This is a genomic window from Arthrobacter sp. 260 (assembly GCF_013116745.1).
In the GTDB taxonomy this organism is placed as follows: domain Bacteria; phylum Actinomycetota; class Actinomycetes; order Actinomycetales; family Micrococcaceae; genus Arthrobacter_D.
In genome coordinates this window covers 1-115,343 of sequence record NZ_JABFOE010000010.1, presented here as the reverse complement: position 1 = coordinate 115,343, position 115,343 = coordinate 1, and the positions used below count along the sequence as shown (strand labels likewise).

The 115,343-nt window shown below is 66.1% G+C and carries 104 protein-coding genes, 2 tRNA genes, 1 pseudogene and 1 riboswitch (1 of these 108 running past the window's edge); of the genes and pseudogenes, 76 read left to right on the top strand and 31 right to left on the bottom strand.

Annotated features, from left to right (window positions below; genetic code table 11):
- Positions 1-464, bottom strand: partial view of an acyl-CoA carboxylase subunit beta gene (locus HMI57_RS12625; RefSeq protein WP_171586360.1) — the 5' portion only. 1,156 nt of this gene lie to the left of the window's left edge; 464 of the gene's 1,620 nt are visible here — the first part of the coding sequence; it begins with the start codon at positions 462-464; the stop codon falls past the left edge of the window.
- A 211-nt stretch (positions 465-675) separates the two neighbouring features.
- Between HMI57_RS12625 and HMI57_RS12620 the strand changes: the two genes are divergently transcribed.
- Positions 676-1,536, top strand: coding sequence for an NAD(P)-dependent oxidoreductase (locus HMI57_RS12620; RefSeq protein WP_171586359.1), 861 nt, complete (start codon positions 676-678; stop codon positions 1,534-1,536).
- Here HMI57_RS12620 and HMI57_RS12615 read toward each other — a convergent pair.
- Positions 1,533-2,465 carry a DUF559 domain-containing protein gene (locus HMI57_RS12615; RefSeq protein WP_225667945.1) on the bottom strand — a complete coding sequence of 311 codons (933 nt, stop codon included), beginning with the start codon at positions 2,463-2,465 and terminating at the stop codon, positions 1,533-1,535. The genes HMI57_RS12620 and HMI57_RS12615 overlap by 4 nt on opposite strands.
- Before the next feature lie 283 nt (positions 2,466-2,748).
- On the opposite strand from HMI57_RS12615, the gene HMI57_RS12610 reads away from it, so the two are divergent.
- The 4 genes from HMI57_RS12610 to HMI57_RS12595 all read left to right on the top strand — a co-directional run bounded on the left by HMI57_RS12610 (position 2,749) and on the right by HMI57_RS12595 (position 6,303).
- Positions 2,749-3,630 (top strand): biotin--[acetyl-CoA-carboxylase] ligase, encoded by an 882-nt coding sequence (locus HMI57_RS12610; RefSeq protein ID WP_171586358.1) that lies wholly within the window; start codon positions 2,749-2,751, stop codon positions 3,628-3,630.
- Between the two features lie 18 nt (positions 3,631-3,648).
- Complete coding sequence (locus tag HMI57_RS12605; protein ID WP_171586357.1) at positions 3,649-4,209, top strand: PH domain-containing protein; 561 nt, start codon at positions 3,649-3,651, stop codon at positions 4,207-4,209.
- A gap of 34 nt (positions 4,210-4,243) precedes the next feature.
- Positions 4,244-5,425, top strand: a complete 1,182-nt coding sequence (locus tag HMI57_RS12600; RefSeq protein WP_171586356.1) for an adenylate/guanylate cyclase domain-containing protein — start codon at positions 4,244-4,246, stop codon at positions 5,423-5,425.
- Between the two features lie 110 nt (positions 5,426-5,535).
- Positions 5,536-6,303 (top strand): protein phosphatase 2C domain-containing protein, encoded by a 768-nt coding sequence (locus HMI57_RS12595; RefSeq protein ID WP_171586355.1) that lies wholly within the window; start codon positions 5,536-5,538, stop codon positions 6,301-6,303.
- Positions 6,304-6,364: 61 nt separating this feature from the next.
- Here HMI57_RS12595 and HMI57_RS12590 read toward each other — a convergent pair whose 3' ends face one another.
- Complete coding sequence (locus HMI57_RS12590) at positions 6,365-7,120, bottom strand: LysE family translocator (RefSeq protein WP_171586354.1); 756 nt, start codon at positions 7,118-7,120, stop codon at positions 6,365-6,367.
- 129 nt (positions 7,121-7,249) lie between these two features.
- Between HMI57_RS12590 and HMI57_RS12585 the strand changes: the two genes are divergently transcribed.
- Positions 7,250-8,161 (top strand): LysR substrate-binding domain-containing protein, encoded by a 912-nt coding sequence (locus HMI57_RS12585; protein ID WP_171586353.1) that lies wholly within the window; start codon positions 7,250-7,252, stop codon positions 8,159-8,161.
- Positions 8,162-8,182: 21 nt separating this feature from the next.
- Here HMI57_RS12585 and HMI57_RS12580 read toward each other — a convergent pair whose 3' ends face one another.
- Positions 8,183-8,620: a hypothetical protein gene (locus HMI57_RS12580; RefSeq protein WP_171586352.1), complete on the bottom strand. Its 438-nt coding sequence runs from the start codon at positions 8,618-8,620 to the stop codon at positions 8,183-8,185.
- Positions 8,621-8,655: 35 nt separating this feature from the next.
- On the opposite strand from HMI57_RS12580, the gene HMI57_RS12575 reads away from it, so the two are divergent.
- The 6 genes from HMI57_RS12575 to HMI57_RS12550 all read left to right on the top strand — a co-directional run bounded on the left by HMI57_RS12575 (position 8,656) and on the right by HMI57_RS12550 (position 14,459).
- Positions 8,656-9,369 carry a VOC family protein gene (locus HMI57_RS12575; protein WP_171586351.1) on the top strand — a complete coding sequence of 238 codons (714 nt, stop codon included), beginning with the start codon at positions 8,656-8,658 and terminating at the stop codon, positions 9,367-9,369.
- 134 nt (positions 9,370-9,503) lie between these two features.
- Positions 9,504-9,980 carry a hypothetical protein gene (locus HMI57_RS12570; protein ID WP_171586350.1) on the top strand — a complete coding sequence of 159 codons (477 nt, stop codon included), beginning with the start codon at positions 9,504-9,506 and terminating at the stop codon, positions 9,978-9,980.
- 69 nt (positions 9,981-10,049) lie between these two features.
- Positions 10,050-10,937, top strand: a complete 888-nt coding sequence (locus HMI57_RS12565) for a hypothetical protein (protein WP_171586349.1) — start codon at positions 10,050-10,052, stop codon at positions 10,935-10,937.
- Positions 10,938-10,981: 44 nt separating this feature from the next.
- Positions 10,982-13,162, top strand: coding sequence for an NAD-dependent DNA ligase LigA (ligA, locus tag HMI57_RS12560; protein WP_346655203.1), 2,181 nt, complete (start codon positions 10,982-10,984; stop codon positions 13,160-13,162).
- Positions 13,159-14,010 (top strand): inositol monophosphatase, encoded by an 852-nt coding sequence (locus HMI57_RS12555; RefSeq protein ID WP_171586348.1) that lies wholly within the window; start codon positions 13,159-13,161, stop codon positions 14,008-14,010. Before ligA ends, HMI57_RS12555 begins: the two co-directional genes overlap by 4 nt.
- Positions 14,007-14,459 (top strand): DUF2087 domain-containing protein, encoded by a 453-nt coding sequence (locus HMI57_RS12550; RefSeq protein WP_171586347.1) that lies wholly within the window; start codon positions 14,007-14,009, stop codon positions 14,457-14,459. Before HMI57_RS12555 ends, HMI57_RS12550 begins: the two co-directional genes overlap by 4 nt.
- 20 nt (positions 14,460-14,479) lie before the next feature.
- Here the strand turns inward: HMI57_RS12550 and HMI57_RS12545 are convergent, their stop codons facing one another.
- The 3 genes from HMI57_RS12545 to HMI57_RS12535 are packed head-to-tail and all read right to left on the bottom strand — an operon-like array spanning position 14,480 to position 15,993.
- Positions 14,480-15,316: a formate/nitrite transporter family protein gene (locus HMI57_RS12545; protein ID WP_171586346.1), complete on the bottom strand. Its 837-nt coding sequence runs from the start codon at positions 15,314-15,316 to the stop codon at positions 14,480-14,482.
- Between the two features lie 6 nt (positions 15,317-15,322).
- Positions 15,323-15,715, bottom strand: coding sequence for a VOC family protein (locus HMI57_RS12540; RefSeq protein ID WP_171586345.1), 393 nt, complete (start codon positions 15,713-15,715; stop codon positions 15,323-15,325).
- Complete coding sequence (locus HMI57_RS12535; RefSeq protein ID WP_171586344.1) at positions 15,712-15,993, bottom strand: metalloregulator ArsR/SmtB family transcription factor; 282 nt, start codon at positions 15,991-15,993, stop codon at positions 15,712-15,714. Before HMI57_RS12535 ends, HMI57_RS12540 begins: the two co-directional genes overlap by 4 nt.
- Before the next feature lie 59 nt (positions 15,994-16,052).
- Here HMI57_RS12535 and HMI57_RS12530 point away from each other — a divergent pair, with 59 nt between their 5' ends.
- From HMI57_RS12530 to HMI57_RS12490, 9 genes are all read left to right on the top strand, one after another.
- Positions 16,053-16,739 carry an ABC transporter ATP-binding protein gene (locus HMI57_RS12530; protein WP_225667944.1) on the top strand — a complete coding sequence of 229 codons (687 nt, stop codon included), beginning with the start codon at positions 16,053-16,055 and terminating at the stop codon, positions 16,737-16,739.
- Positions 16,684-18,297: a DUF6297 family protein gene (locus tag HMI57_RS12525; RefSeq protein ID WP_216607434.1), complete on the top strand. Its 1,614-nt coding sequence runs from the start codon at positions 16,684-16,686 to the stop codon at positions 18,295-18,297. The genes HMI57_RS12530 and HMI57_RS12525 overlap by 56 nt, the downstream gene beginning before the upstream one ends.
- A gap of 3 nt (positions 18,298-18,300) precedes the next feature.
- The gene (locus HMI57_RS12520; RefSeq protein ID WP_171586343.1) at positions 18,301-19,014 is read left to right on the top strand and encodes a GNAT family protein; all 714 of its coding nucleotides are present in this window, start codon (positions 18,301-18,303) and stop codon (positions 19,012-19,014) included.
- A gap of 58 nt (positions 19,015-19,072) precedes the next feature.
- Entirely contained in the window at positions 19,073-19,588 is a 516-nt protein-coding gene (locus HMI57_RS12515) for a GNAT family N-acetyltransferase (protein WP_171586342.1), read from the top strand.
- A 6-nt stretch (positions 19,589-19,594) separates the two neighbouring features.
- Positions 19,595-20,011 carry a hypothetical protein gene (locus tag HMI57_RS12510; RefSeq protein WP_171586341.1) on the top strand — a complete coding sequence of 139 codons (417 nt, stop codon included), beginning with the start codon at positions 19,595-19,597 and terminating at the stop codon, positions 20,009-20,011.
- Between the two features lie 405 nt (positions 20,012-20,416).
- Positions 20,417-21,877 (top strand): hypothetical protein, encoded by a 1,461-nt coding sequence (locus HMI57_RS12505; protein WP_171586340.1) that lies wholly within the window; start codon positions 20,417-20,419, stop codon positions 21,875-21,877.
- Between the two features lie 51 nt (positions 21,878-21,928).
- Positions 21,929-23,617, top strand: coding sequence for a GT4 family glycosyltransferase PelF (gene pelF, locus HMI57_RS12500; protein WP_171586339.1), 1,689 nt, complete (start codon positions 21,929-21,931; stop codon positions 23,615-23,617).
- On the top strand, positions 23,614-24,681 hold the full coding sequence (locus HMI57_RS12495) for a putative glycoside hydrolase (protein WP_171586338.1): 1,068 nt from the start codon (positions 23,614-23,616) through the stop codon (positions 24,679-24,681). The genes pelF and HMI57_RS12495 overlap by 4 nt, the downstream gene beginning before the upstream one ends.
- Positions 24,682-24,783: 102 nt before the next feature.
- Entirely contained in the window at positions 24,784-26,274 is a 1,491-nt protein-coding gene (locus tag HMI57_RS12490) for a hypothetical protein (protein ID WP_171586337.1), read from the top strand.
- Between the two features lie 25 nt (positions 26,275-26,299).
- On the opposite strand, the gene HMI57_RS12485 is transcribed toward HMI57_RS12490, so the two are convergent.
- The 3 genes and pseudogenes from HMI57_RS12485 to HMI57_RS12475 form a co-directional block, all read right to left on the bottom strand.
- Complete coding sequence (locus HMI57_RS12485; protein WP_171586336.1) at positions 26,300-26,638, bottom strand: transcriptional regulator; 339 nt, start codon at positions 26,636-26,638, stop codon at positions 26,300-26,302.
- Positions 26,628-27,092 (bottom strand): hypothetical protein, encoded by a 465-nt coding sequence (locus HMI57_RS12480; protein WP_171586335.1) that lies wholly within the window; start codon positions 27,090-27,092, stop codon positions 26,628-26,630. The genes HMI57_RS12485 and HMI57_RS12480 overlap by 11 nt, the downstream gene beginning before the upstream one ends.
- Before the next feature lie 46 nt (positions 27,093-27,138).
- Positions 27,139-27,714, bottom strand: a pseudogene (locus tag HMI57_RS12475) (dihydrofolate reductase family protein).
- A gap of 130 nt (positions 27,715-27,844) precedes the next feature.
- Between HMI57_RS12475 and helR the strand changes: the two are divergent.
- From helR to HMI57_RS12410, 13 genes are all read left to right on the top strand, one after another.
- Positions 27,845-30,028 carry an RNA polymerase recycling motor ATPase HelR gene (gene helR / locus HMI57_RS12470; RefSeq protein WP_171586334.1) on the top strand — a complete coding sequence of 728 codons (2,184 nt, stop codon included), beginning with the start codon at positions 27,845-27,847 and terminating at the stop codon, positions 30,026-30,028.
- Between the two features lie 148 nt (positions 30,029-30,176).
- A complete protein-coding gene (locus HMI57_RS12465) occupies positions 30,177-31,838 on the top strand; it encodes an HNH endonuclease signature motif containing protein (RefSeq protein WP_171586333.1) in 1,662 nt (553 codons plus the stop codon).
- A gap of 12 nt (positions 31,839-31,850) precedes the next feature.
- Positions 31,851-32,438 (top strand): DUF1349 domain-containing protein, encoded by a 588-nt coding sequence (locus HMI57_RS12460; protein ID WP_171586332.1) that lies wholly within the window; start codon positions 31,851-31,853, stop codon positions 32,436-32,438.
- An 80-nt stretch (positions 32,439-32,518) separates the two neighbouring features.
- Positions 32,519-32,815 (top strand): Asp-tRNA(Asn)/Glu-tRNA(Gln) amidotransferase subunit GatC, encoded by a 297-nt coding sequence (gene gatC / locus HMI57_RS12455; RefSeq protein WP_171586331.1) that lies wholly within the window; start codon positions 32,519-32,521, stop codon positions 32,813-32,815.
- 2 nt (positions 32,816-32,817) lie between these two features.
- Positions 32,818-34,389, top strand: coding sequence for an Asp-tRNA(Asn)/Glu-tRNA(Gln) amidotransferase subunit GatA (gene gatA, locus HMI57_RS12450; protein ID WP_171586330.1), 1,572 nt, complete (start codon positions 32,818-32,820; stop codon positions 34,387-34,389).
- A gap of 5 nt (positions 34,390-34,394) precedes the next feature.
- Positions 34,395-35,903 carry an Asp-tRNA(Asn)/Glu-tRNA(Gln) amidotransferase subunit GatB gene (gene gatB / locus HMI57_RS12445; protein WP_171586401.1) on the top strand — a complete coding sequence of 503 codons (1,509 nt, stop codon included), beginning with the start codon at positions 34,395-34,397 and terminating at the stop codon, positions 35,901-35,903.
- 103 nt (positions 35,904-36,006) lie between these two features.
- Positions 36,007-36,960 carry an aminoglycoside phosphotransferase family protein gene (locus tag HMI57_RS12440; RefSeq protein WP_346655202.1) on the top strand — a complete coding sequence of 318 codons (954 nt, stop codon included), beginning with the start codon at positions 36,007-36,009 and terminating at the stop codon, positions 36,958-36,960.
- Between the two features lies 1 nt (position 36,961).
- A complete protein-coding gene (locus HMI57_RS12435; protein ID WP_171586329.1) occupies positions 36,962-37,714 on the top strand; it encodes a hypothetical protein in 753 nt (250 codons plus the stop codon).
- A 125-nt stretch (positions 37,715-37,839) separates the two neighbouring features.
- Positions 37,840-38,883 carry an L-threonine 3-dehydrogenase gene (tdh, locus tag HMI57_RS12430; RefSeq protein ID WP_171586328.1) on the top strand — a complete coding sequence of 348 codons (1,044 nt, stop codon included), beginning with the start codon at positions 37,840-37,842 and terminating at the stop codon, positions 38,881-38,883.
- A gap of 11 nt (positions 38,884-38,894) precedes the next feature.
- A complete protein-coding gene (locus tag HMI57_RS12425) occupies positions 38,895-40,094 on the top strand; it encodes a glycine C-acetyltransferase (RefSeq protein ID WP_171586327.1) in 1,200 nt (399 codons plus the stop codon).
- Positions 40,095-40,113: 19 nt separating this feature from the next.
- Positions 40,114-41,187: an FAD-dependent oxidoreductase gene (locus HMI57_RS12420; RefSeq protein ID WP_171586326.1), complete on the top strand. Its 1,074-nt coding sequence runs from the start codon at positions 40,114-40,116 to the stop codon at positions 41,185-41,187.
- Positions 41,188-41,336: 149 nt separating this feature from the next.
- Positions 41,337-48,146, top strand: a complete 6,810-nt coding sequence (locus tag HMI57_RS12415; protein ID WP_171586325.1) for a hypothetical protein — start codon at positions 41,337-41,339, stop codon at positions 48,144-48,146.
- A gap of 2 nt (positions 48,147-48,148) precedes the next feature.
- Positions 48,149-51,781, top strand: coding sequence for a hypothetical protein (locus HMI57_RS12410; RefSeq protein ID WP_171586324.1), 3,633 nt, complete (start codon positions 48,149-48,151; stop codon positions 51,779-51,781).
- Positions 51,782-51,784: 3 nt separating this feature from the next.
- Here HMI57_RS12410 and map read toward each other — a convergent pair whose 3' ends face one another.
- The gene (map, locus tag HMI57_RS12405) at positions 51,785-52,555 is read right to left on the bottom strand and encodes a type I methionyl aminopeptidase (protein ID WP_171586323.1); all 771 of its coding nucleotides are present in this window, start codon (positions 52,553-52,555) and stop codon (positions 51,785-51,787) included.
- Between the two features lie 155 nt (positions 52,556-52,710).
- Here map and HMI57_RS12400 point away from each other — a divergent pair, with 155 nt between their 5' ends.
- Positions 52,711-53,193: a cation:proton antiporter regulatory subunit gene (locus HMI57_RS12400; RefSeq protein ID WP_171586322.1), complete on the top strand. Its 483-nt coding sequence runs from the start codon at positions 52,711-52,713 to the stop codon at positions 53,191-53,193.
- Positions 53,194-53,200: 7 nt separating this feature from the next.
- Positions 53,201-54,391, top strand: coding sequence for a cation:proton antiporter (locus HMI57_RS12395; protein WP_171586321.1), 1,191 nt, complete (start codon positions 53,201-53,203; stop codon positions 54,389-54,391).
- Between the two features lie 20 nt (positions 54,392-54,411).
- On the opposite strand, the gene HMI57_RS12390 is transcribed toward HMI57_RS12395, so the two are convergent.
- Entirely contained in the window at positions 54,412-55,236 is an 825-nt protein-coding gene (locus HMI57_RS12390; RefSeq protein WP_171586320.1) for an SIP domain-containing protein, read from the bottom strand.
- Positions 55,237-55,416: 180 nt separating this feature from the next.
- Between HMI57_RS12390 and HMI57_RS12385 the strand changes: the two genes are divergently transcribed.
- The gene (locus HMI57_RS12385) at positions 55,417-55,962 is read left to right on the top strand and encodes a hypothetical protein (protein ID WP_171586319.1); all 546 of its coding nucleotides are present in this window, start codon (positions 55,417-55,419) and stop codon (positions 55,960-55,962) included.
- Between the two features lie 24 nt (positions 55,963-55,986).
- Here the strand turns inward: HMI57_RS12385 and hutH are convergent, their stop codons facing one another.
- Positions 55,987-57,564 (bottom strand): histidine ammonia-lyase, encoded by a 1,578-nt coding sequence (gene hutH, locus HMI57_RS12380; protein WP_171586318.1) that lies wholly within the window; start codon positions 57,562-57,564, stop codon positions 55,987-55,989.
- A gap of 126 nt (positions 57,565-57,690) precedes the next feature.
- Here hutH and HMI57_RS12375 point away from each other — a divergent pair, with 126 nt between their 5' ends.
- From HMI57_RS12375 to HMI57_RS12355, 5 genes are all read left to right on the top strand, one after another.
- Positions 57,691-58,377 (top strand): IclR family transcriptional regulator, encoded by a 687-nt coding sequence (locus HMI57_RS12375; RefSeq protein WP_171586317.1) that lies wholly within the window; start codon positions 57,691-57,693, stop codon positions 58,375-58,377.
- Positions 58,374-60,068 carry a urocanate hydratase gene (gene hutU / locus HMI57_RS12370; protein ID WP_171586316.1) on the top strand — a complete coding sequence of 565 codons (1,695 nt, stop codon included), beginning with the start codon at positions 58,374-58,376 and terminating at the stop codon, positions 60,066-60,068. Before HMI57_RS12375 ends, hutU begins: the two co-directional genes overlap by 4 nt.
- A gap of 161 nt (positions 60,069-60,229) precedes the next feature.
- Positions 60,230-61,456 carry an allantoate amidohydrolase gene (locus HMI57_RS12365; RefSeq protein WP_171586315.1) on the top strand — a complete coding sequence of 409 codons (1,227 nt, stop codon included), beginning with the start codon at positions 60,230-60,232 and terminating at the stop codon, positions 61,454-61,456.
- Positions 61,453-62,802, top strand: coding sequence for a formimidoylglutamate deiminase (locus HMI57_RS12360; protein ID WP_171586314.1), 1,350 nt, complete (start codon positions 61,453-61,455; stop codon positions 62,800-62,802). Before HMI57_RS12365 ends, HMI57_RS12360 begins: the two co-directional genes overlap by 4 nt.
- Positions 62,799-64,004 carry an amidohydrolase family protein gene (locus tag HMI57_RS12355; RefSeq protein WP_171586313.1) on the top strand — a complete coding sequence of 402 codons (1,206 nt, stop codon included), beginning with the start codon at positions 62,799-62,801 and terminating at the stop codon, positions 64,002-64,004. The genes HMI57_RS12360 and HMI57_RS12355 overlap by 4 nt, the downstream gene beginning before the upstream one ends.
- 44 nt (positions 64,005-64,048) lie before the next feature.
- Here the strand turns inward: HMI57_RS12355 and HMI57_RS12350 are convergent, their stop codons facing one another.
- A complete protein-coding gene (locus HMI57_RS12350; RefSeq protein ID WP_171586312.1) occupies positions 64,049-64,993 on the bottom strand; it encodes an SDR family oxidoreductase in 945 nt (314 codons plus the stop codon).
- Between the two features lie 210 nt (positions 64,994-65,203).
- Between HMI57_RS12350 and HMI57_RS12345 the strand changes: the two genes are divergently transcribed.
- From HMI57_RS12345 to HMI57_RS12335, 3 genes are all read left to right on the top strand, one after another.
- Entirely contained in the window at positions 65,204-66,031 is an 828-nt protein-coding gene (locus HMI57_RS12345) for a helix-turn-helix domain-containing protein (protein ID WP_171586311.1), read from the top strand.
- A gap of 125 nt (positions 66,032-66,156) precedes the next feature.
- Positions 66,157-66,528, top strand: a complete 372-nt coding sequence (locus HMI57_RS12340; protein WP_171586310.1) for a glyoxalase superfamily protein — start codon at positions 66,157-66,159, stop codon at positions 66,526-66,528.
- A 49-nt stretch (positions 66,529-66,577) separates the two neighbouring features.
- Entirely contained in the window at positions 66,578-67,216 is a 639-nt protein-coding gene (locus HMI57_RS12335) for a DinB family protein (protein WP_171586309.1), read from the top strand.
- On the opposite strand, the gene HMI57_RS12330 is transcribed toward HMI57_RS12335, so the two are convergent.
- The 3 genes from HMI57_RS12330 to HMI57_RS12320 form a co-directional block, all read right to left on the bottom strand.
- Entirely contained in the window at positions 67,194-68,099 is a 906-nt protein-coding gene (locus HMI57_RS12330) for a carbohydrate ABC transporter permease (RefSeq protein WP_205207958.1), read from the bottom strand. The genes HMI57_RS12335 and HMI57_RS12330 overlap by 23 nt on opposite strands.
- Before the next feature lie 2 nt (positions 68,100-68,101).
- Complete coding sequence (locus HMI57_RS12325; RefSeq protein WP_171586308.1) at positions 68,102-69,037, bottom strand: sugar ABC transporter permease; 936 nt, start codon at positions 69,035-69,037, stop codon at positions 68,102-68,104.
- Positions 69,038-69,121: 84 nt separating this feature from the next.
- Positions 69,122-70,369 carry an extracellular solute-binding protein gene (locus HMI57_RS12320; RefSeq protein ID WP_171586307.1) on the bottom strand — a complete coding sequence of 416 codons (1,248 nt, stop codon included), beginning with the start codon at positions 70,367-70,369 and terminating at the stop codon, positions 69,122-69,124.
- Between the two features lie 296 nt (positions 70,370-70,665).
- On the opposite strand from HMI57_RS12320, the gene HMI57_RS12315 reads away from it, so the two are divergent.
- The 6 genes from HMI57_RS12315 to HMI57_RS12290 are packed head-to-tail and all read left to right on the top strand — an operon-like array spanning position 70,666 to position 76,057.
- On the top strand, positions 70,666-71,586 hold the full coding sequence (locus HMI57_RS12315) for an SIS domain-containing protein (RefSeq protein ID WP_171586306.1): 921 nt from the start codon (positions 70,666-70,668) through the stop codon (positions 71,584-71,586).
- A 5-nt stretch (positions 71,587-71,591) separates the two neighbouring features.
- Positions 71,592-72,551: an ROK family protein gene (locus HMI57_RS12310; RefSeq protein WP_171586305.1), complete on the top strand. Its 960-nt coding sequence runs from the start codon at positions 71,592-71,594 to the stop codon at positions 72,549-72,551.
- On the top strand, positions 72,548-73,558 hold the full coding sequence (locus HMI57_RS12305; protein ID WP_171586304.1) for a hexose kinase: 1,011 nt from the start codon (positions 72,548-72,550) through the stop codon (positions 73,556-73,558). The genes HMI57_RS12310 and HMI57_RS12305 overlap by 4 nt, the downstream gene beginning before the upstream one ends.
- Positions 73,555-74,421 carry a class II fructose-bisphosphate aldolase gene (locus tag HMI57_RS12300; RefSeq protein WP_171586303.1) on the top strand — a complete coding sequence of 289 codons (867 nt, stop codon included), beginning with the start codon at positions 73,555-73,557 and terminating at the stop codon, positions 74,419-74,421. The genes HMI57_RS12305 and HMI57_RS12300 overlap by 4 nt, the downstream gene beginning before the upstream one ends.
- The gene (locus tag HMI57_RS12295; RefSeq protein WP_171586302.1) at positions 74,418-75,218 is read left to right on the top strand and encodes a DeoR/GlpR family DNA-binding transcription regulator; all 801 of its coding nucleotides are present in this window, start codon (positions 74,418-74,420) and stop codon (positions 75,216-75,218) included. Before HMI57_RS12300 ends, HMI57_RS12295 begins: the two co-directional genes overlap by 4 nt.
- A gap of 29 nt (positions 75,219-75,247) precedes the next feature.
- Positions 75,248-76,057 carry a CPBP family intramembrane glutamic endopeptidase gene (locus tag HMI57_RS12290; protein WP_228721092.1) on the top strand — a complete coding sequence of 270 codons (810 nt, stop codon included), beginning with the start codon at positions 75,248-75,250 and terminating at the stop codon, positions 76,055-76,057.
- Between the two features lie 48 nt (positions 76,058-76,105).
- Here the strand turns inward: HMI57_RS12290 and HMI57_RS12285 are convergent, their stop codons facing one another.
- The gene (locus HMI57_RS12285; RefSeq protein ID WP_171586301.1) at positions 76,106-76,747 is read right to left on the bottom strand and encodes a VOC family protein; all 642 of its coding nucleotides are present in this window, start codon (positions 76,745-76,747) and stop codon (positions 76,106-76,108) included.
- 142 nt (positions 76,748-76,889) lie between these two features.
- Positions 76,890-77,024: riboswitch (SAM riboswitch) on the top strand.
- Between the two features lie 19 nt (positions 77,025-77,043).
- Here HMI57_RS12285 and HMI57_RS12280 point away from each other — a divergent pair.
- Entirely contained in the window at positions 77,044-78,174 is a 1,131-nt protein-coding gene (locus tag HMI57_RS12280; RefSeq protein WP_346655201.1) for a homoserine O-acetyltransferase, read from the top strand.
- Positions 78,175-78,202: 28 nt separating this feature from the next.
- Here the strand turns inward: HMI57_RS12280 and HMI57_RS12275 are convergent, their stop codons facing one another.
- Positions 78,203-79,342 carry a winged helix DNA-binding domain-containing protein gene (locus HMI57_RS12275; RefSeq protein ID WP_346655200.1) on the bottom strand — a complete coding sequence of 380 codons (1,140 nt, stop codon included), beginning with the start codon at positions 79,340-79,342 and terminating at the stop codon, positions 78,203-78,205.
- 8 nt (positions 79,343-79,350) lie between these two features.
- On the bottom strand, positions 79,351-80,196 hold the full coding sequence (locus tag HMI57_RS12270; protein ID WP_171586300.1) for an SGNH/GDSL hydrolase family protein: 846 nt from the start codon (positions 80,194-80,196) through the stop codon (positions 79,351-79,353).
- Positions 80,197-80,258: 62 nt separating this feature from the next.
- Here HMI57_RS12270 and HMI57_RS12265 point away from each other — a divergent pair, with 62 nt between their 5' ends.
- Positions 80,259-80,966: an alpha/beta hydrolase-fold protein gene (locus HMI57_RS12265; protein WP_171586299.1), complete on the top strand. Its 708-nt coding sequence runs from the start codon at positions 80,259-80,261 to the stop codon at positions 80,964-80,966.
- Positions 80,967-80,975: 9 nt separating this feature from the next.
- Here HMI57_RS12265 and HMI57_RS12260 read toward each other — a convergent pair whose 3' ends face one another.
- Complete coding sequence (locus HMI57_RS12260; RefSeq protein WP_171586298.1) at positions 80,976-81,221, bottom strand: RNA-binding S4 domain-containing protein; 246 nt, start codon at positions 81,219-81,221, stop codon at positions 80,976-80,978.
- A 91-nt stretch (positions 81,222-81,312) separates the two neighbouring features.
- Here HMI57_RS12260 and HMI57_RS12255 point away from each other — a divergent pair, with 91 nt between their 5' ends.
- From HMI57_RS12255 to HMI57_RS12245, 3 genes are all read left to right on the top strand, one after another.
- Positions 81,313-82,281 carry a DMT family transporter gene (locus HMI57_RS12255; protein WP_171586297.1) on the top strand — a complete coding sequence of 323 codons (969 nt, stop codon included), beginning with the start codon at positions 81,313-81,315 and terminating at the stop codon, positions 82,279-82,281.
- Positions 82,282-82,469: 188 nt separating this feature from the next.
- Positions 82,470-83,858, top strand: coding sequence for a glycine--tRNA ligase (locus HMI57_RS12250; RefSeq protein ID WP_171586296.1), 1,389 nt, complete (start codon positions 82,470-82,472; stop codon positions 83,856-83,858).
- Positions 83,858-84,781, top strand: a complete 924-nt coding sequence (locus tag HMI57_RS12245; RefSeq protein ID WP_171586295.1) for a GNAT family N-acetyltransferase — start codon at positions 83,858-83,860, stop codon at positions 84,779-84,781. Before HMI57_RS12250 ends, HMI57_RS12245 begins: the two co-directional genes overlap by 1 nt.
- 8 nt (positions 84,782-84,789) lie before the next feature.
- Here HMI57_RS12245 and HMI57_RS12240 read toward each other — a convergent pair whose 3' ends face one another.
- From HMI57_RS12240 to HMI57_RS12230, 3 genes are read right to left on the bottom strand one after another with little or no spacing between them, the layout of a single operon-like run.
- Positions 84,790-85,629: a lysophospholipid acyltransferase family protein gene (locus HMI57_RS12240; RefSeq protein ID WP_171586294.1), complete on the bottom strand. Its 840-nt coding sequence runs from the start codon at positions 85,627-85,629 to the stop codon at positions 84,790-84,792.
- Positions 85,626-86,456, bottom strand: a complete 831-nt coding sequence (locus HMI57_RS12235; protein WP_171586293.1) for a DUF1295 domain-containing protein — start codon at positions 86,454-86,456, stop codon at positions 85,626-85,628. The genes HMI57_RS12240 and HMI57_RS12235 overlap by 4 nt, the downstream gene beginning before the upstream one ends.
- A gap of 50 nt (positions 86,457-86,506) precedes the next feature.
- Positions 86,507-87,259, bottom strand: coding sequence for an alpha/beta fold hydrolase (locus HMI57_RS12230; protein WP_171586292.1), 753 nt, complete (start codon positions 87,257-87,259; stop codon positions 86,507-86,509).
- A 155-nt stretch (positions 87,260-87,414) separates the two neighbouring features.
- Here HMI57_RS12230 and HMI57_RS12225 point away from each other — a divergent pair, with 155 nt between their 5' ends.
- From HMI57_RS12225 to HMI57_RS12200, 6 genes are all read left to right on the top strand, one after another.
- The gene (locus tag HMI57_RS12225) at positions 87,415-88,764 is read left to right on the top strand and encodes a YibE/F family protein (protein ID WP_318779151.1); all 1,350 of its coding nucleotides are present in this window, start codon (positions 87,415-87,417) and stop codon (positions 88,762-88,764) included.
- Positions 88,765-88,849: 85 nt separating this feature from the next.
- Positions 88,850-90,046, top strand: a complete 1,197-nt coding sequence (gene dusB, locus HMI57_RS12220) for a tRNA dihydrouridine synthase DusB (protein ID WP_171586394.1) — start codon at positions 88,850-88,852, stop codon at positions 90,044-90,046.
- A 7-nt stretch (positions 90,047-90,053) separates the two neighbouring features.
- Entirely contained in the window at positions 90,054-91,337 is a 1,284-nt protein-coding gene (locus HMI57_RS12215) for a deoxyguanosinetriphosphate triphosphohydrolase (protein WP_225667951.1), read from the top strand.
- 105 nt (positions 91,338-91,442) lie between these two features.
- On the top strand, positions 91,443-93,392 hold the full coding sequence (gene dnaG / locus HMI57_RS12210) for a DNA primase (RefSeq protein WP_171586290.1): 1,950 nt from the start codon (positions 91,443-91,445) through the stop codon (positions 93,390-93,392).
- 55 nt (positions 93,393-93,447) lie between these two features.
- Positions 93,448-93,523 (top strand) — tRNA-Asn (locus HMI57_RS12205).
- Between the two features lie 86 nt (positions 93,524-93,609).
- Positions 93,610-95,079 carry an SDR family oxidoreductase gene (locus HMI57_RS12200; protein ID WP_171586289.1) on the top strand — a complete coding sequence of 490 codons (1,470 nt, stop codon included), beginning with the start codon at positions 93,610-93,612 and terminating at the stop codon, positions 95,077-95,079.
- 97 nt (positions 95,080-95,176) lie between these two features.
- On the opposite strand, the gene HMI57_RS12195 is transcribed toward HMI57_RS12200, so the two are convergent.
- Positions 95,177-96,397, bottom strand: a complete 1,221-nt coding sequence (locus HMI57_RS12195; RefSeq protein ID WP_171586288.1) for a multidrug effflux MFS transporter — start codon at positions 96,395-96,397, stop codon at positions 95,177-95,179.
- 325 nt (positions 96,398-96,722) lie between these two features.
- On the opposite strand from HMI57_RS12195, the gene HMI57_RS12190 reads away from it, so the two are divergent.
- The 5 genes from HMI57_RS12190 (at position 96,723) to HMI57_RS12170 (ending at position 100,584) form a co-directional block, all read left to right on the top strand.
- Positions 96,723-97,526: a phage holin family protein gene (locus HMI57_RS12190; RefSeq protein WP_171586287.1), complete on the top strand. Its 804-nt coding sequence runs from the start codon at positions 96,723-96,725 to the stop codon at positions 97,524-97,526.
- Positions 97,527-97,600: 74 nt separating this feature from the next.
- Complete coding sequence (locus HMI57_RS12185; RefSeq protein WP_318779150.1) at positions 97,601-98,248, top strand: CDP-alcohol phosphatidyltransferase family protein; 648 nt, start codon at positions 97,601-97,603, stop codon at positions 98,246-98,248.
- 51 nt (positions 98,249-98,299) lie between these two features.
- Positions 98,300-99,193, top strand: a complete 894-nt coding sequence (locus HMI57_RS12180; RefSeq protein WP_171586286.1) for a DMT family transporter — start codon at positions 98,300-98,302, stop codon at positions 99,191-99,193.
- A 58-nt stretch (positions 99,194-99,251) separates the two neighbouring features.
- Positions 99,252-100,448, top strand: a complete 1,197-nt coding sequence (locus tag HMI57_RS12175) for a glycosyltransferase (protein WP_171586285.1) — start codon at positions 99,252-99,254, stop codon at positions 100,446-100,448.
- A 62-nt stretch (positions 100,449-100,510) separates the two neighbouring features.
- Positions 100,511-100,584: transfer RNA gene (locus tag HMI57_RS12170), tRNA-Ile, on the top strand.
- A 577-nt stretch (positions 100,585-101,161) separates the two neighbouring features.
- On the opposite strand, the gene HMI57_RS12165 is transcribed toward HMI57_RS12170, so the two are convergent.
- A complete protein-coding gene (locus tag HMI57_RS12165; protein WP_171586284.1) occupies positions 101,162-101,485 on the bottom strand; it encodes a DUF6504 family protein in 324 nt (107 codons plus the stop codon).
- Between the two features lie 232 nt (positions 101,486-101,717).
- Between HMI57_RS12165 and HMI57_RS12160 the strand changes: the two genes are divergently transcribed.
- Positions 101,718-102,908, top strand: coding sequence for an acyl-CoA dehydrogenase family protein (locus tag HMI57_RS12160; RefSeq protein WP_171586283.1), 1,191 nt, complete (start codon positions 101,718-101,720; stop codon positions 102,906-102,908).
- Positions 102,909-102,974: 66 nt separating this feature from the next.
- On the opposite strand, the gene HMI57_RS12155 is transcribed toward HMI57_RS12160, so the two are convergent.
- Complete coding sequence (locus HMI57_RS12155; protein WP_171586282.1) at positions 102,975-103,574, bottom strand: M23 family metallopeptidase; 600 nt, start codon at positions 103,572-103,574, stop codon at positions 102,975-102,977.
- A gap of 429 nt (positions 103,575-104,003) precedes the next feature.
- Between HMI57_RS12155 and rpsB the strand changes: the two genes are divergently transcribed.
- The 6 genes from rpsB to HMI57_RS12125 all read left to right on the top strand — a co-directional run bounded on the left by rpsB (position 104,004) and on the right by HMI57_RS12125 (position 109,120).
- Positions 104,004-104,930, top strand: coding sequence for a 30S ribosomal protein S2 (rpsB, locus tag HMI57_RS12150; protein ID WP_171586281.1), 927 nt, complete (start codon positions 104,004-104,006; stop codon positions 104,928-104,930).
- A gap of 107 nt (positions 104,931-105,037) precedes the next feature.
- Positions 105,038-105,874 (top strand): translation elongation factor Ts, encoded by an 837-nt coding sequence (tsf, locus tag HMI57_RS12145; protein ID WP_171586280.1) that lies wholly within the window; start codon positions 105,038-105,040, stop codon positions 105,872-105,874.
- Positions 105,875-106,039: 165 nt separating this feature from the next.
- The gene (gene pyrH / locus HMI57_RS12140) at positions 106,040-106,777 is read left to right on the top strand and encodes a UMP kinase (protein ID WP_171586279.1); all 738 of its coding nucleotides are present in this window, start codon (positions 106,040-106,042) and stop codon (positions 106,775-106,777) included.
- Positions 106,778-106,889: 112 nt separating this feature from the next.
- Positions 106,890-107,447 carry a ribosome recycling factor gene (gene frr / locus HMI57_RS12135; RefSeq protein WP_171586278.1) on the top strand — a complete coding sequence of 186 codons (558 nt, stop codon included), beginning with the start codon at positions 106,890-106,892 and terminating at the stop codon, positions 107,445-107,447.
- On the top strand, positions 107,447-108,505 hold the full coding sequence (locus HMI57_RS12130) for a phosphatidate cytidylyltransferase (protein ID WP_225667942.1): 1,059 nt from the start codon (positions 107,447-107,449) through the stop codon (positions 108,503-108,505). Before frr ends, HMI57_RS12130 begins: the two co-directional genes overlap by 1 nt.
- 36 nt (positions 108,506-108,541) lie before the next feature.
- On the top strand, positions 108,542-109,120 hold the full coding sequence (locus tag HMI57_RS12125; protein WP_171586277.1) for a DivIVA domain-containing protein: 579 nt from the start codon (positions 108,542-108,544) through the stop codon (positions 109,118-109,120).
- A 7-nt stretch (positions 109,121-109,127) separates the two neighbouring features.
- Here the strand turns inward: HMI57_RS12125 and HMI57_RS12120 are convergent, their stop codons facing one another.
- The 4 genes from HMI57_RS12120 to HMI57_RS12105 are packed head-to-tail and all read right to left on the bottom strand — an operon-like array spanning position 109,128 to position 113,003.
- Positions 109,128-110,615 carry a cation acetate symporter gene (locus tag HMI57_RS12120; RefSeq protein ID WP_171586276.1) on the bottom strand — a complete coding sequence of 496 codons (1,488 nt, stop codon included), beginning with the start codon at positions 110,613-110,615 and terminating at the stop codon, positions 109,128-109,130.
- A gap of 21 nt (positions 110,616-110,636) precedes the next feature.
- Positions 110,637-111,029, bottom strand: a complete 393-nt coding sequence (locus HMI57_RS12115; protein ID WP_318779149.1) for a hypothetical protein — start codon at positions 111,027-111,029, stop codon at positions 110,637-110,639.
- Between the two features lies 1 nt (position 111,030).
- Positions 111,031-111,765: a LytTR family DNA-binding domain-containing protein gene (locus HMI57_RS12110; protein WP_171586275.1), complete on the bottom strand. Its 735-nt coding sequence runs from the start codon at positions 111,763-111,765 to the stop codon at positions 111,031-111,033.
- A gap of 47 nt (positions 111,766-111,812) precedes the next feature.
- Positions 111,813-113,003 (bottom strand): histidine kinase, encoded by a 1,191-nt coding sequence (locus tag HMI57_RS12105; protein ID WP_171586274.1) that lies wholly within the window; start codon positions 113,001-113,003, stop codon positions 111,813-111,815.
- A 237-nt stretch (positions 113,004-113,240) separates the two neighbouring features.
- On the opposite strand from HMI57_RS12105, the gene HMI57_RS12100 reads away from it, so the two are divergent.
- Together HMI57_RS12100 and HMI57_RS12095 are read left to right on the top strand one after the other, a co-directional pair.
- Complete coding sequence (locus HMI57_RS12100; protein WP_171586273.1) at positions 113,241-113,624, top strand: DUF485 domain-containing protein; 384 nt, start codon at positions 113,241-113,243, stop codon at positions 113,622-113,624.
- Complete coding sequence (locus HMI57_RS12095; protein WP_171586272.1) at positions 113,621-115,243, top strand: cation acetate symporter; 1,623 nt, start codon at positions 113,621-113,623, stop codon at positions 115,241-115,243. The genes HMI57_RS12100 and HMI57_RS12095 overlap by 4 nt, the downstream gene beginning before the upstream one ends.
- The last annotated feature ends 100 nt before the right edge of the window (positions 115,244-115,343 follow it).

Genomic DNA, 115,343 nt, shown 5'->3' with positions numbered 1-115,343 from the left:
CCCTCCTGGATCCGGGCGCCGCCGCCGTCGTTGATCCCAACCACCGGGCAGCCGTTCCGGAGCGCGAACTCCTGGACCTTGACGATCTTCTCGCCGTTGACCTGGCTCAGCGACCCGCCGTAGACGGAAAAGTCCTGGCTGTAGACGGCGATCTGGCGGCCCTCCACCGTTGCGTAGCCCGAGACGACGCCGTCGCCCAGGGGTTTCTTCGCCTCCATGCCGAACGCCGTCGAGCGGTGGACTGCCAGGGCATCGAACTCGACGAAGGAACCGGGGTCCACCAGCAGATCGATGCGCTCGCGGGCGGTGTTCTTGCCCCGCGCGTGCTGCTTCGCGACCGACTCGGGGCCGGACGGTTGCTGCGCGAGTCCCTCGCGGCGACGGAAATCGGCGAGCTTCCCTGCGGTGGTGGTGAGGTCGATCGAGTGATCCTGCGCGACCAAAGGTACTGAGCCAGGCTGCATTGAGTCTCCGGGTTGGCGGTGAACGGGCCGTTGTCGGGGTTAAGTAGGTTTTCCACAAAACGTCCGGCGTTTCACCCAGTCTAGTGACGGTTCTGGCCGTCCGGACTGTAGGACACCTACAATTTCCGCTTCGCTGTGTTAGCTCCACGCCGCATGTTACCCACGAGTAACAATTAGGTTTTTCGGGCCCCCGCCCCACTATTCTTACTTCATGACCGCCAGCAACGACGCCCCACGTCAGTCCAGCCCAGCCACCCTTGCGGGTCGCACCATTCTCATGTCCGGCGGTAGCCGGGGGATCGGCCTCGCGATCGCCCTGCGCGCCGCGCGCGACGGCGCCAACATCGCCCTGATGGCCAAAACGGGGGAGCCGCACCCCAAGCTCGACGGCACGGTGTTCACCGCCGCCCAGCAGATCCGCGACGCCGGAGGCAACGCCCTGCCCATCGTCGGAGACGTCAGGAACGACGACGACGTCGCTGCCGCCGTCGCGGCGGCCACCACCGAGTTCGGCGGGATCGACGTCGTCGTGAACAACGCCTCGGCCATCGATCTTTCCCCAACCCGGGAGGTCAGCATGAAGCGCTACGACCTGATGGCCGACATCAACGTCAGGGGTACGTTCCTGTTGAGCAAGCTTTCGCTGGAGGCGCTGCTGGCCTCGGAAAACCCACACATCCTGACACTGTCGCCGCCATTGAACCTGGAACCGAAGTGGGCCGGCATCCATTTGGCCTACACCATGGCGAAGTACGGGATGAGCCTGACCACTCTCGGACTGGCCGAGGAATTCAAGGCCGAAGGGATCGCGGTGAATTCACTCTGGCCGCAGACCCTGATCGACACCGCTGCGATCCGTAACCTCCCCGGCGGAGAGCAGATTGTGCACGGCGCCCGCAATGCTGAGATCGTCGCCGACGCCGCCCATGCGATCCTGGTTCGACCCTCCCGCTCCTGTACCGGCAACTTTTTCACCGACGAGGGCGTGCTGCGCGACGAAGGTGTCACCGACTTCTCCAGGTACAGCTTGGGAGCCACCGAGGACCAGCTGGTCCCCGATATCTTCCTCTAGCCGGGCCACCCCTGGCGGCGGAGCGCGCTCGCGGCTTTCGCCACGATCCAGTTGCTCCCCTGCCGGAGGTCCAGTTTGTTGAACCTGACCTGGGCCCAGCCGAGTTCGGCTGCCCAGGCATCGCGGCGGGCGTCGGCTGACTGCTGTTCAGGGGTCAGGTGATGGGAGCCGTCGTACTCAAGACAGGTCCGATACTCCTCGCACCCAAGATCGGTCCAGAATGCGACGCCCCCTGTCGGGTCGAATACAGGGCAATCGACAGTGAAGCGTGGAAGTCCAGCATCCTCAAGTGCCAACCTGACCCGGGTCTCAGGGGGTGAATCGACACCCACCCTTAGCCTGGCGAAGGCGGCGCGCGCGGCCGGGATTCCCTGCGTTCCGCTACGGTGGTCCAGAAACTGGCCCAGAGCGGCGAGTTGGATGATGGCGCGCTTCGTCTCGCCGAAGGACCGCTGGTGCGAGCAGACGAGATAGTCGCCCGCACACACGAGGTCCTCGTGTGTCAGCAAGCCGGCAAGGTCCAGCCAGGTGCGAGCCGGTGTTGTCACGGGCACACCATCGCGATCGAGGACGTCGCCCGGTTGGAGTGCGAGCCGATGCCCGTGCACGCCGCGCCGGCGCGGCACAGCTTTCCCTGCGCTCCGGGACAAATGCAATACCGTATCAACGCTGTACCGGCTTGGCAGCGGTATCCCATGGATGGCCGCTGCGGTGGTGTGGCTGATGAAGGACCCGGGGGCCAATTCGGTGTAGGGGCGGCACCGATCGAGGATGCCCTGAGTGGATTGTCGGGGCACCCGGATGCCCCTGCTCGGAAGGCTCAGGTCGCTGGCCCGGGTCCGGCTGCGCGGAACGCCGATGGCTGCCGCGGCGATGGTAGTGAATGACCGCCCGTCGATGGGTCCAGGGAGCGGCATGCGCTGTGTCATGGCTCCATTGGACCGCAAACAGCCACGCCACGGGATTGTTATCCACAGCGTTGGACCGCGTGTGCAGTTGTGGCGGGTAGGTCCGGTCGGCACCGACGAGAGTCACCAGCATTTGTGCAGTTGTGGCGGGTCCATTGTCCGGCGTCCGGTGTCCGTCGTCCCTCGTGTGCAGTTGTGGCGGGTGGTGGGGCGGAGAACCCACCAGAGGTGTACAAGCCCGGTAGGGGGACCCGCCACAGCTGTACAAATGCCCGGCCAAAGCCGTGCTGGGTAAGATCGCTGTATGACTTCCCGCTACTCCAACCTTGAACGCCCCGGTTTGGACGAAGCGGCGCTCCGGGACGCCCTGTGCGCGCCCAAGGGACCGTACGGCAGGCTCGACGTCGTCGCCGAAACCGGATCCACCAATACCGACCTGGTCCAGCACGCCCAGCACCGGGCGGGTGAGTGGCCGGACCTCAGCGTCCTCACCGCCGAACAGCAGAGCGCCGGACGCGGACGGCTGGACCGCCAATGGATCGCCCCGGAGCGGTCCTCGCTGATCGTGAGCATCCTGTTCCGACCCCGTAACCCGCAGGGCCGGCCGCTGCCCACGCAGAGCTACTCCTGGCTCTCCCTGCTCGCCGCGCTCGCACTGGCGGAAAGCATCGAGGAGCGCACCGAGATCAGTCCCCAGCTGAAATGGCCCAACGACGTGCTGGTCGACGGGCGGAAACTCGCCGGTGTCCTGGCGCAGCTGGTCGCCGACGACCGTGGGGGGCCAGCGGCCGTCGTCGTCGGCGTCGGAGCGAATGTGTCCCTGACCGACCAGGAGCTGCCCGTCCCCAGTGCCACCAGCCTGCTGCTCGAATATGCAACCACCACCGACCGGAACGTGCTGCTGCGGGCGTTCCTCCGCCGGCTCGCCGACCACTATGCCGCCTTCCAGGCGGTCGACGGCGACGCCCGCCGTGAATGGGCGGACGGCACTACCCTCGCGCAGCGGGTGAGTGACCGCATGGTGACCCTGGGTGAGCGCGTCCGGGTCGAGCTGCCGGGCGGGATGGAACTTCTGGGCCGCGCGCTGGGTCTTGATGCCCACGGCGCGTTGCTGGTCCGCGACGACGACGACGAACTGCACACTGTCACGGCGGGCGACGTCGTGCACGTGCGGCAGTTCCCCTAACGTGGGCGGCTGAGCACTGTGCGACTGAAACTCGCGCCGGGGGAGCATGTGATTGTGCGGACCCGTCCTCACCCGCGGCCGCTGGCGCTGCCGTTCGTGGGAGTGCTGGTGGTCCTGGCGGCGACTGGGTTCGGGCTGGGTCTGCTGAGCAGGCAGGGTCTCCCGCCCACCCTGGTCGACTGGGTGCCGCTCGCGGTGATCCTTATCCTGGCGGTGGCGGTCCTGATCCTGCTGCGGATGTTTGTGCGGCCATTGATGCGCTGGTGGGGAATGCGGTACATCCTGACCAGCCGCCGGCTGATCACCCGCCGCGGGTTTTCGACCCGGCGCGAGCATGAACTGGCGCTGGCAAGCATCTACCAGCTGGACACTTCCCAGACGCTGCTGCAGCGCTCCACCGGCAGCGGAAACCTCACGGTGGATCTGGGTCGCGACCGGACCGTGGTTTACCCGGACATGCCCCAGGTCCACACGTTCAAGGAGTTCATGGTGGAGGCGATCGGCGACCTCCCACTGACTGTGATGTTTGATGGTGTAGACATGGAAGCTGACCAGGTGCACGACCTCGAGGGTTATTGATCACCGGATGACAGCACGGACGGGAGAAGAGCGGATGACGGTTGACGACCAGTCCGACAGGGAACAGGACGAGTCGCAGCCCACCCCTGCCCCGGAATCGGCGGGGAAGGGCTCCGAAGCGATCAGGGGTTACGAATCGGGAACCGACGTTCCTCAGTTGGAAGTTCCCCAGGTGGAGCTGAGCCGCGAGGCGATCCGGAACCTGGAGATCGAACTCCTCGGTGCCGAGCGGACCCTGCGACGCCGTGACGTTGCCGCCCGCGCAGGGGTGTCCCTGCTGTCGGCACGCAAGCTCTGGCGGGCCATGGGCTTCCCGAACATCTCCGACGAGGACGTTGCCTTCACTGAGAAGGACAAGGATGCGCTGATCACCATCATCGAACTGGTCCGCAGCGAGAAGGTCTCCGAGAACGCCGCCATCTCCATCACCCGGGCCATCGGGCAGATGACCGACCGGATGGTGGTCTGGCAGATCGAGGCACTGGTCGAGGAAATGGCTGCGCAGCGGCAGATCCCCGACGCCGTCGCCCGGAAGGCCCTGGTCGCCGAACTGCCCGACCTCATCGAACCCCTGGAGAAGACGCTGGTCTACGCGTGGCGCCGGCAGTTGAACGCCGCGGTCCAACGGCTCGCACTGCGCGCCGAATCCGGTCTCCAGGCCAGCGCGGAGGGCCGGATGGGCGACGAGGACGACGCCCCGCTGCCCCTGGCCCGCGCCGTCGGCTTCGCTGACCTCGTCTCCTATACCAGCCTGTCCCGGCAGATGAACGAGCGCACCCTTGCCCACCTGGTGCAACGCTTCGAGAACGTCTGCGCCGAGATCATTTCGGTCGGAGGCGGCAGGCTCGTCAAGACCATCGGCGACGAGGTGCTCTACATCGCCGAATCGCCGGAGGCCGGTGCCGAAATCTCGCTCGCCTTGGCCAAGGCGTTCACCGAGGATCACCTGCTGCCCTCGGCCCGCGTGTCAATGGTGTGGGGCCGCATCCTGTCCCGTCTCGGCGACATCTACGGGCCGACGGTGAACCTGGCGTCGCGCCTGACCTCGTTGGCGGAGCCCGGCACCGTCCTGATCGACGCGTCGACGGCAGCGACCCTGCGGGAAAACGAGCGCTTTGTCCTGATCCCGCAGAAAGCGCGGACCATCAGGGGCTTTGGCGAAGTCACCCCGGTGACCCTCGCACGGGGCACCGGCACCGGACTGGTCCTCGACTAGCGACGCGGGGCAGAAATCCCCACGGCACCGGCCTCTAGGGACGGTCGGCTAGGGTAGCCAAGTAACTACGTGACACATTGCATTGACGGAAGCTGGATGACAGGGCGTAAATGACAACCGACGACACATCGGCCGCGGGCCTCGACCTCACGGTGAGCTGCGGGTACGCGTCGGACGTCGGGCTGCGCCGCGAGCACAACGAGGACTCGCTCATCGCGGCCAACCCCATCTTCGCCGTCGCCGACGGGATGGGCGGCCACGAGGCGGGCGAAGTGGCCAGCAGCATCTGTATCCGCACTCTCGGCGAGAGCCGGATCGCCGGACACCCTTTTCCTGATCTTGACCCTGATGAACTGCAGGAACTCCTGGTCCACGCCGATGAGCAGATCCGCGCGGAGACGGGCGGGCGTGCCGGTACCACCCTGAGCGGGACGGTGCTGGTGCAGGAGACGGGCGTCCCCTACTGGCTGGTGTTCAACGTGGGTGATTCGCGCACGTACCGTTTCAGCCAGGGCGGTCTGGAGCAGATCACCGTTGATCATTCCGAGGTGCAGGAACTCGTGGACTACGGCCGGATCACTCCCGAGGAGGCCCTGACCCACCCGCGACGGCACGTGGTCACCCGCGCGCTGGGTACCGGGAGCGATATCGACGCCGATTTCTGGCTGATCCCCGCCGCTGCGGGCGATCGCATGCTGGTCTGCTCGGATGGTCTCATCAACGAGGTCGGTGACGAACAGATCTTCGACCTGCTCGCCTCGATCGCGCACCCCCAGGAGGCCACCGATGCCCTGGTGCAGGCGGCGCTGAGGGCCGGTGGCCGGGACAACATTTCGGTCATTGTTGTCGATATCGCAGGCGACGCAGCAGAAAGCTAGGACGGCGCAGTAACCCGGTACGTCCTCGCTGGCTACCCTGGTAGTCAGGGCTAGCCGTGGATCAGGTCATGGCGACGAGAACGGGGGTCATGGTCATCACGCCCAGAGCGATGAAGATACCCCCTGACACCCGCTCGATCCACCGGGTGACAGCTGGCCGATTGAGCCAGACGCTCGCCGTATGGGCTCCGAAGGCAACCATGGCGAGGTAGCCGCCAATCACCACTGAAATGGTCCCGCCGACGACGGCGATCATGTATAGCGCACCGGTGCCGGCGGGGGTGAACTGGGGGATGAGGGCAAGGAAGAACAGGCCGGTCTTGGGGTTCGTGACGCAACAGAGTATCCCTGCACTGAACGCCTTCCATCCCGAGGTCGCCGCTGCCCGGGTGTCAGTCACCGATGATTCCAACAGCGCCGCTGACACCGCCGGGATCGATGGCGAAGGCAACTGCTCTTCGCCCGCCGACGGCTCCGTGGCAGTCCCGGCTCCGGCCGTGACCCTCCTGGTGGCTGGCGCTGCGACCCGAGCGCGAGGGTGGCTGGTCACGGAGCGGTAGCCGAGGTAGAGAAGGTACAGCCCTCCCACCACGCGCAGCGTGTGGAACGCGGCAGGGGAGTCCTGGAAGAAGGTCGCCACACCTGCTGCGACCAGGGCTGCCCAGACGAACACTCCCAGTGCGGAACCCAGGGCTGCACAAAGTCCGGTCCGGCGGCGACGCAGTGAGTACTTCAGGGTCAGGAGGGTGTCCGGCCCGGGTGTGATCGCCAGGATGACAGCGACACCCAGAAGGGCGAGGTAGTTCGCTGTGGTCATTGAGTGGTTCTTTCTGATCAGCGGGGGAAATGTGGAACCGGGTGTTCCGCACTCCAGAATGACATCTTCTGTCAGATGGCACCAGCAGATATTTAGCGACAATTGGCAGTCAACGACATATGATGAGGGATGATCGATCCCCATAAGCTCGTCATCCTGCGTGCCGTCATCTCCGCGGGATCAGTGCACGGCGCAGCCGCCGGGCTGCACCTCACCCCCGCCACCGTCAGCCAGCACCTGCGCGTCCTCGCACGTCAGACCGGACTGGTGCTGTTCGAGAAGCGGGGCCGGGGTATCGACGCCACACCGGCCGCCCTGCATCTGGCCGAGGAGAGCGGCCAGGCCCTGGCAAGCCTGGAGCGGCTTGACCGCAGCGTCGCAGATCTTCGGGCCGGCCGCGCGGAACAGATCACGTTCGCCTGCTTTGCATCAGTGGCCCAGGCCTGGATGCCCCATGTGGTGGGGGTTTTGCGGGACCGGTTCTCTGCCACAGTGGTCGAGATCATTATCAGCGAACTTCAACCGGGCGGGACCAGGTGGCAACCGGACATCGACATTCGCAACGAACCCACTGACGGTGATCCATTGAATCTTGAGGGCTATCAACGACATGTTCTCGCCGAGGAGAAGCTGGATCTGGTGCTACCGGCGGATCATCCCCTGTGCTCCCAAGAGGTGGTGGACATGATCCAGCTCAGGGATGAGCCATGGATCGATCACGACATCAATGATGGACCAACCGGGCAGATCATCGCGCGGGCCTGCACCACCGCAGGGTTCACGCCCCGGTATGTTGCCCGGCTGGACGACCACCATGGCGCCCTCAGCCTGACCGCTGCTGGCCTGGGGGTGACCATGCTCCCGCGCATCGCTCTCACCCGGCTGCCCGACAACCTGACCATCCGGCCTCTTGCCGGCCCCGGGGTCGAACGCCGAATAGTAGCCTTCACCAGGACGCATCCAATTCGCGCCCGGATTATCCACACCGCCCTGACCGCGCTCCGTGAGATTGCCGGTCAGACCGAAGCCTTGAGTCGCTGAACGCCAGTCCTCCGGTGGACGCTAGGGGTGGGATTTACCCACGGGGTCACCGGCAGCCTCAGCAGCGTCAACAGCCGGTGGGAAGAGGCGCCGGACGCCGCCGCGGGCCAGCATCAGGACGATGATCAACGCGGTCACCTGGAAAAATCCGCCGAGATAGACGGCGTCCCCGAAGACCAGAGCCACCAACTCCAGCACCAGGAACTTACTTCCCGGCAACACCAGCAACAGAGCGATGGCGTTGATTGCCCGGGCGGTCCCAGTCTGTGCCTCGCGTACCCGCCGGATGATCAGTTTCTTCACCCGCAACACCAGCTCCAACACGAGCTTCAGCAGGATCGCCGTGAGCAATGCCAGGATGAACGTCTCCGAGATGACCGCTGGAAGCAGCTGGATGAACAGGCCGAGAACCACCAGGTAGACGAAGACGTCAACGAGATCGATCGGCCGGATCCGCATGCAGCAATGTTAACGCTGGAGGTAGGGTGTGGACCATGTATCTGGAGAACATCGTCATTGACGCGATGGAGCCGCATCGCCTGGGACAGTTCTGGGAGGCAGCGCTCGACGGCGAACGGCTCACCGACGAGCCCGGCATCTTCGAAACACGGCTGGCCGTCGATGGCGGACCGGCGCTCGATCTATGCTTCCAGCGCGTCCCCGAACCGCCGTCGTCGGAACCCCGGATTCACCTGGATCTGCTCGGCGGGAATCGCCAGGCCGACGTCGTCGAGCGGTTGCTCGGGCTCGGTGCACAGCATCTCGACATTGGACAGGGCGGTGTGCCCTGGACCGTGCTCGCCGATCCGGAAGGCAACGCCTTCTGCGTCATGAATGAGCGGCCGGCCTATTCCAACACCGGACCTATCGCTGCTCTGCCGATCGATTCTGCCGATCCGGAGCGGGACGCCGCGTTCTGGTCGTGGCTCACCGGATGGCCCCAGCTGGCCGGATCGCCCACCACGTTGCGGCATCCCTCCCATCGCGGCCTATTGCTCGAGTTCTGTCCCGAGCCTGCACCGAAGGGAACCGCGAAAAACCGGCTTCACCTCGATGTCCGGCTCGAGTCCGCAGACAACCCCGACGACGTCGCCGAGGGGATCGCCACCCGTGGCGGGCAAGAGCTCCACCCCGACTGGGGCGACCTGCCCTGGCGGATCTATGCCGACCCCTCGGGCAACGAATTGTGCGTCCTGCCAGCCCGATAAGCTCGGGGCACCGAGGTTCTGCTAGTGATCGTGAACGACGGTTGTTGACCGGCGGAGAAGGATGAGAGGTTTACGTGGTTGAGTTGCGTCTGGTTCCTCCGCCCGACCCAGAGAACCGTCTACCGGATGAGCCGTTGTCTGAGAATTACGTGGCTTGTCCTGATGGTGTCCTGGTGTCCGGGCACTACATCGAGTGGAATGGGAACTTTTACGAGGGCTACTCGATCGGCACCGACATGTGGATCAGGCACCGGGTCGCAGAAGATTTGTCGGCTGAATGGATCCCGCTTCCCGGCTCCTTCAATCCAGGGTCCGGGAGGACTACCTACCGCCGGAGGGTCCTGACGGCGGAAGTAGAACGCTATGTGAGCCTCACCTCCACCGGGATGTGGCGGGGACTTCAGTTCGGGATCATCGCCTACTCCGAAGACGGAACCGTCGCCGTGCGCGGGGGATACTCGCCGGAGATGATCGAACTGTTGGAATCTGGGGCAGCACCGCAGCTCGAGGCCGTGGAAGCGGGCCGGGCAGGTGTCATCGGGGACCTTCCTTGGTCGCAGATGTCAGATTTCAGCACCATAATGACCGATTTGGCCCTGCCTCAGGCCTAGGGTCATCCGCACTTCCGGACCCGTGGTAGACATGGGGCGTAGCCCCGGACACCAACGTAAGGACTCGCAGTGATTTTCCAGAAGGCCCTCAGCCCGGCACACGTTGCGCAACTCGTGGAGGGCAATCGGGACACCATCTCCGGGTTTGTGCTCAACGCTGCCGACGTCGTCGGGCTGTCGAAGGATCGTCTGTACCAGGCGCATGGGGTGGGATTCGCCGGGTCGCCCTGGGACCCCAACGCCGCCTACTTCGATGTGCTCCGCTTTGCCGAGCCGCCGGCCGTCTACGTTCACACGCCAATCGCCCCTGAGTTCGTGGATCGCCCGCCGTTCACGGGCAACGGCTTCGCATTGTTCGATGGCGGCTACGTGCCGCAATACTTCCTTGACGAGGTGAGGATCCCGCCTGCAGCTGAGCTGTACCGGATCACCCCGGACGGCAATGCCGCCTTCCTTGCCGTCTACCGCGATGTCGCCAACGGGTGGGCTTTGGCCCAGGGTTCGGGCCTGGCGACTCCAGCCCCTAGCCTGCCCTCTCTCGTCATGGGGTGGGTCGCCGTCTGGGACGGCTTCCGTTTCAGCGCCGACCTGGTGAAGGACAACACCGCTGTGATCCTCGCAGCAACCAGCCAGCCACCCGAAGAGGTTGGCGGATTCACTCAGACCGAACGCGGCTGCTGGGCCCGTGAAGTGCCCCTGACGGACCTTGATGAGCTGTTTGAGCTCAACTCCACCTGCCGTTTCAAGGGCGAGCCGTTCAGGATCACCGCTGTGTCCTACGACGGCGAAACCCGCGTGTTCCGCCTTTTCTACACCGGTCACAACGCCGACACTGCCGAAGCTATGCGGCTCAACAAGTCCGACGCCGGCGTGTACTGGACAACAGTCCCCGAAACCGAGGTCACCGACGTCGAGCTGATCCAGAACACGCTGAAGGATCTCCGGGTCGGCTCCTAGCGGCACAACAAGCATCCTGCTTACTACTGAGGCAAGATAGGACTGTGGCCAGAACACCTGATAACCCAGACATCGAACTCGCTCCGGATCAGACCCCGGTAGATTCCCTGCGGGAGGAATACGACTCGCTGGCCGAGGAAGTGCGCCGTCACCGGTTTGCCTACTACAACGAGAACGCGCCGACCATCTCGGACGCCGAATTCGACGAGCTGTTCCGCCGGCTGGAGAAGATCGAGGCGCTTCACCCCGAACTGGTAGCCAACGATTCCCCGACCCAGGAAGTCGGCGGTGACGCGTCCTCCGCATTCGCCGCCGTGGACCACCTGCAGCGGATGTACAGCCTGGAGGACGTCTTCTCGCTGGACGAACTGGATGTCTGGGTAGGCCGTGCCGCCGCCAGCGTTGAGTCCGTCAGTCCGGGGAGCACCATCAAGTGGCTGACCGAGTTGAAGATTGACGGTCTGGCAGTCAACCTGCTCTACCGGAACGGGGAGCTGGTTCGTGCCGCTACCCGGGGGGATGGCACCACCGGTGAGGACATTACCCACAACGTCCTGACCATCAAGTCGATCCCCAGGGTCCTCGCCGGGACCGGCCACCCGGCCGAGATGGAGGTCCGCGGTGAGGTCTTCTTCCCGTCCGCGGCGTTCGCCCAGCTCAACGAGCGGATGGTGGCCGCGGGGAAGGCACCGTTTGCCAACCCCCGCAACGCCGCAGCCGGTTCCCTCCGCCAAAAGGACCCTGCACTGACCGCCGAGCGCCCGCTGGACATGTACGTGCATGGTATCGGCGTCCGACTGGGACTCGCAGCGCAGTCCCAGTCGGAAACCTACGGCCTGCTGAAGGAATGGGGCCTGCCCACCTCTCCCTACTACAAGGTGCTCGACGACGCACCTGCGGTGGTTGACTTCATCGAGCACTATGGGAAACACCGGCATGACCTGTTCCACGAGATCGACGGCATCGTCGTCAAGGTCGATGATTTCGCGTTGCAGCGGGCCCTCGGACACACCTCGCGGGTGCCCCGCTGGTCGGTGGCCTTCAAGTACCCGCCCGAAGAGGTCAACACCCGGCTGCTCGACATCCGCGTGAACGTGGGCCGCACCGGCCGCGTCACGCCGTTCGGGATGATGGAGCCGGTCAAGGTCGCTGGCTCCACAGTCGAGATGGCGACCCTGCATAACCGGGACGTGGTCAAGGCCAAGGGGGTCCTGATCGGGGACATGGTGGTGCTCCGCAAGGCGGGGGATGTGATCCCGGAGATCGTGGGCCCAGTGGTCGCCCTCCGTGACGGGACCGAACGCGAGTTCGTCATGCCGACCGAATGCCCGTCCTGTGGCACCCCGCTCGCCCCGGCGAAGGAGGGCGACGTCGACATCCGCTGCCCCAATGCCCGGTCCTGCCCGTCCCAGCTGCGGGAGCGGGTGTTCCACCTCGCCGGTCGAGGGGGCTTCGACATCGAAGCGCTCGGGTGGGAAGCGGCGATCGCGCTCACCCAGCCCGCCGAGCCGACCAACCCACCGCTGACCTCCGAGGCGCAACTGTTCGACCTGACCCCCGAGGCGCTCGCCGACGTGCGGATCCTGCGGGACAAGCGGGTCAAGGGCGAGGTGGTCGGCAAGGAACTGGTGCCCTACTTCTACACCAAGGGCACCGCCAAGAAACCGTCCGAACCCAGCGCCAACACCCGGCGTCTGTTCACCGAATTGGAGAAGGCAAAGCAGCAGCCGCTGTGGCGCGTCCTGGTCGCACTGTCGGTCAGGCATGTGGGACCGACGGCCTCGCGAGCCTTGGCCACAGCGTTCGGCTCGATGGACCGCATCCGGGCGGCCTCCGAGGAGGAACTGGCGAACGTCGACGGCGTCGGCCCTACCATCGCCGCAGCGCTCACCGAGTGGTTCGCTGAGGACTGGCACCGGGAAATCGTTGATGCGTGGGCTGCCGCGGGGGTCCGGATGGAGGACGACGTCGACACCTCCATGCCCCGCACCCTTGAGGGAGTGACGGTCGTCGTCACCGGATCGCTGGAACGCTACAGCCGGGATGAAGCGAAAGAGGCGATCATCCAGCGCGGTGGCAAGGCGTCGGGATCGGTTTCGAAGAACACCCACTACGTAGTGGCGGGGGAGAACGCCGGCACCAAACTGGACAAGGCCGAAGCCCTGGGGCTGACGGTGCTGGACGAGGAAGGCTTCACCCGGCTGCTCGAGGAGGGGCCCGCGTGAGTGTTACCCCGACGGAGCTGCTGCACCTGGCAAAACAGGCTGCCTCTGCGGGAGCTGACGTGTTGGTCCGCCGGACAACCGAGGCCATGGGATCGCAGAACAAGAGTTCGGACAGCGATTGGGTGACGGCTTTCGATCTGGCGGCCGAGCGCGCCGTGCGGAATGTCATCTCCCGGTCCCGACCCCACGACGTGATCACCGGTGAGGAGCTTGGAACCACTGTTCCCGACAGGGCCTCCGGAGCGGACCAGGTGCGGTGGTCCATCGACCCGCTGGACGGCACCACCAACTTCATCCGCAACATTGTCTACTACTGCACGTCGGTGGCGGCCGCCGATGCCGATGGCCGCTGGCTGGCCGGGGTGGTCCATGCGCCGGCGCTGGACCGGGTGTACTGGGCAGCGGCCGGGCAGGGTGCCTGGGTGAGGGATCATGGCCGGGTGGCCCGTCTCGAGGGCCCCGAGAACGGACGGGTCGGCGCCCTCCTGGGCACCGGTTTCACCTACGACGCCGCCGCCCGGGCGCAGCAGGTGGGGGAGTTGTCCTCACTCCTCGAGGGGTTTGGGGACGTCCGTCGGCTGGGATCGGCGGCACTTGACCTGTGCATGGTGGCGGATGGCACCCTTGACGGGTATCTAGAACGGGGACTGAATGAACACGATTGGGCTGCCGGCGTCCTCATCGCCGAGGAGGCCGGCGCCACGGTGCTCCGCCCGGATCTTACGTCCTCGCTCGACGGCGGGCCGGATGCAGCCGAACGGTTCGGAGCCTTTACCGCCGCCGGGACACCGGAGCTGGTGCAACGGGCCACCGCACTGACCTCGCTCCCGCCGGGGAGCAACGCATGACCACGAGTTGGCAAAAGGCCTTCTCAACCCTCTCCGCACCACGGTTGCGCGAGCTCTACGCCGCTGCTGTGCTCGGCCAGCACACCGATGCGTCGACGAAAGAACTGGAAAAACTCACGACGGCGGGGCTGCTGACCACGCACGGCACGGTGAACGCCGACCTGTTCCAGGAAGTGCTGGCAGCCTCCGCCCGGAAAAAGCCGCAGGGCGTTGACCGGTTCTTCCTCGACGGACGGTTGGACGGGTTGCCACGGAACCCTGCGGAACGCACTGCGGTTCTTGAGCACCTGACCCAACGGCTCATTCCCGCGGACCAGGAGCTCTCCGAACGGGAAGTGAATCTGGTGCTCGCCACCGTCACCCGGGATATCCCCACCTTGCGCCGGGCACTGGTGGACTATGGCCACCTGGTCCGGCGCCCGGACGGCACCGGGTACCGACGCGCCTGAGCGTGAGGCTGTCGACGTCGTCAGCGCTCGTGCGGGGCATCCGGATCCGCTGGAGCCTCCTCGCGCCGCTTGTCGATCAGTTCCTTGGTGCGGACCAGGCGAAGCAGCGTCACGAGGAGCAGTCCACCCAACATGTTGAACGCCAGGGTGTATCCAAACCAACCGAGCCACTGCAGGTAGCTGATGTCGGCACCGGAATGGATGGCGGCGAAGATCAGCAGGGAATCCAGGATTGAGTGGAACAGCTGCAGGCCCGCCAGCAGGAATCCGCCGATGACCGTTGCCACGATCTTGGCGACGTCGTTGGATGTGCCCTGCTGCATCCGGCTCATCAGGGTGATGGTGCTCCCACCGAGCACGGCCAGCGCGACCACCTGCAGGGAGAACGGCGCATCAATGAAGTGGTGTGCACTCTCGGCAACCGTCTCGTTCCACTCCGGGAACGCCTGCATGACTATCCAGACGAAGGCCCAACCGCTGACCAGGTTCGCGACGAGGGTGCCTCCCCAGAGCTTGCCTAACTGCTTCAGGCTGCCCTCTTTAGCGACGACTGCCGCTACCGGCATCAGGAAGTTCTCGGTGAACAGCTCACTGTGAGCCAGGAACAGGGCGACGAGGCCCACGCTGAACGCAAGCCCGGCGAGCAGGTGATCACCCGTCTCGTGCAGTACCGCCAGATAGGCCATGATGCCCAACCCAATTTCGAACCCTCCGAACACCCCCGTGACCAGGATGTTCCGGAAGGTGCGATGCAGCCGCTCGGCACCCTCTTCGACGGTGTTGTCGAAGGACTCCTTCAGCTCATCCTCGACCGGGGCATCTGTGTCCCCGAGTTCCCTTCGACGTGCTTCACTCATAACGCCTCAGACCTGTTTCATTTCGACCAACTGAATCAGGTTGCCACAGGTGTCATCGAAAACGGCCATCATTGCAGTACCAATGTCGGTGGGAGCCTGGGTGAACACCACTCCCTTTGCGGTGAGCCGGTCATACTCGGACTGCAGGTCCTCCACAGCGAACTGTGCCAGGGGGATTCCGTCTTCAATCAGCGCATCGCGGTAGGGCTTCACCGCGGGGTGGCTGGACGGTTCCAGCAGGATTTCGGGGCTGTCGGGGGATTCAGGCGACCGGACGGTCAGCCAGAAGTCCTCACCCAACGGGATGTCGTGGCCCTTGGTGAAGCCCAGGACGTCGGTGTAGAAGGCTAACGCCGCTCGCTGGTCGTCAACGAACAGGCTGGTCAGTGCGATTTTCATTCGGTCCTCTTCTCGGTGGGCCATCTGCCGGTGATTTCGGCGAGAGGCCCCGGATTGAAATAGTGGAACTTGGAGCGGCCGCGCCGCTCGGTCACCACCAGGTGGGCTGACTCAAGTACGGCCAGATGCTGCGAGATCGCCTGACGGGTCAGGCCCCGCTGGTGTCGCATGGCGAGCACCGAACATATTTCGAACAGGGTCTGACCGTCGCGGGCTGACAGTTCGTCAAGGATGATCCGCCGCGTTTCGTCGTCGAGAGCGTGGAAGACGTCGGCCATGAACCCAGTATAGGCAAGTAGCTGCTTGCCTATCAAGGGCTCAGTACTACGATGAGTGAATGGCTGAAATGGGGGCAGTACTTCAGGCCACGGGACTACTCGTTGGCTATTTCAGGGCGCCGGTCTGTGGTGAGGTGTCCGTGACGGTCCACCAGGGTGAGGTTCTCGGCGTCGTCGGCGTCAACGGCGCAGGCAAATCGACTGTCGTCCGGACGCTTGCGGGTCGGCAGCCCGCCCTGGCTGGCGACGTGCTGGTGCAGGGTCTGCCAGCGGTCCCCGATGCCGTGATGTTCCGTCGCCAGGTCTCGGCGATCTTCGATGATGACGTGTTCTTCCCGGCCCTTACCGTCCGGGAACATCTGCTGCTCGTCGCACGTGGCCATTCACTGGATTCCCCGGACGAGCGGGTCGAAGCCGAGCTGGAGTTCTTCGGGCTCCAGGAGAGGGCCGACGTCGTTCCCGAGTCCCTGTCCTCCGGCCAGCGGCGGCGGCTCCTGCTGGCGGCCGGGCTGATCCGGCCATCATCCCTCCTGATCCTTGACGAACCCGAACAGCGACTCGACCCGGTCATGCGTGATGCGCTCGCGCAGCGGATCAGGGACCACGCAGAGGCGGGTGCCGCTGTCGTGCTGGTGACCCACGATCCGCGGTTGCTGGTGCAGACCGCATCGACCTGCCTGGTGATTGACGATGTCGTCGAGCAACTCGACCCTGACCGGGGAGCTGCGATCATTGCCGGCTCCTGAAGCGCTTCGGCTCCGTCCCGCCGCCGGTGCGGACGCGGACGGGGCCCTCGCCACTGCCCGAGCCGTCGTCGCCTTCACCCGCACGTCGTCCCGCCGGTACAACCGTGCCCGGACCTCGGTTGGCGGGCTCTTCGTTGATATCTACTCGAACGCTCTCGCCCTGGCCTGCGTCCTCGCGATCGCCGGCTCCTTTGTGGTTGCGCTGCGCGACGAGATTGCTCGCAGGGATCCTACCCAGGGCGGTTTGGCTGACACGCAGTGGCACATACTCCCCGCCGAACTCATGTGGTTTCTCTTGACCTACCTTGCACTGGCTGGCCTTCTTACCGTGGCCCGACGCCTTGGACCAGCATCGGTGAGTTCCAGCGAAGGGTCCTGGTGGCTGCCGCTACCGGTTGACCGGCGCCCCATGGTCCTCCCTGGAACCGTCCGCCTCATCCTGGGGATGGGACTGGCCAGCGCAGTTGCGTACTTGCCCTTCAGTTTCCTGACCGAACTGGGCAGGTCAGGGACGGCCCACCTCCTGGCGTCGGCCACTTTTGGTCTGACGGCCGTGATCGCAGTCGGCGGCGCGGCGGTGCTGCAGCTCCGGGCCAGACCCACACGCGGCGAACGGGTGTGGCCGGTCCTGACGCTCCTCCCGCTGGCTGTGCTGCCCTCACTGGCCGCTGCCGTCTGGCCGCTCGCGCTCGCAGGCGTGACCTCGCTGGTGGTGCTCGCCTATGTGCTACCGAGGGTCGGTTCAGTGGCCGGGCACGAGCTGATCCGTGGGGGAGGCGTGTCGGGTCATGCAGGGGCTTCGGTGTTCCTGCTCGATGTCAATGAGCTCCGCAGGGCGCTGGCGCCGGATCCACGACTCAAAGCATCACAACGGGCGCGGAAACTGTACGCACGGCCAACCCGCAGCCCTCTCACGGCTTTGGTGCGAGCCGATATCGTGTCGTTCCTCAGGTTGCAGCGCGGGCTCGCCGGGCCACTGCTCTGGATCGGAGCCTGTATTGCTCTGGTGCTGGCTGACGCTGCCCTGCCAGCCCTGGTCCAGCTCCTTGTCATCACCATCGCCGGATGCGTGACCGCAGGCAGCATGGGGGTCGTCGCGCAACGGACCGCGCTGGTGCCGGATCTCGATTCGATGCTTCCGGTGTCCTCATGGGCGGTGATGCTCAGCCGGATGCTCATGCCAGCGGCGGTGATGAGCCTCTGGATGGCAGCCGTGACCGGAATGCTCGTGATAGTCGGCGCCGGCGGACCGGCTCTGATACTGCTGGGTGCGGTGGCTGGCCTCGGGATGGGGGCTGGATCCGTGCGGGCCGCCACCAAACCGCCCACCGATTGGACCGCCCCGGCTGCCGAGACGCCCTTCGGTCCAGTCCCACGTGCCCAGATCGCTGCCCTGATCCGTGGTCTGGATGTGACTGTCCTGTCGATGGTGCCGGTGCTGCTTGCCCTGTACATCGGAGACGTCTATCCCTGGCTGGTCGGGGTGCAGGCGGCAATCAGCGTCGGGATTGTCCTGATCCAGATGGCCGCGAAGCCCAGTTCCCAGTCAGGAGCCTGAGCTGTGTTTTCTCCGAGAGTGACCCAGCACTGGATCCCTGCGGAACTGTCCCCGGGGACGGCGGGGAGCGTCCAGGTGGTCATCGACCCGTCAATGGCTGAGGACCGGGCGGTGGCAGTGTTGCACGTAGTGGACGGCCCCAGTCTGCTCACTCTCACACCCGAACGGGCCCAGCTCCTCGGTGTCTCTTCCCACCAGGGAATCCGCGTCGAGGACCTCGCTCCGCGACTCGCTGCCGCGGGGATTAGGCTGAACGGTCCGGACTGCCTGTTCTACCTTCCCGCCACCGATCACGAAGCAGTCAGGAGTGAACCCAGTCCCGAAGGCACGAGGCAGCTCACACCGGAAGACCAGGAGGCCTTTACCCGTTTCACGGGTCAGGCACCGGCAGCGGACCTGGACGAAGCGTTCGTCGAACTCGACCATTGGCTCGCGTTCGGCACGTTCACCGGGGGGAGATTGGTCGCCGCGGCGAGCATGTATCCCTGGCGCGGCACCAGGCTGGCCGACCTCGGAGTCATCACCTTGCCAGCCGACCGTGGCCACGGACACGCCCGGCGGGTAGTGAGAGCCATCAGCTCGATGGCTCTGCAACTGGGTTACGAACCGCAGTACCGGTGCCAACTGAGCAACGTGGCGTCGGCTGCGCTGGCGGAATCGGCGGGATTCGTCCGCTTCGGCCAATGGGACGTTGTGGAGAAGCAGCAGGACCTGTAGCAGAATTGGAAGGCGGCATTCCGGCGTCGTGCCCGTCCGCCTTCCCGATGAGGATTAGATGACCACCACAGCACCAACCGACCTCGTGATCCGCCCCGTCACTGCGGCGGATTACGACGACGTCCGCCGCATCACCTGCGCCGCCTACCTGGAGGCGGGGTACTTTGAGGGACCGGACCACCCCTACCTGCTGGTGCTGGCCGACGTCGAACACCGTGCTGAGCACGCCGAGATCTGGGTGGCCGAGCGGGAGTCAACGGTGGTGGCATCGGTGGCGATCACCTTTGAGGGGCAGCGCTACACGGACATTGCCGTTGCCGGCGAGCTGGAGTTCCGCATGCTCGCCGTTGACCCGGCCTGTCAACGGGGCGGGGTGGGACGGCAGATGGTCGAAGCGATCATCGAGCACGCGCGGTCGTTGGACGGCATCACCGCAGTATCTCTGACCAGTGGATCCGACATGACCCGCGCGCATGCGCTGTACCGGTCCTTGGGGTTTGAACGCCAGCCGGAACGGGACTGGTGGGTACGGGACGAGGAAATCCTCCTCTGGGTCTTCCGGCTGACCCTGTAGCCGGCGATGAAACATCGGAGGCACACCCTGACCCGGGCCCAGCGGGCGCTCGCGACCGCCGGTGCGATCGCGCTCAGCGCTGGCCTGTGGCTGGGCTGGTTCGCCTGGGACACGGGCTACCAGATTGACCCTGCCACCGGTTCGGCGTCGGGCCCCTACGAGCCCTGGCAGGTAATCGGGTGCGTGGCCTCGTGGGTTGCCCTCGGGTGGATCGCGAACAAGTTCCTCGCACCGGCCATCGTCATCCTCGCCATGCCCGCTGGTTTCACTGGCGCGTTCGCTGTCACGGCCGCCACCTCAGACGACTCGGGGCTCTGGATGATCGGTGCCACTCTCGTCGCCTTTGGCACACTGGCCGGAACCGTTCTCCTGGTCGCCGCGATGAACTGGCGCAGACCGGCCATCGACAGCACCTCCCGTTAGGAATCGACCGGTTTTCGGCTGTGCAATTGGTCACAGGCTCCCGCCGGGGAGCAGGGCCGCCTGACCCGCAGCGCCGCAGGCTTCCCCGGTATCGCGGGGATTCGGACCGTTAGCGGTCAAACGTTCAAGTAACTACGCGGTTTCTCCAAGTACCTGAATGAGTGCCCTAGGTAAGCGTTACTCGTGACGACGCTGCACCTGACAGATATTTTTCTAGAAGGTGCTCGCTGGCAGAGCCGGCGACGACGCACCCCTGGCCTTCGGGCGGGAAAAATCGGATCCATCTGCCGGTGGCCTCACCAGCACCAACGCATGGCTCAATCCGAATAACCGTCTCATTCACGTCTCACAGCGCGGCCGCCGCACCCGGGTTCCACACCGGGACCGACGGGCCCAGGGGAAATCATGACATCGCTACAGTCCCTCCTACAGGACTCCTTTGCCCGACGACGCACGATCATCATCATGGTTGCGCTCATCCTGACGGCGCTCGTACCGCTCACTGACAGCATCCTCCCCGCGGGGTGGTCCTACGCCCTACTGGGTGCCGGCGCAGTCCTGTTCATGGCGGTGCTGCTGCTGGCCAGGCCCCGCCCCAGCTCCTCAGGAGGAGATCGGGTGAAGACCGAGGGCAGCTCCCGGCCCGGTGCCGGTCTGCTCCTGTACCTCTCGCCAGTGATCCTGCTGAATCTGGTTTACCCGCTGGTCAGCCCCGAGATGGCGGCTGTCAGCGTGGGCGGAGTCCAACTCACGCTGGTGGTCCTTGCTTCCTCAATCACCGTGCCGTGGCTCGCGCAGGCCGCCTGCCTTCCGGCATACCGAGCCATCGGAGACCTGATGGCCGAGCGTGACATGCTTGCGATCACCCGCCGCTTCTGCACCACGTGGCCGGCCATGCTCGTTCAGGCCCTGCCGATCGTCCTCGTGTTTGCGGTCCCGCTCTGGCTGGCGACTGACTGGTCCTTCACCGCCCTCGCGACCTACGCCGCCCTGGTCGCCCTGCACCTGCTCTTCGTCCAGTCGCTCGTTCTGGCGAATGTTGGCGACCGCCGCGGCCTGTGGGCCATCGCCTGGGTGGGATACGCCGCGGCCCTCTTCATCGCTCCCACCATCTGGTGGCTCCCACCGCTGGTTGGCGCGCTCACCCAGATCGTCGCCATGGGGCGCGGGCTGTCTGCCATCAGTCTCACCCGGCGCCTCGGTGCACGCGACTTCGCGACTGACCTGGTCCGCGGGCTGTTGCTCGGCGCGGTGCTCTGGGCCGACAAGTTTGTGCTCTTTCTCGTCACCGACGGCGACTTCCAGGTAGTGATCGTGTTCCTGGCCATGCTTCCCGCGGTCATCGCCTACAACTACTACTTCGTGAACCTGGCACCGCGCGTCGACAAGGCTGTGGCCGAACTCCACCACACCATCGCCAACGAGCCACTCACCGTTCTGGCCAAGCGATCGAAGCGGCTCAGCAGGACGGTGGACCGGGCTATCCTCAGCACCGGAGCCGTCGGCATGGTTCTCGTCCTCGTCGTGTCGCTGCTCCTCGATGGCATCCAGCCGGTCAACGTTCTCCTGACGGTGTCGGTGGGAGTGGCCTCGTGGGCCTTCATGATCCTCACCCTCCTCAGCTACGAACTGGACTACATCGGCGAGAAGATCCTGCCCCAGGTGCTGGGTGGTATCCACCTGGCGCTCTGCGTCGCTGCTTTCCTGCTCGTCGGCGTCGTCGACACCTCTGGCGGAGCCGCGCTCGCCTATGGCGCCCTCGTGGTTGCCGACCTTGTCCTGGTCGGCGTCGCCTGGACCCTCTACAAACGTCACTGGGCGCAGCCCGAGTACACCCTCTTCTGGCGTCACGCTACCTCCTGGTAGCCCGGCCCTCTTCCCCTCCGTCCTGCGCAAGACTCTGCCGAAGGAAAAACCATGTACGTGTTCAAAACCCCCAAGTCACGCCGCGCCCGCCAGCACTCAGCCGTCGTCCTGCCCGGTCAGGCAGTGGCACAGCACCAGTACGACGACGTCGATGTCGCCATCGTGATGGAGTCCACCTACCCCTACCTCAAGGGTGGGGTCTCGGCAGTGGTGCACGACATCGTGACCCATAACCCGGACCTCACCTACGGGATCATCCACATCACCTGGGACTCGGAAGCACCCCACGAGGATCTCTACGGGATGCCCGAGAACGTGGTGTGGGTGCGGCCCGTGTACCTGAGCATGCAGGAGCACCGCCACGACTTTATGGCCGTCTCGTCGAAGGACCTTGGGATGAGCCCCGCCGAACGGTCCGCGCTCGCCAACCGTCTCTTTGATGCGCTCTACGCCCTGTCCGAGCGGCGCGAGGTGGAACCCCTCTGGGAACTGATCGATGAAGGTTTCAACCAGCGCACGCGCTCCTACCCGCTGTGGGCGCTACTGGGGACCCGTGAATTCATGGAGGCACTCTCCCTCCGGATGCCGCAACTTGACCTCTCGCTCGCTGACTCATTCTGGACCCTGCGCAACTTCCTCTCCCTCGCATACGCGATCCTGGGGGAGACCATGCCGAGGGCCCGCGTGTACCACGCGCACACCACCGGCTATGCCTCCCTGCTCGGTGCCGCAGCAGCGCGGGATCACGGCACTTCGTTCCTCCTGACCGAGCACAACCTGTACGTCCGCGACACGGTCAACACGCTGCTGGACCGGAACATGGCGCTGTCAATCACCTCTGAGGACTACCGCACGTTCGATGTGACCCCGGAGCAGCGGGCCTGGATGGCCTGGTGGACCGAGATGGGCCACTTCTGCTATCCGAGTGCGGCCCTGATCACCTACCTGTATCCGACGGCGATCACCGAGGCGGCCCGCCTGGGCACCGACATCGACAAGGCAGTCGTGGTGCCGAACGCAATGGTCATCGAGGAGTTCGAGGACAAGTACAAGGCGCGGCTCACCGCTCAGGCACACCTGATCGAGAACGGTGATGACCACGTCTGGCGGCTCGTCTACATTGCCCGCGTGGTCCCGATCAAGGGGCTGCTGGACCTGCTGTCCAGCATGGACATCCTGCGCCGTCACGGATTCCCCAACCTGCACCTCGACGTCCTCGGGCCAACCGAGCATGTGCCCAAGTACTACGAGGCGTGCCTCGCGAAGATCGAGAGCCTGGGGCTTCACGACCATGTGACGGTCCATGGCACGGTGAACGTCCGTGACATGCTCCACCAGTTCGATCTCCTCGTCCTGCCCAGCTACAACGAGGGCCAGCCCATTGTGGTCCTCGAAGCCATGGCCGCAGGGATTCCCACCGTCGGCACCGACGTCGGCGGCATGAGGCAGCTGATCGGGGATCAGCTGCTGACCAGCGACGGCCGCACCGTCGGTTCCTGTGGCGAGCTTGTCGTCGCGGGCGACGTCCAGCAGATGGCTGACAACATCCGCACCGTGATCGGGAACGGGAAGCTCTACTCCGAGTACGCCGAGAACGCCCGGACCCGGGTCCAGGAGTTCTTCCAGATGCACGAGATCATGTCCTCGTACAACGAGATCTACCGAACGGTCGGTGACATCTCCGACCTGCGAAACCTCACCACTGCCGAACTGGATGAGTTCACCCGGGCCGGCCTATGACCGGAGTCGGCGCCTGGATCCGGTATGGCGACCCGTTTCTGCCGGGGCAGCTGGCTTTCGCCGCAGAGCACTACCGGGTGGCGATCCTTCAGCCCTGGGAGACAGCCGCCGCGGCGGAGCTAAAACGACTTCGGCCGGACATGACAGTGCTCTGCTACAAGTGCCTTTCCTCGACCCGCAGCTACGAGCCGGGGCCGGTCTACAGCTCGGGTGTCTCCTATGCGGAGGCCGACGACGGCTGGTTCGCCACGCGTCTCGACGGCACCCGTATCGAGTGGGAACGCTACTCGGGACACTGGCAGATGCAGGTGTGGGATCCGGCCTATCAGCGCCGCTGGGTGGACAACGTGGTTGAGGAGCTGCGCGACTCTCCCTTCGACGGCGTGATGGCCGACAACGATGTCTTCGATGACTATTACGGCTTGGGGTTGCCCATTGACGGCGCAGCGGAGATGGCGGAACTACGGACCGCGCTCGGCGACCTGGTGAATGCCGCGGGCACGGCATTGAACGGGGTGGGCAAGATCCTGGTACCGAACATCGCCGAGTCGCGGCGTGAAGCCGGGCGGTGGGAGTCGCATGCCGCGTTTGGTGGCGGCTTCGAGGAGGTCTGGCTCGGCTACAGTCCGGTCCACCTGTTCGATCCGGTGACGGCTGAGGCGCAACTGTCGCAGGCTGCCGGGCCCGGGCTCTCCATCCTGCGGGTCCCCACGGATGGCGATGACCGGCATCCGAACTTCGCCTACGGATTGTCCGCCTTCTGGATCTTCGGGGCGGGCCGCGGTGCGTACTCGGCCACCGCCCATGACGACTACAGCCGCACTCAGTACGCCCCGGAACTGGACTGGCAGCTCGGCGATCCGACCTCTGATCCCGTGGGCAAGAACCATTCCTGGTGGAGAGAATTCGAGGACGGATTCGCGGCCGTCAACTTCAACAGTGATGGCCGCCGCCGCCGCAAGGTTAAGGTTCCCGCCGGAATGGTTGACGCTGAGGGCAGTCCCGCGCCGTCGACCGTGGTGCTTCCTCCGCGCACCGGCGTGATGTTCCGCCGCCCCGCCTGATCAAGCCCCCTATCAGGGGGGTTTGGGAAGTTTTTCCGCAGGATTCTCCCAGATTCAGAACATTCCGGGATCTTGCCTCCGGCGGTGCAGCACTATGTGTTTATGAAACTAAATGCCGTTGGGGCAACGTTTGTTTCCGTGGGTCTGGCTGCCGCACTCGTCGTCAGCTCTCTCGCCGTCCCGGCAAGTGCCGGCAGCCAGACGCTCCCCACGTCGTTGCAGGCCAGCAACCTGACCGTGAGTACAGGTCAGCAGCTGCCCGCCTATCTCCAGGGCTACCGCCAGGGCCAGTTGCTGTGCCCCGGGGCAGCTCTTACCGGCAAGGTCTCGGTGGCAATTGTCGATCCCATGATGGCCACCACCGACGCACCAGGGGATTGCACACTGTCCGACATGAAAGCGGCCAACCCCACCACCGAGTTCCTCGCCTATCTGAACATCGGGGCGATGCGCGACGCCGAACCCTGGAACGGCGTCTTCCAGAACTCATGTGCCGACACCGCAACCGCTGCCGGGAAGCAGTTCGCCGTCAGTACCACGAACCCAAAGGTAGCCAAGAACGACGACGGTTTTGTCACCTACCCGTCGTACCGCTACCTCACCGTGGCCAATCTTTCGCCGGCCTATGCCGATGCCTGCGCAGCCACGGCACGCAAGATTCTGAGCACCGACTCGCAGCGCGGCACCACCAATGCCGCACCCGCCCGGTTCGACGGAATCTTCCTCGACGACGCCTCAATGTCTCCTTCCCACGGCCAGGACATGGTCGACGTCGGGCAATGGGGTCCCTGGGCCAACGATGATGCGTACGGTTCGGCACTCATTGCCGCCGTGCAGCGCTTCGACACGACCCTCACCCGCACCATGGGCAAGGACGTTCCGGTCGCCATGAACCTTGGTGTCTACCCGGCGTGGAGCAATCAGGTGAACCTCGCCAAGAAACTGGCGGCGACCCGCTCGGTTGATTTCGCGCTCCGGGAGCACGTCGTCGCCAGCGGGACGGGGCGCCCGTTGTCGGTCGTCGATCTGGAGCAGGCGAGCACCGCCTACCAGGCGATTACGGCAGCCGGGATGCCCGTCGTCGAACATGACTACTCGGTCCCGCTGCGCGAGGTTCCGAGCACCGCGTACCGCCAGGGCCTCGACATCGGCTCTTCGGCTCCCTGCTTGCGGGACGGTTACAGCCTCCGGACCTCGGTGGTCGCGGCGGCGAAAACCCGGCGAACGCTCGATCACCGGATGACGCTTGGACACCTTCTGCAGACCCGGACCTATGCCGCCCGGCAGATGACGGCGACCCTGTCCCAGGCCGAACCCACCTGCCAGGACAACGCCTGGGACGACGACTCCAACTTCGAGACCGTGACCACCGCTTCAGTCAACGCGCTCGACACGCAGGTCACGGCTCTCACCACGGCCGTCACCTCTGGTGCCTATGCAACAGCGGCGCCGTTGAAGCTGGCCGGTGTGAACGTCGTGAAGCTGTCCAACGGCGCGGTCGTGGCGGTCAACACCACCACCATTGCCCGCACGGTCACCGCCCACGGCAAGACCCTGAACGTCCCGGCCCGCTCAGCCACCATCAGCGGCTAGCCGGTCCCGTCGTCGTCGCAGGAGTTCAGTCGTCGACCTCGTTCAATCCGGCGGCAATGGCCTGCAGGGCAGCGAGATGGGAATCGAAGGCGGTTTTTCCCTGAGGGGTCAGGGAGAGCCAGCTGACCCGGCGGGCATCTGCCCGGCCAGCGGAGGACGATTTCGTCATGGCGACAAAACCGCCGTCGGACAGCACCTTGAGGTGTTTCGACAGTGCCGCATCGCTGACGTTGAGGGCTTCACGAATCGCCGAGAAGTCTGCGCTCTTCACGTTCCGGAGCAGTCCACAGATCCTGAAACGCAACGGAGCGTGAATCAGCTCGTTGAACACAGCGCCAGTGGCGTCGGTGGTCTCAGCGGGCATTGCGGATCCGGCTGATGGCACTTCGCATGAAGTAGTGGGCACCCAGGGTTCCCGCACCGAAGGCGGCCGCAGCGGGAGCGATGACCCACCAGAACAGGTCAAATGACACGAGACCCAGCGAGACGCTGAGCATGAGCAGGCAAAACACCAGGGTCGCGGCGTAGATGAGCCACGCCGTCCAGCCGATACTGGCCAGTCTCACGCCGGTGGTCCGCTGGTAGAGGTAGACCACCAGGATTCCGACAATGATCAGCAGGGCTGAGTTGCCCGAACGGTTGTCTCCCGCCGCGGGGGAGGCGACACAGAGTGCGGCAAGGGCGCCGAACGCGGGAGCAGCCCAGCGGGGAGCGGTCATGCGGTGGATGAGGGCCGAGCGGTCCTTGTCGACGTCGGCAAGCAGTGCAGTAGCAGAACGTGGCTGATCAGCTGTGGATGGAGGCAAGTTGTTTTCCATAATGGAAAGTGTAATCACTTTCCATCATGGAAAGCAACTGCCAGGGTCAGCTGACGACGTCGTAAATTACCTTGACCACGCCGTTGGGGTACGCGGCGGATTCCCTGAGTGCGAGTTGCCGCGAGTCCCTGTCAACGGTGCCGAAAATCCTCTTGCCGGAGCCCAGTAGGACCGGGTACACAAGGAGGTTGTACCGGTCGATGAGGCCCGCATCGTCAAGGCTTCGTGCCAATCCCGCACTGCCATGGATGAAGATCGCGCCGCCGTCGCCCTGTTTCAGGGTTGCTACATCGTCGATCGATCACAGGATGTCGATTGATCCCCAGTCATCGATCAGGGCGTCATCGGCCAGCGTTGTGGACACCACGTACTTGGGCAGGTCCTGATAGCTGGCATGGTCAGCCGATCGCGACCAGATGGGAGCGAACGCTTCGTAGCTCTTGCGGCCGAACATCAGCGCTGACGTCTCGGCGAGTTCCTCGCTCTTGAGGGAAAAGGCTTCGGGTACGAACTCCGTGTTCAGCACCCACCCGCCGCTCGGATGACCTTCGATGGTCCCGCCCGGCGAATCAACCACGCCGTCGAGTGTCATGAAGCCCGTCCACACCAGTTCCCGCGACATCGCGCCCCCTTCACGCTTGGCGAGGTCAAACCCCTGCCATATTCAATCTATAACCCATGGGGGGCCTTGCCGCAAGGCCCCCTGGAGCGCGAAGAATGGGTCCCTCAGGGAAACTGTGAAGGGGTGCTGGATGAGTATTTTTGCGTTGTCGCCGCCGCTTTCGGCAAAACTCGATCCGTCGCTGATCAGTGAGGATGAGTCGCACTTTGAGAGGGTCAGGACCAGTCTCGCGGAAACCCTTGCCGATCTGGCTGCACGGCTGGAGGCAGAGCGGAAGGCTCCCGGGATCAAGGGGCAGGCCGCCCTCGACAGGGACGAGGAAATCCACCGGGTGAGCGATCGGATCCGGGCGCTCACCCGGTTCGGTCTCGATCTCTGCCTGGGACGGATGGTCCCGGCCGACGGAGTGGGCCCCATCTATGTGGGCCGGTTTGGCCTGACTGACGGATCAGGTCGTCGGCTTCTGATCGACTGGAGGTCTCCGGCAGCCGAACCGTTTTTCGGCGCCACCCATGCCAATCCCATGGGACTGGCCAGTCGGCGTCGGTATCACTGGTCGAGGGGACTGATCACTGACTACTGGGATGAGGTGTACACAGCGGACGGGCTACAGAGCCATGGAGCGCTGGATGACCAATCGGCGTTCATCGCGAGCCTGGGCCGGAGCCGCTCGGGGCAGATGCAGGATGTACTCGGGACCATCCAGAAGGACCAGGACGCGATCATCAGGGGCGGCTCCCGCGGTGCGCTGGTGGTGGATGGAGGCCCGGGAACCGGGAAGACGGTTGTGGCACTCCATCGCACCGCCTACCTTCTCTATTCCGATCCGCGGTTGAGCGATCGGACGGTTGACGGCCGGAGTGACGTGCTGTTCGTCGGCCCTCATCAGCCGTACCTGGCGTATGTTGCCGATGTCCTTCCCAGCCTGGGGGAGGAGGGGGTTCTCACTAGTACCCTCCGGGGTCTGGTTCCGGAGGGCGCGACCGCGCTCGCAGACGCGGACGACGTCGTCGCACGCCTCAAATCCTCGGCCCGGATGGTGCACGCCATTGAACCAGCTGTCCAATTCTCGGAAAGACCCCCGACCCACGGAATGAGTATCGACACGCCCTGGGGAGAGGCGTGGCTTGGCGTCGCGGACTGGGAGGAGGCGTTCGCTGCCTCTGATCCCGGGACGCCACACAATGAGGCCCGCTCCGAAATCTGGGACTCCCTGGTGACCATCCTGGCGGACAAGCATGAGGACGGGGAGGTGACGCCCGAACTCCTGGACCCGTACCTGCGGCAGGATGGTGCGCTGGGTCGGGAGTTCGCCGCCGCCTGGCCGGTACTTGACCCTGGCGACCTGGTCGCGGACCTCTGGCGGGTGCCAGCCTATCTGCGGCTATGCGCCCCATGGCTCAGCGCTGAGGAAGTCCTCCTGCTGCAGCGTAGCGATGCGAAGGCGTGGACCCTTTCCGATCTGCCGCTGCTGGATGCTGCCCGGCAGCGCATCGGAACCGCCGCAACAGCGACGCTGAAGCGGGCTCACGCCAAGAGCATTGCCTCCGAGCGTGAGCAGATGTCAATGGTGGTGGACAATCTGATCCGGGCCGACGACGACGGCACCGGTCTGGTCACGATGTTGCGCCAACCCGATCTGGAGGATGGGCTGATCGACGGGTCGGGGACGCCCTGGAAAACGCCTGACCGTCTCGCGGGACCGTTTGCGCACGTGGTGGTCGATGAGGCCCAGGAGCTGACCGATGCGCAATGGCAGATGCTGCTGCTGCGCTGCCCGTCCCGTAGTTTCACGATTGTGGGGGACCGGGCGCAGGCCCGCCATGGGTTCCCCGAGTCCTGGCCGGAACGGCTGGAACGGATTGGCCTCGACCGGGTGCGGATGACCGAACTGAGCATCAACTACCGGACTCCCGCCGAGATCATGGACGAAGCTGCGCCAGTGATCCGTGCGGAACTGCCGGACGCGAATGTTCCGGTATCTGTCAGGGTGGGAGGGCTCCCTGTCCGCCGGGGGAGGCCTGCCGACGTTGGCGGGATTGTCGACGATTGGTTGGCTCAGTATCCGGTGGGGACGGTGTGCATCATCGCCTCTGGGCCGGTAAGCGTTGCCTCCGGGGCGGTTGGCCGTGCCCGTGACCGCGTGAGTGTCCTCACCCCTGAGACAGCCAAGGGCCTGGAGTTTGATCTGGTGGTTCTGGTCAATCCTGAGTCGTTTGGGGAGGGGATCGAAGGTGCTGTGGATCGTTATGTTGCCATGACGCGTGCAACCCAGCAACTGGTGCTATTGACCGATGACGGGCTGCTTTCCTGAGGCTGCGCCACCTGGTGCTTCCTGGCTATCTGGTGCCTATTCACCGACCGCAACGTGGTGCTCTAGGGTTCGAATATTTCTTCGAGAGATTTATCCACATAGCCTGTAAATCTGCAGAAATGTCGGTGCGGTTTGGGACAATAGAGGTATGGAAGGCAGTACAGCTCCATCACCGCACCGGACGGGAATCCCCTCCCGGGTGGCCGCCCCGCGGGGTGGTTCTGGTGCGGTAGGCGGGCCCGACGGCGGCGCCTCCACCTCTGCCTCTGCATCCGTCCGGACTCGGGCTGGTGCCGCTGCCTCGTCACCGGTCTCCAGATATGCGTCGGCATCGGGCTCTGCCGATACTTCACACACTGCTACCCGGTCCGGCAATCGCAGTGAATCTTCCGTTCGGGCCCTAACCGAAGCCCTCCACTCCCTGAAGCCAGCCGCGGATGCGGCCGGGCTGATAGATCAGCTGCGGGAGCTCGAGGAGCTGAAGTCCGCGATCGCAGGCGTCCAGGCCCGGATCACGGTGGCTGTCGACGCGGCCGAACGCCAGGCCCAGGCTCTGGCCGGGGTTCCCGCTGGGGAGCAGGGCAAGGGTGTAGGCGCGCAGGTCGCGTTGGCCCGCCGTGAGTCCCCGTCCCGCGGTAGTAGGCTCCTCGGCCTCGCCCGGGCGCTGGTCACGGAGATGCCCCACACGTTGGCGGCGTTGCATTGTGGCCAGTTAAACGAGTGGCGGGCCACCCTGCTAGTGAAGGAAACCGCATGCCTGTCCGCTGAGGACCGGGCAGCCGTCGATGAGGAACTCGCCCCGGACACGGGCACCTTCGACGGGTGCGGGGATAAGGCGATTATCGCGGCGGTGAAAGCAGCCTCGTACCGGAGGGATCCCCGGTCGGTGGTGAACCGTGCCGCCCGCGCGGTGACGGAACGGTCCGTGAGTATCCGCCCCGCACCCGACACCATGGCCTACCTCACCGCCCTGCTCCCCGTGAAGGAAGCAGTCTCCACCTATGCTGCCCTGTCCCGCCACGCCGACACTACCCGGGCCGCCGGAGACCCGAGGTCCCGCGGTCAGGTCATGGCTGACACCCTAGTTGAACGTGTCACCGGGGTCCCCGGCGGTGTCAGCCGGGTCGAGCTGCAGCTCATCATGACCGACCGCGCCCTCCTCCAAGGCGACAGCGAACCAGCCAGCATCCCCGGCTACGGCATCATCGGCTCCCACTGGGCACGCACCCTCCTCCAAACAGCGAAAACCACCAACGGAACAACCGGGCCGAAGGATTCGGATACCTCCGGGGATAAGCGGTCCACTTTCGATGTCTGGTTGCGTCGGCTCTATACCGCGCCGTCGACCGGGGAGTTGGTGGCGATGGATTCCACCGCCCGGCTCTTCACGAAAGCCCAACGCCGGTTCATCACCGCCCGCGACGACACCTGCCGCACCCCCTACTGTGACGCGCCGATCCGCCACTTCGACCACATCGTGCCCTGGCACCGTGGCGGACCCACCACCATCACCAACGGGGCAGGGCTCTGCGAAGCGTGCAATCACACCAAAGAACAACCCGGCTGGACAGCCCAAACAATCCCCGGTTCAAGACCACAAACACGCCCCCGACACACCTTCAGCATCACCACGCCCACCGGCCACACCTACCACTCAACAGCACCACCCCTACCCGGCACCGGAGCCGGCCCGGGCACCAGCACCGGAGCGACAATCGAGCGGGCGCAGGTCAGATCCCGAAACCGGCCCAGCCACCGCAGGGAACGAAGTCCCGGTAGGCGCGCCTTGTCTCAGGAGCAGGGCACCTGAAAGATTGAGGACATGAGATACGTTGAGTGGTCCGAAGGACGCTGGACAACCGAGCCCGAGAATGTTCGCACCTCCGACGAGGGATTGTTAGTGACCGCCAAGGAGGGCAGCGACGCCTGGCGGATCACATCGTACGGCTTCATCCATGACACCGAACACGCACTGCTCCGGTCGATCACAGTGGGCGAAGCAATCGAGGTGGCCTTCCGGGCCGACTTCCCCGAACAGTTCGACCAGGCAGGTGTCTTCATCAAAACCGATGACACGAACTGGATCAAGGCCGGCGTCGAATGCAGTGACGGCGAGCTGGGTGTGGGTGCAGTGGTCACCCGTGGAGAATCCGATTGGTCGCTATCACCCGTTCCAGAATGGGCCGGGCGGATCGTGACGGTGCGCGCCAGCTTGGCCCCCGGAGCGATCACTATCCGGGCGAGGGTCGACGAGGAACCCTGGCGGCTCGTCCGCGTTGCGCCGCGCGCAACAGACGCGATCCTCCAGGCGGGACCGTTCTGTTGCGCACCAACCCGGCCCGGCCTGGTGGTCAACTTCCTGAGCTGGCGCACGACAGACGCAGACACGGCGCTTCACGCAGAGGGATAGGGGGCGCCCGCCGAATCGGTCACGGCTCACGCCGCACGTAGACTTGAGCCAAACACCAATTCATTGACCATGGGAGATTTATGGCTGAGATCAACCGTGAGGACGTTGCGCACCTGGCGCGGCTGGCCCACATCGATATGAGCGCCGAAGAGCTGGACCGGATGACCGGTGAGCTGGCAGTAATTGTCGACTCGATCAAACGGGTGAGCGAGGTGGCCGGCGACGACATCCCGACCACCAGCCACCCCATCCCGCTAAGCAATGTGTACCGCGAAGACGTGGTCGGCGAGACCCTCACCAACGAGGAAGCCCTCTCCGGCGCCCCCGACAACGCCGACGGACGCTTCAAGGTCCCAGCAATCCTGGACGGGGAATAACCATGACTGAACTGATTCGGCTCAGCGCCGCAGCGCTCGCCCAGAAACTTGCCTCAAGGGAAATCTCCGCAGTCGAAGCCACCCAGGCCCACCTCGACCGGATCGCCCACGTTGACGGTGGAGACGACGGCGTCCACGCCTTCCTGCACGTCAACACCGATGAGGCACTCGCCGTCGCGGCCGGGGTCGACAAGGCCCGCGCGAACTCCGAGGAACTCCACGCACTGGCCGGCGTCCCGATCGCCGTCAAGGACCTGATCGTCACGAAGGGTCAGCCGACCACCGCCGGCTCCAAGATCCTTGAGGGCTGGCACAGCCCCTATGACGCGACAGTAATCCGCCGCCTCCGCGCCGCCGGAATGCCCATCCTGGGCAAGACCAACCTGGATGAGTTCGCCATGGGCTCCTCCACCGAGCATTCCGCGTACGGCCCCACCCGTAACCCATGGGACCTGGACCGGATCCCCGGCGGATCGGGCGGCGGCTCGGCCGCTGCGGTCGCCGCCTTCGAAGCGCCCCTCGCGCTCGGTACCGACACCGGCGGCTCCATCCGCCAGCCCGGCGCGGTCACCGGCACCGTCGGCGTGAAGCCCACCTACGGTGGAGTCTCGCGGTACGGCGCCATCGCGATGGCGTCGTCACTGGACCAGATTGGCCCCGTCTCACGGACCGTCCTGGACTCCGCGCTGCTCCACGAGGTCATCGGCGGCCACGACCCCAATGACTCCACCTCCCTCACCGACCCCCTCGGCGCGCTGGTTGAGGCCGCCCGGCTGGGCAACGTCGAGGGCATGCGGATCGGCGTCATCAAGGAACTGCAGGGCGAGGGCTACCAGGCCGGCGTCCTGACCCGGTTCCAGGAATCGCTGGAGCTGCTGCGCGGTGCGGGTGCCGAAATCGTTGAGGTTTCCTGCCCCAACTTCGAATACGCCCTGGGCGCCTACTACCTGATCATGCCCTCCGAGGCATCCTCGAACCTCGCCAAGTACGACGGCGTCCGCTTCGGCCTGCGGGTAGTGCCCGACGGCGCGCCGACCATTGAGCGCGTCATGGGAGCCACCCGCGCCGCCGGGTTCGGCGACGAAGTGAAACGCCGCATCATCCTGGGCACCTATGCCCTGAGCGCCGGCTACTACGCCGCCTACTACGGTTCAGCACAGAAGGTCCGCACCCTGATCCAGCGGGACTTCGACAACGCGTTCAAGCAGGCCGACGTCCTGATTTCCCCGACCGCGCCGACCACCGCATTCAAGCTGGGGGAGAAGCTCAACGATCCACTGGCCATGTACCTGAACGACGTCGCCACCATCCCCGCGAACATGGCTGGCGTACCGGGGCTGTCCCTGCCCGGCGGCCTTGCCGACGAGGACGGACTGCCCGTCGGCATCCAGCTGCTGGCTCCGGCCCGCCAGGATGCCCGGCTGTACCGGGTGGGAGCGGTGCTCGAATCGCTGCTCGAAGCCAGCTGGGGTGGCCCCCTGCTGGACCGCGCACCCGCCCTGAGGCCTGACGTTTTGGGGTCCAACGGCGCAGCCGACCGCGTGGAGACTAGCACTGCAGGAGGAACCAACTGATGGTTATGGCAACTGAAGAAATTCTGTCGTTCGAGGAAGCACTCGAGAAGTACGATCCGGTGCTGGGCTTCGAGGTCCACGTGGAGCTGAACACCCAGACCAAGATGTTCTCCTCGGCTCCCAACGCGTTCGGTGACACCCCCAACACCAACGTCACCCCGGTGGACCTCGGCCTGCCCGGCGTCCTCCCGGTCGTGAACCGGGTGGCAGTTGAATCGTCCATCAAGATTGGGTTGGCGCTGGGCTGCAAGATCGCCGAGAAGTGCTACTTCGCCCGGAAGAACTACTTCTACCCGGACACCCCGAAGAACTTCCAGACCTCCCAGTACGACGACCCGATCGCGTACGACGGGTCGATCGACATCGAGCTGGCCGACGGCACCGTGTTCACTGTCGAGATCGAGCGCGCCCACATGGAAGAGGACGCCGGGAAGCTCACCCACATGGGCGGCTCCACCGGCCGGATCCACGGCGCCGAGTTCTCCCTCGTGGACTACAACCGCGCCGGCGTGCCCCTGGTCGAAATTGTCACAAAGCCGATCGTCGGCGCCGGTGCCCGCGCACCAGAGCTTGCTAAGGCCTACGTCGCGGCGATCCGCGAGATCGTCAAGAACCTGGGCGTATCCGACGCGAAGATGGAGCGCGGCAACGTCCGCTGCGACGCCAACGTGTCCCTCAAGCCCAAGGGGCAGGAGAAGTTCGGCACCCGCACCGAGACGAAGAACGTCAACTCGCTGCGCGCCGTCGAGCACGCGGTCCGTTACGAGATCCAGCGCCACGCAGCGGTGCTCGACTCGGGCACTCCGATCACCCAGGAGACCCGTCACTGGCACGAGGACACGCGGTCGACGACGTCGGGCCGCCCCAAGTCCGACGCCGACGACTACCGCTACTTCCCGGAACCGGACCTGGTGCCCATCGTCACCACCGAGGACTGGATTGAACGTCTCCGCGCCGAACTGCCCGAGCCACCGGCCGAACGCCGCAAGCGGCTGCAGCAGGACTGGGGTTACTCCGACGCCGAATTCCGCGACGTCGTCAACGCCGGCGTGATGTCCTCCATCGAGGACACCATCGCTGCAGGGGTCAAGCCCGCCGTCGCCCGCAAGTGGTGGATGGGCGAGATCTCACGCCGAGCCAAGGTGGCCGACGTCGAGCCGTCCGAGCTGGGTGTCACCCCCGAACTGATCGTCGAGCTGAACTCGCTGATCGAGTCCGGCAAGATCAACGACAAGCTCTCCCGGGAGGTGCTCGACGGCGTCCTCGCCGGTGAGGGCACTCCCACCGAAGTGGTCGAGGCCCGTGGGCTGGCAGTCGTCTCCGACGACGGTCCGCTGCTCGAGGCCATCGACGCGGCGCTGGCAGCCCAGCCGGACGTGGCGGACAAGATCCGCGGCGGCAAGGTGCAGGCTGTCGGAGCGATCGTCGGCGGCGTCATGAAGGCCACCCGTGGCCAGGCCGACGCCGGCCGTGTGCGTGAACTGATCCTGCAGCGCCTCGGCGTCGAGGGCTAACACCCCAGATCACCCGATCGGTGAGCAACCTGGACCTGGAGGGAGCACCATTTCCCTCCCGAAGGTCCAGGTTGCTCACCGCTTTTCTTCAGAAAGGACCCTCGTGGCGAACAGGCTGGCCGCCGAGGTGCTGATGACCGCTGACCTGGTCCGTGAGCTCCTGGGGGAGCAGCATCCGGACCTCGCCGGGCTGCCCCTGAACGCCGTCGCCGAAGGGTGGGACAACTTCATCTTCCGGCTGGGGAGCGACCTGGCGGTCAGGCTGCCCCGCCGCGAGGCCGCCGCCCGCCTGGCCAGGAACGAACAGCGCTGGCTGCCACGATTGTTGTCCGACAGGCCCGACGACGGCCCGCAGGCCCCGGCGCAGGCCTCAGCATTGCGTTTCGCAGCGGCACCGGTGCGCTCAGGAGAGCCGTCGTCGTCGTACCCCTGGCACTGGAGCATCACCAGGTGGGCCGAGGGCACCGTCGCAACGCGCGTACCCCTCGGGGACCGGCCCCCGGCGGCGGAAGACCTCGCCGACTTCGTGCTGGCCTTCCAGCAGCCAGCTCCGGAGGACGCTCCCTACAATCCCGTGCGCGGCGGTGCGCTTCGCGACCGCGACAGCGCACTCCACCAGCGTCTCGCCGCCCTTGATCTACCCATCTCAGGTCTCCTCACCCTGTGGCAGGAACTACGTGACCAGCCAGCGTGGGATGGCCCCTCCCTCTGGCTCCATGGCGACCTCCACGCCGCGAACCTGGTGGTGGCCCCCGACAAGAGACTTGCAGCAGTCCTGGACTTCGGCGACCTGGGCAGCGGCGACCCGGCAACCGATCTGGCCGCCGCGTGGCTGGTCTTCGACCGGTACGGCCGCCGGGTATTCCAGAACCGGATCAACGCCGCCCGCCCCACCTCCGATGCCACCTGGCAGCGGGCCCGGGGCTGGGCCCTCTGCATCGGCGCGGCGATGGCCGTGCACTCTGATGACGATTCAGTGTTCAAGACGATGGGCCACCAGGTCCTCCGCTCGGTGCTCGTTGACCACGGCACCCGGCTCGCCGGGGGTGCCCGCTGACATGGCGCACTGGACCCACCTGTCCCGCGTCCAGACCGAGGGCGACAACCACATCATGGAGGACGCCTGCGGGTACCGAGGCAACGCTGCCTGGATGATCGACGGCGCCACCTCCCTCCTGGAGGAAATCGACCTTCCCGGTGCGTCCAACCCGTCCTGGTACGCCCAGGTCCTCAACCTCGCGCTGGCCGAACACGCCGGACCTGCCGACCCCCGTGCTGTCCTCGCTGCAGCGCTGACCGCGGTTGACGAGCTGGGGGAACGGCTGGTGGGCAACCGGTCCCACTTCTTCCCCAGCGCTGCTGTCTCGCTGGTCACGGCCGACGACGACGGACGGGTGCAGGTGCTCAGCCTCGCCGATTGCCACGTCGTCGCACGCCGCGACGACGGAAGCACCCTGCACATCGGCACGCCGATCAGCGAGCCCACCGGCACCCGGGCCGACCACGAACAGGCGAGACGGGAACGGAACACTGAACAGGGCATCTGGGTGGCCCGTCGGGAGCCCGAGGCCGCCGAGCGGGCCAGCCTGGTCCGGATGGGCAAGGTCCACACGGTCGCGCTGGCGTCCGACGGCGCCTGGCGGGCTGTGGACCTTGGCCTGGTGGCAAGCCCGGAAGCGTTCCTCGACGCCGTCAGCACCCCCGAGGGAGCGCAGGAATTGATGCTGACCCTGCGCATCACGCAACTGGAGATCGGCGAAGCCGCAGACGACGCCTCGGTGATGTGCCTGGCGCTGCAGGACGGGACCTGATCCCCTGATCGGACGCGGCCCGGCTGATACGCTGACCAGGGTGCCACAGCACCACTTGAGATGAACTGCACGCGCCACGGCGTACCACGCTGAACCCCGCGTGCCGGTGGAAGGAATCCCCCTAAGTGAAGGCGCTGTACAAGTCCGGGCCGCAGCCCGGCTTCGAGCTCATCGACCGTCCCGAGCCCACACCGGGACTCGGCGAAGTCAAGATCCGCGTGATGACCACCGGGATCTGCGGCACCGATCTCCACATCGAGTCCTGGGACCAGTGGGCCGCCAGCACCATCAGCGCACCGCTCATCCCCGGCCACGAGTTCTACGGCGAAGTGGTCGAGCTCGGTTCCGGCGTGCGCGACGTCAAGGTGGGGGACAGGGTCTCCGGCGAGGGCCACATAGTCTGTGGTACCTGCCGCAACTGCCGTGCCGGCCGGCGCCAGATCTGCATCAGGACCGCGAGCGTCGGGGTGCAGCGTGACGGTGCCTTCGCCGAGTTCGTGGTGATCCCCGAACCGAACGTCTGGGTCCACCCGGCTGGTATCACCCCCGAGCTGGGCGCCATCTTCGACCCCTTCGGCAACGCTGTGCACACCGCACTGAGCTTTCCCCTGGTCGGGGAGGACGTGCTGATCACCGGCGCCGGACCCATCGGGCTGATGGCCGCTGCCGTCGCACGCCACGCCGGGGCCCGCTACATCGCTGTCACCGACGTGTTCCAGCCACGGCTTGACCTCGCCCTCACGGTGGGCGCTGACCTCGCCGTCAACGTTGCCACCACGCGGATCGCCGATGCCCAACGCCAGCTTGGCATGCGGGAGGGATTCGACGTCGGGATGGAAATGTCGGGCCATCCCACCGCGCTGCCCGAAATGATCGACAACATGAACCATGGCGGCCGGATCGCCATGCTCGGCCTCCCCTCGGCGGACATCACCATCGATTGGGCCAAGGTGGTCACCCACATGCTTACCCTCAAGGGCATCTACGGCCGTGAAATGTTCGAAACCTGGTACGCCATGAGCGCCATGCTGCAATCCAACCCCGTCCTGCAGCAGGCCATCTCCAGCGTCGTCACCGACATTCTGCCCGCAGCCGCGTGGCAGCAAGGCTTTAACACCGCACGCAACGGAGCCAGCGGCAAAGTGGTCCTCGACTGGACCGGATTCTAAGGAGCAACGCGATGTACACGAGCATTCAGGAACAGCTGACCGAAGAACTGGACGGCATCCGCAGCGCGGGCCTGTTCAAGAACGAACGGCGGATCTCCTCCCCGCAGTCCAACCACATCGAGGCAGCCACCCTCGACGGCGCCCCGCAGCGGGTACTGAACTTCTGCGCCAACAACTACCTGGGGCTGGCCGACCATCCCGACATCATCGCCGCCGCCAAGCAGGCGCTCGACGACCGCGGGTTCGGCATGGCCTCGGTGCGGTTCATCTGCGGCACCCAGGACCTCCACCTGGAGCTCGAGGCCCGGGTGTCGAAGTTCCTGGGCACCGAGGACACCATCCTGTTCTCCTCCTGCTTCGATGCGAACGGCGGAGTCTTCGAATCCCTGCTCACTGCCGAGGACGCAGTGATTTCCGACGCGTTGAACCACGCCTCCATCATCGACGGCATCCGGCTGTCCAAGGCCCAGCGGTACCGGTACGCCAACCGTGACATGGCCGATCTTGAAGCAAAGCTCAAGAAAGCCGCCGGCGCGCGCCGCACCCTGATCGTCACCGACGGGGTGTTTTCAATGGACGGCTACCTGGCACCATTGGAAGCCATCTGCGACCTCGCCGACCAGTACGGCGCGATGGTCATGGTCGATGACTCCCACGCCGTCGGTTTCATGGGCGAGACCGGGGCGGGCACTCCCGAACACGCCGGTGTGTCCAGCCGGGTCGACATCTACACCGGAACCTTCGGCAAGGCGTTGGGTGGTGCCTCGGGCGGCTACGTCGCCGCGCACTCAGAGATTGTGGCCTTGCTGCGGCAGCGGGCGCGGCCGTACCTGTTCTCCAACTCGCTGGCACCCTCGATTGTCGCCGCCACGCTCACCGCGCTGGATCTGGTCCAGAACAGCGCCGACCTACGGGCGCAGCTTGAGGAAAACTCGGCGCTCTTCCGGCGCCGGATGACCGAGGAGGGCTTCGAACTGCTGGACGGCGAGCACGCGATTATCCCGGTGATGTTCGGCGACGCGGCACAGGCAGCCAAGGCAGCAGACGCCATGCTGGCGCGCGGCGTGTTTGTCACTGCGTTCAGCTTCCCGGTGGTGCCCCGAGGTGCTGCCCGGATCCGGGTCCAGCTTTCGGCCGCCCACAGCGCCGAGGACATCGAAGCCTGCGTGCAGGCCTTCATCGGCGCCCGCGACGACGTCGCCGCCGCCTAGCCTCGGGGGTACTGCTGCCATGGCACTGAATGCTGATGTTCTGATTGTGGGTGGCGGCATCGCCGGGCTGTCTCTGGCCTCGCAGCTGGCGGGACGCTGCACAGTGGTGCTGGTGGAGGCAGAGCAGAATCTCGCCTACCACGCGTCATCGCGGTCGGCCCGGCAGCTTATTCCCAGCTATGGGCCGCCCGAAGTGCAACAGCTCACCAGCCGCACCCTCGACCTCCTCCGGGCTGTTGAGGAGCAACACCAGCAGCACTTTCTGACCCCACGCAGCTTCATGCTGGTCGGGTCCGAGCAGGACGTCACTGACCGTTCCAGCGGCGCCATGACCGCCATCAGCCAGGCCGAGGCGCTGGCCCTCTGCCCCCACCTCCGCCCGGAAAGCTTCGCTGCTGCGGGCATCGACACCACGTCGGTAGGCCTGGACGCCGAGGCCCTGATCGATTTCCACCGTCGCACAGCACTCGACGCCGGGACCACGATCCTGACCGGTGCCAAAGTGCACTCCGCCCAGCGGATGGGCAACGGCTGGAGCGTCGGCGCCGGTGCTCACGCCATCCACTCAACGGTTGTCGTGAACGCAGCGGGCGCGTGGGCCGACGAACTCGCTGTGGTCTCAGGGGTCGAGATCCAGGGATTGCGCCCCTACCGCAGGACTGCCGCCATCGCGCAGCTGACCCACGAGCTGCCCCCCGGCATGCCGATGGTGGCCGCAGCCGACGACAGTTTCTACTTCCGGAACGAAGGTACCGGCCTCCTGATCTCGCCCTGCGAATCAGTGCCGAGTGTTCCCGAAGACGCCCAACCCGTTCCCGCCGACCTGGATGCGCTCCTGCAAAAACTTCAGGAGGCCACCACCCTGGGGATCACCGCCATTGACCGGGCCTGGACCGGGCTTCGCACCTCCACCAAGGCAGGACTGCCAGTGGTCGGGTTCGATCCGGAGGCTGAAGGGTTCTTCTGGCTGGCCGGCCAGGGCGGTTACGGGTTCCAGACGTCGTCGGGAATCGCCGAGTTGGCGGCAGGGCTGATCCTGGGCGAGGAGGGCACCAGCCCATCCCTGGCGAATGCTCTGCGCCCCACCCGCTGAATGTGCTGAAACGGTTGCCTAATAAAAGCAAGCGGCAGAAATTAACACGGCCGTTTTGAATCATCAGGAATGTGGTTGTCGAGTTTCTTCTGCGGGTCCATACTCGTCTCATTCTGACGTGCTTGGACAGCCGCTGAGGAGCCGGGGCCATGCCTTCACTCTTGGATACGCTCACGCCCCTGCTGGGTGATGGCACCGATCTCGGCGATTTCGGTGACGCCCTCGACGAATTCACCGTCGACGATGCGCAGAACCCCACCAATCCCGACGGCGTCACGGTCACCGGATCAGTGTCGTTCGCCGCAGGACTGAGACTCGGCGTCGACGTCGTCAGTAAACGGCTGGTCTGGACACCCGCCTCGACGGCAGGGGGAGAGGACGCCTTCGGGGAGAATTCCTGGATTGATGTCCGCAACACCACCCTCGCTTTTGAACTTCAAGTCCCCGGGCTGGACGGCGAGGATTTCACCCTTGACCTAAGCCTGAGCAATATTGTCCTGAAAGCCCCGTTCCTCAGGGGTGCCAGGCATGCCAGCCCGGGCGAGTTGGTCCCTGACCCCCAGAACCCGGAGGTCACGTTCACCCTGCCGGATGTCGAGTTCCAGATTTTCGGCGCCGGTGGGGGCACTGACGCCAGGTTCCTGGGACTGGGCGACATCGGGACTGACGACCCGGCGATCGCCGCTTTCGTTACGATGCAGCCGCCGTTTGCATTCATCGGGTCCACGGACGTGGTGGGGTTCGGCTTCCGGTCCGGCATGCTTGACCTCTCAGGCGATGCCACCCCGCCTGCCGTCCTCGATCTCCTCAACCTCGGCGCCGAATGGCAGGGCCTCTACCTGCCGGAAATCCGACTCTTCGTCGCGCCGAACGGAGCCCGTGACCTTTGCGTCGATGCTGGCGCCAAAAACCTCCTCATTGGATTCGGGGATACCTCGGGGGTGTCCGGCGACTTTGACCTGACCGTCGCCTACCAGGGTGCCGGTGCCCTCCAACTCGGTGCACGCTTTTACGACGCCGCCGGTCGCTGCTACTCACCGGTCGGCACAACAGAGACCCGCACGGTCACCCTGCCGCCGCTGACCCGGATGGTCGCCGACGTCGACGGCGGACTGGCCCCCTATACGTTCACCATCTCCATCGACGGCGCCGCTCAGCCACCGGGCAGGGTCACCGACATTGACCTCTCGGCGAACCCCACCCGGAGCATCGTCATCACCGTCAGGGATGGGAGCGGCACCCCGCAGACGGCTACGCTCACCCTGACGACGTCGGCCCTCGCCACAGTGCCGGGCGGAGGGACCAACGCCCAGCTCCGCACCCTCAGCACCACCTCCGGAACAGTACCTGCCGCGTCGCCTCGGCTACGGATCGACTCCGAGGCTGCAGCGGGCACGACGACGACAGTGGTCCTCGCCCTCGACGTGGACGCAGCGACTGCGGCAACCACCGAATGGCGGGTCAACGGTGGGGCGCCCACGACAGGACCCACCCTGTCCGTGCCGGTGGGGCCGGGGCAGCGCTTCGCGGTGCAGGCGCGCCTGCCTGGCTCCAGCGCCGTCGGGCACGCCACCGCCCACTATCGCTTTGACACACCCGACCGCGGCGCCGAAGCCTCGGCACAGAGCCGCTCCGCACCCGCCCCCAATGCCGGAGCCACCACACCCTGGACGGCGGGCACCGACACCGATGACACCCTGCGGCCGCTCCTCGCCGCACTTCCCACCGGCCACCCCATCACCATCAGGGGGTACGCCAGCTTCGAGGGCACCGACACCCCGACCGTGCGCCAGTACAACGAACGTCTCGCACGACGTCGTGCAGACGCACTGCAGTTACGCATTGAACGGCTGTGTCAGGAGCCAGCCCTCGCCGGACGGAACCCCTCGATCACCGCGGTGGCCGACATGTCGGGGTGGACCAGCCAGGGGCCAGCCCTCGACGTCCGACGAACCTTTTGGAAAGCCGAGGCAACCTGGCCGCCCGTCACCACCGGGGACACGCTGGTCACCGCCGAACTGTGGCGCGAAGAAACCACCGGTCCCGGCACTGACCTGACCACGCCCGATTCCGACGCAGGCACCCGGCCCAACCCGCCCTCCTGGTTCCGGAAGCTCGGCACGGTGGTCAGGATCGTCAGGAACACCTTCGTCTCCTGTGAGGTGTTCGGCGAGTTCGACATCCAGACGCCGGCAGAGAACCGGCTTGCCGGCGAAATGAATCCGGAACGCGAGGAACTCAGCGCTGCCCGGGCCATCGGCAGAAATCCCGCCGACGGCATCATCAGGATCCGTTTCCTGATCGAAATCGACGAGGCCGTCGGCTCGGTGAAGATCACCGCCCAGTACGGGGCGCATCCCGAAGACACGGACGGCCTGTACCTGTGGGGAATCCGGCCCGGGGAACCACTGCAGGACCCGGAATTCGGGTTGGACTTCTTCGGCGCAACAGTCGTCTTGATGCCGCTGCTGTCCGAAACCGCCGGGGCCGTCGCCAACGAGGGCGGGATCGTCCAGATGGGTGTCACCGCGGCGATGCTTGGCATTCCGGCAGCAATCGCCGCCACACAGATCGTCAAGACCGAACGGGTGGTGTGGCATGGTGGCGAAGTTCTCCTGAACGCCGTCCCGGGAGCCAACGAACTGGTAGTTCTCTTCGATATCGAAGCTGCCATTTCCATGAACATCTTCGACCTGGTGACCATCACCCGGGAAGCCCCGCTGACCGTCCGGTACAAAGCCGTCGGGATCAGGCTGGGCGACGGCCTTGCCGGGCAGCCGTTCCAGTTCCGGCCGGTATTCGACGCCTCCAAGGGCTACTCGATCGATGTGTCGGGTCCAGGTGGCCTCAACATCGCCGAACCGCTCGGCCAGCTGCTCCAGGTACTCGGCGCCCGGGTGGCGCGCAACAACCCTCTGATCTTCGAGATCGATCTGGGCTTCGCCATCGATCTGGGGGTGGTCAGCATCGACAGGGCCCGGTTGCGTGTCGCTTTCGAACCCTTCAGTTTCGCCATCACCGCCTTCGGGGCATCGATCGACATTCCGGGGGCCGTGGCCGGGAAGGGGTACCTCGAGCTGAGCCAGACCGAGGTCAAGGGGCAGCTGGACCTGACGCTGGTCCCGGTGTCGGTGCGGATTGCCGCCGGGGTGGGAGTGGCGAACATCAGCGCTGAGGAGGGCGGACCAGCGACTGGGGTGATCGTGACCCTTGAGGTGGAGTTCCCTGTCGCCATCCCGCTAGGGCAGAGCGGCATCGGGATCTACGGGTTCATGGGCCTGTTCGCCATGAACTACTCCCGCGATATGACCGGCATCGATACTTCCAACATGGCTCCCGCACTGGCCTGGCTCCGGGCCACCGGGGGCAACCCCCTGAACGTGGCGTTCTGGAAGCCCGAGGTCAACACCTGGACCTTCGGAGTCGGCGCGATCATCGGCACCATGGGCAGCAGCGTGATCTTCAACCTCAAGGGCCTGATCATGCTGGAGCTGCCCGGCCCGCGGCTGCTGCTGATCATGAAGGCGAAGCTTCTGGCGATCATGCCCAACCTCGGAGGAAACGCTGAGGGTGTCTTCCTCGCCGTGATCGACCTCGACATGGGACGCGGGACCCTCACCATCGGGATCTCCATCGATTTCGAGATCTCCCCGCTGCTGGAGCTCCACATCCCAGTGGAGGCGTTCTTCAACTTCACCGATGTTGCGGACTGGCACCTGTACCTTGGCCGACAAAGCAGCCCCATCCACGCCAACATTCTGGAAGTCTTCGACGGCACGGGCTACCTGATGCTTTCCGGCAACGGACTCGCCCTGGAGAATCTGCCGGAGGTCTACGGGTTCTCTATCGGGACTGGCCTCCACGTCTCCTTCGAATGGGGAGACCGCAGCAGCGGTCTCTACGCCGAACTCGCCGCCGGCTTCGATGCCGTCGTGGGCTTCGACCCGTTCTGCCTTGCCGGCATTCTGTATGTCAGGGGCAGCCTCCATCTCTTCATCATCGAAGTGAGCGCGTGGGCGAAGCTTGAGGTCTTCGTGGGGGAGAAGATGATCGGGGGAAACCCTGCCAAGGTGTCCCGCATCAGCGGCGAGATCTGTGGACGGGTGAAGTTCCTGTTCTTCTCGGTGCAGGGGTGCGTCACCTTCGAGCTCGGTGAAACAGTCATCCAGACCCCGCCCCCGCCACCCCTCGTGGAAGTGCTCAAACTCGTCGGCAGGTCGCCGGCACTGGTCCAGGGGTCCGGTGTCGACAAACCCATCGACAGTGGCCTGGCCGACGCCGTAGAGTTACTCGCCGCACTGAACCCCGAGATGGGAGTGCCGCTGGACGCCGTCCCGGTGCTGATGATGAATCTTCCACCGGTACCCGACCCGGCGGTGAGGTTCAAGGGCGAAGTGCTGGCCGGGAGCACCGGGGTTGCTCCCGGCGGGTGGGTGAAGAAGGGCTCTGCCTCGTACAAGTTCACCCTCACCTCGGTCACGCTGGACGCTGTGGGACCCGACGGCGGTGTGTTGCCGGGCGGGTTCACCGACGGATCGACTCCCGCCACCTGGTGGGAGCAGAAGAGCGGCGACACCGCATTGTCGGCACAGCTGGCACTGCTGAGCTGGCTCCCCGAAGGAACCCCCAAGGCGGTCGAAACCGGGTACACTCTCGAAGAGTCAGTCACCGACAGCTGGGGGACCATCTGCGATCCCATCGCCCCGCCGACGTCGGTCCTGTTCACCTTCCTTGGCGAACCTCTGGGACCGTCCGATTCCGGTTGGCAGCTCGATGGGACGCCGTGGCCCGACCCGCCGGGCAGCCACCGTTCGACGCCCCCTGCTACGCGGCTATTCGTCACCGAGCGCTGGCGCTCGGGCGACTTCTCGGTCGATAGCCTCCTCGCCGTCGTTCCCGCCCAGGTCGAGGGTCTCGCCGTCTCCTGCCCGGAGGGCCGCGACTCGAACCGGGCAGCCCCGAACCGGGCCGGGAGGTACGACGGCGACAACCCGGTCCTCGCCGCGATTGGCGGGAAGGAACCAGAGGATACGGTGCTGCCCCGGATCGACTGGGGCCACGTGATCACCAACCCGGATCCAGACCGTACCGTCCACCGGGCGCAACTGTTGGATGGCGTTCCGATCAAGCAGGGCCGCGCGAAGTGCTCGTCCCGGGCGCTCGCCGCCCCTGTATATGACGCCCGGGAACCGATGCATCACGGGGACGACGAGCGGAAGCAGGACATTCACGACGGGTGGAAAGCAGCAGGATTCCGGCCGGGGCCGCTCGACAATGCCGTCGTCCTGCACACTGGCCCCTTTGCACACGCAGTGTTGTTCCTGCTGGTGCGCAGGGAGTTGCTTGAGGGAGGGCTGGTGGTCTGCACGTACGACGCCGGCGAGAACGAGCTGGCCAGGGAACCGGTCACCCCCGCAGCCACCAGCCTTCCGCCACGGTGGACCGATCCTGCGGGCCCCTGGTCAACTGATGCGTTCCTGCTCAGCCAGCAGGCCACCGCGATGGCCCGTCTGGGCTACCTCGGTGTCCTCGTGGAGGTGAAAGGCGGTGAGGCTGCCGACCACTTACAGATCGGGATGCCTCCGGAGGAAGCAATCAACGAACGCCTCGATGTGCGCGGCTACTACCTGGCCGGCACCGAGCTGACCAGTTACGCCGAATACCTGCGGTACGAGTGGGACGAGAGAGACCGTGTCTCCCGGCAGAGCGCCATCGCCAACGTCCTCGGAGGTGACACTGACGATTACGCGCTGCTTCACCCCGATACCGTCTACCGCGCCACTGTTGGCTACTCGGTGCAGGCACGGCCGGTGCTCCCGGACGGAACTGATGGGCCGGCAGCCGACGTTCCCAGTTCCCCGCAGGAGTTCTTCTTCAGGACCGACAACCTCCCGCCCCGCCGACTCGACCCCTGGATTCTTGGCAGCACCCCCCAGGAAGGCGAACGACACTTCCCCACCGGAGAACCGATCAGGATCATTTTCGGGACCACCAACGTGGTCAGGATGTTCGCCGCCTACGGCAAGCGGCTCCAGGTGCGGCTACGCTCCTCGGCCTTCCGGCCCATCCAGGCCAAGCCCGGTTTCGTCCACCCGCTGGTGTTGCTCCCCTGGACCCCTGGCGGCCACAACAACCCGGACCTCGTTGCGGCAGCGGTGCTCTCGCCCTGGGAGCAGGCGCTCGCCGGTGTGGTGACAGGCAGCTGCATCCCGGTGGATGAGGAACGGGTCAGGCATTCAGTGGTGACGGTAGGAGTGGAACTCGAAAGCTACACCGACTACATCATGGATGTGGAGTCCGTCGACCTGACGGCATCCGACGGCGCCCAGGGGGAGGTGATCTGGCGCCGGTCCTTCAGCACCGGGGCTTTCACCACCGTCGAGGAGTTCAGCGGATCGTTCGCCGACGCCAGGATTGTGCACCGGTACGCTGCGCCGGGCGCACTCCAGGACGTTGCCGCTTCCTTCGCTGTCCGCCCGCCGGAGGGCGCCGAACTGGATCAGGCGCTGTTCCTCGCAGGACTGGAGCCGATGGGAGTGCCCACAGCGGGCCAGATTGTGGTGTTCTGGGAAACGGCGGCCGCCGCCGGTTCACTGCCGCAGCCGGCAGCCGTGCTGCTTGATGCTTCGGAGCCCATGTGGCGAAGCCGGGCGGTGGCCGTGGAGGAGGTCGATGCGGCGGTAGCAGGCAACCGCCGTTACGCGATGGTGCAGCGCGGGTGGCTGGAACTCGCCGAAGGTGCCAGCCCCGACGCCATCGTGGACCTGATTGTCCGGGCCCCCGGAGGCCAGCGGGCCCTGGTCTGTCTCAAACCCGGATCGCGGGGCAAGGGGCTCAGCCTGGTCCTGGATCGTCTCGCTCAACCGGAGACGTATCTCGACGGGCCGGCCGCCGCCGACATTGCCTACCCTGTCGCCGACCTATTGCTCACCACCGCACCGTGGGAAGAAACCGACTGATCATGAGCTACGTATTCAATCCACGCCGGTTCCAGGCTGAAGGCGTCGCCATCAATTGGGCGGTGCACGCCCGCACTCTGGGCGGGCTCAAAGAGTATTCGCGCACCCTGAAGGTCAGACCGGCGAACGTACAGCTGCGGTGGCTGCCCAATCAGGAGATCGGCATTCCCAGCCGACCCTTCAGCGTGTGGCGCCGGGCGAGCATGCGCGCGGAAATCACTGACCTGGACTTCCGCGCAGTTCTCGTTCCCTCACTGGGCGGGCGCACCCTGGTGACCTGGCCCGGTGTTCGGCTGGTCACCGCCCAGCTGGCCCTCACCGGGAGCGCAGGCTACATCTATGCCTTTGCCGGCTGGCCCAGCACCTCCGGTGCCGTGGCCGTCAGGCGTTTCGAACCCGGAGCCGGAACAGTAAGGATCGGTGCGGGGGCCATGGACGGCCTCCTGGTCGACCCGGGCATCAGTATCGAATCGCTCCTGGGCACAGACCTGTCGCAGTATGACGAGGGAATGGGCTGGGAAGAGCTGGAACGGGTGGGTCTTCCGGTGGATAGTGCACGGTGGACAGGCACCGCCTACGGCAGCCACCTGCAGGGCATGCTGGTCGACGGATCCGGCTCCTCCCCGGCCCTCACCGACCCCGTGGTCGCCGCCGGGCAGCGGCTGGAGCGGGGTGCGCCGTCGTCGGGCTGGGACCCACAACTGGCCGCCGGAATCACGGCACCGGGGTGGCAGGAGCCGGACTTCACCGCTGTCATCGCTGACGCCAACGACTCGCTGGTGCACCACCTCGCGGTCATCTCCCACGCCCACCCGCCGCGGGACCATGCTGGGCGCACCATCGCTGTCACCATGCCGCCGCCCGCCAACTCCGGTGGCGGCTCAGCACCGGGTGATCCGACCACCTCCCTTGTCTCGCCCTGGGGGATGACCCTGCTCGCCGCCGGAACGGATCCCTACGCAGCACTGGCGCTGGGCATGGGTACTGCGTACGGGCCCGATGACCTTCCGAAGGACGATCACGGCGAGCGCAGCGACTACGATTTCCTGGTGACTGCCACCTACGAAAAAGGGCTCGACGGGCAGTCGGCCGAACGCACCTATGCGGCTGTGATCCCCTCCCCGCAACCAGGAATTGCGCCCCTGGCACCGGCCGGCGCAACAGTCCAGAAAATGGGGTACCTGCGTCCCGCGGCCCGGGACCTACCGTGGCGGACGTCGCTGCGCACGGGGTGGGAGCGGCCACCGGTGACCCCGCTGGCCCGCCCGCGCAGCTACGCCTTCGCCCGGCTTTCCCACCCGGGGGACCTCGCCGCGTCGTCGCTCCTACCCCCAAGGATCGGTGGCGGATGGCTGCCAGGGGTGATCAACGATGCCCAAATGGACGGGGACCCAGCGCCCCACAAAATCTCTGCTGTGGACCGCGAGATTCCGATCCCACCCGATCCGGGCAGCATCTCGCCCGCCTACTCGGTGGCGCACCAGGACCTCTACGGGCTGTGGAGCAAATGGCGGTCCGCCAGCACCTCAGTCGACCAACCGGGAGTCGACGCCGTGCGGATTGTCAGCGCCGCGCTGACGGCAGCGGGCAGCCCGACGGCGGGAAGCCCGGTCGCCGGGCAACTCGAGGTCGAGTTCCTCTGGGACTGGTCAGCCAGGGGCCCCCAGACCATCAGGTTTGCTGGCAGGCTGTTTGCCGCCCCGTTGCACGGGGCGAAGCCGCCAGACACCTCGGTGCCCGCCGGGATGCAGCGCAGCCTGGGTGGTGGTGGAGCATTCGTAGACGTCGAGTTCACAGGCGACCAGGCTCAGCATGCCGGTGTGCCCCTGACGGGTCTCAATCTTGCAGGGGACGCCGTGGTGCCCATGGGCGCCGCAGGGCAGGGGGAGCGGGAACGGCGTTACCGGCTCCGCGTTCCCGGTTTCACCCTTGCCTTCGATGCGTCGGGGCACGTTGGTTTGGCACTCTGGGCCGTTGGGCAGGAACGTGTGACACCGCACCGGTGGGGCAACTGGCCCACCGAACCCAGTGTCGTCACGACCTCCGACCCCCGGCCCCCGGTGGTCATCATGAACACCCTGCCCACCGTTGCCCTCGGCAGCCTCCCGGACGCCAACGGGGAATCGCACGCACGGCTGTCCTGGTCGGCTGCCGGATCGGTCGCCGGGTACGCAATCTACGAGTCCACTGAGACCAAGCTGGCGCAGACCGCGGGGTCGCCGCCAGCGGATATCGAGACCACCCTGTCTGAGCGGCTCGAAGCAATGAAGGCCGTGTTCAACGCCGACCCGTCCCGGCGGGCGTTCACCCGCCGGAACTCCACCCTGATCACCGGTACCTCAGCCGACGTGACCCTGCCCCGCGGCACCACCGACATTCACGTCTTCGTGGTCATTGGGGTCAGCGCCGGCCAGATCGAGGCGCCGTGGCCTTCCGGTCCCAGTGCCTCCGACCAGTGGTTTGCCTACGCCGTCCCCCGCCGGTCACGTCCCGCACCACCAACACTCGAACTCCATCCGCTGCAGGATGGGGGAATCAACAAGGCGCGGGTGCTGGTGGGCGCGCGCGACGGCGCACCGGTGACCCGGGTAGAACTGCACAGGGTCAGGGTGGACGAGGCGGTCGCATCCCTGGGGACGATGGGGCCGCCCGTGGCAGCCGTCTCGGCGGGCACCCCCGGGTGGACAGTCGGTCAGGGGTTAGCACCCGGTGGAGGAATCCGGACCCTTGATGGCTTCGACGTCCCCGATGGGTCCTGGAAACGGGTCTGGTACCGGGCGACCGCCTGGAGCAGCGACGACCCATCACGGGGCATCCTGGGGGACCGCTCGGACGCCAGTTCGGCCGCATGGGTGGTGGTACCCCCGGCGGGACCCCCTGATCTCTCCTCCCTTGACCTTTCGCCCGGGCCAGGCGGTGCGGGTGAGGCAGTAATCACCTGGACCAGCCGGGCACCGGCCACCCCTAGCCCGCTCGGCACCCATCGGATCACCGTGTCCGCGACCGTCCCCCTCGGCGCAGCGCTGATCAGCTCATCGGAACAGCTTGGCCTGGTCTCCGAGGTGGAGCCAGCCACAGGGTCGGGATTCTGGCGGATCGAGGGCGCCGGCGGTGCCGCAACCGGCTATCGGGCACTTCTCCGTCGCGCCGATCCAGGGGACACCGTCGAGGTGAGTGTGACAATAACCGATCCCCTCGGCCGGACTACCACTGAAACGGTGACCGTCCCGCCCGGGGCGCTGCTCCCTGCACCGGAGGTGACGGGGCTGGCCCTGGCGCGCCGTCAACCCCTTGCGGGCGCGCTTGCCGAATGGACGAGCAACACGCCACCGGTGGCCACTCCCGCCGGATCCTATCGGCTACGGGTGACCCTGCGGCCCCGGGCGGCCAGCCCGCTCCCGGTGCGGCCACCCCGGCCGGTGGTGATTGATGTGCTGCTGGAGGATGTGCCGGTGGCCAACCCCACAACAGCGTCCGCGCGGACGCTCGTGGGGCGGTATCCAGGGCGTGCCGGCGGATACTGGGTGTACAGCCCTGCGGTCCCGGAACGGATCACTGTGAGTCTAACGGCCCCGGATGGCCGAACCGCTGAGCAGTCCATTCAACCGCGACCGAACCAACTGCGGCGGCCATGATGGTTAGCGGGGAAGGGTGAGAATCTCGGCTCCATCATCGGTGATGGCGATCGTGTGCTCGCTGTGCGCGGTCCGACAACCCGTGGCGCTGCGAAGCGTCCATCCATCGGCGTCGGTGAGCAGGGTTGCGGTGTCCGCCATGATCCAAGGCTCGAGCGCGAGCAGCAGCCCGGGGCGCAGCACGTAGCCGCGGCCCGGCCGCCCGGTGTTGGGAATGTGGGGGTCCTGGTGCATTGTCGAACCTATCCCATGGCCACCGAACTCGGTGTTGATGGGGTAACCGGCGTCGCTGAGCACCGCCCCGATGGCATGCGAGAGGTCGCCGATGCGCGCGCCGGGACCGGCTGCGGCGATCCCCGCGCGCAGGGCCTGCTCGGTGGTGCTGATCATGGCGACGCTTTCCGCGGGACGCGCATCACCCACGATGAAACTGATCGCCGAGTCCGCTGCGATGCCGCGCTTGGAGACCGCCAGATCGAGCGTCAGTAGATCCCCATCAGCGAGTGCGTAATCGTGGGGGAGCCCATGAAGCACTGCGTCATTGACGGCCGTGCAGATGTAGTGCCCAAACGGGCCGCGGCCGAAGGAGGGCGCGTAATCAACGTAGCAGGACTGTGCTCCGGCGTCGGCGATCATCGTCTTCGTCCACGCGTCAATATCCAACAGGTTAGTCCCCACCGTGGCGCGGCTTTTCATTGTTTGCAGAATGTCGGCCACCAGGGCGCCCGTATCCCTGGCACGGGTCAGCTCGGTGGGGCTCAGGATCTCGATCATTCGGCGCCTTTCATACGCAATGCTCATGCACCCACCCACTATCCCCGTAAGGGGAGACCCACGGCAACCGGCCCACCCCATCGGCTGAACAGGGCGGGGCACAGGCGGCCGTTCGCCCCGGGTGGAATGTCGCTGCCAAGGTCTAGAATTGAACCATGAAGGTCGACAAAACGCCGCTGCCGGGAATCGGCATGCGCAAGGACATTGTGACGTCCTCCGGGCGCCGCATTGGAACTGTCACACAGCGCGACGGTGAGACCGCGCTCATCATCTCCCGGCAGGACGACCCGGACGCCTGCCTCGTATCCGTCCCGCTCACCGCCGACGAAGCCGCGACACTCGGTAACCTGCTCGGTGCCCACCAGTTGGTGGCCCAGCTGACCGAGGAACACCGTGATCTACCAGGGGTGAACACCCGGCAATTCCTTATTACCCGCGGTTCACCGTTCGAGGGGTACCGCCTCGGAGACACCAGGATGAGAACCCGCACCGGCGCCTCAGTGGTGGCGGCGCTGCGCGACGGCAAGGTTGAACCCTCGCCGAACCCCGATTTCACCCTGCAGACCGGGGACCTCCTGGTCGCCGTCGGAACGTCGGACGGTCTGGAAGCGGCCGCCGAAATCCTCGGCGGCGGCTGAGTCCGGCTTGGAGGCCGGTAGTGCGCTGACGCTGATCGAACTGGGGGCTGTGTTCTTTTGCCTCGGCATCCTGGGGCGTCTTGCTGGACGGATCGGCCTCTCACCCATCCCGCTCTACCTGCTGGGCGGGCTTTTCTTCGGGCACGGCGGTTTCATTGAACTGGAGGGCCTGAACGAGTTCAGCGAAATTGCCAGCGAGATCGGCGTGATCCTGCTGCTGCTCATGCTGGGCCTTGAGTACACGGCCAAGGAATTGGTTACCGGGCTCCGGCAGTCGTGGCTGGCCGGTGTCCTCGACATAGTCCTGAACTTCACCCCCGGCGCTGTGGTGGCGCTCCTCCTCGGCTGGGGGCCGGTGGGTGCCATGGTGATGGGCGGCGTCACCTACATTTCGTCGTCGGGAATCGTGGCGAAGGTACTGACCGATCTGGATCGACTGGGCAACCGGGAAACCCCTGTCATCCTGTCCCTGCTGGTATTCGAAGACCTTGCCATGGCCGTGTACCTGCCCATCCTGACCACTGTCCTCGCCGGCGCCAGCTTTGCCGGCGGGATGCAGGCGGTCGGAATCTCGCTGGTGGTGGTCACCGTGGTGCTCATCGTTGCCCTGCGGTTCGGGAACGTGGTCTCGGCGATTGTGGACAGCAAGGACCGCGAGGTCTTCCTCCTCACAGTGCTCGGTGCCGCGCTCTTGGTGGCGGGAGTCGCGGCAGCGATGCAGGTATCGGCGGCCGTGGGGGCCTTCCTCCTCGGCATCGCCATCTCGGGGGCCACAGCGACCAACGCCACCCGGCTCCTCGAACCACTGCGTGACCTGTTCGCCGCGATCTTCTTCGTGGTGTTCGGGCTGAACACCGACCCGGCGACCATCCCCCCGGTGCTCGGGATCGCGATCCTCCTGGTCCTCATCACGTCGACCACCAAGATTGCTACCGGCTGGTGGGCAGCCCGCCAGCACGGGGTGGGACGGCTGGGACGGGCACGGGCCGGCGTCGCCCTGATCGCCCGCGGCGAGTTCTCGATCGTGATCGCGGGCCTGGCGGTCGCGTCGGGGGCGATCACCGGGGAGCTTGCCGCCCTGGCCACTGCCTACGTGCTCCTGACAGCGGTCCTCGGACCGGTCGCTGCCCGCCTGGTCGAACCGGTGATGGGCAGGCTGCAGCGCCGACCCCGGCCCGAACCACTGCCGGCCACCTGAGCGTCGCGGGTAAACGGACCTCAGTCGAGGATCTTGCCGACCGGTTCTTTCTTCTCTGCCTGGAACCGGTCTTCGGTGCGGCCCAGCGCCCAATAGCCGGACAGCGATACCTGGCTGCGCTCCAGACCGTGCTTGACGAAGAACACATCCCGTAACTGCTTCATCGATTCCCGCTCGCCGTGGGCAAAGACGTGCACCCGGCCCTCACGCCAGGAGGCTTGCTGGAGGGCAGCGGCCAGGAGGGTCCCCGCCGTCGCCCCGCGACGGTACAGCCAGACAAGTTCGACGCCGGACGGGGCAGTGAGATCCAGACGGTCCGGCTCATCCTCCACCTCAAGGAAGGCCATCCCGACGGCGTCGGCGGGCAGTGACTCCAGGGCGGCGGCCACCGCGGGCAGTGCCGTTTCGTCGGCGGCGTAAAGGTACCAGTCGGCCTCCGGGTTGGGAGAGTAGCCGCCACCGGGCCCCGCCACCACCAGGGTGTCACCGGGCTGGGCCGATGCCGCCCACGGTCCGGCGAGACCCTCGTCGCCATGCACCACAAAGTCGATGGCCAGCTCCTGGGCCGCATAGTCCACCCAACGGACGGTATAGGTCCGGGTGACCGGGAGGTCGGCAGGGGCGAGGGTTTCACGGAGCGCCTGGTGGTCGTACGGCGGCACCAGCCCCAGCTCGGGTTTGGCGAAGTGGATTTTCACATACCGGTCGGTGAAGTCATTACGGCCAAACGAGGCGAACCCATCCCCGCCGGCAACTACCCGCACCATGGCCGGAGACAGCCACTCGGTGCGCTGGACGGTCAGGATGGACTGAGGCTTGGGCTTGCGTACTGGGGCGACACTCACTGGCTGGATCTCCTTTGGCGGGTTTGTCCAAGGCTAGCAACACGGTGCCGTGGTCAAGATCCACAGATCGCACCGAGACCCACGTAACGGTTCGGGGTCAGAGAGTTTCCGTCCGGTGCTTTACTGCCGTCGTCGCAATATCATTGATTCATCAAATCCACAACCCATGAGGGGTGCATGATGAAAAAACTTGGCGCGTTGCTGGCAGCATTCCTGCTGGTGCTCGGTCTGGGACTGGTGGTTCCAACCGCTGCCACGGCAGCGCCGTACTGCGGTATAACCTGGGGCTCGCTGGCGAAAACCAGTGCGCCGATGACCACTGCGCCCATCACGAATGTGAGGGCGGGACAGCACCCCTGCTTTGACCGGATGGTGGTCGACATCCGAGGGAAGGGTGCAGGGTACCGGGTCGAATATGTCAGCGCAGTGAGGGCTGACGGAAGTGGCCAGCTCATCCCGTTGCGCGGTGGGGCTTTCCTGCGGGTCATCGTCAAGGCACCGAGCTACGACAGGTTTGGCAACGCCACGTATCGGCCAGCCAACCCGTCGGAACTGGTCAACCTGGCCGGGTACGCCACCTTCCGCCAGCTCGCGTCTGCCGGCAGCTTCGAAGGACAGTCCACCTTCGGACTCGGTGTGCGTGCCCGACTGCCCTTCAGGGTGTTCACCCTGGACGGCCCGGGCACTGCCTCACGGCTGGTGGTCGACGTCGCCCACCGGTGGTAGCGGCCTACAAGCCCGCTGAACAGCCTAGGCCAGGGGTCCGCCCAGGGCTTCCTGCACGGCGGTGACCAGCGAACCGTTGTCGACCAGTACCCGCACCGCTTCGATCTCGGGGGCGAGGTAGCGGTCGGTATCCGGTCCCTCAACCACCTCGCGGACCACCGTCCGTGCCGCGTGGATGGCCACCGCACTGCGGGAGGTGGCCAGGCCGCCATCGCGCATGTCCAGCGCGCGGGCGGCCGTCAGGATTTCGATCGCCAGGACCCGGGTCAGGCCATCGAGGGCCCGCCGGAGTTTCAGTCCGGCCGCCCACCCCATGGAGACGTGGTCCTCCTGCATGGCCGAGGAGGGGATCGAATCCACCGACGCGGGATTCGCGAGCCGCTTAAGCTCCGACACAATCCCGGCCTGCGTGTACTGGGCGATCATGTGGCCGGAATCGACCCCTGGGTCGTGCGCCAGGAAGGGGTTCAACCCATGGCTGCGGGCCTTATCGAGGAATCGGTCGGTGCGGCGCTCGCTCATGGAGGCCACATCGGCGACGGCGATGGCGAGGAAGTCCAGCGCGTAACCCACGGGGGCGCCGTGGAAGTTGCCATTGGACTCGACCCGGCCGTCGACAGTGACCACTGGATTGTCGATCGCCGACGCCAGTTCAATGGCCGCCACCGACTCGACATGGGCGAGGGTGGAACGGGCTGCCCCGTGCACCTGCGGCGCGCAACGCAGCGAGTACGCGTCCTGGACCCGGGTGCTGCGGTGGGCGCTGAGCTCTGAAGCGGAGTGCGCCTGGATCAGCGGTGACCCGTCCAGCAGATGGCGGATGTTGGCGGCCGACGAGATCTGGCCCGGATGGGGCCGCAGCGCATGGAGGTCCGCGGCGAACACGCCGTCAGTGCCGAGCAGCCCCTCGACGCTCATGGCTGCCGCAAGATCTGCAGTTTTCAGCAAGCGGTGAAGGTCAGCGGACGCCAGAATCAGCATGCCGAGCATGCCGTCGGTGCCGTTGATCAGGGCCAGCCCTTCCTTTTCGCGGAGCTCCACCGGAGTGATCCCGGCTGCGGCGAGCGCCTCGCTGGCGGGACGGAGGACGCCGTCGTCGTCGCGCACGTCACCCTCGCCCATCAGGGCCAGGGCAATATGCGACAGCGGGGCCAGATCGCCGGAGCAACCCAGCGAGCCGTACTCGCCGATGACCGGGGTGATACCCGCGTTGAGGAGGGCCGCGTAGGTCTGCGCCACGAGGGGACGGACGCCGGTCCGGCCGGTGGCCATGGTGGAGAGTCGGCCGAGCATCAGCCCGCGGACAACCTCGCGATCCACCTCCGCGCCTGAAGAGGCAGCGTGGCTGCGGATCAGGCTCCGCTGCAACTGGGTGCGCTGGGCCACCGGAATGTGGGTGGTCGCCAGGGCACCGAAGCCGGTGGACACGCCGTAGTGGGGCATGGGGTCGTTGACGAGGTCCTCAATCACCTGTCGGGAGGCTTCCATCGCGGTGATCGACTCCTGAAGGATCTCGACCCTCGCGCCGTGCCGTGCCACCGCGACGACGTCGTCGGGCCGGAGGGCTCCGACGCCCACGTTGACTGTCTGACTGGTGCCCACCTGCGGACCCGCTTCCACACTAAGTCTTGCCAATGAATGAAAAGAGCGTTTCAATAAGTGAAATGCATTACGTCCTGCAATGCAAGACCCACCGCACCGAGTCACCCGTAGAAGGAGGCACACCGCATGGCCGACACATCGACCCGTACCGTGGAGCGTGCGCTCCTGCTCCTGGGCGCCGTCTGCGACAGGGGAGCGGTCAGCCTGGCCGACGCCGCCCGCGACGCGTCGCTCTCCGCGTCCACAGCCCTGCGCCTGCTGCGCACCCTCGAAGCCACCGGTTTCGTCAGGAAGGACGACGACGGCTACCGCCCCGGCATGCGCATCGTGCAGCTCGGTGCCCAGGCGCTCAGCCACGAATCCCTCGTGTCGCTGTCAGGTGCAGCCCTGGACCGGCTGGTGGCCGGCACGGGGGAGTCCGCCTACCTCAACGTCCCCGCCGACGACGGGCACGGCATCTACATCGCCGTCCGTGAAGGCACCCACTCAGTCAGGCACACCAGCTGGGTGGGCCGGCGTATTCCGCTCACCGGCACTGCGGCCGGCAGGGTGCTGGCCGGAGAGGCACCCGCCTGCGGCTACGTGGTGGTCCGCAACGGCGTCGAACCCGATGTCACGGCCGTCGCCGCACCCGTCATGATCGGGGACCGGATTGCCGCCTCGCTGAGCGTGGTGGTCCCCAGCTACCGCATCAGTGAGCACCAGGCCGAAATCCTGGGCCAACTGGTCGCCGGCGAAGCATCGGGCATCCTCAACACTTCCACTACCCCCACCCATCCGGGACACCTCACCATCGACGGAGAATCCGCATGAGCACCTCATTCACCCAGCACGACCCCTCCCGCTCCATCCGTGCCGCCCGCGGCACCACACTCACCGCCAAGAGCTGGCAGACCGAGGCACCCCTGCGGATGCTGATGAACAACCTCGACCCCGAGGTGGCCGAACGGCCCGAGGACCTGGTGGTCTACGGCGGAACCGGCCGTGCCGCGCGCAGCTGGGAAGCCTACGACGCCATCGTCAGGTCCCTGGAGGACCTCGAGGATGATGAGACGCTGCTGGTGCAGTCGGGGAAACCCGTCGGTATCTTCCGCACCAACAAATGGGCGCCGAGGGTACTGCTGGCCAACTCCAACCTGGTGGGGGACTGGGCCACCTGGCCCGAGTTCCGCAAGCTCGAAGCCGAAGGTCTGATGATGTACGGGCAGATGACTGCCGGCTCCTGGATCTACATCGGCACGCAGGGCATCCTGCAGGGCACCTACGAGACGTTCGCGGCGATTGCCCGCAAGCTGTTCAAATCCCCGACGGCTACGCTGGCCGGGACGCTGACCCTGACCGCCGGCTGCGGCGGCATGGGTGGTGCCCAGCCGCTCGCCGTCACCCTGAACGGTGGCGCGGTGCTGATTGTCGACGTCGAGCGGTCCCGGCTGGAGCGCCGCGCCGCGAAACGCTACCTCGACGTCGTCGCCACCGACCTTGAGGACGGCCTGCGCCAGGTGCTGGCCGCCAAGGAGGAGAAGCGCGCCCTGTCGGTCGGCGTCGTCGGTAATGCTGCCGAAGTCTTCCCGGAGTTGCTCCGCCGCCACCTGGCCGGCGAGCTCACCATCGACATCGTCACCGACCAGACCTCCGCCCATGACCCGCTGAGCTACCTCCCCGAGGGAGTGTCCACTGACGAGTGGGACCGCGAGGCGAAGGGCGATCCCGACGGTTTCACCAAGAAGGCGCAGACCTCCATGGCCCACCATGTGGAGGCGATGGTCGGTTTCCAGGACGCCGGCGCCGAGGTCTTCGACTACGGCAACTCCATCCGTGACGAAGCCCGGCAGGGCGGCTACCCGCGGGCGTTCGAGTTTCCCGGCTTCGTCCCCGCGTACATCCGGCCGCTGTTCTGCGAAGGTATGGGTCCGTTCCGCTGGGTGGCGCTCTCCGGCGACCCGGCCGACATCGCCGTCACCGACGCGGCGCTGAAGGAACTGTTCCCCGAGAACGCCCACCTGCACCGCTGGCTCGACGCCGCCGGTGATCTGGTCGAGTTTGAGGGCCTGCCCGCGCGGATCTGCTGGCTCGGCTACGGCGACCGGGCCAAGGCCGGGAAGATGTTCAACCAGCTCGTCGCCGACGGCAAGGTGTCAGCGCCCATCGTGATCGGCCGCGACCACCTCGACTCCGGATCGGTGGCCTCACCCTACCGGGAGACCGAGGCGATGGCCGACGGCTCCGACGCCGTCGCCGACTGGCCCCTGCTCAACGCCCTGCTCAACACCTCCTCCGGTGCCACCTGGGTGTCTATCCACCACGGTGGAGGAGTGGGCATTGGCCGGTCCATCCACGCCGGCCAGGTGTCAGTGGCCGACGGGACACCGCTCGCCGCCGAGAAACTGGAACGGCTGCTCACCAACGACCCCGGGATGGGCGTGATCCGCCACGTCGACGCCGGATACCAGCGGGCATCCGACGTCGCGGCAGAGCGTGGAGTCCGCATCCCCATGGCAGACTGACTCTTCTGGGGTGTGGGGCCTCCGGCCCCCTGCCGCCGGCTCGACAAAGATTTCCGCTGGCTCGTTCCTCGCTACCGGAAATCCAACTCGCCTACACGGCAGGCGGCCTCCGGCCCCCTGCTCAACCCTGTTGGCATGGAGATTAGATGGTGGAGAAATCGATGAATACCGTTAGTAGCATGCTCGCGTCGATTTCCGGCGTCGGACGTGATTCCCATCGGGGTGGGTACTCCCGGCCGGTGTTTTCCGGGGCCGAGCTTGAGCTGCGCGACTGGTTCACCGCCGAAGCCTCCCAGCGTGGCCTCGAGGTCAGCACCGATCGCAACGGGATCATGTGGGGCTGGTGGGATGCAGGAGCGGGGGACCGGACCGGCGCGCTGGTCACCGGAAGCCACCTCGATTCGGTGCCCGGTGGCGGGGCGTTCGACGGACCGCTCGGCGTGAGCGCTGCGCTCGCCGCCGTCGACGTCCTGAAGGAACGGGGCGTCGAGCCGCGACGCTCCCTCGCCGTGACCGTCTTCCCGGAGGAGGAAGGCTCCCGGTTCGGGGTGGCCTGCCTCGGATCGCGGCTCCTCACCGGTGCCATCGACGCCGATAAGGTGCGGAACCTCAAGGACACCGACGGCAACACCTTCGCCGACGTCAGCCGAGCGAACGGACTGGACCCGGCACGTCTCGGCCGCGACGAGGACGGCCTCCGGACCATCGGCGACTTCGTTGAACTCCACGTCGAGCAGGGCCGGGCTCTGATCGACCAGGACGCACCGGTCGGCGTCGGCTCCTCCATCCTCGGGCACGGACGGTGGCGGCTGAGCGTTGCAGGTCAGGGCAACCACGCCGGCACCACCCTGATGGCAGACCGCGCCGACCCGATGGTCGTCGCCGCACAGATTATCCTGGCCATCCGCCGGATCGCCGCAGCACAGGATGACGCCCGCGCTACCGTCGGACGGCTGCAGCCAGTCCCGGGCGGCACCAACGTCATCGCCTCGCGCGTCGACCTGTGGCTCGACGTCCGCCACCCCGACGATGCCGTCACTGCTGCCCTCGTCGAGTCGATCCACGGTCAGGCCCAGAAGGCAGCAGCGTTCGAGGGGTGCGCAGTGACACTGACTGAAGAATCCTTCAGCAGCACCGTCCACTTCGATGCACCCCTGCAGCGCCAGCTGCAGAACTCGCTGCGCCGGTCGAACGACGGGAACCCGGTACCAGCCCTGCCCACCGGTGCCGGGCACGACGCCGGTGTGCTGGCCGGTTACGTCCCCTCGGCCATGGTGTACATCCGCAACCCGACCGGCATCAGCCACTCGCCGGAAGAGTACGTCGAACGCGACGACGCCAACCTCGCAGCCACGGCGCTCGCCGACGTGCTGGAAGACCTGCTGTGACGACGTTCTGGTGTGAACAGGCCTGGGTGGCCGGACGGGGGATCCAACAGCGGGTCCGCATTGAAACCGATGACTCAGGCACCATTACCGGCGTGACTTGCGGCGTTGACGCCGCACCGGAGGACAACAGGGACCTCACCGGTGTGGTGTTCCCCGCCGCCGCCAACGCCCACTCGCACGCGTTCCACCGGGTGCTCCGGGGACGGACCCACGACGGCGGCGGTGACTTCTGGGTGTGGCGTGAGGAGATGTACCGCGCCGCCGGAACGCTGACCCCCGCCAGCTACGAACGGCTCGCCACTGCGGTCTTCGCCGAGATGGTGGTCACTGGCTGGACCAGCGTCGCCGAATTCCACTACGTACACCACCAGCCCGGTGGTGAGCCCTACGGGGCGACCGGGGACGGCCCGCATGCCATGGAGCTGGCCCTGTGCCGCGCCGCGATCGCTGCCGGAATCCGGTTGACGCTGCTGGACACCTGCTACCTCGCCGGCGGCATCGGAACACCGCTGTCTCCCGATCAGGAACGGTTCGGCGACGCCGACGCGGCGGCCTGGCTGGAGCGGTTCGCCGACCTGCGCCGGACTATTGCCGAACACTTCGACCCGGACCTCGTGACCGTCGGGGCAGCCCTGCATTCGGTCCGGGCGGTGCCTGAAACAGCCCTGCGCATCCTCGCCGCAGGCCTCCCCACCGATGTCCCACTCCACATCCACCTGTCCGAGCAGCCCGCCGAGAACGCGGACTGCGAAAAGCACTATGGCACCACACCGGCCGGACTGCTGCACCGGCACGGATTGCTCTCCGACCGATTAAGCGTCGTCCACGCCACTCATCTCACCGCTGAGGACATCGCCCTGTTGGGAGGCGCCGGGACCACAGCAGTCCTGTGTCCCACCACCGAGGCGGACCTTGCCGACGGGATCGGCCCCGCCCGGGCGCTGCAGGACGCCGGAGCGCGGATCGCGCTCGGCACCGACCAGCACGCGGTGATCGACCCCTGGCTGGAAATGCGGGCCCTCGAACATGGGGAACGGCTCGGTTCGGGCCTGCGCGGACGGTTCAGCCCCGCAGACCTGCTCAACGCCGCCACCACCGGGGCCACCCACTCGATGGCCACCCCCGTCTCCGCCATCGAGGTCGGTCGACCCTGCGACCTGGTCAGTATCAACCCGGCGTCGCTGCGCACCATCGGCTCCAGCCCCGCCCAGTTACCCCTCACCGCCACCGCCGCGGATGTGACAGCCGTGGTCGTCGCCGGTCATCTGGTGGCGCGCGACGGACACCATCTCGCACTCGGCGACCCGGCCGGACTGCTGGCCGCTGCCCTGAAAGGAAACGCATGAGCCTCGTGATCACCAACATCGGTGAACTCACCACCCAGGACCGTGAACACACGGTCCTGCGGAACGCCGCGGTGGTGTTCGAGGGAGAACGGATCAGCTGGATTGGCGCGGCAGCCGATGCGCCAGCCGCCGACGACATGATCGATGCGCAGGGCCGGGCAGGGCTTCCGGGCTGGGTGGACAGCCACACCCATCTGGTCTTCGCGGGGGACCGCACCGCCGAATTCGAGGCGCGGATGGCGGGCCAGGACTACGCCGCCGGCGGTATCGCCGTCACCACTGACGCGACCCGCACTACGTCCGATTACGACCTCACCCGACTGCTCCTCGGCCGGGTCGCCGAAGCGAACGCGGGCGGCACCACCTACCTGGAAACCAAGACGGGGTACGGGCTCGACGTCGAGCACGAGGGGCGCAGCGCCCGCATCGCCGCCGGCGTCGTCGACGAGGTGACGTACCTCGGGGCGCATCTGATTCCCGCAGGGATTGACCCCGACCAGTATGTCCGTCTGGTCTGCGGTCCCATGCTCGACGCCGTCCGCCCGTACGTCAGCTGGGCCGACGTGTTCTGTGAGCGCGGAGCCTTCAGCGCCGAGCAGTCCCGCGAGATCCTCACGGCCTGCCGCGACGCGGGACTGGGACTGCGGGTCCATGGAAACCAGCTGGGTCCCGGTGCCGGGGTGCAGCTCGCCGTCGAGTTCGGCGCCGCCAGTGTAGACCACGTGAACTACCTGGACGAGGCGGACATCGCTGCCCTCGCCGACAGCTGGTCCGGGTACGACGACGGCACCGGACCCCGGGGAACGGTGGCTGGCTGCCTGCCCGCCTGCGACCTGTCCACCCGCCAGCCCCTCGCGCCGGGGCGTGCTCTGCTGGATGCCGGTGTCCAGATCGCGCTGGCCTCCAACTGCAACCCCGGCACCTCCTACACCACCTCGATGGCCTACTGCGTGACCACTGCAGTGCTTCAGATGGGGCTCAGCGTTCACGAAGCCGTCCGGGCCGCCACCTTCGGGGGCGCGCTGGCCCTGCACCGGGAAACGGGGACCGACGACGACGGCGCCCGCGCGGTCGGGTCCCTCGCCGTCGGGCACCGGGCGGACCTGCAGTTGCTGAACGCACCGTCGGCCACCCACCTGGCGTACCGCCCGGGAGTGCCCCTGACCCACGCCGTCTGGAAGCAGGGCAACCGGATCGTCTGAGCGCCGGAGGGGAACTGAACGGCGCAGGGTCGGGCAGCGCACAGTCAGACGGCGGGAATCCGGGTCCGGGTGAGTTCCTCGGAGAGCTCCCACAGCCGGGCGGCGTCCTCAGCACTGCGAAGGGGAGGGTACAGCTGCTGTTCGGCAGGCGCCCCGCCCAGATGGCCCGCCCCGCTCGGGCCATAAAACGCGGCTCCGGCGGCGACGGTAGCGGTTGCCGCCAGGAGTGCGGGGAGACCCGCCGTCTCCGCCGTGCCGAGCAACAGGCCATGGGCGGAGAGCCAGCGAATCAGCCGGACCTGCGGCGTGTCCGAACTCCGTCCAAGTTCAGGGCGGGCGGCGAGCAGGTTGGTGGGGGCAACCCCGGGGTGCGCGAGGTTGCTGCTGATTCCCCAGCCACCCTCCCGGCTGCGGCGATCAAGCTCGAGCCCGAACAGGCCCAGCGCGATCTTGGACTGGCTGTAGGCCCGCTGCCCGTCATAGCTGTGCTTCCAATTCGCGTCGTCCCAGTTGATGGCACCCCGGCGGGCAGCGATGCTGACCTGCGAGGTGACTCTTGCGCCACCCTCCTGGAGCAGCGGCAGGAGTTGGCTGACGAGCGCGAAGTGGCCCAGGTGGTTCGTCCCGAACTGCAGCTCAAACCCGTCGGTCGTCTGCTGGCGGCTCGGTGGGGTCATCACTCCCGCATTGTTGATGAGGATATGGATCGGCTTTCCTTCAGCGCGAAGGTTCCGGCCAAGCGCGGCGACCGAGCCCAGCGACGACAAGTCGAGGTCTCTCAGCGACACGGTGGCAGCCGGTACCCGGCTGCGGATCCCCGCGACGGCGGCTTCCCCCTTGCTCAGGTTCCGCACGGGCAGGATCAGTTCCGCCCCGGCCTGGGCGAGGCGCCGGGCCATGCCCAGGCCCATCCCGTCACTGGCTCCGGTGATCAGGACCCGCTTTCCTGCCAGTGATGGAAGGGTGAGGTCAGGTGTTGTGCGTGCCATGTGCTGCTCCTTCGATGGTGTGTTCCTTCACGATCACCCCTGGGCCGCACCGCAACAAGGGCCTCCCGATCCGAGGCTGGGGAGAGCTCCCCAGCCAGGAGACTCCGGGCAGGGGTGGTAACCAGTCCGGTGCGCAAAGGGGGATTCGCAGACCGTGGCTCCCGCTGGGCCGGGTGACTAGCATGAGACATCGCTGCGAAAGGAATCATCGTGATCGACCGCACCGGACTCGCCGGGTTCCTGCGGACCCGCCGGGAGGCGCTGCAACCCGAGGACGTGGGGCTGCCACGTGGCGAACGACGCCGAACCGCTGGCCTCCGCCGTGAGGAGGTCGCATCCCTGTGCCACATGTCGACCGACTACTATGCCCGGCTCGAGCGCGAGCGGGGGCCGCAACCGTCCGAGCAGATGCTTTCCTCAATCGCTCAGGGACTGCACCTCTCGCGCGACGAACGCAACCACCTGTTCCTGCTTGCCGGCCATAATCCGCCAACGCGCGAACAGACGGGTGAGCACATCAGCCCCGGGCTCCTTCGGGTCCTGGACCGGCTGGAAGACACCCCCGCCGAGCTGGTTACCGAGCTGGGCGAGACACTGAAGCAGACCAGGCTGGGGGTGGCGCTCACCGGGGACACCACGGGGCTGACGGGGCCGGAGAGGTCCCTCGGCTACCGGTGGTTCACCAATCCCGAGGTCCGGACCCGCTACGCCCCCGAGGACCATTCGTTCCTGAGCCGCATGTTCACCGCCGGGTTGCGGGGAGTCCTGGCACACCGGGGACCGGAGTCCCGGGCCGCTGAGCTGGCGGAGATGCTCCTTGACCGCAGCGACGAGTTCCGCCGTCTTTGGGCCGACCACGAAGTGGGGCTGAGGCCACGGGACGTCAAGCACTTCATTCACCCGGAGGTGGGCGCCCTGGAACTGCACTGTCAACAGCTGGTCGATCCGGGCCAATCCCACTCCCTGCTCGTCTACACGGCCGTTCCGGGCAGCGAGACAGCGGAGAAGCTGCGGCTGCTCTCAGTCATCGCGGTGTAGCGGGTTGTCCCCATCCGGTCACCTTTGGTCCCGGGATCCGGACCAAAGGTGACCGCATTAGGTTTTAGGCTGTGAAGCAGAATCCGCCACCGGGTGGGCTCGAAGGAACGAGAGAGGACCGCGTAATGGACTGGAAGATTGAGGTTGTTCCGATCCCTGTCACAGATGTTGACCGGGCCAAAGCCTTCTACGTTGACCAGGTCGGTTTCACTGCCGATCACGACCAGCAGGTCGATGAGAACCTGAGGTTCGTCCAGCTCACCCCACCGGGATCCGCCTGCTCCATTGTGATGGGGACTGGGCTGACCGAGATGGCTCCGGGGACACAGAAGGGGGTCATGATCGTCGTCCCCAATGCCGATGACGCCCTTCGGCACCTCACCGACAACGGGGTATCTGCGCGCGGGGTCGAGGAGATGGAGTGGGGCCGGTTCGTGTACTTCGCCGACCCCGACGGCAACGAGTGGGCACTCCAGGAACTGCCAAACTACTCGTGAACCGGGACCCGGCGAGAACGCTGAGCTGGGTGATGAGAGGACCCGCCGCATGACGAATGACACCGCCAAGGAAGATCTTCACCGCTATCTGCGCACGGCCCGCGCTGCCCTGCTGTGGAAGCTGGACGGTCTCTCCGAGTACGACGTCCGCCGGCCGCTGACCCCGAGCGGCACCAACCTGCTGGGCCTCGTCAAGCACGTCGCGAGCGTGGAGTTCGGCTACCTCGGCGACACGTTCGGTCGCCCCTCCGGCGAGCCTCTGCCCTGGTTCGATGACGACGCCGAGCCGAACGCGGACATGTGGGCCACCGCCGACGAGTCGCGGGAGCAGATCATCGGGCTGTACCACCGGGCGTGGGCACATGCTGACGCGACGATCGACGCGCTGACGCTTGAGTCGACCGGGCACGTTGCGCACTGGTCCGATGACCGAAACCCGGTGACGCTGCACCTGATCCTGATCCATCTGCTTGCGGAGACCAACCGTCATGCCGGGCACGCCGACATTGTGCGGGAACTCATCGACGGATCGGCCGGGCTGCAGCCGCACAACGACAACCTGCCGCCCGGGGACCTTTCCTGGTGGGAAACCTACCGGAACACCCTGGAACGTAGTGCAGTGGAAGCAGCACGGAACACGCGGCGGCGGATGACCGGGGGAGGAGCTACTTTACTGCTCCTGCTGTGAGGCCGCCGATCAGCCGCTTCTCGATCAAGGCGAAGAGGATGATCACGGGAATGATCGCCACGATCGAGACACCGAACACGTACTGCCACGAGGTGGCGTACTGACCGATGAACTTGGTCAACGCAACTGACAGCGGCTGGTTCTCCGCCGTTGACATGATCACCAGAGACGCCGCGAACTCGTTCCACGATGAGACGAAGGTGAAGATCACCGCCGTGACGATGCCCGGCCAGACCAGCGGCAGGTTCACCCGGAACATCACCGTCAGCTTCCCTGCGCCGTCCAGCTGGGCTGCCTCATCGATCTCCTTCGGAATCGCCGCGAAGAAGCTGTGCATGATCCACAGGGCGAAGGAAAGGTTGAACGCCGCGTTGATCAGGATCATCGCCAGCCAGGTGTCGTTGATCCCCAGCACCAGCATTTCCCTGAACAAACCGGCGGTGAGCACTGCAGGTTGCAGCATCTGGGTGACAATGACCAGGAACAGGAACACCGTCTTCCCGGGGAAGCGGAACCTCGCTGTGTAATAGGCCGCCGGGGTGGCGACGAGCAGCACCAGCAGGGTCGCGAACACGGCGATGATGATCGTCGAGACCAGGTTGTAGGGCAGCGGTGTTTCGGGGGTGTCCCACATGGTCACATAGTTGCTCCACTGCAGGCCCTCGGTGGGGAAGTAGGCGGGCGGCACCGCGAGGATCTCCGAGCGGGTCTTCAGCGACCCCACGAGCATGATCACGTAGGGGAGCAGGAACACCAGGGCGACGACGGCGCCGATCGCCATCCGCAGTCCCATCCGGCGGCCTGATACCTGGTCGGAGCCATACCGTTTCCGGCGTGCCTGCGCCGGGGGGAGAGTTGCCGGACCCGGGGCGATGGTGGCCATGTCTAGAGCTCCTTCATCGGCTTGACGATTTTCACGTACGCCGCAACGATCACGATGACAATGGCAAAGTTGAGCACGCTCAGGGCACTGGCGATGTCGACCCGGCGGTCAAACTGCAGCACCTTGAAGATGTAGGTCATCAGGGTGTCTGCCTGGTACCCGGGAATCGAACCGGTGATGATCCTCAGGATCGGCAGGTTATTGAACACGTTGATGATGTTGATCAGCACCGCCACCGCGAGGGCCCCGCGAAGCTGCGGCAGCACAATGCTGAAGTAGGTGCGGAACCGGCCCGCCCCGTCCATCTTTGCCGCCTCCAGCGCGTCCTCCGGTACCGCCTGCAGCCCTGCCAGCAGGGTGTAGGCGGTGAAGGGGATCGAGACGAACACGGCGACGATGATGGCCAGGCCGAGCGCCGGGATGACGTTCTTGGTGAAGCCGTAGGGACTGTCGAGGATGCCGATGTCCACCAGGAAGGCATTCATGATGCCGTAGTTGCTGTCCAGGCCGTAGTAGAACACGGTGGTGGTCATCACCACGCTTGCGGCCCACGGGACAACCACTGCCATCCGGACCAGGGTGCGTCCGGGGAAGGGCTTGTTGAGGAACTGTGCCAGGGCCAGGGAGATCAGCACTGTCAACGAGACCACCACCACCACCCAGACCACTGTATTCAGGAGAACCCGGGGCAGGTTGGGGTCGGTGAAGACATCGGCGAAGTTCGCAAACCCCGCGGACCCCTGGTCGATCCCGCTCTGGCTGATTTCCCGGGTGGAGTTGTAGATCATGAACCCGGCCGGGAAAATCACTATCGCGAAGATCAGGAGGAGTACCGGCCCAATCCAGGGGAGGGCTGCGGGAAGGCCGTCGGAATTCTGGCGGCGGCGCTTTCGTCCTGGGGACGCGGCCGGGTTGGCCAGTACGGGCTGTGCACTCATGGTAAATAGCTCATTCTCTGCCGCCGGTGGGGGTGGTACCGCGGAGTGCCTTCCGCAAGGGGAAGGCACTCCGCGGTGTGTGGGCTACTCGGCTGCTTCGTCGGCCTCGGCCTGGATCTGCTCAAGTACCTCTGCAGGTTCCATCCCCTGGCCCAGCTGGCCGAACAGGGACTTGAACGCACCGTCGGTGGCGTTCCAGGCCGGGTTGGAGGTGGGGTAGAACACCGCGCTCGGCAGCATCTCCAGGAACGGCGCCAGGGTCTCGTCACCGGACATCTCCTCGGCACCGGAAATGGTGGTCGGGAGGAAGCCCTCGGTACTGACCCATTCCACGTAGTTCTCCGGAGCGAAGAAGAAGTCCATGAAAGCGGTGACAGCCTCGGCCTTGTCGCCGTCGTTCTTGAACGACATGAGCCGGTCGGCAACGCCCAGGGTGGCCGGTTCGCCCGACGCCGTGGGAATGTTCGCCAGCCCGTAGTTTAGCTCGGGGTTCTCGGCTTCAATCTGCCCCACGGTCTGCGGCAGGCCGTACACCATGCCGATCTGGCCCTGGATGAACACATTGATCATCGGGGTGCGCTGGGTGGCGCCCGGATCGGCCTGGGTCAGGCCGTCGTCGATCATGCGCTTCATGAACTCGGCTGCCTCGAGGTTCTCGGGAGTGTTCACGGTAATTTCGCTTTCGTCACCGAATCCACCGCCGTTCCCTGCCATCCAGATCAGTGCCTCGCCCTGGGCCTCCTCGGACCCGAGCGGCATGCCGTAGCCGGGCGTGCCGGTCTCGGTGATCGCCGCTGCCGCATCGTAGAGCTCGTCCCAGGTGGTGGGCGGGCCATCGACCCCGGCCTCCTCGAACAGGTCCTCGTTGTAGAACAGGGCCCGCGCCGAAGCGAGGAGTGGCAGGGCGTACTGGGTGCCGTCCACCTGCTCGTTGGCGGCGAAGGACTCCTGGAAGTCGGCGATCGTCTCTGGCGACGCGATCTCCTCGGCGGTATACAGCAGGCCCTCGGTGGCGAACGCTGAGAAAGCGCCGCCGTTATAGATATCCGGGGCCTCGCCAGCCTGGATCTGGGTGTTCAGCACCGATTCAAGGTTCTCCCACGATTCGACCTGAAGATTGATGGAGATGTCCTCGTTGGCTGCCTCGAACTCCTCGATGACACCCTCCCAGAGGGCCCGGCTTCCGTCGGAGTAGCTGGGCACCAGCAGGTCCAGTGACGTGCTGCCCTCCTCCTCCCCACCGCTGTCTCCGCCGCCGAAGCCGCAGGAGCTGAGCATAAGACCGGCGACCGCCACACTGGCGACCATGCCGGTACGGATTGATTTCTTCATGGTTTCCTCGTTCTCCCAAAGGTGGCGCAGCGGCTGTGGCTGACACCGGAATACTTGCAACAAGTTGACGGTATTGCCTTCAGAATGAGCATTACTGTTCATCCGTTGTGGATTGATAATTGCGTGATCCATGTCTCACGTCAAGCGGGCGCGCTGATCGAGATCTGAGTGTTACGGCATCCGCACTGCCAAAAGTGCCCGGGGAGTGGTTAGATTGTTACTGATCGCTTTACCCCTTGAAACGTCAGACCCAATCACCGCGGGATGAGCCGCCGTAAACCGCAAAGGAGCTCCCGATGCCCCACACCGCCCCCCAGGCACCCGGATCCGCAGGCACGCACATGGACCAGGAGCTCCACTCGCAGCCCGCCGTCTGGCGCCAGGCCATCGACCAGGCAGCCTCCGAGAATCTCCTCCCCGCCGACGGCGAACGCGTTGCCGTCATCGGCTGCGGCACGTCCTGGTTCATGGCGCAAAGCTACGCCGCCGCGCGCGAAAGCGCCGGGAAGGGACTGACCGATGCGTTTGCGGCCTCCGAGGCAGCGGTGGTGGCTGGCCGCGGCTACGACGCCGTCGTCGCGATCTCCCGCTCCGGCACCACCACCGAGGTGCTCGAACTCATGACGGAACTCAAGGGGTCCGTCCGGATCATCGCCGTCATCGGCGACACCAGTTCCCCGGCCATCACCCTGGCCGACGCCGTCGTCGCCCTGCCCTACGCCGACGAGCAGTCGGTGGTGCAGACCCGTTTCGCCACCGCAGCCCTCGCCTACCTGCTGGCGTCACTGGGCATCGACCTGGGCGGAGCGATCACCGATGCGACAGCAGCACTGGAGATGGACCTCCCTGCCGAGATGCTCGACGCCGAGCAGTTCACCTTCCTGGGGACCGGCTGGACCGTGGGGCTTGCGCACGAGGCGGGGCTGAAGATGCGTGAGGGAGTACAGGGCTGGACCGAGTCCTACCCCGCCAAGGAATACCGCCACGGACCCATCTCGATCGCCGCCCCGGGCCGGGTGGTGTGGCTATTCGGCGACGACGTCGCGGGACTCGCCAACGACGTTGCTCCCACCGGTGCCGACTATGTCCACACCGGGCGCCACCCGCTGGCCGACCTGGCCCTGATCCACAAGATCACTCTCGCCCGGGCCCGTGCCCGCGGGCTGGACCCGGACCTGCCCCGGAACCTCACCCGCTCAGTGATCCTGGACTCCTAGTACCGATGACCCACCACCCGGCGACGACGGCGGACCCGGCACCGGCACCCCTGACGGACCTCGTGCTGGCCATCGACGTGGGCGGCACCGACCTGAAGTCGGCCCTCGCCGATCCGGACGGGACCCTCCTCGACATCCGGCGCACCCCCACCCCGGCACCCTCACAGATCCCCGGGGAGAGCATCGTGGAACGCGCGGCCGAGCTCCTCGCCGACTACCGCGCCGCCTGGCCAGCCCACCGCATCGGCGCCATCGGGCTGATCGCTCCGGGACTGGTTGATGAAATCAACGGCGTCGGAATCTACTCAGCGAACCTCGGCTGGCGCGACTTCCCGTTTGTCCGGCGCCTCCAGGACGCCACCGGTCTTCCGGTCACCTACGCGCACGACGTCGGCGCTGCCGGCGACGCCGAGATGCGCTTCGGCGCTGCCCGCGGGCTCGAGGACGTCGTCGTCATGATCATCGGGACCGGGATCGCGGGCGCCGTGTTCTGCGGGGGAGTGCGCGTGCTGGCCGGCGGATATGCCGGTGAGCTGGGGCACGCCCGGGTGCCCGGCGGGCTGCCGTGCACCTGCGGTGTGGTCGGGTGCCTGGAAACCGTTGGTTCAGCGGGAGCAATCGCCCGCCGCTATGCAGAACAGAGCAGCCAACCGGTCACCGGTGCGCGGGACGTGTTCGACGCCGCAGCCGCGGGGGATCCGGTCGCCCGCCAGGTGATAGACGACGCCGTCGCGGCGCTGGCCTTCAGCATCAGCCAACTGGTCGCTATCCTCGGCACCGAGGCCGTGGTGATCGGCGGCGGGCTGGCCCAGGCCGGTGAGTCGTTGCTCGGCCCGCTGCGCCGCGAGGTTGACAGGAACCTCTCCTTCCACCGGCGACCGGTCCTCCTGGAGGCGCGGATGGGTCAGGACGCCGGCCTGATCGGCGCGGCACTGCGCGCCCGCAGCCTCCTGGATACGCCATGACTGGGGACCTGCGCTCCCGCGGGACCATCATCACGGTGACGGCGAACCCGGCGGTCGACCTGACCTATGCGGTGCCGCGACTGATCCCCGGATCATCCCACCGGGTGCGCCAGCCCCTGCTGCGCGCCGGCGGCAAGGGGCTCAACGTTGCGCGGGTCCTGCACCAGGCGGGATACCGGACCGTTGCACTGGCACCGGTCGGTGGTCTGTCAGGCACCGAGTTCCGGGAAGAACTCGTCGCCAGCGGGGTCCCACACATGCTGACCCCGACGGCGGCCGCCACCCGCCGCAGCATGGCCTTCGTCGACGGCGAGGCCGGGCAGACCAGCATCTTCAACGAGACCGGGCGCCCCCTGACGGACACCGAATGGGAGGCGCTCTCCGCGGCGTTCGAGGCCCAGCTCGACGGTGCCGGGGCGCTGGTCGGATCCGGCAGCCTGCCCGACGGCGCGCCGGTAGACTTCTACCCCTCCCTCGTGCGGCGTGCCCGGAAGCATGGTATTCCCAGTCTCATCGACACCTCCGGCGACGCGCTGCTGGCGGCGGCCGACGCCGGCGCGGACCTCCTCAAACCCAACCACCACGAACTGCTGGCAGCCACCGGCGCCACGACGCTCGACGACGGCGCCCGGCAACTGTTGGACCGTGGTGCGGGTGCGGTGGTGGTCAGTTGCGGGGAGGAGGGCATGGCCCTGCACCGGACCGGGAGCCCCACCCTGTGGGCGTCACTGCCACGGGTGGACGGCAACCCGACAGGTGCTGGGGACGCCGCCGTCGCCGCCCTCGCGGTCGTGCTGGCCTCGGGCGCGACCGGTGCCTGGGACACCGCAGCCTCCCGGCACCGCGACGAGACTCTGCTGCGGCTGGCCACTGCCTGGTCGGCCGCCGCTGTCCTGATGCCGGCAGCGGGAGAGCTGCACGCCAGCTACCTGGAGCTGATCGACGCAGTGACCATCACCCAGGACCGACCCCCGAGCCCCCACGCACAGCAGGAGCCCCGACCATGACCCTCACACCGACACACGATCTGATGGCCGCGGCTGTTGCCTCAGGGGCGGGCCTCGGCGCCTTCAACGTGATCCACCTGGAAACCGCCGAAGCGCTGGTGGCCGGCGCCGAGACGGCGGGACTCCCGGTGATCCTGCAGATCTCCGAAAACTGCGTCAAATACCACCGGGGGCTGGAGCCGATCGCCCTGGCAACGCTCGCGGTCGCCCGGTCGGCGAGCGTGCCGGTTGCCGTGCACCTGGACCACGCCGAGGACCCCGAGCTGGCCCTCGCCGCCGTGGACCTGGGCTTCGGCTCGGTCATGTACGACGGCGCCGCGCTGCCGTTCGACGGCAACGTCGCCACCACCTCCCGAGTTGCCGCCTACGCCCGGGAACGCGGCGTGTACGTGGAGGCCGAATTGGGCCGGATCGGCGGCAAGGACGGCGCCCACGCGCCGGGGGTCCGCACCGACCCGGGGGAGGCCGCGTCCTTCGTGACGGCAACGGGCGTGGACGCCCTGGCCGTCGCCGTCGGCTCGTCCCACGCCATGACGCAGCGCAGCGCCGAACTGGACCTGGTGCTCATCGCTGCCCTGAAGTCAGTCCTTGAGGTGCCGCTAGTGCTCCACGGATCATCGGGGGTCTCCGACGCGAATCTTACCGCGGCAATCCGGGCCGGAATGACGAAGATCAACGTCTCCACCCACCTGAACCAGCTGGCCACCAATGCCGTCCGCCTATACCTCGAGCACAACCCGTCAGCGGTCGACCCGCGCAAGTACCTCGCCGCCGGACGCGCCGCCATCGAACCTGAGGCGGCCCGCCTGCTCACCCTGTTCGCCGCCGCGGGCACAGCACCCGGGAAGGGGCAGACACCATGAAACGTGCAGAACGGCTCAACGCCATCCTTGACCTGCTGGCAGTGGCCAGCCAGGTGGACGTCGAGGAGATCGTCACCAAGCTTAAGGTCTCACCAGCGACCGCCCGGCGGGACCTGGACAGCCTCGCTGAGCAACGGCTGCTGACCCGCACCCACGGGGGTGCCAGCATCGAGGCTGTCGCGTACGACCTGCCCGGGCGTTACAACAGGGACGCCCACGCGGACCAGAAGCGGGCCATTGCCCAGGCAGCAAGTGACCTCATTCCCAAGGGAGCGGTGATCGGGCTCTGCGGCGGGACCACCAGCACTGCGATCGCCTCGGCGCTGAGCAAGCGCAGCGACCTGATGGAACCCTCCACCAAGCCCACCCTGACGGTCGTGACCAACGCGATCAATATCGCGGCCCAGCTGGTGGTCCGGCCCAACTTCAAGATCATGGTTACCGGCGGGATCGTCAACCCGCGGTCCTACGAGTTGGTGGGATCCTATGCCGACGCGGTGCTGCAGCGGGTAGCCCTTGACTTCGCATTCGTCGGGGTCAATGGCCTGGACCCGATCGTTGGCCCCACGATCAGTGACGAGGGCGAGGCGGCAGTCAACGCGATGGTCGCCAAGCGGGCAACCACCGCCTACGTGGTCGCTGACTCATCGAAAATCGGCACCCGCTGCTTCGCCACCATGACCGGCTACACCTTCAGCAACCTGATCACCGATTCCGGGATCACCGACGCCCAGCGACAGTCGTTCGAGGACCACGGCACCACGGTGATCGTGGCGCCGATGGTCGCCACCGACTAGCCACAGGAGCTCCCACTAGGATGGCTGCCATGCCCACCGATGCCACCCACCCGTCCGCACCGCCCGCCCCCGGCGACGCCGGGACTTCCTCGTCCGGCCAGCGCCGCCGGATCACCGCGGAGATCGCAATTGTCCTGGGGTTATCCCTCGGCCAGTCAGCGGTCTACGCCGTGGTGAACCTGCTCGACAAACTCAGCCAGGCCCCGCTGGCGGCCCAGACCACGCGGCTCAACCCCGTGCTCAACGACCGGCAGTACTTCGACCTCACCTACCAGCTCCTGGGCATTTTCTTCGCGCTGATCCCGGTGTTCCTGGTGCTGTTCCTCCTCACAGAGCCCGGAAAGTCGGCGTTCAGGACGCTGGGCTTCACCTTCAGCCGGCCCCGGGTGGACTTCGGGCTCGGTTTTGGTCTGGCAGTCCTGATCGGTGCCGGCACGCTGGGCGTATACGCGGGCGGCAGGGCGCTGGGCATCACGACAGCGATCGAACCGGCCGCGCTCGACGCCTACTGGTGGACGGTGCCGGTGCTCATCCTGTCGGCACTACGCCATGCTGTGGTGGAAGAGGTCATTGTGGTGGGGTATCTGTTTCACCGGCTGCGCCACCTCGGCTGGTCGATGCCAGTCATCATTGTCAGCAGCGCACTGCTGCGGGGCAGCTACCACCTGTATCAGGGGTTTGGGCCGTTTATCGGCAATTTCATCATGGGGTTGATCTTCGGGTACGCCTACACCCGCGCCAAGCGGGTGATGCCGCTGGTGATCGCCCACGCCCTGCTGGACATTGCGGGCTTCGTGGGCTTCGCGCTCTTCGGGTCGGCGATCGGGATCGGCGACTAGGAACCCCGGCCTAGGAAAGGACCTAAGAATCCGGCGCGTGAGGAGGAGCTAGATCTCCACCAGGCCGCTGGCGGTCTCGAAAGTCACTGACATCACGCCGGGGGTGCCGTTCGGGGCCACCCACCTCACCGCTACGCCATCGAGGGGATCGGTGGCGGGGGTGCCCAGCCATTCGGCGATCCTGTCGGGTGAACCTGCGATGGTCAACGAGTCGAGCCGGACCGTCGTCGGGCGGGCCTGCGACGGGTGCAGCGCCTCGGTCCCGTCATCCCACCTCAACATGTAGGGGACCTGAGGGTCGGCGATCAAACCCTTGATACCGATCTGCTGCCAGGTCAGTTCCTGTCCGTCAGGGAACTTGCGGTTCCCGGGAACCGCGCTGCGGCCAAGCCGCTGCTCAAACGGGGCGAGGTCATCGACCGCGACGCACCAGCCCATCCAGCCTCCACCGGCTTCGGAGCGCGCACGGACCGCCTGGCCGAAAGGTGCCTTGTCCGACGCGGGGTGGTTGAGCACCTCGACCACCTCAAGGTACTGGCCATTCAGCAGGGGGAAAATCATGTTTCGCGTGCCGAAGCGGGGGTGGACACCGCCCTTCACCGGTTCGATCCCCAAGGCAGCGGAAATCCTCCCCGCTGTCGCTACGAGGCCGTCGGGTTCACAAGCATATGAGACATGGTCCAAGCGCATGGCCCTAGTTTTGCACTTTGTGATGTGTGTCTCGACTTAGGGTTACCTAACCTCCTCCGGGGCCGCGCTACGGCGGCAGCCAGCATGACCGCCGCGTTCATATATTTGCACCCGGACGGCTTCTTCGGGTTATCTAGGAGCAGGTCACGAGTGCCAGCACGGAGCGGATTGCCGCTCCACCAGAGCCCCGGCTTGCTGGACGGCAACCCTCCTTCGCGGCGGGGTGCCCCGGGTGACGACCAGGCGGTGGGCAAGGTGTCCGGCGCAAGCGCGGACTTCGAGGCGGGCGGTTTTCAGTGACATCTCTTCACACGACCCAACAGGGCAGCACCATCCATTCCCAGCAGGACGGGGTGGTACGGACCCGCAGCCTGGGCTCCTTCACCTGCGAAACCGGGGGGTACCTCCCGGAGCTCACCCTCGCCTACGAAACCTGGGGCACCCTCAACGAGGACGCCTCCAACGCAGTCCTGATCCAGCATGCGCTGACGGGCAGCTCCCACGTGGCCCGGGGGGATTCGGACGAGGACGGCTGGTGGGACCAGCTGGTCGGCCCGGGCAAGACCATCGACACCACCAGGTATTTCGCCGTGTCGATCAACATGCTGGGCGGGTGCTACGGTTCCACCGGCCCCGCCAGCCTGGATCCCGACGGCGTCCCGTGGGGGTCGCGGTTCCCGTTCCTGACGGTGCGGGATTCAGTGCAGGCCGAGGCGCTGCTCGCGGATGCACTGGGAATAGGGACCTGGCATTCGGTGCTCGGGGGGTCCCTCGGCGGGGCGAGGGCGCTTGAGTGGGCGCTGACGTACCCGGACCGGGTTCAACGATGCGCGGTCATCGCGTGCACTGCGGCGAGCTCCGCTGAACAGATCGCCTTCGCCCAGGCCCAGCTCGCGGCCATCCGCCTGGATCCCGGGTTCGCTGGCGGCGACTACTATCCCGGCAGCGGGCCCACCGCCGGGCTGGGACTGGCGCGGCGTATCGCCCACATCACCTACCGGTCCGAGCCCGAACTTGAGTACCGGTTTGGCCGGTCGCCCCAGGGTCGCGAGACCCCCTTCGGCTCCACCGATCCGGCGGCACGTGGCCGCTACCAGGTGGAGAGCTACCTGGACCACCAGGCGGACAAGCTGGTGGATCGCTTCGACGCCAACAGCTATGTAGCGCTGACCGAAGCGCTGATGGGGCATGACGCGGGCCGCGACCGTGGCTCGCTGCACTCAGCGTTGCAGTCGGCCCGGGCACAGTTCTTCATTGCCGCGGTGGACTCGGACCGGCTCTACTATCCCAGCCAGTCCCAGCTCCTGGCGGACTCGCTGCCCGGTGAGGTACCAGTGCACCTGATCACCTCGCCGATCGGCCACGACGCGTTCCTCACCGAGGTCGGCCAGCTCGACGGCAGGCTGCGGGAGGCCTTTTACTCCTAGCCCGGGACGACGCCGGGCCCGGGGCGGCTCAGTGATCGACCAGGCGCACCTCGCCTGCCACCCCGAGGAAGCGCGAGTACCGCCGCAGTGCCGCCTCGTGTTCACCACGGGACGTTGCCGGGAAGTCGGCGAACAGGTGGGTGTGGATGCTCGCGCCGGCCGCCGTCACCTCATGTTTCCAGTGGCCGCGCAGCTGGCCATCCAGCAGCACCAGATGGCTGGGGATGCCGTCCTGCGCCCGCCCGGGGGTTGGGGCCTTCCCGCCCAGATGGAACCGGGTCGCCGAGTATCCCATCACGTACTCGTCGTAGCACTGGACCAGGTCCACCCGGCCCGGCGTCGTCTTTCCAGGTTCCTCACCGGTGAGCCCCTGCGCGCCGACATCGGGAAGGTGCAGATAGTCGATTCCCTCGATCCGGCTGGTCTCGAAGGTGTCGGCGGCCTCGGCCAGCCCCCGCCGGATGTCCGACATCGGAAGTCCGGACCAGGCGGCACAGTCCTTGACGGTCGCCGGCCCGCGGCTGGAGAAGTACCGGACCGTGAGCTGATGCAGCGCTTCGTCCCGGTCCAGCGAGGGCCCCGCCGGGACCCGTTGGCTGAAGGCCGCGTAGGTGTGGGTGAGCACGCCCGTCGTCCCGGGGCGTGGTGTGCCGCTGACGAGGATCCCGCTCAGCTCGGCCTCCATCAGTAGCTGGGCCAGCGGGATGCCGGTGGTGGGGAGCCCCGCCGCCCGCAGGTGGGCGGCCAGCTCCTTCCGGGAATGGTGTTCGCCGTCGGCGACCGCAGCCTCCAGCACACGGTTGCCCAGCTGCAGCAGCTCGTCGTCGACACCCCAGCCCGAGTTGACCGACTGGTTCTGGTGACGGACGCGGGGTGCGCTGAGTTCCATCAGCCAGCCCAGATCCAGCCGGTGCACGAAGTGCCAGGTGGGCCGCAAGACATGAGTGCGCAGAATGTCTCCCGCAGCGTAGGCGTTCTCCACCTCGGCTGCTGACGGGTCGCCGCACCGCTGGGCCAGCGACCAGCGGGCGTAGGCGAACTCCTGGGCCTGCACGGCACCCAACCAGCTCACCACCTGGTCCGGGCTCGTTGCGGGCGATCCCCACAGCCGCTGTTGCGCCATGCGCAGGGCAACGATCCGCTGATCCGGGTGGGCTGGCTGCGGCACGGCCGGTCCTAGCCGCCAGCGCCGGGCGGCATCCCCGGACCAAAAATGGGTGCGGCGTCGGGACGCTTCGCCAGCACGCCGTCACCTGAGGACTGGCGGCGGAGCCGGCGCAGCACCCAGGGGACGAAGTACACCTTCGCCCAGACGAGGTCCTCGGTGCGTGCCGCCCGCCAGCTCTTGTGAGGCAGGGGCTGCGGCTCCAGCGGTGTCAGGGAGTGCGGCACGGCGAGGGTCTCCAGCACCATCATTGCGATCGTGTGGTGGCCCAGTGGGGAGAAATGCAGCCGGTCCCCGTCCCACATCTGCGGGTTGACCAGCTGGCGCAGCGCCCACATGTCGGCGATCAGCGCGTCGTGGCGCGCCGCGATGATCCGCAGGTTCTCGTTGAAGATGGCGGTCCGGGACCTGAAGTTTCCCAGCACCGACTCGCGGGCGTCCGGTCCGGTGAACAGCACGACGGTCGCGTGGTCAGCGCTGAGCTGTTCGACGGCGCTATCGAGTCGTTCGGCGAGCCGGTCGGGGTCGCCGCCCGGACGGATCAGATCGTTGCCGCCGGCTGAAATGGTGATCAGGTCCGGCCGCAACGCCAGTGCGGGCTCCACCTGCTGGTCCACAATCTGGTGCAGGAGCCGCCCGCGCACCGCGAGGTTGGCGTACGCGAAGTCCTCACGGCTTCTGGCGAGTTCCTCGGCCACCCGGTCGGCCCAGCCCCGGTTGCCGCCGACGCTCTCGGGGTTCGGATCCCCAATGCCCTCGGTGAACGAATCACCAAGGGCGACGTAACGCGTCCAGGGATGCGGGGTGGGGTTCCCGGCGGGATGGGGTTCCGGTGGCAGGTACAGGTTCCGGTTCATCTTCCTATCCTGTAGCAGTCTCCGGCTGGGTGCCACCGTCGGGCGCATGCCAGAATACTTCAATGACACTTTCGGATATCCCCAGCACATCAGCCGCGCAAGCCACCGGGCCTGCCTGGGATCCGGTAGTCCTGTGGTCCCGTCCCGAAGAGGAGAGGCAGGGGACCGCCCTGCTGGTGATGTTCCACGGACACCTTGCCAATGAGGAAGACCTGATGGGCCTGGTGGACCACCTGCCCGCCGACCTGACCGTCGCCTCCGTCCGGGCCCCCCACGCCCAGGGACCCGGATTCACCTGGTTCCCCCTCAGCCAGGACACCGGGTACTCGGTGGACCTGGTCACCGATTCGGTCGCGCGGGTGGCCACCTGGCTGGATTCGGTGAAGTCGGCGCACTCGAGCGTGTCCCTACTCGGCTTCTCCATGGGGATGGCCGTCGCCACCACCCTGCTGCGCCACCGGCCACGCGACTTCACCACCGTCGTCGGCCTGTCAGGCTTCGCAGTCCCCGCCGACGGGAGCGACTTCTTCCACGACGACGACGTCGCAGCCCACCCGGTGCCCCTGTTCTGGGGCCGGGACCAGGATGACCCGGTGATCACCGGGGACCGGATCGAGTACACCCACCGCTGGGCGGTTGCCCACACCAACCTCACGAAGGTGCTGTACGCGGGGATCGGGCACAGCATCAGCGTCAGGGAACTGGCTCACGTCAAGGAGTTCCTCGACCTGACGGTGTTCGGGATCGAACCGCAGCCCAGCCGCGGGTAGTTTCTGGTCTCAGGCGCGCGTGATGGTCACTGAAACGCCGTTGACGGTCACCACGTCGCCGGGGTGCAGTTGGGCACCACGGCGTTCCTCGATGGCCCCGTTGACCTTCACCAGGCCATGATCGACCAGTTCCTTGGCTTGCGTGCCGTCCTCGGCAAGATTCGCCAGCTTCAGGAGCTGGCCCAACCGGATCATGTCATCCGAGATCTGGATGGTGTCAGCAGCGGTGGGGTCGACGTCGCGGGATTTGCTCATGAATCCATTCTGCCTTGCCGGGTGTCCTCCAGCTGGCCAGTATGTGACATCTGCATCCTGCGGACGGGCCACGCTGCCATAGGATCAATGGGTGTCACACCACCCCCGGCTTCCCCTCGTCCCTGGCCTGCTTCTCGCTGTCGGGGCTGGCGTCGCCATCCCGCTGCAGGGCAGAATCAACGGAGCCCTCGGGACCGAGCTGGCCGACGGGGCCGCGGCAGCGCTCGTCAGTTTCAGCACGGGGCTGGTTCTCATGGTGATCATCACCTGCGCCCTGCCCCGGGGCAGGGCAGGTTTCCGCCAGATCGCCCCGGCAGTCCGGGAACGGCGCTTCCCGCCCATCTACCTCGCCGCCGGGACCGTCGGTGCCTTCTTCGTCTTCTCCCAGTCCCTGACCATCGGCGTCCTGGGTGTGGCGTTATTCACAGTCGCAGCGGTGATGGGGCAGACACTCAGCGGCCTGCTCGCTGACCGGGCCGGCATTGGCCCGGCGGGAAAGCGGCCGCTGACCCTGATGCGGCTGATCGGTACCGCGCTCGCCGTCGCCTCGGTGGTGTGGGCGGTATCGCCGCGCTTTGGCGCCTCCGGCGACGTTCAGTCCTGGCTGATCCCCGTTCTGCTCCCGGTCGCTGCCGGGTTCCTGATCAGCTTCCAGCAGGCCATGAATGGCACCGCTGCCGTCCACTACGGGACGCCGATCACCGCCACCCTCCTGAATTTCGTCTCAGGCACCTCGGTTCTGCTGGTCGCCTGGCTGATCAAGGTGCTGGTGGCCGGACCGGGAGAGGCGCTGCCCACCGAGTGGTGGTACTACCTGGGTGGGCCCCTCGGATGCATCTTCATCGGGCTCGGCGCGGTCCTGGTCCGGAGCCTCGGCGTGCTCCTGACTGGGTTGGGAATGATCGCTGGACAACTGGTCGGATCGCTGGTCCTTGACCTGGTGTTCCCCACCCCGGGAACCGTTGTCGAAGTGGCGACGGTAGCCGGCCCCCTCCTGACCCTCGTGGCCATCGTGCTGACCACACTGCCGTGGCCCCGGCGCGCGCTGCGCTTCCGCTGACCCGTACCCCGGCCCCGCACCCCGGCCGGGTGCAGGTAACTCTGCGCTGGGACGCCGGTCCGGCCGCCTCGGTAGGCTAGGGTTGTACCTTCGATTCGCGCAGGCCGCAGCCCATTCCTGGGCCGTCTGAGACCTGCCGGGCACCACCACGGACCGCACCCAGCGGCCTGTAGAAATGGAGAACCACCGTGGCCAAAAACCAGTCCGCACTCGACCCCATCATTTCTCTGGCGAAACGCCGCGGATTCGTCTTCCAGGCGGGGGAAATCTACGGCGGATCACGGTCGGCGTGGGACTATGGTCCGCTCGGGGCCGAGTTGAAGGAAAACATCAAGCGCCAGTGGTGGCAGTCGGTGGTCCGCGGCCGGGACGACGTCGTCGGCCTCGATTCCTCGGTGATCCTGCCCCGCAAGGTCTGGGAGGCCTCCGGCCACGTGGACGTCTTCAGCGATCCCCTGGTGGAGTGCCTGAGCTGCCACAAACGCTTCCGCGCCGACCACCTCGAGGAAGAGTACGAGGAGAAGAAGGGCCGGGCCCCCGAAAACGGCCTCAAGGACATTGCCTGCGCCAACTGCGGCACCCGCGGCGAATGGACCGAACCCCAGGAGTTCTCCGGCTTGCTGAAAACCTTCCTGGGCCCCGTCGCGAACGAGGAGGGGATGCACTACCTGCGGCCCGAGACCGCGCAGGGCATCTTCGTGAACTTCAACAACGTGCTCAACACGTCCCGGAAGAAGCCACCGTTTGGCATCGGCCAGATCGGCAAGAGCTTCCGCAACGAGATCACCCCGGGCAACTTCATCTTCCGTACCCGTGAGTTCGAGCAGATGGAGATGGAATTCTTCGTCGAGCCCGGCACCGACGACGAATGGCACGAGTACTGGATCAAGAACCGCCTCGACTGGTACACCGACCTGGGTATCAAGGCGGACAACCTGCGCCTGTTCGTCCACCCGCTGGAGAAGCTCAGCCACTACTCCAAGGGCACCACCGACATCGAATACCGGTTCGGCTTCCAGGGCTCCGAGTGGGGCGAGCTGGAAGGCATCGCCAACCGCACCGACTTCGACCTCTCCACCCACTCGAAGCACTCGGGCACCGACCTGAGCTACTTCAACCAGGGCACCAACGAGCGGTACACCCCGTACGTGATCGAGCCCGCCGCCGGGCTGACCAGGTCCTTCATGGCGTTCCTGGTGGACGCCTACACCGAGGACGAGGCACCGAACTCCAAGGGCGGCGTCGACAAGCGCACCGTCCTGAAGCTTGACCCACGCCTGGCACCGGTCAAGGCCGCCGTCCTGCCGCTGAGCCGCAACGAGGACCTGTCCCCGAAGGCCAAGGATCTCGCGGCACAGTTGCGCCGGAACTGGAACATCGACTTCGACGACGCCGGCGCCATTGGCCGTCGTTACCGTCGCCAGGATGAGATCGGCACCCCGTTCTGCATCACCGTCGACTTCGACACGCTCGAGGACCAGGCCGTCACCATCCGCGAACGCGACACCATGGCGCAGGAACGCGTGTCACTGGACAAGGTCGAGGGCTACCTCGCCGCACGGCTGATCGGCTCCTGATGGCGCTGAACTACCGTGAGTGGCGCGACGGCGACGACCTGGAGCTCATCCAGCTCTGGGGAGGACCTGAGAACGCGCAGGTGGAACAGGCCAGAGCCCTGTTCAGGCCTTCCTCCAACACCCCGTGGCTGCGCTGCATCGTGGCTGAGGACATTGTGGGCAGCGACGCGGGGGTTCCCGTCGCCGCTGCGTACGTCTTCGAACCGAAGCTTCACAACCAGCGCCTGTGGGCGTACGTCGAGGTGGCAGCCGACCACCGGCGCGCTGGTGTCGGGTCCACCCTGCTCGCGATGCTGCGGAACGAGGCGGCCGGGTCGCCGTCGGGCGCCACAGCGCTGCGGGCCAAGGTGATTCCCGGTTCCACCGGCGGGGACTTCGCCCTCGCATCGGGGCTGGCACCGATCCAGCGCTCGCGCATCGTCCGGGTGGAACCCGGGGCGCTGGCGCTACCGGTCTTCGAGGACAACGATGGTCCGCAGCTGGATGAAGCGGCGACCGGGTCGGTGGAGCTGACCACGGCCGTCGCCGCCTGGTACAACGCGGTGCACGCCTGGGATCCGGCGGACATGACCCTGGGCCAGGCCCAGCAGTACCTGCTCGCCGACACCACGGGCGCCGGGGGAGCGGTGGTCCTCAGGGACAAGCCCCAGGCCGACGGCGGCAGGATCGCCGCGTTTGCGATCAGCTACACCCAGGCCCGGACCGACGATCCCGCCGACGTCCTGGTGGGGTACGACCCGACGCTGGCGCCCGCGGAGCAGGAAGCCGCAGTGGCGTCACTGCTCGCGATGCTGGTGCACCAGTTCCCGGTGCTCGTGGAGGTGGACGATTCGATGACCGCCCTGGTCAACGTGATCGACCCGCTCCTGGCGATGGGGACCGCGAGCGTGAGCGCCCCCGAGACGCTGGTCGTCAGCGACTAACTGGAGCTCTACTGGCGCTCGTGCCGGCCGGTCGCCTTGTCGTGCGCGTCAGCGGCGATGCGCTCCTCCTCGGTCATGGCGCCACCGCCGAGGTGGGCCGGCTGCCACCAGGCACCGGGCTCCGGAACCATTGGGAAGCTGGCGATGCCGCGGTCGATGCCGTCCTGCAGTTCGGCGCGCAGCTGCTCAGTCTCGATGACGACGTCGGCATCGGCGCCGTGCCGGATCGGCTTGCTGATGTGGACCCGGACGGGTGCGCGGAACACGGTCTTCAGGGACAGCTTGTGGCCCCGGCTCATCAGGCGGTGGGACCCCCACACCGAGATCGGGATGATGGGCACCCCTGCCTCCGCAGCGAGGCGCACCGCGCCGGTCTTCAGTTCCCGCACGGTGTAGCTGCGACTGACGCCGGCCTCCGGCAGGATGGCCACGTACTCGCCGGCCTTCAGTTTCTCGAGCGCACCCTGGTAGGCGGCGCTCCCGGCACTGCGGTCAACGATCACGTGACCAGCCGCACGGATGGCGGGGCCGGCAAACCAGTGCGACCCCGCGCCCTTGGTGATGAGGAACCGCATCTGGGCGCGGGCGTGCCGCCACAGCACCAGCTCCGCGAAGGCGAAGTCGAGGTACCCGAAATGGGTGATGGCGACTACCGCACCCTGACCCGGTACCGGGCGGCGTGACCTGCCGTTCAACGGCCCCGGCGGCAGCAGGTTCTCCTCGCCGGTGACGATCACGCGGATGCGGAACACGAACCGCAGCGCCTGCCCGGTGTGCACGATCATCCGGTAGAAGCGGTCGTTGGGCTGGGGCTGCCAGCGCCCGATCTTCTCAGTGAGTCGACTCATGATGATGCACCTCGTCCGGGTTTGGGGGGAAGGGGGAATAAGCCGCTGGTGTTCTCGATGTACTCCCGGTAGCCGGGTCGGGTGCTGAGCCGCTTTTCAGTCAGCGGCTTGCCGGTCTTGTTGGACAGGGTCCAGAACATCAGGGCCGGGGAGAGAATGGTCAGGACGCCGGGCCACGAGTCGGCGGCGACCAGGAAGAGGCCCACCCACACCGCAGCGTCCCCGAAGTAGTTCGGATGACGGGTGTAGCGCCAGAGGCCCTTGTCCATCACCGTGCCCTTGTTCGCCGGGTTACCCCTGAACGCGGCCATCTGGTAGTCACCGACGGTCTCGAAGAAGAAGCCGACCAGCCAGATCACCGCTCCCACCCACGCCAGCCAGCCCAGGGGCCCGGTCGAGTACATGGCCACCTGAACGGGCAGGGAGACGAAGAGCATGACGACGCCCTGCGTCAGATAGATCTTGCGCAGTGCGTAGGCGTTACGGGAGCCCGGCGCATCACTGAGCATGTCCTCGTAGCGCGGGTCCTCGGCACCGTCGCGGGCACGCCATCCGATGAATCCGGCCAGGCGCAGCCCCCAGGCGGCGGTGAGGATGAGCATCAGAACGCGGCGGCCGTCGTCGCCCGCTGACCCTCCGGCCACGTCGGCCGACGTGAAGAAGGTGATGGCCGCAATCACCACAAAGCCGAGCCCCCACGCCGTATCGATCACCGAGTGGCGCTTCTGGATTTGTGCCAGGGCGAAGGTGGCGGCCAGCAGCACGACGACGCCGAGCGTCGCCCAGCCGAAACCGGCAGCAAAGCTGAGGAAGGGGAAGTCAGGCATCGTTCACCTTTGGTGGATGGAGTGGAACATACCGGTTAGGTAGTCGCGGCCTAGACCGAGATGGCCAGTGGCTGGTCGCTGGCCAACAGGTCACGAGCCGGGAGGGTGCCGGCCGGTGGCACTGACGCGCCCGTGTCGTCCATGAAGGCTTTCAGCACAAAGGAGGCGGTGAGCTCGTGCCAGAGCCGGGCTTTCGTGACCATGAAGTGCCCGGCGTTGGTGACCGTGACATAGTGCAACTCCTTGGCCAGCCCCTGCGCCCGCTGGGCGTAACGGTACGACTGCCGCTGGGAGGTCCACCGGTCCTGGTTGCCGTGCAGGATCAGCACCCGCCTACCGTCGACGGGATCTGCGGGGGTAGTGTCGCTGAGCCAGGGGGCGAGGGACACCACTGCACGCACCTGCGGGTCGTCGGCGACGCAGAGGGCCACCAGTCCGCCCATCGAATGGCCGACCAGATAGATGGGAACCCCTGGATGGCGGTCGCGAATCGCGTCCAGAGCCCAGCGGGCATCGTGCAGGGGCGACATCTCCTGGCCGTTCCACCCCCTGACGCTGTTGCGCAGGGACCACACTTCCAGGCCGTGACGCTTGCCGCGGCGATGGATCAGCGCGGCGAAAGGCACCATCCGCACCGGGCTCAGGTGGCGGGCGCGTACCGGTTCGAAGCTGTTCGCACGGCCGCCATGCAACACCAGTGCGACGCCGGTGACCGGGCCGGAGCCCTTACGGACGGTGATGACCGGGGCATGCGCGACGGTTCCCGCGGGAACCTCGCTTGATTCACTGAACCGCTCTTTCATCTGTCCTTTTCCGCCTACCGCTGTAGGTAACTCATCCTGGTAATAGCTTATGTCCCGAACCGTGCGCTGGATCCCCGGGGAGGGGCCCCGCGTAGAATTCCGAAGGGCACCGAACAGGTGCTCTTTTTCGACCATCTTGGACAGCTAGGAACTTCGTGGGCCACAGTCACAGTCAGGACACTGGGAATTCGGAGCTGAGCGCCTCAACGATTGGTGCCCGACGGCGGGCGAACCTGCTGCTCTCAGCGATCCTCGTGCCCCTCGGCATCCTGACGGTGATCGGCATGATCCTGCTGTGGCCCAGCGGGGACCGCAGCGACGTTACCGTCGCGAATCCCTACGCCACCGCCGACGGCGTCACCATTGATACGGGGGAGGTCCAGCGGATCTCCCTGGAGGACTGTCCGTCCTCCCAACCCACCGTCGACGCTGGCGGCGTCGCCCAGCAGTGCCAGGTCGCCTACACCCTGCCCGACGCTGGCGGGGCGGAGGTTCCGGTCGAGGTCACCCCCGAACTGGCCCGGGCCAACGCCGTCGAGCCCGGTGACCGGATCCGCTTCCTGAACCTGGACGGGGTCATCCAGGGCGGAAGCGCCCCCTACATCTTCATCGACTTCGTCAGGACCATCCCGATGATCTGGCTCGCCGTCCTCTACGCGGTGGTGGTGGTCGCCGTCGCCCGGTGGCGTGGACTGCGGGCGATGATCGGCCTGGTCGGCGCCCTGATCGTCCTGGGCCAGTTCATCTTGCCGGGACTGGTGGAAGGCAAACCGCCGCTGCTGCTCGCGCTGGTCGGGTCGGTGGTGATCATGATCGGGGTCCTCTACTTCGCCCACGGCTTCTCCGCCAGGACCTCCACTGCCCTGCTGGGGACCCTCTTCGGTTTGTCCATCACGGCGCTCCTCGCCGCGTGGGCCACCGAATCGATCTACCTGTTCGGGGTGGGGGACGAGAACGCCTACGCGCTGGTCAACGCCTCCGGTAGCGTCTCCATCTCGGGCATCATCATGTGCGGGCTGATCATCTCCGGGCTGGGAGTCCTCAACGATGTGACCATCACCCAGTCCTCGGCGGTGTGGGAGCTGTACGAGCTGGCCCCGAACACCTCGGCCAGGAGGCTATTCGCCGGGGCAATGAGGATTGGCCGCGACCACATCGCCTCCACCGTCTACACCATTGCGTTCGCCTACGCCGGGGCAGCGCTTCCGCTGCTGATCCTGGTCTCGCTGTACGAGCGGACAGTCCTGGAGAACCTCACGAGCGGGGAGCTCGCGGAGGAGGTGGTCCGCACCCTGGTGGGCTCCATCGGCCTGGTGCTCGCGATTCCCGCCACCACCCTGATCGCCGTCCTGGTGGTCAAGGCAGTGGGAATTACCCGGTCGGCGGGGCACGACGACGACGGGCAGCGGCCCGCGGCGCTCGCCGCCGAGAGTGCCGCAGCCGGGCCGGTCAGCGGGAACCCGCCGTCGGATACCCGCCGTGCCCGGCGGGATCGAAGCGACTGACCCGGGCCCTGGCGCGCCGGGTGAACCAAACGCTTCCCGATTTGCCTCAGCTTGCGACAATGGACTGGTGACTGTTGTATCAACCCTGCCCGGCGTAGCCGAGGCCTCCGCCCCCGGCCCATCAGCTGAAACCCGACTCGATCTGCCCCCGCTGCAGCTCGGGAACATCACCGTGAAGACCCCAGTGGTCCTCGCGCCGATGGCCGGGATCACCAACACCGCGTTCCGCCGGCTGTGCCGCGAATACGGTGGCGGTCTGTACGTCTCCGAAATGGTGACCTCCCGTGCCCTGGTGGAACGCAACCCCGAGTCCCTGCGGATCATCTCGCACGACGACGACGAAGCGGTCCGCTCAGTCCAGCTCTACGGCGTCGACCCGGTCACGGTGGGCGCCGCGGTCAGGATCCTGGTCGAAGAAGACCGCGCCGACCACATCGACCTGAACTTCGGCTGCCCCGTCCCGAAGGTCACCCGGAAGGGTGGCGGTGCGGCGCTGCCGTGGAAGCTTGACCTGTTCACCGGCATCGTCCAGACAGCGGTCCGTGAAGCCTCGAAGGGTGACATTCCGCTGACCATCAAGATGCGCAAGGGGATCGACGAGGATCACCTCACGTTCCGCGAGGCGGGGAAGATCGCCCGCGACAGCGGCGTTGCCGCCGTGGCACTGCACGGTCGCACCGCTTCCCAGTTCTACTCCGGCAAGGCCGACTGGAATGCCATCGCCGAACTCCGCGAGGCGCTCCCGGACATCCCGGTGCTCGGCAACGGCGACATCTGGTCGGCGGAGGACGCCATCCGGATGGTGCGGCAGACCGGCGTCGACGGCGTCGTCATCGGGCGTGGCTGCCAGGGCAGGCCGTGGCTGTTCGGTGACCTGATGAACGCGTTCGAGGGGGACAGCAGCAGGCACCAGCCCGGCCTCGGGCAGGTCGCCGACACCGTCTACCGGCACGCCGAACTGCTGGTCGACACCTTCGGCAACGAGATGATGGCCCTGCGGGACATCCGCAAGCACATGGCCTGGTACTTCAAGGGCTACGTGGTCGGCGGGGAGCTCCGCGCCAAACTGGCCGCCGTCCCCACCCTTGAGGTGTTGCGTGAACTGCTGGCCGAGCTCGACGCCGCGTCCCCTTACCCGGGTGCTGACGCCGAAGGCCCCCGGGGCCGCGCCGGCAGCCCCAAGAAGACCTCACTGCCGCAGGACTGGCTTACCTCACGGGCACTGAACGATGCGCAGCAGGCGGACATCTCCGCCGCGGAAGTGGATGTCTCAGGTGGCTGAGTCCGGAATGAGCTTCCCGAACGCGCCGGTCACCCCCGGCTACACCGACTCCGACATGCAGCGGTGGGTCGACGAGCCCGCCAAAAGCACCCACCGGTCCCACTTCGAGCGAGACCGTGCCCGGGTGCTGCACTCCTCAGCGCTGCGGCGCCTCGGGGCGAAGACCCAGGTGGTGGCCCCCGATACCGACGACTTTGTCCGCACCCGCCTGACCCACAGCCTCGAGGTCGCCCAGGTGGGCCGCGAACTGGGCCGTGCGCTGGGTTGCGACCCGGACATTGTCGACGCCGCCTGTCTGGCACACGACCTCGGCCATCCGCCCTTCGGGCACAACGGTGAATCGACGCTCAACGACCTCGCGCACTCCGTCGGCGGGTTCGAGGGCAACGCCCAGACCCTGCGCCTGCTCACCCGGCTTGAGCCGAAGGTGATCCGCGCCGACGGCACCCCGGCGGGCCTCAACCTCACCCGTGCCAGCCTCGACGCCGCCGCCAAGTACCCGTGGACCGCCGCCAACGCCCCGGTCCGGCACGGGCAGCGCACCTCCAAGTTCGGGGCCTACGAGGACGACCTGCCGGTCTTCGACTGGCTCCGTCAGGGCGCCCCGGCCGGTCAGTCCTGCCTTGAGGCCCAGGTCATGGACCTGGCCGACGACATCTCTTACTCGGTGCACGACGTCGAGGACGCCATCGTCGCCGGACACTTCCAGCTGAAGCAGATGGACAACTCCGACACGCGGGCCCGGGTGGTCGGCTACACCCAGCAGTGGTACCTCCCGGACAGCGACGCCGCAGCCATCGACGCCGCCCTCGCCCGGCTGGAAGCGACCGACATGTGGGTCCGCGACGCGGATGGCAGCAGGCGGTCGATGGCCGCGCTGAAGAACATGACCAGCCAGCTGATCGGGCGGTTCTGCCTGAGTGCCCTCGCCGCCACCCGCGCCATCTACGGGCACGACCCGCTCACCCGGTACCACGCGGAAATGGTGGTGCCCGAGGACACGGAACTGGAAATCGCGGTCATGAAGGGGCTGGCCACCACCTTCGTGATGACCACCGAACGGCGCCAGCCGGTCTACGAACGCCAGCGGGAGGTCCTCAGCTCCCTGGTCGCCCAGATGGCCGCGGCCGGGGACAGGTTCCTGGAACCGACCTTCGCTGCGGACTGGAAGGACGCGCCCGACGACGACGCCCGGCTCCGGGTGGTCATCGACCAGGTGGCCTCGCTCACTGACGCCTCCGCGCTGGCCCTCCACCGGCGCGCCGTCGGACCCGTTCCGTCCCTCTGGTAGCCCCGGCCCCTCCCGATACCCGGTCCCGTGGCGTGCAGCGGGACTGGTCCTGCACAGGCGTTGCCCGCGCGCCCGGACCCCACCGCTGACGCATAGACTGTTTTCATGGCCGGACTCATCAAGCGCGAAGACATCGATGAGGTACGCCAACGCACTGACATCAAGGAAATCGTCGACGGCTACGTCACCCTGAAGTCCGCCGGCGTGGGCTCCTACAAGGGACTGTGCCCCTTCCACGACGAGCGTTCGCCGTCGTTCCACGTCCGCCCCCAGATGGGCTCCTACCACTGCTTCGGCTGCGGTGAGGGCGGCGACGTCATCTCGTTCGTCCAGAAGATGGACCACACCTCCTTCTCCGAAACGGTCGAGAAGCTCGCCTCCCGGATCGGGTTCGAGCTGCGGTACGAGGACGGCGGGACCGGCCCGCGGCGGGAAGACATCGGGAGGCGCCAGCGGATGCTGGACGCCCACAAGATCGCCGCCGAGTTCTACCGCGACCAACTGCTCACCCAGGGTGCTGCTGCAGGGCGCCGGTTCCTGCAGGACCGCGGCTTTGACCGGGCGGCCGCCGAACTGTTCGGGGTGGGCTACGCACCGCAGGGCTGGGACGGACTCCTCACCCACCTGACCGGCAAGGGCTTCACCCAGGACGAACTGAAGCTCACCGGCATGTTCAGCGTGTCCTCCAACAACGCCGGGCGCATCTACGACAGGTTCCGCGGCCGCCTGATCTGGCCGATCCGCGACATCACCGGCGACACCGTCGGCTTCGGGGCCAGGAAGCTCTACGAGGAGGACCAGGGGCCCAAATACCTCAACACCCCCGAAACCTCGCTCTACCGCAAGTCCCAGGTGCTCTACGGCATCGACCTGGCCAAGCGGGAAATCGCCAAGACCCGTCAGCTCGTGGTGGTCGAGGGCTACACCGACGTGATGGCCTGCCACCTCGCCGGGGTGGGGACCGCCGTCGCGACCTGCGGCACCGCGTTCGGGGCCGACCACATCAAGATCGCCCGCCGGCTGCTGTCCGACGACGGCTCCGGCGGCGAAGTGGTCTTCACCTTCGACGGTGACGCCGCCGGGCAGAAAGCCGCCCTGCGCGCCTTCGAGGAGGACCAGCGGTTCGTCGCGCAGACCTACGTCGCCGTCGAGCCCAGCGGCGCCGATCCCTGCGAGCTCCGCCAGACGAAGGGCGACGACGCCGTCCGCGGGCTGATCTCGTCGCGGCGGCCCCTGTTCGAGTTCGCCATCAAGGCCTCCTTCGGCAACTACGACCTCTCTACCGGCGAGGGGCAGGTCAACGCCCTGCGGCACGCCGCCCCGATCGTCGCGCGCATCCGCGACGTCTCGCTGCGGTCCATCTACACCCGCGAGCTGTCCCGGTGGCTCGGAATGCAGTTCGTCGGCGAGGATCAGGTGGCCCGTGCGGTGGCGACCGCCGCCCGCAAGGGGACAGGGGTGAGCAGTGGCCCTGGCACGGGATCTGGTGCAGCGTCCCGCGAGGGGACAGCGCCGTCGTCGTCCGCCGGATCCAGCGAGGGCACCGCCGACGCCGCAGGTGGCGAGGGCGACGCCCAGCACTTCCCCCGCCCGGATCCGATGGACCCCATCGGCCGGATGGAGCGCGAGGTCCTTGAGGTGGTGCTGCAGTACCCGAACCTGTTGGAACCGGTGCACTGGGAGCGGTTTGCCGAGTCGGGGTTCTCTGAGCGTGTCTACGGGGTGCTGAAGGACGCTGTGCAGGCCGCGGGCGCCGCGGGGGTGGATCCTGCCCAGTGGGTGGAACGGGTCCGGCAGGAGGTCCCTGAGGTGCTGCGCGGGCTGGTCACCGAGCTGGCGGTCACCCCGCTGCCGTCGAAGGCCGAAGACGCACTGGCACTGTACTGCCGGGACATTGTGAACCGACTCTTCGAGCTGCGTATCACGCGGCTCAAGGCCGAGATGCAGGGGAGACTGCAGCGCGTCGACGCTGCTGCCGACCCCGAGCAGTACGTCCAACTGCAGCGTGACCTGCTGGCGCTGGAGATGCGGCGCCGCCAGCTGCGCTCCGACTGATTTCCGGCCAATTTCACTTACCCGCACTTGGTATGTAAAGTTGTATCTGCTGCTTTCCTCCGTAGCTCAATTGGCAGAGCATTCGACTGTTAATCGAAGGGTTACTGGTTCAAGTCCAGTCGGAGGAGCCACCAAACCCCTTCCCACCAGCTTCGTGCTGGCGGGGAGGGGTTTTCTTTTGTCGTGAGTCACCCGGCGTGGGGCGTATTCTGAGGAAATGGAACAAGACAGCAAACTGATCTTAGTCACCGGCGCTACCGGGTACATCGGTGGCCGGCTGGTCTCCCGTCTGGTCGCTGAAGGCCACACCGTCCGTGTGCTGGTGCGCTCCCCGCAGAAGCTCAAGGATGTTCCCTGGACCTCCTCGGTGGAAGTCGTGGAGGGCGACCTCGAGGATGAGGAATCACTCAGGAAGGCCTGCGAGGGTGTCGACACCCTCTACTACCTGGTCCACTCGATGGGCACCGGTAAAGGTTTCGAGACCAAAGAGTCCAAGATCGCCTCACTGGTTTCCAGCGCCGCGACGACGGCCGGCGTGATACGGATGGTCTACCTGGGCGGGCTGCACCCCGCGAACGTGAAACTGTCCACCCACATGCGCTCCCGCGAGGAAGTGGGGCGGATTCTGCTGGAATCCGGGACGCCGACCATCGCCTACCAGGCCGGAGTGGTGATCGGATCCGGTTCCGCGTCGTTCGAAATGATCAGGCACCTCTCCGACGTCCTCCCGGTCATGCCGGCACCCAAGTGGGTGCTGAACCGGATTGAGCCGATCGCGGTGCGCGACGTCCTGCACTACCTGCTCGGCGCGCTCACCCTCCCGACGGACCTGAACCGGACCTTCGACATCGGCTCGCGCAACGTGCTGTCCTATGCCGACATGATGAACCAGTACGCCGTCGAGGCGGGCCTGCCGCGGCGCAAGATCTTTGCCCTGCCCGTCCTGACCCCCCGCCTCGCAGGCCACTGGGTCAACCTGGTCACCCCCATCCCGCGGGTGATGGCCATGGCACTGATCGAGTCCCTGCAGCACGATGCGATCACCGCCGAGCACGACATCGACGACTACCTTCCCGCGCCCGACGGCGGCCTAACCGACTACCGCACAGCGGTGAGCCTGGCGCTGGGCAAGGAACGCGGGGGAGAGGTGGAAACCAGCTGGGCCGGGGCCTCACGGGTGGACACCGCAGCCGATCCGCTCCCCACCGACCCGGAATGGGCTGGCCACACGGTCTTCACCGACGTCCAGGTCTACCAGTCCAAGGCGTCACCCGACCGGCTCTGGAAGGTTATCGAGGGCATCGGCGGGGACAACGGCTGGTACTCCCTGCCCGTCGCCTGGGCCGCCCGTGGCTGGATGGACAAGCTGGTGGGCGGCGTCGGGCTGCGCCGCGGCCGGCGCCACACCGATCAGCTGCTGACCGGCGACCCGCTGGACTTCTGGCGGGTCGAGGAAATTGTCCGGGGTGAGCGGCTGCGCCTGCGCGCCGAGATGAAGCTCCCGGGCCGCGCCTGGCTGGAGATGTCGGTGCGCCCCGACGGCACCGGCAGCGAATACACCCAGCGCGCGGTGTTCTTCCCGAGGGGACTCGCTGGCCGGTTGTACTGGCTCGGCGTGCTCCCGTTCCACGGCACCATCTTCAAGTCGATGGCCCGCAACATTTCCAGCAAGGCCGAGCGGAGCTAAACCAAAACTACCCCTGCGCCGTCTGGCGCAGGGGTAGTTTGTTCTACTTCACGGATTGGCACTGCAGTTACCAGCTACTGCAGTTTGCGGTTACCAGCTACTGCAGGGCGGGGACGGTCCGGGGCCGGACCACCGTCCACAGGAACACCACTGCGGCGCCGATGCAGACCGCCATCACTCCACCCATGGTGGTCGCCGAGACACCGAGCAGGCCGACCACCGGGGAGATCGCACCCGCCAGACCGAAGGTGACGGCACCGAGGAGCGAGGCGGCGGTTCCGGCCTGGGCTCCGTGGTTGGCCAACGCCAGCACCTGCACGCAGGGGAACGTGAATCCAGCCGACATGATGTAGAACCAGAGCGGCACCATGATGCCCCACAGGCCGAACCCCAGCTGGGCGAAGAGCACGATGAGCAGCGACATCAGGAGCATCGACGCGGTGGAGTACACCATCACCCACTGGGGTCCGATCCGCCGCAGGACCCTGGCGCTGATCTGCACGCCTGCCACGATGCCGAGCGAGTTCACGGCGAACAGCAATCCGTACTGCTGCTCACTGAAGTTGTAGGTGCCCTGGAACAGGAACGGCGACGCCGACAGGTAGGAAAACAGTCCAGAGAAGTTCATGCCGCCCACCAGCAGGACGCCGATGAAGATCCTGTCGGTGAGCACCGCACGGTAACGCTGCAGTGCGGTGGCACCCGAGTTTCCCCGCCGGTCCGCTGGCAGCGTTTCGATGAGGAACACCCACGCAGCGATGATGACGAGCACCCCGTAGGCCGCGAGGAACCAGAAGATCCCCGGCCAGGGCATAACGAGCAGCAGCGACGATCCGATCACCGGCGCGAAGATGGGTGCCAACCCGTTGACGAGGGCCATGTAGGAAAGCATTCTCACCAGCGGGTATCCGCTGAACAGGTCGCGCAGCATCGCCATGGCGACCACGCCGCCTCCGGCAGCGCCGATGCCCTGCAGTACCCGGAAGACCATCAGCATGGTGATGTCCGTAGCCATTGCAGCGCCCAGGGAGGCCAGGATGTGGACGCTGGTCGCGAGAATCAGCGGGACCCGGCGCCCCACCTTGTCGCTGAGCGGGCCAACAATCAGCTGCCCGACGGCGAACCCCACAATCGTGCCGGTCAGGGTCAGCTGTACAGCTGCCTCGGTCACACCGAGATCGCTCTGCAGGGATGGAAACGCCGGCAGATACAGGTCGATGGTGAACGGGCCCAGGGCAGTGAGGGAGCCGAGGATCACTACATAGATCAGTTTTTGGCGCCGGGTCAGGGAATCTCCGGGGTGGGTCACGGTGCTCAACTGGTGCCTATCCGACCAAGGTCTTACCTTGCGTCACGGGTGGCCGGGAGGCCTCGAAGGATGGTGGTGGCGACTACCGCTGGGTTGGCGCGCTGAATCTCATCCAACAAAAAAGGGGGGGGAGGGACAACGGACCACGATGTCGCCTATACCATCTTAGGCTGGAACGCCCACCACCTGTCACTACCCTGTCACTAAGGGTGCTTGCTATTGACGTAGGCTTACGCAAGAGGCATTAGCCGGTCAATGGTAATTTTAGGAAAAGGTTTACGCAGCTTGCAGGTCCGCCGAGGCGGCCTGTTAGACGAGGGATGGAGGCAGAGCTATGGATAGCTCCGCTAGCGCACGAGGCACGGGAACTTCCAACAAGCCATCGGTCTTTGGGCTGATCAAGCTGCTGGCCAGGCTGACACCACGACAGTTCGGCGACGAATTCTCGATGGCGCTCGAGCAGATGAAACAGAAGGGCGTCAAGGCCGGGATCGCCGCGGCGTTCCTCGCGGTGGCGGTACTCTTCCTCGCCTTCCTCTCCGTCGCACTGATCGCCGCAGCGATCCTTGGCCTTTCCACCATCATGGACGGCTGGCTGGCCGCGCTGCTGGTTGCAGGACTGTTCCTGGTGGTCGTGGTCATCGCCGCACTGATCGGTGTCTCGCGATTCAAGAAGGCGCTGCCGTTGCTGCCCGAGGATGCCATTCGTGGCGTGCGCTACGACATCGGCGTGCTGCGCGAGGGGCGAAGCTTCGATCCCGCAACGCTCGACGTCACGAAGCCCAAGGAAGAAAAGGCCGACGACAAGCCCGAGGACAGCAAGCCCAAGGAGCCGACGCCGTCGTACGGCGAGCTGCGCCGCCGCTCCGGCACCCGCCGCGACCACCTGGCCGAGCTCCGCGACGAGCTGGGGCGTGGCCTCGATGTGAAGTCGCTCTGGAACCGCACCAAGGCTTCGGCCAAGACCGGGGCGGACCGTCTCTCGGAGCAGGCCCGCTCAGTGATCCCCGCACGCACCTCCGCCGACAGTGAGCCCTCGCACAACGTGAGCCTCGCCGACCGCTGGAAGCCGCTCTCGGTCGTGGCCGGCTCGGTGGCGGCGATTGTCGTCATGGTGAGGAAACTGGTCTCCCGCTAGCGGGCACCCGCCGCGGTCCCGGACTAAGCGTCCAGGACACCGCCTCTACCTGCATAATGGAGGTGGAGGGGATAGTGATCAGACTCATTGGGGCCGGGGCCAGACCGGGGCACGAGAACAACGAACTAACCACGTTCTGGACACTGCCCAATATCGTGACGGTAGTGCGGTTCCTGGGGGTTCCGCTCTTCGTCTACTTCATCGTGCAGAACGAAGACGCCCTTGCGGTGATCACCCTCGTCGTCCTCGGGTCGACCGACTGGATTGACGGGTACATCGCCCGCCGCTTCGACCAGGTGTCGACAGTGGGGAAATGGCTTGATCCGATTGCCGACCGCACCGCCCTGATCGTCATTGCCGTCACCTTCGTGGTCGATGGGATAGCGCCCGCCTGGCTGGTCTGGACCATCGTGATCCCCGATGCCATCCTCATCCTGAACGCGTTGATCCTGTTCCGGGGTCCGCTCCACCTCCCGGTCACCAACGTCGGCAAAATCCGTACCGCACTGTTGCTGATCGGTTCGCCGATGCTGCTGCTCCACCGGGTGCCGGGCTTCGACCTTGACTGGCTGATAGTGACAGCCCACATCCTGCTGTTTCTGGGCTGCGTGGGGCATCTCATCGCGTTCTACGGGTACTTCACCGCAGCGCACCGGAAGTATCGCTCGGAGGGTAGATCCGAAGGATCCTCCCGGGCTGGTGCGGCTGATGCCCCCCAGTAGCCTTCGCCGCACCCCGGTTCCCGGGCACCTCCGCCGCGTGAAAGTTGGCGCATGGTCTGGCTAGCCATCCTCCTCGCCCTCATCGGGGCCTGTTTCCTCGCCGTCGGGGCGCAGCGCCAGGGGAGCGCGGTGCGATCCAACACGGGTGGACTGTCCCTGAACTCGAAGGGATTCGTCCGGCTGCTGCGCAACCCACGCTGGGTCCTGGGACTGATCCTGCTGGTAATGGGGATGGCCCTGAACGTGGTTGCCCTCAGCATGGCCAGCCTCACCGTTGTGCAACCAATCGGCGCGATCGCGCTGGTCATCACCACAGTGGTCAATTCCAAGGACCAGGGCATCAGGCTCAACCGGGCCACCGTCGTCGCCATCGCTGCCTGCGTGAGCGGTAGTGCAGTATTTGTCCTGCTGGCCGTTAACGTCACCCGCGAAAACCATTCAGTACTCCCCGAGCAGGAACTCGTCACGGTGCTTCTGCTCGCCGTCGCCGTCGCCGTGTTTGGTTCGTTGGCGGTGATGTTCCGCCGGCGTCTTGGTGCCTTCGCCTACATCCTCGGTGCCGGAGTCCTCTTCGGGTTCGTGGCGGTCCTGACCAAGATTATCGCTACCCACCTGCTGGACCCCAACGGCCGGTTCCTCCTCAATGTGCCGCCCTACACGCTGATCGCCATCGCTGTGGCTGCGGCGCTCGGGTCCTGGTTTGTGCAGAGCGCCTACGCCACCGGCCCGCCCGACCTGGTCATTGCGGGGCTGACCGTGGTCGACCCTATTGTCGGCATCGCGATCGGCATTGTGATTCTTGGTGAGTTGGAACCCGACGTGGAATCAGTCATCGCAATTGCCATGGGGATGGCCGCTTTGGTTGCTATTGTGGGGGTCATTGCGTTGTCCCGCCATCATCCCGATGTGGTGCAGCGGCAAAAAGAACTACGACGCCGGCGCTAGCTGAGGCAGACTCCGCCCAGCGGCCCCAATCCGCCAGTAACCCACAGAGGAACCCACCGTGAGCCACCCGGCAGATAAATTACCGTTGACGATCCTGATTGCCGCAGAGACCTATCCGCCAAACATCAACGGCGCAGCCCAGTTCGGCTACCGGCTGGCAAAGGGAATGCATGCGCGCGGCCATGACGTCCACGTTCTGGCGCCCAGCACCCAGAACGGGAAAAGCTTCACCGAGGCCGACGGCGAGTGGCCGGTGCACCGGCTGAAGTCCCACGCCGTCCCCACTCACGACTACTGGCGAATCTGCCTCCCGTGGGAAATCAAACGGGATATCAGCATGCTCTTCGACCGGGTCCAGCCCGACGTCGTCCACATCCAGTGCCACTACATGGTGGGGGAGTACACCCTTTACGAAGCGGTCAAGCGCGGCATCCGTGTCGTTGCCACCAACCACTTCATGCCGGAGAACCTCAATCCGTTCCTGCCCTTCCCTGAGTGGTTCAAGAAGATCGTCGCCAAGAATTCCTGGCGCGACATGGGCAAGGTCATGGGCAAGGCGGCTGTTGTCACCACGCCGACCCCGCTCGCCGCGAAGGCGATGCACGAGCACGCGTTCCTGCGCAAGGTGGTCCCGCTGTCCAATGGCATCGACTCCGCGGCGTATGAGCTCAATCCCGGTGAAACGCTCGAACCCCAGGACTATCCGACTGTCCTTTTCGTGGGCCGGCTTGCCGAGGAAAAGCACGTCGATGTCCTGATCGATGCGGTAGCCAAAACGCCGCCGTCCCTCAATGTCCACCTCGAGATCGTGGGCGGCGGCGAGGTGAAGGCGGCTCTGCAGGCGCAGGTGGCGCGGCTGGGTCTCGGCGGGAGAGTGGTCTTCCGCGGTCTGATCACCGACGAGGAGCTGCGGCAGGCGTACCTGAGGGCCGCCATCTTCTGCCAGCCCGGTACCGCCGAACTCCAGTCGCTGGTGACCCTGGAGGCGATGTCCGCGTCAACCCCGGTACTGTTGGCCAACGCCATGGCCCTGCCGCACCTGGTGGACCACGGGGTGAACGGCTACCTGTTCACCCCCCACGACAGCGCCGAACTCGCGGATCGCATCACGCAGCTCCTGAGCCTGCCCTCGGATGACCTCGACCGGATGGGCAAGGCGAGCCGCTCGATGGTGGACGTGCACTCCCTGTCAGCCACCCTCGCGACGTTCGAGGGCTTGTACTACGGTGACTCGCTGGATTCCGAAGCGGTCTAGCGGCGGTTAGCCGGGACCTGGAGTGTCGTTAGAATGAACAGTGCGCTTCGTGCGCACTGCGAGGGGCTGTAGCTCAGCTGGTTAGAGCAGCGGACTCATAATCCGTTTGTCCTGGGTTCAAGCCCCAGCAGCCCTACCGAAAAGAGCCTCTGGCCTGCGGAAACGCGGATCAGGGGCTCTTTGCTTTGGAGGTTGGGCGGCAGCTAGCTGTATAGAGATGCCAACGTGTCGACGATCTGCGGAAGGAACTGGGACGGACGACGAGCATCGGGGGTCTTATCGGCGATTGCCTGATTGAGGATCGACCAAAACTCTCGTTCGTTCCTCACGCTGTGAGGTAGGCGGATGTACCAAGTGAATCCGCGGGGGCGCGGCGGTATGCCTGCTTCCGAGAGGTACATATCGACGTCGTCATCTGATTCTTAACGGTCCTTCAGCGTCAGGGGTAGTTCATGCGTTGTGGTGACGCCACCCGCCGTGACAGTTTGGACCACCTGTTCCTGATCCGACTGGCCCGGGTGTCTCATGAGGTTGCGAGATTCGGAAGCCCAGAGCACAAGTGCTCCCCAGCCGTTATCTGTCGCTTCGATCCAGGCGTCACGATTTGGGGCAGCAGCTAACGCGACTTCAGTCCATCTGTTGAGAGTCATCAAGTCCTTCTCTAGGCCACCGGCACCATGCTCACTCGCCCAATTTACTCAGTCCCGCCTAATCTACTCAGCGCCGGCAATCCGTCGCAGTCGCCACCCGTCGGTCTGTGGGTCTGAGCTGATATCGAACTCTAAAGTGGGGGAGACCGGGCCGGTTTGCGCTTGAAACCGCCATGCCCGCGTGGTGATGAGACTGCCCTGCCTGTTCGCTGGGGTGTTTCCTGGCTCCCACCAGCTGCTGGAACTGGACCAGCTCACCGGTTCTCCGACTGCCTGCCAGATCCGGCCCCGCCACCGCATCGCCAGGGGCGCACCGCTGCTGCTGAACCTCACGTCCACCTCGTCGTTGACCGTCCGTATCCCAGCTTCCGTCGATTGTGCTGTCATGTGTGCGCCGCCCTTAACCCGTGATCGGTTCCCTTATCAGAGTTAAAAGTAGAACACATATTCGATAAATATGACCCCTTCAGAAGTGATGCAAAATGTGTCGTGAACACGGGGGGATTCGTGGTGGCCGGGAACATGCGGGCGCTCTTGGCTGTGCGTTGCCCAATTGGCAGGGAAGTTACTCGTGGGTAACATAGTCGTCAGAACTACTGGACGACCCAAAGGACACCCCATGAGCAAGCCGGTCATCGATGTCAACAACCTGCCGTACGCCGACGGCGACTTTTACTCCTTCGAGGCGCTACTGAGCCAGAAGGAACGAGACCGGCTGGACGAGGTCCGTCAGTTCCTCAACACCGAGGTGAAGCCGCACGCGACCGGATGGTGGAACGAGGCAACCTTCCCGCAGCACCTCATCCCGAAGCTCGCCGAGCTGGACGTGATGAGCCCCGTTCGCCGCCAGGGCTACTCCAACCTGTTCGCCGGTCTGGTGCACGCCGAATTCACGCGCGCCGACACCTCAATTGCCACCTTCATGGGCGTCCATGATGGCCTGTTCACCGGGTCAATCGAGGAACTCGCCTCGAAGGAGCAGCAGGAAGCCTGGCTGCCGGATATCTACTCGATGAAGAAGATCGGCGCCTTCGGCCTGACCGAGCCCCTGGGCGGGTCCGATGTCGCCGGCGGCACACGCACCACGGCGCGCCGTGAGGGTGACAATTGGATCCTCAACGGGGCGAAGCGATGGATCGGCAACGCCACCTTCTCCGACTGGGTGGTCATCTACGCCAGGGACCTCGCCGACAACCAGGTCAAGGGTTTCCTCGTCGACACGAAGCTCGAGGGCTATCGCGCCACCAAGATCGAAAACAAGATCGCCCTGCGCTCGGTCGAAAATGCTGACATCACTTTGGACAACGTGGTAGTCCATGACGACTTCCACCTCAAGGGTGCCAACAGCTTCAAGGACACCAACAAGGTCCTGAAGGTCACCCGCCTGTCGGTTGCCTGGCAGGCAGTGGGCCAGCAGCTTGCTGCCTTCGACGTCGCCCGACGCTACACGGTTGAGCGCCACCAGTTTGGGCGCCCCCTGGCCTCCTTCCAGCTGGTCCAGGCTCAGCTGGTCGAGATGCTGGGCAACACGGTCAGTTCAATGGGCATGATGGTTCGGCTGGCACAGCTGGAGGATGAAGGGCAGGCCAAGGACGAACAGTCGGCGCTGGCCAAGGCCTTCACCACCGCTCGGATGCGGGAGACAGTCGCGATGGGACGCAGCCTGCTCGGCGGCAACGGTATCGTGACCGACTACGAGATGGCCAAAATCTTCTCCGACGCCGAAGCCGTGTACTCCTACGAGGGAACCCACGAGATCAACACCCTCGTCACCGGCCGTTCGATCACCGGAATTGCCGCGTTCGTCTGATCCGGCACGCGCCAGCGTGCAGGGTTCCACTGCCGACCCTAACCCCAGCTGAGGTGGGGGTCGGCGTCAGGGGCCACGCAACGGCAGAAGGATCGACGGCCGGCGATCCGTGACGTAATTCAACGGATTCACATACTCCCCGTCGACCCGGACACCCCAGTGCAGACAGCTCGACGGACAGTGTGAACTGGCCCCGTGTGAACCGGCCCCGGGTGAACTGGCCCCGTGCGATCTGGCTCCCGTATCGAGGGTGCCGATCTGTTGCCCGTCCTGGACCGCCTGACCGCGGTCCAGGACGGCAGTGACCGGTTCGAAGCTGCTCAGCACCCCACCTCCGTGGTCCACGGTAACCACCGGCCGGTGGACCACCCAGCCGGCGAACACCACCCGTCCTGCCGCAGGACTGTTGACCCGGGCCGTCTCTTCCACCGCCAGATCGACACCGCGGTGCCCGGGCAGCCACGGCTGCTCCGGCCGATCGAACTGCCTCAACACGACGGGTGTGGGGGAGAGCGGCCAGCTCCACGGTGGGGCATACTCCTGACCCGGCGCTGCTACTCCTTGTTCCCTCGGCGGGGAAGGGGGCGACGAACCAGTGATCACCAGCGCCGTAGCCAGCAACGCTGCGACCAGAGTTGAGCGGTGGAGCCTTGATCCCGCGGTCATTACGACAGTGTGTCGCCGTCGGCCGAGGCGCGGGGAACCATCGAGGGGATTGTGGATATCCGCAGCGGACCGCCAAACCCGTCGGCGACCTGCCGGACCCCTCCAGTGACCTACCCCGGCTGCCCCTGACGCGTCCCGGGGGATGCCAGCCCTGTAGTACACTCGATACAGCAGTTTGCTGCGATTCCGCGTGCCCGGAGAACATCCGGGTGGGTACAGATCGCCAGTAGCTGACTACGCGTACTACGTTCCCCCGCAACCATTACGGAAGCGACGGGCACGGGTCCAACGGTCCGGACAGGAGTCCGGTGCTGGGCCAGTGGGTGAAAACCAACGGGTACCAGGAGTGACGTTCAACCCGAACGGAACACTAGCAACCGTCAACAGGCAGAACAGGCGCCCTGCGCCCTGCCGATAGAAAGGAACGACATGCCAGTCGTTACCATGCGCCAGCTGCTCGACAGCGGCGTACATTTTGGCCACCAGACCCGTCGCTGGAACCCGAAGATGAAGCGCTTCATCTTCACCGAGCGCAACGGCATCTACATCATCGACCTGCAGCAGTCACTGTCCTACATTGACCGCGCGTACGAGTTCATCAAGGCCACCGTCGCACACGGCGGCACTGTCCTCTTCGTCGGTACGAAGAAGCAGGCACAGGAAGCCATCGCCGAGCAGGCGACCCGCGTGGGCCAGCCCTACGTCAACCAGCGCTGGCTCGGTGGCATGCTCACCAACTTCCAGACTGTCTCCAAGCGTATCCAGCGCATGAAGGAGCTCGAGGAAATCAACTTCGACGATGTGGCCGGCTCCGGGCACACCAAGAAGGAACTCCTCCTCCTGCGCCGCGAACTCACCAAGCTGGAAACCAACCTCGGTGGTATCCGCAACCTGACCAAGGCTCCCTCAGTCGTGTGGATCGTTGACACGAAGAAGGAACACCTTGCCATCGACGAGGCCAAGAAGCTCGGCATCCCCGTCGTCGCGATCCTCGACACCAACTGCGATCCCGACGAAGTTGATTTCCCGATCCCCGGCAACGACGACGCCATCCGCGCCGTCCACCTGCTGACCCGCGTGGTTGCAGATGCCGTTGCAGAGGGCCTGATCGCCCGTCACAACCGCTCCGGTGGAAACGACACCGAGGCAGCAGCTGAGCCTATGGCCGAGTGGGAGCGCGAACTGCTTGGCGACAGCGCCACCCCGGCAGCCGACGCCGCACCTGCCGAGGCAGCAGCGGAAGAAGCACCAGCAGCATCCGCAACCGAGGAAGCCCCAGCAGCTGAAGAAGCTCCTGCCGCTACCGAGGAAGCCCCAGCAGCCGACGAAACTCCGGCAGCCGACGACAGCAAGTAACTGGATTCGGGGGTGCGGGTGAAAATCCGCACCCCCTTCTCCATGTGCCCAGGCGTCACCGCCTGCAGGCATAGCTCTTCTTAGACACAACATACTTAGGAGTTCATATGGCGAACTACACCGCCGCCGATATCAAGGCCCTCCGCGAGCGCACTGGCGCTGGCATGATGGACGTAAAGAAAGCCCTCGACGAGGCTGACGGCGATGCCGGCAAGGCTATGGAGCTCATCCGCATCAAGGGCCTGAAGGGCGCAACCAAGCGCGAAGGCCGTTCCACCGCAGAGGGCCTCGTGGCAGCCAAGGTCGACGGCAACGTTGGCGTCATGGTTGAGGTCAACTGCGAAACCGACTTCGTGGCCAAGGCTGGCCCCTTCGTCGAGTTCTCGAACAAGGTTCTCGCCGCAGCGATCGAGTCCGGTGCTTCCGACGTCGACACCCTCCTGGCCTACACGGTTGACGGCAAGCCTGTCTCCGAGCATGTCATCGAGGCCGGCGCGCTGCTGGGCGAAAAGGTAGCCATCCGCCGCCTGTCGCGCATCGAGGGCAACATCGTCGACGCGTACCTGCACAAGACCTCCAAGGATCTTCCCGCGCAGGTTGGCGTCCTGTTCGCCGTCGAGGGCGAAGGCGACGCTGCCAAGGAAGCCGCTCACGACATCGCGGTTCACATTGCTGCCTACTCGCCGACGTACCTCGTCCGCGACGACGTGCCAGCAGAACTGGTTGAAACCGAACGCCGCATCGCCGACGAGACCGCACGCGCCGAGGGCAAGCCCGAGGCTGCACTGACCAAGATTGTGGAAGGCCGTCTGACGGGCTTCTTCAAGGAGGGCGTGCTCGTGGACCAGGCATTCGCCAAGGATGCCAAGAAGTCGGTCGCGCAGGTGCTCACCGAAGCCAACGCCAAGCCAAGTGCATTCGCCCGGTTCCGGGTCGGAGCGTAGGTTCGAATAGGCCAGGCAGGTAGTTGAATGAAGGGGTGGTCACCGCGGTGACCACCCCTTTTTCCTGCCCTGACAACCTGTCAGCAGTTCCCGCGGGGGATCATTCAGTTGGCCCCCGCAACGTATTCTTTTAGCAACAACCCCACAAATGCCCTGGGAGGCACAATGGACAACTCTGATATGGGCACTCATGACCAGCCAACCCGCCGTCGGGTGCTGCTGAAGCTTTCCGGTGAGGTATTTGGCGGCGGCAAGCTGGGAGTCGATCCGGAAACCGTACGTTCAGTGGCCAAGCAGATCGCCGCGACGGTCGGGCAGGTCGAGGTGGCCATCGTAGTCGGCGGCGGCAACTTCTTCCGTGGCGCTGAACTCTCGCAAAGTGGGATGGACCGCTCACGCGCCGATTACATGGGCATGCTGGGCACCGTCATGAACTGCCTCGCCCTCCAGGACTTCCTGGAGCAAGCGGGGGTCGAAACCCGGGTGCAGAGCGCCATCACCATGGGGCAGGTCGCCGAGGCGTACATTCCGCGCCGGGCCATCCGCCACCTGGAGAAGGGCCGCGTCGTCATTTTCGGTGCCGGTGCCGGCCTGCCGTACTTCTCCACCGATACGGTCGCAGCCCAGCGTGCCCTTGAGGTGCACGCCGACCTGGTGCTCATGGCCAAGAGCGGGGTCGACGGCGTCTACACCGCGGACCCGCACAAGGACCCTACCGCCAAGAAGCTCGAGACCCTCTCCTACGATGAGGCACTCCGTCAGGACATTAGGGTGATGGATCAGACTGCCATGACCATGTGCAAGGACAACGACCTGTCGATGGTCGTCTTCGGTATGGAGGGCGAGGGGAACGTCACCCGGGCGATCCTCGGCGAAAAGATCGGCACCGTCGTCACCACATAGACGCCCGGCCGCCCGGCCTGCCCTGGTCGGGCGGTCCATGTGAACTAGGATTGAAAACTGAACCGGACAACGCGCGGCTGTAGCCCAGCCGGCGAACAGCTTAGGAGCTACAGTGATCGACGAGACATTGCAAGAGGCCACCCAGAAAATGGACAAGGCTGTGGAAGCGGCGAAAGAGGACTTCGCGACGATCCGCACCGGACGCGCCAACGCCTCGCTGTTCTCCAAAGTCATGGTGAACTACTACGGGGCGCCGACGCCGCTGCAGCAGTTGGCCTCGTTCCAGAACCCTGAGGCGCGCACCCTCCTGATCACCCCCTTCGACCGGGCCGCCCTGAATGACATCGAACGGGCCCTGCGGGACTCCGACGTCGGAGCGAACCCCTCCAACGACGGCAACATCATCCGGGTGGTTCTCCCCGAACTGACGGAAGAGCGCCGCAAGGAGTACGTCAAGCTGGTCAAGACCAAGGCCGAGGACGCCAAGATTGCCATCCGCAACATCCGCCGCAAGGCGAAGGACGGCATCGACAAGTCAGTGAAGGACGGCGACGCCGGCGAGGACGAAGGAGCGCGCGGCGAGAAGGAACTGGACCAGCGCACCAAGTCCCACACCGACATGATCGACGAACTGCTCAAGCGCAAGGAAACCGAGCTGCTTGAGGTCTAATGAGCGACACCCACCACTCCGCTAACTCTGGCGGTCTGCCCGCCCCACAGGTGAAGGCAGGCTCCGCCACCGGCGAGGCGGCCCCCGACCACGGGGACGCGGCCGACCCTGCCCCGACGGAGCCCTCAGCTGGTGGTCAGCCCGGTGCTGGTGCAGGGGGTGCCGGGCGGGCCCGACGGGCCCCCGGCACCCGCCAGCTCCGGCGTCGGGCCAGCCGCAAGGCGGCGGGCCAGCCGAAGGCCCCCTCGAGGGCCGGGAGGAACCTTCCAGCGGCGACGGCGGTAGGTGTTGCCCTGCTTGGCTCGGTCCTGGGTGGAATCCTCTTTCTTCCGATCGCTTTCGTCGCGATCACCACCGGCTTCGCCCTGTTGGGTGTCTGGGAAGTCTCCCGGGCGCTGGAGGTGCGCCAGATCCGGTTGCCGCTGGTCCCGACCATCGGCGCAACCATCGCGTTGCCCTTCGCCGCCTACCTTGGCGGCCCGGAGGCCCTTGCCTACGCCGTCGTCTTCTCCACCACGATCCTTGCGCTCTGGCGCAGTCTCGATCCAGCCCCCGACGCCGCCCGATCCATCGTGGCGGGCGTCTTTGTGGTGCTCTGGGTGCCGCTGCTTCTCAGTTTCGCGATGCTCCTGCTGCAGGAACCTTCGGGCAAGCTGCTGGTCGCGACCCTGCTGTTGCTGGTTGTCGCCAACGACACCTTCGGCTACCTGGTCGGTGCCTTCTTCGGCAAGCACGCGATGGCGCCCAAGATCAGCCCCAAGAAATCCTGGGAAGGCTTTGCCGGATCAGTGGGCGGCGCCGTCCTGGTGGGTACCATCGCCGCTGTCTTCCTGCTCGACCGGCCCTGGTGGTTCGGCCTGGTCCTGGCCGTGGCCACCGTGTCCGCTGCGACGGCCGGCGATCTCGCCGAGTCGATGATCAAGCGCGAACTCGGAGTCAAGGACATGGGCAACATCCTGCCCGGGCACGGAGGCATGATGGACCGGCTCGACTCGATTGTGTTTGCCTCCCCGGTTGCGTTCGTGCTGTCGGTTACATTAGTACCGGGTTTTCTCTAGCCCAGGGTCGACCACTGACAAAGGATTCACAACACCATGAACGAAGCTCGCCAGGGCAGCTCTCCCTTCGCTCGGGTGGGGCGCCGGCAGTACGGGTACAACCTTCGGCAGGTGGACAGCTTCCTGACCCGCACGCGGGAGTACTACAACACTGAAGATCCCACGCACGGCCCCGTCACCAGCGCTGACGTCCGCTCCATGGCGTTCGATCCGGCCAAGGGTGGCTACGAGCCCCAGGCGGTTGACGCGGCCCTCGACCGGCTCGAGGATGTTTTCGCGCAGCGGGAGCGGGACCGTGTCATCGAATCCGATGGCGAGGAGGCCTGGCTGATGCAGATCGGCCGGTCCGCGGCGGTACTGCGGGGCAGGCTGCACCGCCCCGCCGGTGACCGGTTCAGGCGGCCCACCAAGAAAAAGACCCAAAGCTACAACGTCGACGACGTCGACACCCTCTGCGACCGGCTGCTCGGCTACTTCGAGAACGATCTCCCGCTGAGCGTGGACGTGGTCAGGCGTGCCGTCTTCCGTGAGGCCAAGGGCGCCGAAGGCTACGAGGAAAGCCAGGTCGACGCGTTCATGGACCGCGTGGTCGGCTTGATGGCCTCGATCGACTAGATCCGTCTCATCCCGGCGGCTGCACGGGCTCGGGAGTGTGCAGCCGGGCGAGGACCCGTGACACGCTCCCCGGTCTCCTGCCGGCGGTGAGCCGGGAGACCACGATGGTGACTGCAAACGCCGCCGGCACCGTCCACAGGGCAGGCTGCTCCAGCCACTCGTAGCGGGCGGACTCAGCGCCCAGTGCCGCTGCGGCGAGGATCGACCCACCACACAGCACCGCACCGGCAAGCATGCCGGCCACCGCGCCCACATCGGTGAGGCCACGCCACCAGATCCCGAGGAGCAGCAGCGGGCAGATGGTCGACGCCGTAAAGGCGAACACCATGCTGACGCTTCCCGCCAGGGCAAGGGTGTTGGTGGCCAGCGCCAGCAGTAGCGGGATCGCGGCGGAAATGACCGCCGCCCGCCGGAACCCCTTGACGCTGCCCTGGAAGAATTCCTGGCTGACCACCCCGGCGAGGGACACCACTAGTCCACTCGTCGTCGACAGGAACGCGGCAAAGGCACCGGCCGTCACCAGCGCGGACAGCAGGTCACCGGCGGTCCCCTCGAAGATCCGGCTCGGCAACAGCAGTACCGTCGCGTCGGCGGCGCCGTCGACCGCCAGATCCGGGGTATAGATCCGCCCGAGGATCCCGTACATGGTGGGAAACAGGTAGAACACCGACAACAGCCCGAGCACGATCAGGGTGGTGCGCCGCGCAGAGGCACCGTCCGGGTTGGTGTAGAAACGCACCAGCACGTGCGGTAGGCCGAGGGTCCCGAACAGCAGCGCGATGACCAGCGAGATGTTGCGGTACAGCGAGGCGTCGTCGCCGATGTTCAGTTCGGCGGTGAACACCGCACCGGCATCGGTGAGCGGGCTGCCGTCAGCGGTGAGCCGCAGCAGGATGAACACTATCGGCACGGCCAGCGCGGTGAGCTTGAGCCAGTACTGGAAGGCCTGCACAAAGGTGATGGAGCGCATTCCGCCGGTGACCACGCTCAGGCACACCACCACCACCACCGCGACGGCGCCCACCCACGGCGGCAGGCCGGTGGTGATCTGGACGGTGAGGGCGGCACCGTGCAGTTGCGGCACGATATACAGCCAGCCGACGACGACGACGAGCAGGCTGGTCACGCGCCGGACCATTAGCGATTCCAGGCGGGCCTCAGCGAAGTCCGGAATGGTGTACGCGCCGGACCGGCGCAGGGGAGCGGCGACGAAGAGGAGGAGCATCAGGTATCCGGCGGTGTAGCCGATCGGGAACCAGAGGGCGTCGACGCCCGAGATCAGGATGAGTCCGGCGACCCCGAGGAAGCTTGCCGCCGACAGGTACTCACCGCCGATCGCTGACGCGTTCCACCAGGGGCGCACCGTCCGGGACGCGACGTAGAAGTCACCGGTGGTCCGGGAAATCCGCAGCCCGTAGATCCCGATCAGCACAGTGCTCAGTGACACCAGGGTCAACGCCACGTAGCCGACCACCGGGTTGAGTTCGGCGTTCACCGGGAATCACCCGCCAACAGGTCAGTCCTCATCGACCAGGTCCCTGAACCGCATTTCGTTGCGAGATGCACTGCGCACGTAGAGGGCGGCACAGCTGATGACCAGTGGGTACACACCCAGCCCCAGCAGCAGCCAGGGGACCGGCACGGTGAAGACCGACAGGTCACCGATCTGCGGGAAAACGGCCAGCAGCACCGGGATGCCGATCAGGATCACCAGGAAACCCGTCGCCACCACGACAGCCAGCCGGAACTGCGACCGGATCAATGACCTGACAAACAGTTCCCCCACCTCGGATTGCTCGGCCATTTCCCGGGTGACAGGGTAGGCGCCGGGGTGCAGCCGGCCAGCACTGCGGGGCGCCGTTACCCGGACCCGCTGGGGCGGACCCTGGGCGGGGTTCACTGGGCCCACGTCACTGCTGCCGGGGACGGAGGCGGGTCGCCTCAAGCTTTTCCCGCACCACCGGCAGATGCCGCCGGCTGACGGGAAGCTCGGCGTCGCCCACCACCAGGGACGCCCGCCCGGCACCGATCTTGACCTGTTGGACCTGGTTCATCGCCACCAGGTAGGAGCGGTGGGTGCGCAGGAAGCCCGCCTCGGCCCACTGGCGCTCCAGATCGTTGAGGGGGATTCGGATCAGGTAGCTCGACTCTGCGGTATGCAGCCGGGCGTAGTCGCCCTGCGCCTGGACGTAGCGGACCTCATCGCGCCTGATCATCCGGCTGATGCCACCCTGGTCAACGGTGATCACCTCGGGTGCGGCGATGGTGCCATCCTTGCCCGCCTCGATCAGCTCGCAGATCCGCCGCACCGATTCGGCGAGGCGTTCCATCCGGACCGGCTTGAGCAGGTAGTCCACCGCGCGCAGGTCAAACGCCTCAAGGGCCCTGTCCTCGTCAGCGGTCACGAAGACGACGGCGGGTGGCCGGCTGAACCGGGAGATGACCCGGGCAATGTCCAGGCCCGAGAGGGCCGGCATGTGGATATCAAGGAACAGGGCGTCGACGTCGTGGGTCTCCAGGGCGCGCAGCGCCTCGGCCCCGCTCGACGCACGGTGGATGGTACCGACCCGGGCATCCTTGGCGAGCAGAAAAGCCAGTTCCTCGACTGCGGGGAGCTCATCGTCGGCGATGACAACATTGACCATGTGCTCCAGATTACGCGTCCCACCGGCCCACCGAGTGACCGACGTGCTCAGGTCTGGTGGTCGGGTTGAGACTTCGGGATCCGCAAGGTGATCATGGTCCCTGCTCCGACCGCCGTGTCGATGGTGAGTCCGTGGTCCTCGCCGTATACCTGACGCAGCCGCTGGTCAACGTTCCGCAGCCCCACATGCACCCCGTCGGTGTGCCCGGCCAGGACCGAACGCAGGTAGTCGGGGTCGATGCCCACGCCGTCGTCCTCGATGGTGACCTCGGCGAAGGCGCCGGCGTCGTGGGCGGTGATGGTGATGTGGCCCATCCCGTCAGTGGACTCCAGGCCATGACGCACCGCGTTCTCGACCAGGGGTTGCAGGCTGAGGAAGGGGATCACCGTGCTCAGCACCTCGGGCCCAATCTCCAGGCTGACTTTCAGTCGCTCCCCGAACCTGGCCCGCTCCAGCAGCAGGTACCGGTCGATGGACTTCAGTTCCTCGGCAACCGTAGTGAAGTCGCCGTGCCGCCGGAAGGAGTACCTGGTGAAGTCGGCGAACTCCACCACCAGTTCGCGGGCCCGGGCGGGGTCGGTGTTGATGAAGGAGGCGATGGCGTTCAGGGAGTTGTAGATGAAGTGGGGGCTGATCTGGGCGCGCAGCGCGCGCACCTCGGCTTCCATCAGCAGGGTCCTGGAGGAATCGAGTTCGGCGAGCTCCACCTGGGTGGATACCCAGCCAGCCACTTCATTGGCCGCACGCACCAGCCCCGCATTCACGTACGGCGCGAATGCTCCCACGGTGCCCACCACCCGCTTGTCGACCCGGATGGGTGAGATCACCACCTGCCCGTTGCCGGGGACTGCACCCGGGTCGCCGAGCTGCGCTTCCCTGAAAATCTGCGTGCGGCCGCTGGTGAGCACCTGCTGCACCAACTCCATCATCTGGGCGGGCAGTTCCCGTCCGCCGTCCCAGGCGAGTACGGCGTTCTCATCGGTGATCAGGAGGGTGTCACACCGCAGGAGGCTCCGCAGATGCTTGCTGGCCTTGGACGCCCCGGCGGGGGTCAGGCCGGCACGGAGATGCTCCGAGGCGAGCGCCGCGGTGTGCAGGGTGGCGTAGGTGGCGCGGTCGGCGTCGGACCCCAGATCGCGGTAGGACCGGGAGAGCTTGAATCCCAGGCCCGCGACCACCGCGATCGTGAGGACAACAATCGCGCCCACCAAGGCGGTGTCGACGGCGGTGCTGAACATTGCTCTACAGTAGCCGTCCGTGGCGCGCTCCAGCGTCCGACGGCACTCCCATTCGCCGCAGGAGGTGGCCGCTCACCGCAGCTGGGTGTTCACTGGGCGATGAACGGTGCTGCGGTATTGGAGAACCGTGTCCCGAGGGCTCAAGGTGATGGGAGTCACACCTTCACGTGCCCGACGCAGCTCCTGGACCCTTCGGAGTCGGCCTGGCGCGGAAGACGTTCTCAACGAGGAGGAATCATGGCTACCGAGCCATCGCCGCCGGACGCTCATACAGCAGCGCCCGTCGACTTCACCGCATACCAGCAGAATCCCCAGTTCCAGGAACTACGCAAGCGCCACCGCAGCTTCGTTTTCCCGATGGCGATCTTCTTTCTGCTCTGGTATTTCCTGTATGTACTGCTGGCGTCCTACGCGACCGACTTCATGTCGACCCCCGTTTGGGGAAACATCAACATCGGCCTGATCATGGGGCTGCTGCAGTTCGTCACCACCTTCGCCATCACCATGGGGTACGTCACCTACGCCAACCGGAAGCTGGACCCGATCGCTGCGGACATCCGCCACGAGCTTGAGGTCACCGCACCGGAGATCTTCGTCGAGAAGCCAGGAGCTAACAAATGATGCCGGTGTCCCTGCCGATGCAGACGGTCGAGAGCACCCAGGTTGGTGAGCCGTGGCTGAACATGACCATCTTCGGTCTGTTCGTCGCCGTCACCCTGGTGATCGTGCTCCGGGCAAGCCGTAACACCAAGACCGCCGCCGACTATTACGCGGCCGGCCGATCCTTCAGCGGGCCGCAGAACGGGACCGCCATCGCGGGCGACTACCTGTCCGCGGCCTCCTTCCTCGGCATCGTCGGTGCCATCGCCATCAACGGCTACGACGGCTTCCTGTACTCCATCGGCTTCCTCGTCGCCTGGCTGGTAGCGCTCCTGCTCGTCGCCGAACTGCTGCGCAACACCGGCAAGTTCACCATGGCCGACGTCCTCTCGTTCCGCCTGCGCCAGCGTCCGGTACGCATCGCAGCTGCCATCACCACCCTGGCCGTCTGCTTCTTCTACCTGCTCGCGCAGATGGCCGGTGCGGGCGGACTCGTATCGCTCCTGCTGGGCATCGACGACCGGATCGGCCAGTCCCTGGTGATCACCGTCGTTGGTGGGCTGATGATCCTCTACGTACTGATCGGCGGCATGAAGGGCACCACCTGGGTGCAGATCATCAAGGCCGTCATGCTGATCTCCGGTGCGTTCGTGATGACCATCTGGGTCCTTGCCATCCACAACTTCAACCTGTCCACCCTGCTCGGTGCCGCAATGGAGACCGCAGGCAACCCCGAGATCATCAACCCGGGTCTGCAGTACGGGGTCAGCTCGACCTCACAGCTGGACTTCGTCTCGCTGGCACTGGCACTGGTCCTCGGTACCGCTGCTCTGCCTCACGTGCTGATGCGGTTCTACACGGTGCCGACTGCCAAGGAGGCCCGCCGCTCAGTGGTGTGGGCCATCTGGCTCATCGGTGGGTTCTACCTGTTCACTCTGGTACTCGGTTACGGTGCAGGTGCCCTCATCGGCGCCGACCGCATCACCGCCGCCCCGGGTGGAGTCAACTCGGCCGCACCGCTGCTCGCTTTTGAGCTCGGCGGACCAATCCTGCTCGGCGTGATCTCGGCGGTCGCCTTTGCCACCATCCTCGCGGTGGTTGCCGGTCTGACCATCACCGCAGCTGCCTCCTTTGCCCACGACATCTACGCCAACGTGATCCGCAAGGGCAACATCGATCCCGACGGCGAGGTGAAGGTGGCACGACGCACCGTCGTCGTCATCGGCATCCTGTCCATCCTCGGCGGTATCGGCGCCCAGGGGCAGAACATCGCCTTCCTGGTAGCCCTGGCCTTCGCTGTAGCGGCCAGTGCCAACCTGCCCACCATCCTCTACTCGCTCTTCTGGAAGCGCTTCAACACCCAGGGTGCAATCTGGAGCATGTACGGCGGGCTGGGTTCTGCAATCCTGCTCATCATCTTCTCGCCAGTCGTTTCAGGCCGGGAAACCTCGATGATCCAGGGCGCCGACTTCGTCCTGTTCCCGCTGAACAACCCGGGCATCGTCTCCATCCCGCTCGCGTTCTTCCTCGGCTGGTTGGGTAGCGTTCTGGCCAAGACGAAGGAGGATCCGCAGAAGCAGGCGGAAATGGAAGTCAGGTCCCTCACCGGGGTCGGCGCGGAAAAGGCCACCGACCACTAGGCCGCTCTTCGCAGACGTCTTTCGCTGGCAACAGGCCGGTCCGATCACTTCGGACCGGCCTGTTGCTAGCGAAAGACGTCTGCGAAGAGCGGCCTAGTGG

Bases quoted from the DNA above. Each gene is read 5' to 3' on its own strand.
- HMI57_RS12620 (WP_171586359.1), top strand. From the start codon at position 676: ATGACCGCCAGCAACGACGCCCCACGTCAGTCCAGCCCAGCCACCCTT.
- HMI57_RS12615 (WP_225667945.1), bottom strand. From the start codon at position 2,465: ATGACACAGCGCATGCCGCTCCCTGGACCCATCGACGGGCGGTCATTC.
- HMI57_RS12610 (WP_171586358.1), top strand. From the start codon at position 2,749: ATGACTTCCCGCTACTCCAACCTTGAACGCCCCGGTTTGGACGAAGCG.
- HMI57_RS12600 (WP_171586356.1), top strand. From the start codon at position 4,244: ATGACGGTTGACGACCAGTCCGACAGGGAACAGGACGAGTCGCAGCCC.
- HMI57_RS12595 (WP_171586355.1), top strand. From the start codon at position 5,536: ATGACAACCGACGACACATCGGCCGCGGGCCTCGACCTCACGGTGAGC.
- HMI57_RS12590 (WP_171586354.1), bottom strand. From the start codon at position 7,120: ATGACCACAGCGAACTACCTCGCCCTTCTGGGTGTCGCTGTCATCCTG.
- HMI57_RS12585 (WP_171586353.1), top strand. From the start codon at position 7,250: ATGATCGATCCCCATAAGCTCGTCATCCTGCGTGCCGTCATCTCCGCG.
- HMI57_RS12580 (WP_171586352.1), bottom strand. From the start codon at position 8,620: ATGCGGATCCGGCCGATCGATCTCGTTGACGTCTTCGTCTACCTGGTG.
- HMI57_RS12575 (WP_171586351.1), top strand. From the start codon at position 8,656: ATGTATCTGGAGAACATCGTCATTGACGCGATGGAGCCGCATCGCCTG.
- HMI57_RS12550 (WP_171586347.1), top strand. From the start codon at position 14,007: ATGACCACGAGTTGGCAAAAGGCCTTCTCAACCCTCTCCGCACCACGG.
- HMI57_RS12545 (WP_171586346.1), bottom strand. From the start codon at position 15,316: ATGAGTGAAGCACGTCGAAGGGAACTCGGGGACACAGATGCCCCGGTC.
- HMI57_RS12540 (WP_171586345.1), bottom strand. From the start codon at position 15,715: ATGAAAATCGCACTGACCAGCCTGTTCGTTGACGACCAGCGAGCGGCG.
- HMI57_RS12535 (WP_171586344.1), bottom strand. From the start codon at position 15,993: ATGGCCGACGTCTTCCACGCTCTCGACGACGAAACGCGGCGGATCATC.
- HMI57_RS12530 (WP_225667944.1), top strand. From the start codon at position 16,053: ATGGCTGAAATGGGGGCAGTACTTCAGGCCACGGGACTACTCGTTGGC.
- HMI57_RS12525 (WP_216607434.1), top strand. From the start codon at position 16,684: ATGTCGTCGAGCAACTCGACCCTGACCGGGGAGCTGCGATCATTGCCG.
- HMI57_RS12515 (WP_171586342.1), top strand. From the start codon at position 19,073: ATGACCACCACAGCACCAACCGACCTCGTGATCCGCCCCGTCACTGCG.
- HMI57_RS12510 (WP_171586341.1), top strand. From the start codon at position 19,595: ATGAAACATCGGAGGCACACCCTGACCCGGGCCCAGCGGGCGCTCGCG.
- HMI57_RS12505 (WP_171586340.1), top strand. From the start codon at position 20,417: ATGACATCGCTACAGTCCCTCCTACAGGACTCCTTTGCCCGACGACGC.
- pelF (WP_171586339.1), top strand. From the start codon at position 21,929: ATGTACGTGTTCAAAACCCCCAAGTCACGCCGCGCCCGCCAGCACTCA.
- HMI57_RS12495 (WP_171586338.1), top strand. From the start codon at position 23,614: ATGACCGGAGTCGGCGCCTGGATCCGGTATGGCGACCCGTTTCTGCCG.
- HMI57_RS12490 (WP_171586337.1), top strand. From the start codon at position 24,784: ATGAAACTAAATGCCGTTGGGGCAACGTTTGTTTCCGTGGGTCTGGCT.
- HMI57_RS12485 (WP_171586336.1), bottom strand. From the start codon at position 26,638: ATGCCCGCTGAGACCACCGACGCCACTGGCGCTGTGTTCAACGAGCTG.
- HMI57_RS12480 (WP_171586335.1), bottom strand. From the start codon at position 27,092: ATGGAAAACAACTTGCCTCCATCCACAGCTGATCAGCCACGTTCTGCT.
- helR (WP_171586334.1), top strand. From the start codon at position 27,845: ATGAGTATTTTTGCGTTGTCGCCGCCGCTTTCGGCAAAACTCGATCCG.
- HMI57_RS12465 (WP_171586333.1), top strand. From the start codon at position 30,177: ATGGAAGGCAGTACAGCTCCATCACCGCACCGGACGGGAATCCCCTCC.
- HMI57_RS12460 (WP_171586332.1), top strand. From the start codon at position 31,851: ATGAGATACGTTGAGTGGTCCGAAGGACGCTGGACAACCGAGCCCGAG.
- gatC (WP_171586331.1), top strand. From the start codon at position 32,519: ATGGCTGAGATCAACCGTGAGGACGTTGCGCACCTGGCGCGGCTGGCC.
- gatA (WP_171586330.1), top strand. From the start codon at position 32,818: ATGACTGAACTGATTCGGCTCAGCGCCGCAGCGCTCGCCCAGAAACTT.
- gatB (WP_171586401.1), top strand. From the start codon at position 34,395: ATGGCAACTGAAGAAATTCTGTCGTTCGAGGAAGCACTCGAGAAGTAC.
- HMI57_RS12435 (WP_171586329.1), top strand. From the start codon at position 36,962: ATGGCGCACTGGACCCACCTGTCCCGCGTCCAGACCGAGGGCGACAAC.
- HMI57_RS12425 (WP_171586327.1), top strand. From the start codon at position 38,895: ATGTACACGAGCATTCAGGAACAGCTGACCGAAGAACTGGACGGCATC.
- HMI57_RS12420 (WP_171586326.1), top strand. From the start codon at position 40,114: ATGGCACTGAATGCTGATGTTCTGATTGTGGGTGGCGGCATCGCCGGG.
- HMI57_RS12415 (WP_171586325.1), top strand. From the start codon at position 41,337: ATGCCTTCACTCTTGGATACGCTCACGCCCCTGCTGGGTGATGGCACC.
- HMI57_RS12410 (WP_171586324.1), top strand. From the start codon at position 48,149: ATGAGCTACGTATTCAATCCACGCCGGTTCCAGGCTGAAGGCGTCGCC.
- map (WP_171586323.1), bottom strand. From the start codon at position 52,555: ATGATCGAGATCCTGAGCCCCACCGAGCTGACCCGTGCCAGGGATACG.
- HMI57_RS12400 (WP_171586322.1), top strand. From the start codon at position 52,711: ATGAAGGTCGACAAAACGCCGCTGCCGGGAATCGGCATGCGCAAGGAC.
- HMI57_RS12385 (WP_171586319.1), top strand. From the start codon at position 55,417: ATGAAAAAACTTGGCGCGTTGCTGGCAGCATTCCTGCTGGTGCTCGGT.
- HMI57_RS12375 (WP_171586317.1), top strand. From the start codon at position 57,691: ATGGCCGACACATCGACCCGTACCGTGGAGCGTGCGCTCCTGCTCCTG.
- hutU (WP_171586316.1), top strand. From the start codon at position 58,374: ATGAGCACCTCATTCACCCAGCACGACCCCTCCCGCTCCATCCGTGCC.
- HMI57_RS12365 (WP_171586315.1), top strand. From the start codon at position 60,230: ATGAATACCGTTAGTAGCATGCTCGCGTCGATTTCCGGCGTCGGACGT.
- HMI57_RS12355 (WP_171586313.1), top strand. From the start codon at position 62,799: ATGAGCCTCGTGATCACCAACATCGGTGAACTCACCACCCAGGACCGT.
- HMI57_RS12350 (WP_171586312.1), bottom strand. From the start codon at position 64,993: ATGGCACGCACAACACCTGACCTCACCCTTCCATCACTGGCAGGAAAG.
- HMI57_RS12340 (WP_171586310.1), top strand. From the start codon at position 66,157: ATGGACTGGAAGATTGAGGTTGTTCCGATCCCTGTCACAGATGTTGAC.
- HMI57_RS12335 (WP_171586309.1), top strand. From the start codon at position 66,578: ATGACGAATGACACCGCCAAGGAAGATCTTCACCGCTATCTGCGCACG.
- HMI57_RS12330 (WP_205207958.1), bottom strand. From the start codon at position 68,099: ATGGCCACCATCGCCCCGGGTCCGGCAACTCTCCCCCCGGCGCAGGCA.
- HMI57_RS12325 (WP_171586308.1), bottom strand. From the start codon at position 69,037: ATGAGTGCACAGCCCGTACTGGCCAACCCGGCCGCGTCCCCAGGACGA.
- HMI57_RS12320 (WP_171586307.1), bottom strand. From the start codon at position 70,369: ATGAAGAAATCAATCCGTACCGGCATGGTCGCCAGTGTGGCGGTCGCC.
- HMI57_RS12315 (WP_171586306.1), top strand. From the start codon at position 70,666: ATGCCCCACACCGCCCCCCAGGCACCCGGATCCGCAGGCACGCACATG.
- HMI57_RS12310 (WP_171586305.1), top strand. From the start codon at position 71,592: ATGACCCACCACCCGGCGACGACGGCGGACCCGGCACCGGCACCCCTG.
- HMI57_RS12305 (WP_171586304.1), top strand. From the start codon at position 72,548: ATGACTGGGGACCTGCGCTCCCGCGGGACCATCATCACGGTGACGGCG.
- HMI57_RS12300 (WP_171586303.1), top strand. From the start codon at position 73,555: ATGACCCTCACACCGACACACGATCTGATGGCCGCGGCTGTTGCCTCA.
- HMI57_RS12295 (WP_171586302.1), top strand. From the start codon at position 74,418: ATGAAACGTGCAGAACGGCTCAACGCCATCCTTGACCTGCTGGCAGTG.
- HMI57_RS12290 (WP_228721092.1), top strand. From the start codon at position 75,248: ATGCCCACCGATGCCACCCACCCGTCCGCACCGCCCGCCCCCGGCGAC.
- HMI57_RS12285 (WP_171586301.1), bottom strand. From the start codon at position 76,747: ATGCGCTTGGACCATGTCTCATATGCTTGTGAACCCGACGGCCTCGTA.
- HMI57_RS12270 (WP_171586300.1), bottom strand. From the start codon at position 80,196: ATGAACCGGAACCTGTACCTGCCACCGGAACCCCATCCCGCCGGGAAC.
- HMI57_RS12265 (WP_171586299.1), top strand. From the start codon at position 80,259: ATGACACTTTCGGATATCCCCAGCACATCAGCCGCGCAAGCCACCGGG.
- HMI57_RS12260 (WP_171586298.1), bottom strand. From the start codon at position 81,221: ATGAGCAAATCCCGCGACGTCGACCCCACCGCTGCTGACACCATCCAG.
- HMI57_RS12245 (WP_171586295.1), top strand. From the start codon at position 83,858: ATGGCGCTGAACTACCGTGAGTGGCGCGACGGCGACGACCTGGAGCTC.
- HMI57_RS12240 (WP_171586294.1), bottom strand. From the start codon at position 85,629: ATGAGTCGACTCACTGAGAAGATCGGGCGCTGGCAGCCCCAGCCCAAC.
- HMI57_RS12235 (WP_171586293.1), bottom strand. From the start codon at position 86,456: ATGCCTGACTTCCCCTTCCTCAGCTTTGCTGCCGGTTTCGGCTGGGCG.
- HMI57_RS12230 (WP_171586292.1), bottom strand. From the start codon at position 87,259: ATGAAAGAGCGGTTCAGTGAATCAAGCGAGGTTCCCGCGGGAACCGTC.
- HMI57_RS12215 (WP_225667951.1), top strand. From the start codon at position 90,054: ATGAGCTTCCCGAACGCGCCGGTCACCCCCGGCTACACCGACTCCGAC.
- dnaG (WP_171586290.1), top strand. From the start codon at position 91,443: ATGGCCGGACTCATCAAGCGCGAAGACATCGATGAGGTACGCCAACGC.
- HMI57_RS12200 (WP_171586289.1), top strand. From the start codon at position 93,610: ATGGAACAAGACAGCAAACTGATCTTAGTCACCGGCGCTACCGGGTAC.
- HMI57_RS12190 (WP_171586287.1), top strand. From the start codon at position 96,723: ATGGATAGCTCCGCTAGCGCACGAGGCACGGGAACTTCCAACAAGCCA.
- HMI57_RS12180 (WP_171586286.1), top strand. From the start codon at position 98,300: ATGGTCTGGCTAGCCATCCTCCTCGCCCTCATCGGGGCCTGTTTCCTC.
- HMI57_RS12165 (WP_171586284.1), bottom strand. From the start codon at position 101,485: ATGACAGCACAATCGACGGAAGCTGGGATACGGACGGTCAACGACGAG.
- HMI57_RS12160 (WP_171586283.1), top strand. From the start codon at position 101,718: ATGAGCAAGCCGGTCATCGATGTCAACAACCTGCCGTACGCCGACGGC.
- HMI57_RS12155 (WP_171586282.1), bottom strand. From the start codon at position 103,574: ATGACCGCGGGATCAAGGCTCCACCGCTCAACTCTGGTCGCAGCGTTG.
- rpsB (WP_171586281.1), top strand. From the start codon at position 104,004: ATGCCAGTCGTTACCATGCGCCAGCTGCTCGACAGCGGCGTACATTTT.
- tsf (WP_171586280.1), top strand. From the start codon at position 105,038: ATGGCGAACTACACCGCCGCCGATATCAAGGCCCTCCGCGAGCGCACT.
- pyrH (WP_171586279.1), top strand. From the start codon at position 106,040: ATGGACAACTCTGATATGGGCACTCATGACCAGCCAACCCGCCGTCGG.
- HMI57_RS12130 (WP_225667942.1), top strand. From the start codon at position 107,447: ATGAGCGACACCCACCACTCCGCTAACTCTGGCGGTCTGCCCGCCCCA.
- HMI57_RS12125 (WP_171586277.1), top strand. From the start codon at position 108,542: ATGAACGAAGCTCGCCAGGGCAGCTCTCCCTTCGCTCGGGTGGGGCGC.
- HMI57_RS12110 (WP_171586275.1), bottom strand. From the start codon at position 111,765: ATGGTCAATGTTGTCATCGCCGACGATGAGCTCCCCGCAGTCGAGGAA.
- HMI57_RS12105 (WP_171586274.1), bottom strand. From the start codon at position 113,003: ATGTTCAGCACCGCCGTCGACACCGCCTTGGTGGGCGCGATTGTTGTC.
- HMI57_RS12100 (WP_171586273.1), top strand. From the start codon at position 113,241: ATGGCTACCGAGCCATCGCCGCCGGACGCTCATACAGCAGCGCCCGTC.
- HMI57_RS12095 (WP_171586272.1), top strand. From the start codon at position 113,621: ATGATGCCGGTGTCCCTGCCGATGCAGACGGTCGAGAGCACCCAGGTT.